This window comes from Streptomyces sp. NPDC038200 (genome assembly GCF_055600785.1).
On record NZ_JBVJYH010000003.1, the window covers coordinates 338,430 to 450,832 of the forward strand.

The 112,403-nt window shown below is 72.3% G+C and carries 102 protein-coding genes, 1 tRNA gene and 2 pseudogenes (2 of these 105 cut by a window edge); 49 read left to right on the top strand and 56 right to left on the bottom strand.

The features are described 5' to 3' along the window. The 6 genes from ACZ7KF_RS08895 to fusA form a co-directional block, all read right to left on the bottom strand. Window positions 1-439: the 5' portion of a carbohydrate ABC transporter permease gene (locus ACZ7KF_RS08895; protein WP_471070956.1), read on the bottom strand. The gene continues 401 nt to the left of window position 1, outside the view; the window shows 439 of its 840 coding nt (coding positions 1-439); it begins with the start codon at window positions 437-439; its stop codon lies off the left edge, out of view. 13 nt (window positions 440-452) lie between these two features. Next, window positions 453-1,439, bottom strand: a complete 987-nt coding sequence (locus ACZ7KF_RS08900) for a carbohydrate ABC transporter permease (RefSeq protein ID WP_471070509.1) — start codon at window positions 1,437-1,439, stop codon at window positions 453-455. Window positions 1,440-1,444: 5 nt separating this feature from the next. Beyond that, window positions 1,445-2,758 (bottom strand): ABC transporter substrate-binding protein, encoded by a 1,314-nt coding sequence (locus ACZ7KF_RS08905; RefSeq protein WP_471070511.1) that lies wholly within the window; start codon window positions 2,756-2,758, stop codon window positions 1,445-1,447. A 138-nt stretch (window positions 2,759-2,896) separates the two neighbouring features. Further along, window positions 2,897-4,111 carry an MFS transporter gene (locus ACZ7KF_RS08910; RefSeq protein ID WP_471070513.1) on the bottom strand — a complete coding sequence of 405 codons (1,215 nt, stop codon included), beginning with the start codon at window positions 4,109-4,111 and terminating at the stop codon, window positions 2,897-2,899. 228 nt (window positions 4,112-4,339) lie between these two features. After that, entirely contained in the window at window positions 4,340-4,936 is a 597-nt protein-coding gene (locus ACZ7KF_RS08915; protein ID WP_471070515.1) for a TetR/AcrR family transcriptional regulator, read from the bottom strand. A 226-nt stretch (window positions 4,937-5,162) separates the two neighbouring features. Next, window positions 5,163-7,208, bottom strand: coding sequence for an elongation factor G (gene fusA, locus ACZ7KF_RS08920; RefSeq protein WP_471070517.1), 2,046 nt, complete (start codon window positions 7,206-7,208; stop codon window positions 5,163-5,165). 828 nt (window positions 7,209-8,036) lie between these two features. Between fusA and ACZ7KF_RS08925 the strand changes: the two genes are divergently transcribed. From ACZ7KF_RS08925 to ACZ7KF_RS08965, 9 genes are all read left to right on the top strand, one after another. Further along, entirely contained in the window at window positions 8,037-8,246 is a 210-nt protein-coding gene (locus ACZ7KF_RS08925; protein ID WP_189418471.1) for a hypothetical protein, read from the top strand. Further along, window positions 8,230-8,742, top strand: coding sequence for a DUF6879 family protein (locus ACZ7KF_RS08930; protein ID WP_471070519.1), 513 nt, complete (start codon window positions 8,230-8,232; stop codon window positions 8,740-8,742). The genes ACZ7KF_RS08925 and ACZ7KF_RS08930 overlap by 17 nt, the downstream gene beginning before the upstream one ends. Next, window positions 8,739-9,572, top strand: coding sequence for a helix-turn-helix domain-containing protein (locus tag ACZ7KF_RS08935; protein ID WP_471070521.1), 834 nt, complete (start codon window positions 8,739-8,741; stop codon window positions 9,570-9,572). The genes ACZ7KF_RS08930 and ACZ7KF_RS08935 overlap by 4 nt, the downstream gene beginning before the upstream one ends. Window positions 9,573-9,829: 257 nt before the next feature. Then, window positions 9,830-9,967: a hypothetical protein gene (locus ACZ7KF_RS08940; RefSeq protein ID WP_471070522.1), complete on the top strand. Its 138-nt coding sequence runs from the start codon at window positions 9,830-9,832 to the stop codon at window positions 9,965-9,967. A gap of 14 nt (window positions 9,968-9,981) precedes the next feature. Beyond that, window positions 9,982-11,169, top strand: coding sequence for a cupin domain-containing protein (locus ACZ7KF_RS08945; RefSeq protein WP_471070524.1), 1,188 nt, complete (start codon window positions 9,982-9,984; stop codon window positions 11,167-11,169). After that, the gene (locus tag ACZ7KF_RS08950; protein ID WP_471070526.1) at window positions 11,166-12,071 is read left to right on the top strand and encodes an aldo/keto reductase; all 906 of its coding nucleotides are present in this window, start codon (window positions 11,166-11,168) and stop codon (window positions 12,069-12,071) included. Before ACZ7KF_RS08945 ends, ACZ7KF_RS08950 begins: the two co-directional genes overlap by 4 nt. Then, complete coding sequence (locus ACZ7KF_RS08955) at window positions 12,052-12,906, top strand: hypothetical protein (protein ID WP_471070528.1); 855 nt, start codon at window positions 12,052-12,054, stop codon at window positions 12,904-12,906. The genes ACZ7KF_RS08950 and ACZ7KF_RS08955 overlap by 20 nt, the downstream gene beginning before the upstream one ends. Before the next feature lie 149 nt (window positions 12,907-13,055). Beyond that, the gene (locus ACZ7KF_RS08960; protein ID WP_471070530.1) at window positions 13,056-13,223 is read left to right on the top strand and encodes a hypothetical protein; all 168 of its coding nucleotides are present in this window, start codon (window positions 13,056-13,058) and stop codon (window positions 13,221-13,223) included. After that, on the top strand, window positions 13,220-13,615 hold the full coding sequence (locus tag ACZ7KF_RS08965; protein WP_471070532.1) for a hypothetical protein: 396 nt from the start codon (window positions 13,220-13,222) through the stop codon (window positions 13,613-13,615). Before ACZ7KF_RS08960 ends, ACZ7KF_RS08965 begins: the two co-directional genes overlap by 4 nt. A gap of 82 nt (window positions 13,616-13,697) precedes the next feature. On the opposite strand, the gene ACZ7KF_RS08970 is transcribed toward ACZ7KF_RS08965, so the two are convergent. Together ACZ7KF_RS08970 and ACZ7KF_RS08975 are read right to left on the bottom strand one after the other, a co-directional pair. Then, a tRNA-Leu gene (locus tag ACZ7KF_RS08970) sits at window positions 13,698-13,785 on the bottom strand. 339 nt (window positions 13,786-14,124) lie between these two features. Then, complete coding sequence (locus tag ACZ7KF_RS08975) at window positions 14,125-15,072, bottom strand: beta-ketoacyl-ACP synthase III (RefSeq protein WP_471070959.1); 948 nt, start codon at window positions 15,070-15,072, stop codon at window positions 14,125-14,127. Between the two features lie 750 nt (window positions 15,073-15,822). Between ACZ7KF_RS08975 and ACZ7KF_RS08980 the strand changes: the two are divergent. Both ACZ7KF_RS08980 and fdhD read left to right on the top strand, forming a co-directional pair. Next, a pseudogene (locus ACZ7KF_RS08980) lies at window positions 15,823-15,942 on the top strand (2Fe-2S iron-sulfur cluster-binding protein); the annotation flags it as partial. Window positions 15,943-15,953: 11 nt separating this feature from the next. After that, a complete protein-coding gene (gene fdhD / locus ACZ7KF_RS08985; RefSeq protein ID WP_471070534.1) occupies window positions 15,954-16,802 on the top strand; it encodes a formate dehydrogenase accessory sulfurtransferase FdhD in 849 nt (282 codons plus the stop codon). Window positions 16,803-16,899: 97 nt separating this feature from the next. Here the strand turns inward: fdhD and ACZ7KF_RS08990 are convergent, their stop codons facing one another. Next, entirely contained in the window at window positions 16,900-17,427 is a 528-nt protein-coding gene (locus ACZ7KF_RS08990; protein WP_471070536.1) for an isochorismatase family protein, read from the bottom strand. A gap of 19 nt (window positions 17,428-17,446) precedes the next feature. Beyond that, the gene (locus ACZ7KF_RS08995; protein ID WP_471070538.1) at window positions 17,447-17,884 is read right to left on the bottom strand and encodes a MarR family winged helix-turn-helix transcriptional regulator; all 438 of its coding nucleotides are present in this window, start codon (window positions 17,882-17,884) and stop codon (window positions 17,447-17,449) included. Window positions 17,885-18,013: 129 nt separating this feature from the next. On the opposite strand from ACZ7KF_RS08995, the gene ACZ7KF_RS09000 reads away from it, so the two are divergent. Together ACZ7KF_RS09000 and ACZ7KF_RS09005 are read left to right on the top strand one after the other, a co-directional pair. Beyond that, window positions 18,014-18,931, top strand: coding sequence for a quinone oxidoreductase family protein (locus ACZ7KF_RS09000; RefSeq protein WP_471070540.1), 918 nt, complete (start codon window positions 18,014-18,016; stop codon window positions 18,929-18,931). A gap of 115 nt (window positions 18,932-19,046) precedes the next feature. Further along, complete coding sequence (locus ACZ7KF_RS09005; RefSeq protein ID WP_471070542.1) at window positions 19,047-20,924, top strand: exo-alpha-sialidase; 1,878 nt, start codon at window positions 19,047-19,049, stop codon at window positions 20,922-20,924. Here the strand turns inward: ACZ7KF_RS09005 and ACZ7KF_RS09010 are convergent. Next, window positions 20,874-21,911 (bottom strand): bile acid:sodium symporter family protein, encoded by a 1,038-nt coding sequence (locus ACZ7KF_RS09010; protein WP_471070544.1) that lies wholly within the window; start codon window positions 21,909-21,911, stop codon window positions 20,874-20,876. The genes ACZ7KF_RS09005 and ACZ7KF_RS09010 overlap by 51 nt on opposite strands. A gap of 170 nt (window positions 21,912-22,081) precedes the next feature. On the opposite strand from ACZ7KF_RS09010, the gene ACZ7KF_RS09015 reads away from it, so the two are divergent. Next, window positions 22,082-22,951, top strand: coding sequence for a LysR substrate-binding domain-containing protein (locus tag ACZ7KF_RS09015; RefSeq protein WP_471070546.1), 870 nt, complete (start codon window positions 22,082-22,084; stop codon window positions 22,949-22,951). Window positions 22,952-22,966: 15 nt separating this feature from the next. Here the strand turns inward: ACZ7KF_RS09015 and ACZ7KF_RS09020 are convergent, their stop codons facing one another. Further along, a complete protein-coding gene (locus ACZ7KF_RS09020) occupies window positions 22,967-23,944 on the bottom strand; it encodes an Lrp/AsnC family transcriptional regulator (protein WP_471070548.1) in 978 nt (325 codons plus the stop codon). A 112-nt stretch (window positions 23,945-24,056) separates the two neighbouring features. On the opposite strand from ACZ7KF_RS09020, the gene ACZ7KF_RS09025 reads away from it, so the two are divergent. The 3 genes from ACZ7KF_RS09025 to ACZ7KF_RS09035 all read left to right on the top strand — a co-directional run bounded on the left by ACZ7KF_RS09025 (window position 24,057) and on the right by ACZ7KF_RS09035 (window position 28,965). After that, on the top strand, window positions 24,057-25,544 hold the full coding sequence (locus tag ACZ7KF_RS09025; protein WP_471070550.1) for an MFS transporter: 1,488 nt from the start codon (window positions 24,057-24,059) through the stop codon (window positions 25,542-25,544). Window positions 25,545-25,852: 308 nt separating this feature from the next. Beyond that, the gene (locus tag ACZ7KF_RS09030; protein WP_471070552.1) at window positions 25,853-27,679 is read left to right on the top strand and encodes an AMP-dependent synthetase/ligase; all 1,827 of its coding nucleotides are present in this window, start codon (window positions 25,853-25,855) and stop codon (window positions 27,677-27,679) included. Window positions 27,680-28,128: 449 nt separating this feature from the next. Continuing rightward, the gene (locus ACZ7KF_RS09035; protein WP_471070554.1) at window positions 28,129-28,965 is read left to right on the top strand and encodes an aldo/keto reductase; all 837 of its coding nucleotides are present in this window, start codon (window positions 28,129-28,131) and stop codon (window positions 28,963-28,965) included. 95 nt (window positions 28,966-29,060) lie between these two features. Here ACZ7KF_RS09035 and ACZ7KF_RS09040 read toward each other — a convergent pair whose 3' ends face one another. Further along, window positions 29,061-29,672: a hypothetical protein gene (locus tag ACZ7KF_RS09040; protein WP_471070556.1), complete on the bottom strand. Its 612-nt coding sequence runs from the start codon at window positions 29,670-29,672 to the stop codon at window positions 29,061-29,063. 222 nt (window positions 29,673-29,894) lie between these two features. On the opposite strand from ACZ7KF_RS09040, the gene ACZ7KF_RS09045 reads away from it, so the two are divergent. Continuing rightward, on the top strand, window positions 29,895-30,587 hold the full coding sequence (locus ACZ7KF_RS09045; protein WP_471070558.1) for a glycoside hydrolase family 75 protein: 693 nt from the start codon (window positions 29,895-29,897) through the stop codon (window positions 30,585-30,587). A 13-nt stretch (window positions 30,588-30,600) separates the two neighbouring features. Here the strand turns inward: ACZ7KF_RS09045 and ACZ7KF_RS09050 are convergent, their stop codons facing one another. The 4 genes and pseudogenes from ACZ7KF_RS09050 to ACZ7KF_RS09065 form a co-directional block, all read right to left on the bottom strand. Then, window positions 30,601-31,302: an SDR family oxidoreductase gene (locus ACZ7KF_RS09050; RefSeq protein ID WP_471070560.1), complete on the bottom strand. Its 702-nt coding sequence runs from the start codon at window positions 31,300-31,302 to the stop codon at window positions 30,601-30,603. A 139-nt stretch (window positions 31,303-31,441) separates the two neighbouring features. Continuing rightward, window positions 31,442-31,948, bottom strand: a pseudogene (locus ACZ7KF_RS09055) (SAM-dependent methyltransferase); the annotation flags it as partial. A gap of 84 nt (window positions 31,949-32,032) precedes the next feature. Then, window positions 32,033-33,748, bottom strand: a complete 1,716-nt coding sequence (locus ACZ7KF_RS09060; RefSeq protein WP_471070562.1) for a glycoside hydrolase family 6 protein — start codon at window positions 33,746-33,748, stop codon at window positions 32,033-32,035. A gap of 57 nt (window positions 33,749-33,805) precedes the next feature. Beyond that, window positions 33,806-35,281 (bottom strand): cellulase family glycosylhydrolase, encoded by a 1,476-nt coding sequence (locus ACZ7KF_RS09065; RefSeq protein WP_471070564.1) that lies wholly within the window; start codon window positions 35,279-35,281, stop codon window positions 33,806-33,808. Window positions 35,282-35,543: 262 nt separating this feature from the next. Here ACZ7KF_RS09065 and ACZ7KF_RS09070 point away from each other — a divergent pair, with 262 nt between their 5' ends. The 3 genes from ACZ7KF_RS09070 (at window position 35,544) to ACZ7KF_RS09080 (ending at window position 42,154) form a co-directional block, all read left to right on the top strand. Beyond that, window positions 35,544-38,456 carry a glycoside hydrolase family 48 protein gene (locus tag ACZ7KF_RS09070; protein ID WP_471070565.1) on the top strand — a complete coding sequence of 971 codons (2,913 nt, stop codon included), beginning with the start codon at window positions 35,544-35,546 and terminating at the stop codon, window positions 38,454-38,456. 100 nt (window positions 38,457-38,556) lie between these two features. Continuing rightward, on the top strand, window positions 38,557-41,214 hold the full coding sequence (locus ACZ7KF_RS09075) for a cellulose binding domain-containing protein (RefSeq protein WP_471070566.1): 2,658 nt from the start codon (window positions 38,557-38,559) through the stop codon (window positions 41,212-41,214). 94 nt (window positions 41,215-41,308) lie between these two features. Next, window positions 41,309-42,154, top strand: coding sequence for a hypothetical protein (locus ACZ7KF_RS09080; protein WP_471070568.1), 846 nt, complete (start codon window positions 41,309-41,311; stop codon window positions 42,152-42,154). 3 nt (window positions 42,155-42,157) lie between these two features. Here the strand turns inward: ACZ7KF_RS09080 and ACZ7KF_RS09085 are convergent, their stop codons facing one another. From ACZ7KF_RS09085 to ACZ7KF_RS09095, 3 genes are read right to left on the bottom strand one after another with little or no spacing between them, the layout of a single operon-like run. Beyond that, on the bottom strand, window positions 42,158-44,089 hold the full coding sequence (locus tag ACZ7KF_RS09085) for a rhamnogalacturonan lyase (RefSeq protein WP_471070570.1): 1,932 nt from the start codon (window positions 44,087-44,089) through the stop codon (window positions 42,158-42,160). A gap of 37 nt (window positions 44,090-44,126) precedes the next feature. Beyond that, on the bottom strand, window positions 44,127-44,909 hold the full coding sequence (locus ACZ7KF_RS09090) for a class I SAM-dependent methyltransferase (RefSeq protein WP_471070572.1): 783 nt from the start codon (window positions 44,907-44,909) through the stop codon (window positions 44,127-44,129). 5 nt (window positions 44,910-44,914) lie between these two features. Then, window positions 44,915-45,220: a 4a-hydroxytetrahydrobiopterin dehydratase gene (locus ACZ7KF_RS09095; RefSeq protein WP_471070574.1), complete on the bottom strand. Its 306-nt coding sequence runs from the start codon at window positions 45,218-45,220 to the stop codon at window positions 44,915-44,917. A gap of 217 nt (window positions 45,221-45,437) precedes the next feature. Between ACZ7KF_RS09095 and ACZ7KF_RS09100 the strand changes: the two genes are divergently transcribed. From ACZ7KF_RS09100 to narJ, 3 genes are all read left to right on the top strand, one after another. Further along, on the top strand, window positions 45,438-46,265 hold the full coding sequence (locus tag ACZ7KF_RS09100; protein ID WP_471070575.1) for a helix-turn-helix domain-containing protein: 828 nt from the start codon (window positions 45,438-45,440) through the stop codon (window positions 46,263-46,265). A 96-nt stretch (window positions 46,266-46,361) separates the two neighbouring features. Next, window positions 46,362-47,225 carry a helix-turn-helix domain-containing protein gene (locus tag ACZ7KF_RS09105; RefSeq protein WP_471070577.1) on the top strand — a complete coding sequence of 288 codons (864 nt, stop codon included), beginning with the start codon at window positions 46,362-46,364 and terminating at the stop codon, window positions 47,223-47,225. Window positions 47,226-47,590: 365 nt separating this feature from the next. Continuing rightward, entirely contained in the window at window positions 47,591-48,085 is a 495-nt protein-coding gene (gene narJ, locus ACZ7KF_RS09110) for a nitrate reductase molybdenum cofactor assembly chaperone (RefSeq protein ID WP_471070579.1), read from the top strand. Window positions 48,086-48,332: 247 nt separating this feature from the next. On the opposite strand, the gene ACZ7KF_RS09115 is transcribed toward narJ, so the two are convergent. From ACZ7KF_RS09115 to ACZ7KF_RS09135, 5 genes are all read right to left on the bottom strand, one after another. Then, window positions 48,333-48,758, bottom strand: coding sequence for an OsmC family protein (locus ACZ7KF_RS09115; protein ID WP_471070580.1), 426 nt, complete (start codon window positions 48,756-48,758; stop codon window positions 48,333-48,335). Window positions 48,759-48,824: 66 nt separating this feature from the next. Next, the gene (locus ACZ7KF_RS09120) at window positions 48,825-50,558 is read right to left on the bottom strand and encodes a vWA domain-containing protein (protein ID WP_471070962.1); all 1,734 of its coding nucleotides are present in this window, start codon (window positions 50,556-50,558) and stop codon (window positions 48,825-48,827) included. 56 nt (window positions 50,559-50,614) lie between these two features. Then, window positions 50,615-51,676 carry an ATP-binding protein gene (locus ACZ7KF_RS09125; protein ID WP_471070582.1) on the bottom strand — a complete coding sequence of 354 codons (1,062 nt, stop codon included), beginning with the start codon at window positions 51,674-51,676 and terminating at the stop codon, window positions 50,615-50,617. 80 nt (window positions 51,677-51,756) lie between these two features. Then, window positions 51,757-53,997 carry a phage holin family protein gene (locus ACZ7KF_RS09130; protein WP_471070584.1) on the bottom strand — a complete coding sequence of 747 codons (2,241 nt, stop codon included), beginning with the start codon at window positions 53,995-53,997 and terminating at the stop codon, window positions 51,757-51,759. 142 nt (window positions 53,998-54,139) lie between these two features. Next, window positions 54,140-54,571: a hypothetical protein gene (locus ACZ7KF_RS09135; protein ID WP_471070586.1), complete on the bottom strand. Its 432-nt coding sequence runs from the start codon at window positions 54,569-54,571 to the stop codon at window positions 54,140-54,142. An 84-nt stretch (window positions 54,572-54,655) separates the two neighbouring features. Here ACZ7KF_RS09135 and ACZ7KF_RS09140 point away from each other — a divergent pair, with 84 nt between their 5' ends. Both ACZ7KF_RS09140 and ACZ7KF_RS09145 read left to right on the top strand, forming a co-directional pair. Then, on the top strand, window positions 54,656-55,429 hold the full coding sequence (locus ACZ7KF_RS09140; RefSeq protein WP_471070965.1) for an MBL fold metallo-hydrolase: 774 nt from the start codon (window positions 54,656-54,658) through the stop codon (window positions 55,427-55,429). Beyond that, window positions 55,426-56,046, top strand: a complete 621-nt coding sequence (locus ACZ7KF_RS09145) for a DedA family protein (protein WP_471070588.1) — start codon at window positions 55,426-55,428, stop codon at window positions 56,044-56,046. The genes ACZ7KF_RS09140 and ACZ7KF_RS09145 overlap by 4 nt, the downstream gene beginning before the upstream one ends. A 31-nt stretch (window positions 56,047-56,077) precedes the next feature. Here ACZ7KF_RS09145 and ACZ7KF_RS09150 read toward each other — a convergent pair whose 3' ends face one another. From ACZ7KF_RS09150 to ACZ7KF_RS09160, 3 genes are all read right to left on the bottom strand, one after another. Next, a complete protein-coding gene (locus tag ACZ7KF_RS09150) occupies window positions 56,078-57,136 on the bottom strand; it encodes an MBL fold metallo-hydrolase (protein ID WP_471070590.1) in 1,059 nt (352 codons plus the stop codon). Beyond that, window positions 57,133-58,392 (bottom strand): aminotransferase class I/II-fold pyridoxal phosphate-dependent enzyme, encoded by a 1,260-nt coding sequence (locus tag ACZ7KF_RS09155; protein ID WP_471070592.1) that lies wholly within the window; start codon window positions 58,390-58,392, stop codon window positions 57,133-57,135. The genes ACZ7KF_RS09150 and ACZ7KF_RS09155 overlap by 4 nt, the downstream gene beginning before the upstream one ends. A gap of 450 nt (window positions 58,393-58,842) precedes the next feature. Then, window positions 58,843-59,877 (bottom strand): hypothetical protein, encoded by a 1,035-nt coding sequence (locus tag ACZ7KF_RS09160; protein WP_471070593.1) that lies wholly within the window; start codon window positions 59,875-59,877, stop codon window positions 58,843-58,845. Between the two features lie 501 nt (window positions 59,878-60,378). Here ACZ7KF_RS09160 and ACZ7KF_RS09165 point away from each other — a divergent pair. The 4 genes from ACZ7KF_RS09165 to ACZ7KF_RS09180 all read left to right on the top strand — a co-directional run bounded on the left by ACZ7KF_RS09165 (window position 60,379) and on the right by ACZ7KF_RS09180 (window position 63,826). After that, on the top strand, window positions 60,379-62,175 hold the full coding sequence (locus tag ACZ7KF_RS09165; protein WP_471070595.1) for a thiamine pyrophosphate-requiring protein: 1,797 nt from the start codon (window positions 60,379-60,381) through the stop codon (window positions 62,173-62,175). A gap of 75 nt (window positions 62,176-62,250) precedes the next feature. Further along, window positions 62,251-62,628: a DUF2795 domain-containing protein gene (locus ACZ7KF_RS09170; RefSeq protein WP_471070597.1), complete on the top strand. Its 378-nt coding sequence runs from the start codon at window positions 62,251-62,253 to the stop codon at window positions 62,626-62,628. Beyond that, a complete protein-coding gene (locus tag ACZ7KF_RS09175) occupies window positions 62,625-63,278 on the top strand; it encodes a diguanylate cyclase (RefSeq protein WP_471070599.1) in 654 nt (217 codons plus the stop codon). Before ACZ7KF_RS09170 ends, ACZ7KF_RS09175 begins: the two co-directional genes overlap by 4 nt. 5 nt (window positions 63,279-63,283) lie before the next feature. Beyond that, entirely contained in the window at window positions 63,284-63,826 is a 543-nt protein-coding gene (locus tag ACZ7KF_RS09180; protein ID WP_471070601.1) for a type 1 glutamine amidotransferase domain-containing protein, read from the top strand. A gap of 120 nt (window positions 63,827-63,946) precedes the next feature. Here ACZ7KF_RS09180 and ACZ7KF_RS09185 read toward each other — a convergent pair whose 3' ends face one another. The 3 genes from ACZ7KF_RS09185 to ACZ7KF_RS09195 form a co-directional block, all read right to left on the bottom strand. Further along, on the bottom strand, window positions 63,947-64,234 hold the full coding sequence (locus ACZ7KF_RS09185) for a DUF6158 family protein (RefSeq protein ID WP_471070602.1): 288 nt from the start codon (window positions 64,232-64,234) through the stop codon (window positions 63,947-63,949). Window positions 64,235-64,506: 272 nt separating this feature from the next. After that, on the bottom strand, window positions 64,507-66,126 hold the full coding sequence (locus ACZ7KF_RS09190; RefSeq protein WP_471070604.1) for an ATP-binding cassette domain-containing protein: 1,620 nt from the start codon (window positions 66,124-66,126) through the stop codon (window positions 64,507-64,509). An 80-nt stretch (window positions 66,127-66,206) separates the two neighbouring features. Continuing rightward, window positions 66,207-66,863 carry a histidine phosphatase family protein gene (locus tag ACZ7KF_RS09195; RefSeq protein WP_471070606.1) on the bottom strand — a complete coding sequence of 219 codons (657 nt, stop codon included), beginning with the start codon at window positions 66,861-66,863 and terminating at the stop codon, window positions 66,207-66,209. Between the two features lie 80 nt (window positions 66,864-66,943). On the opposite strand from ACZ7KF_RS09195, the gene ACZ7KF_RS09200 reads away from it, so the two are divergent. Both ACZ7KF_RS09200 and ACZ7KF_RS09205 read left to right on the top strand, forming a co-directional pair. Beyond that, window positions 66,944-68,440 (top strand): phosphatase PAP2 family protein, encoded by a 1,497-nt coding sequence (locus tag ACZ7KF_RS09200; RefSeq protein ID WP_471070608.1) that lies wholly within the window; start codon window positions 66,944-66,946, stop codon window positions 68,438-68,440. Window positions 68,441-68,580: 140 nt separating this feature from the next. Beyond that, entirely contained in the window at window positions 68,581-69,402 is an 822-nt protein-coding gene (locus ACZ7KF_RS09205; RefSeq protein ID WP_471070610.1) for a class I SAM-dependent methyltransferase, read from the top strand. A 13-nt stretch (window positions 69,403-69,415) separates the two neighbouring features. Here the strand turns inward: ACZ7KF_RS09205 and ACZ7KF_RS09210 are convergent, their stop codons facing one another. The 13 genes from ACZ7KF_RS09210 to ACZ7KF_RS09270 form a co-directional block, all read right to left on the bottom strand. Beyond that, window positions 69,416-69,706, bottom strand: a complete 291-nt coding sequence (locus ACZ7KF_RS09210; RefSeq protein WP_471070612.1) for a gas vesicle protein K — start codon at window positions 69,704-69,706, stop codon at window positions 69,416-69,418. Beyond that, window positions 69,703-69,891 carry a gas vesicle protein gene (locus ACZ7KF_RS09215; protein WP_471070614.1) on the bottom strand — a complete coding sequence of 63 codons (189 nt, stop codon included), beginning with the start codon at window positions 69,889-69,891 and terminating at the stop codon, window positions 69,703-69,705. Before ACZ7KF_RS09215 ends, ACZ7KF_RS09210 begins: the two co-directional genes overlap by 4 nt. Further along, entirely contained in the window at window positions 69,888-70,676 is a 789-nt protein-coding gene (locus tag ACZ7KF_RS09220; protein WP_471070616.1) for a GvpL/GvpF family gas vesicle protein, read from the bottom strand. Before ACZ7KF_RS09220 ends, ACZ7KF_RS09215 begins: the two co-directional genes overlap by 4 nt. Beyond that, on the bottom strand, window positions 70,673-71,008 hold the full coding sequence (locus ACZ7KF_RS09225; RefSeq protein WP_471070617.1) for a gas vesicle protein: 336 nt from the start codon (window positions 71,006-71,008) through the stop codon (window positions 70,673-70,675). Before ACZ7KF_RS09225 ends, ACZ7KF_RS09220 begins: the two co-directional genes overlap by 4 nt. Continuing rightward, window positions 71,005-72,249, bottom strand: coding sequence for an SRPBCC family protein (locus ACZ7KF_RS09230; protein WP_471070619.1), 1,245 nt, complete (start codon window positions 72,247-72,249; stop codon window positions 71,005-71,007). Before ACZ7KF_RS09230 ends, ACZ7KF_RS09225 begins: the two co-directional genes overlap by 4 nt. After that, window positions 72,246-72,896, bottom strand: a complete 651-nt coding sequence (locus ACZ7KF_RS09235; RefSeq protein WP_471070621.1) for a DNA primase — start codon at window positions 72,894-72,896, stop codon at window positions 72,246-72,248. The genes ACZ7KF_RS09230 and ACZ7KF_RS09235 overlap by 4 nt, the downstream gene beginning before the upstream one ends. Continuing rightward, window positions 72,893-73,156 carry a gas vesicle protein GvpG gene (locus ACZ7KF_RS09240; protein ID WP_471070623.1) on the bottom strand — a complete coding sequence of 88 codons (264 nt, stop codon included), beginning with the start codon at window positions 73,154-73,156 and terminating at the stop codon, window positions 72,893-72,895. Before ACZ7KF_RS09240 ends, ACZ7KF_RS09235 begins: the two co-directional genes overlap by 4 nt. A gap of 30 nt (window positions 73,157-73,186) precedes the next feature. After that, window positions 73,187-73,957 (bottom strand): GvpL/GvpF family gas vesicle protein, encoded by a 771-nt coding sequence (locus ACZ7KF_RS09245; protein WP_471070625.1) that lies wholly within the window; start codon window positions 73,955-73,957, stop codon window positions 73,187-73,189. Then, a complete protein-coding gene (locus tag ACZ7KF_RS09250; RefSeq protein ID WP_471070627.1) occupies window positions 73,954-74,376 on the bottom strand; it encodes a gas vesicle structural protein GvpA in 423 nt (140 codons plus the stop codon). The genes ACZ7KF_RS09245 and ACZ7KF_RS09250 overlap by 4 nt, the downstream gene beginning before the upstream one ends. Before the next feature lie 107 nt (window positions 74,377-74,483). Further along, window positions 74,484-74,855 (bottom strand): gas vesicle protein GvpO, encoded by a 372-nt coding sequence (locus ACZ7KF_RS09255; RefSeq protein ID WP_471070629.1) that lies wholly within the window; start codon window positions 74,853-74,855, stop codon window positions 74,484-74,486. Between the two features lie 46 nt (window positions 74,856-74,901). Then, complete coding sequence (gene ligD / locus ACZ7KF_RS09260; RefSeq protein ID WP_471070631.1) at window positions 74,902-75,840, bottom strand: non-homologous end-joining DNA ligase; 939 nt, start codon at window positions 75,838-75,840, stop codon at window positions 74,902-74,904. Then, complete coding sequence (locus tag ACZ7KF_RS09265) at window positions 75,837-77,684, bottom strand: transketolase (protein ID WP_471070633.1); 1,848 nt, start codon at window positions 77,682-77,684, stop codon at window positions 75,837-75,839. The genes ligD and ACZ7KF_RS09265 overlap by 4 nt, the downstream gene beginning before the upstream one ends. Window positions 77,685-77,717: 33 nt before the next feature. Continuing rightward, complete coding sequence (locus ACZ7KF_RS09270; RefSeq protein ID WP_471070635.1) at window positions 77,718-79,148, bottom strand: NAD(P)/FAD-dependent oxidoreductase; 1,431 nt, start codon at window positions 79,146-79,148, stop codon at window positions 77,718-77,720. Between the two features lie 239 nt (window positions 79,149-79,387). Between ACZ7KF_RS09270 and ACZ7KF_RS09275 the strand changes: the two genes are divergently transcribed. Further along, on the top strand, window positions 79,388-80,344 hold the full coding sequence (locus ACZ7KF_RS09275; protein WP_471070637.1) for an LLM class F420-dependent oxidoreductase: 957 nt from the start codon (window positions 79,388-79,390) through the stop codon (window positions 80,342-80,344). Between the two features lie 163 nt (window positions 80,345-80,507). Here ACZ7KF_RS09275 and ACZ7KF_RS09280 read toward each other — a convergent pair whose 3' ends face one another. Beyond that, window positions 80,508-80,951 carry a phage holin family protein gene (locus ACZ7KF_RS09280; RefSeq protein WP_471070639.1) on the bottom strand — a complete coding sequence of 148 codons (444 nt, stop codon included), beginning with the start codon at window positions 80,949-80,951 and terminating at the stop codon, window positions 80,508-80,510. An 80-nt stretch (window positions 80,952-81,031) separates the two neighbouring features. On the opposite strand from ACZ7KF_RS09280, the gene ACZ7KF_RS09285 reads away from it, so the two are divergent. Continuing rightward, window positions 81,032-81,379, top strand: coding sequence for a VOC family protein (locus ACZ7KF_RS09285; RefSeq protein ID WP_471070640.1), 348 nt, complete (start codon window positions 81,032-81,034; stop codon window positions 81,377-81,379). A 4-nt stretch (window positions 81,380-81,383) separates the two neighbouring features. Here ACZ7KF_RS09285 and ACZ7KF_RS09290 read toward each other — a convergent pair whose 3' ends face one another. The 9 genes from ACZ7KF_RS09290 to ACZ7KF_RS09330 form a co-directional block, all read right to left on the bottom strand. Beyond that, a complete protein-coding gene (locus ACZ7KF_RS09290; RefSeq protein ID WP_471070642.1) occupies window positions 81,384-81,956 on the bottom strand; it encodes a GNAT family N-acetyltransferase in 573 nt (190 codons plus the stop codon). A 100-nt stretch (window positions 81,957-82,056) separates the two neighbouring features. Then, the gene (locus tag ACZ7KF_RS09295; RefSeq protein ID WP_471070644.1) at window positions 82,057-82,980 is read right to left on the bottom strand and encodes a S66 peptidase family protein; all 924 of its coding nucleotides are present in this window, start codon (window positions 82,978-82,980) and stop codon (window positions 82,057-82,059) included. Next, on the bottom strand, window positions 82,977-84,932 hold the full coding sequence (locus tag ACZ7KF_RS09300) for a S9 family peptidase (protein WP_471070646.1): 1,956 nt from the start codon (window positions 84,930-84,932) through the stop codon (window positions 82,977-82,979). The genes ACZ7KF_RS09295 and ACZ7KF_RS09300 overlap by 4 nt, the downstream gene beginning before the upstream one ends. Before the next feature lie 14 nt (window positions 84,933-84,946). Further along, window positions 84,947-86,251 carry a M20/M25/M40 family metallo-hydrolase gene (locus ACZ7KF_RS09305; RefSeq protein ID WP_471070648.1) on the bottom strand — a complete coding sequence of 435 codons (1,305 nt, stop codon included), beginning with the start codon at window positions 86,249-86,251 and terminating at the stop codon, window positions 84,947-84,949. Then, entirely contained in the window at window positions 86,244-87,077 is an 834-nt protein-coding gene (locus ACZ7KF_RS09310; RefSeq protein ID WP_471070649.1) for a M55 family metallopeptidase, read from the bottom strand. The genes ACZ7KF_RS09305 and ACZ7KF_RS09310 overlap by 8 nt, the downstream gene beginning before the upstream one ends. Window positions 87,078-87,177: 100 nt before the next feature. Then, entirely contained in the window at window positions 87,178-87,897 is a 720-nt protein-coding gene (locus tag ACZ7KF_RS09315; RefSeq protein WP_471070652.1) for a class I SAM-dependent methyltransferase, read from the bottom strand. Between the two features lie 77 nt (window positions 87,898-87,974). Beyond that, window positions 87,975-90,434 carry an ATP-binding SpoIIE family protein phosphatase gene (locus ACZ7KF_RS09320; protein WP_471070655.1) on the bottom strand — a complete coding sequence of 820 codons (2,460 nt, stop codon included), beginning with the start codon at window positions 90,432-90,434 and terminating at the stop codon, window positions 87,975-87,977. Window positions 90,435-90,588: 154 nt separating this feature from the next. Further along, the gene (locus ACZ7KF_RS09325; RefSeq protein WP_471070658.1) at window positions 90,589-93,024 is read right to left on the bottom strand and encodes an MFS transporter; all 2,436 of its coding nucleotides are present in this window, start codon (window positions 93,022-93,024) and stop codon (window positions 90,589-90,591) included. A 160-nt stretch (window positions 93,025-93,184) separates the two neighbouring features. Continuing rightward, window positions 93,185-93,628 carry an SRPBCC family protein gene (locus ACZ7KF_RS09330; RefSeq protein WP_030605886.1) on the bottom strand — a complete coding sequence of 148 codons (444 nt, stop codon included), beginning with the start codon at window positions 93,626-93,628 and terminating at the stop codon, window positions 93,185-93,187. Window positions 93,629-93,763: 135 nt separating this feature from the next. Between ACZ7KF_RS09330 and ACZ7KF_RS09335 the strand changes: the two genes are divergently transcribed. From ACZ7KF_RS09335 to ACZ7KF_RS09350, 4 genes are all read left to right on the top strand, one after another. Further along, on the top strand, window positions 93,764-94,828 hold the full coding sequence (locus ACZ7KF_RS09335) for an Rv2578c family radical SAM protein (protein WP_471070968.1): 1,065 nt from the start codon (window positions 93,764-93,766) through the stop codon (window positions 94,826-94,828). A 140-nt stretch (window positions 94,829-94,968) separates the two neighbouring features. Further along, window positions 94,969-96,522, top strand: a complete 1,554-nt coding sequence (locus ACZ7KF_RS09340; RefSeq protein ID WP_471070661.1) for an alpha/beta hydrolase — start codon at window positions 94,969-94,971, stop codon at window positions 96,520-96,522. A 69-nt stretch (window positions 96,523-96,591) separates the two neighbouring features. Then, on the top strand, window positions 96,592-97,011 hold the full coding sequence (locus tag ACZ7KF_RS09345; protein ID WP_471070664.1) for a RidA family protein: 420 nt from the start codon (window positions 96,592-96,594) through the stop codon (window positions 97,009-97,011). Continuing rightward, entirely contained in the window at window positions 97,008-97,526 is a 519-nt protein-coding gene (locus tag ACZ7KF_RS09350) for a GNAT family N-acetyltransferase (protein WP_471070667.1), read from the top strand. The genes ACZ7KF_RS09345 and ACZ7KF_RS09350 overlap by 4 nt, the downstream gene beginning before the upstream one ends. Before the next feature lie 97 nt (window positions 97,527-97,623). Here the strand turns inward: ACZ7KF_RS09350 and ACZ7KF_RS09355 are convergent, their stop codons facing one another. Further along, a complete protein-coding gene (locus ACZ7KF_RS09355; RefSeq protein WP_471070669.1) occupies window positions 97,624-98,205 on the bottom strand; it encodes an adenylosuccinate lyase in 582 nt (193 codons plus the stop codon). Window positions 98,206-98,621: 416 nt separating this feature from the next. Between ACZ7KF_RS09355 and ACZ7KF_RS09360 the strand changes: the two genes are divergently transcribed. The 9 genes from ACZ7KF_RS09360 (at window position 98,622) to pssA (ending at window position 109,635) form a co-directional block, all read left to right on the top strand. Further along, window positions 98,622-100,436 carry a 3-hydroxyacyl-CoA dehydrogenase family protein gene (locus ACZ7KF_RS09360; RefSeq protein WP_471070672.1) on the top strand — a complete coding sequence of 605 codons (1,815 nt, stop codon included), beginning with the start codon at window positions 98,622-98,624 and terminating at the stop codon, window positions 100,434-100,436. A 136-nt stretch (window positions 100,437-100,572) separates the two neighbouring features. Then, window positions 100,573-101,394: a TetR family transcriptional regulator gene (locus ACZ7KF_RS09365; RefSeq protein ID WP_471070675.1), complete on the top strand. Its 822-nt coding sequence runs from the start codon at window positions 100,573-100,575 to the stop codon at window positions 101,392-101,394. 449 nt (window positions 101,395-101,843) lie between these two features. Next, a complete protein-coding gene (gene ccrA, locus ACZ7KF_RS09370; protein ID WP_471070971.1) occupies window positions 101,844-103,181 on the top strand; it encodes a crotonyl-CoA carboxylase/reductase in 1,338 nt (445 codons plus the stop codon). Between the two features lie 17 nt (window positions 103,182-103,198). Next, window positions 103,199-105,226: a protein meaA gene (locus ACZ7KF_RS09375; protein WP_471070678.1), complete on the top strand. Its 2,028-nt coding sequence runs from the start codon at window positions 103,199-103,201 to the stop codon at window positions 105,224-105,226. Further along, window positions 105,223-106,239, top strand: a complete 1,017-nt coding sequence (locus ACZ7KF_RS09380) for an HpcH/HpaI aldolase/citrate lyase family protein (protein ID WP_471070681.1) — start codon at window positions 105,223-105,225, stop codon at window positions 106,237-106,239. The genes ACZ7KF_RS09375 and ACZ7KF_RS09380 overlap by 4 nt, the downstream gene beginning before the upstream one ends. A gap of 5 nt (window positions 106,240-106,244) precedes the next feature. Next, entirely contained in the window at window positions 106,245-106,757 is a 513-nt protein-coding gene (locus ACZ7KF_RS09385; RefSeq protein ID WP_019757884.1) for a MaoC family dehydratase, read from the top strand. Between the two features lie 3 nt (window positions 106,758-106,760). Then, window positions 106,761-107,966: an acyl-CoA dehydrogenase family protein gene (locus ACZ7KF_RS09390; protein ID WP_471070684.1), complete on the top strand. Its 1,206-nt coding sequence runs from the start codon at window positions 106,761-106,763 to the stop codon at window positions 107,964-107,966. A 171-nt stretch (window positions 107,967-108,137) separates the two neighbouring features. Further along, a complete protein-coding gene (locus ACZ7KF_RS09395) occupies window positions 108,138-108,794 on the top strand; it encodes a phosphatidylserine decarboxylase (RefSeq protein ID WP_471070685.1) in 657 nt (218 codons plus the stop codon). 22 nt (window positions 108,795-108,816) lie between these two features. Beyond that, window positions 108,817-109,635 (top strand): CDP-diacylglycerol--serine O-phosphatidyltransferase, encoded by an 819-nt coding sequence (pssA, locus tag ACZ7KF_RS09400; protein WP_471070973.1) that lies wholly within the window; start codon window positions 108,817-108,819, stop codon window positions 109,633-109,635. 213 nt (window positions 109,636-109,848) lie between these two features. On the opposite strand, the gene ACZ7KF_RS09405 is transcribed toward pssA, so the two are convergent. Beyond that, window positions 109,849-110,985 (bottom strand): glycerate kinase, encoded by a 1,137-nt coding sequence (locus ACZ7KF_RS09405; RefSeq protein WP_471070687.1) that lies wholly within the window; start codon window positions 110,983-110,985, stop codon window positions 109,849-109,851. A 165-nt stretch (window positions 110,986-111,150) separates the two neighbouring features. Here ACZ7KF_RS09405 and ACZ7KF_RS09410 point away from each other — a divergent pair, with 165 nt between their 5' ends. Beyond that, window positions 111,151-112,224 (top strand): ADP-ribosylglycohydrolase family protein, encoded by a 1,074-nt coding sequence (locus tag ACZ7KF_RS09410; RefSeq protein WP_471070689.1) that lies wholly within the window; start codon window positions 111,151-111,153, stop codon window positions 112,222-112,224. Between the two features lie 41 nt (window positions 112,225-112,265). Continuing rightward, window positions 112,266-112,403 carry the 5' end (the start) of an NUDIX domain-containing protein gene (locus ACZ7KF_RS09415; protein ID WP_471070691.1) on the top strand. Its footprint extends 357 nt past the window's final position, so only the first 138 of its 495 coding nucleotides appear in the window; its start codon is at window positions 112,266-112,268; its stop codon lies beyond the right edge, outside the window.

Sequence of the window (112,403 nt, forward strand, 5' to 3'; positions counted from 1 at the left end):
TCAGCCCCGCGCGGGAGCCGAACAGGGCGATGCCGGTGGCGTTGCCGATGTTGACGTAGATCAGGAAGAGCGGGAGGAGGAAGAGGATGCCCGGGAGCATCTGCGTCGACAGCACGGTGACCGTGAAGACCCGTTTGCCGCGGAACTCGTAGCGGCTGACGGCGTAGGCGGCGAACACCGCGATGACCACCGAGCAGACGGTCGCCGCGCCGGCCACGATCAGCGAGTTCACGAAGTACTTCGCGAGCGGCACGGTCGACCAGATGTCGATGTACGGGCGGAAGGTCAGCCCGCTCGGCAGCCAGCGGAACTTGCCGCTGACGTCGGCGAGGGGCTTCAGCGAGCTGGAGACCATCACGTACACCGGGATCAGCACGAAGCCGGCCAGCAGGGCGAGGAAGATCCGGCGGGACCACACGAACGAACGCGGCGGCGCCATCGGCGAGTTGACGCTAGACATCGGCGGCCCTCCGTCCGCGGGACGTGACCAGCAGGTATCCGCCCGTCACCACGAGCAGGAAGAGCAGCAGCAGGACGGACATGGCCGAGCCGGTGCCGAAGTTCCAGGTGACGAAGGAGGACTGGTAGATGTGCACCGAGATGAGGTCGGCGGCCTCGGGGGCGGACTTGCCGAACAGCACGTACGGCGTGTTGAAGTCGTTGAACGTCCACAGGAACAGCACCAGCACCAGCACCTGGTTGACCGGGCGCAGCGACGGCAGGGTGATGCGGCGGATCTGCTGCCACATCCCGGCGCCGTCCAGCGCGGCGGCCTCGTACAGCTCCCGGGGGATGTTCTGCAGCCCGGCCGTGACGATGAGGAACGCGAACGGCCAGCCCTTCCACACGGACACGGTCAGCAGGGCGTAGAAGCTGTTGTCCCCGATGAGCCAGAAGGACCGCTCGTCGGTGAGGTGCAGCTGGTCGTGCAGGACGTGGTTCACCAGGCCGTTGTCGTGCTGGAACATGAACACCCAGGTGATGACGGCCGCGTAGACGGGCAGCGCGTACGGCACCAGGAACAGTGCGCGCAGCAGGCCGCGCCCGCGGAAGGTGTCCTGCATGAAGACCGCGGCGGCGGTGCCGATGAGCCAGCACAGGCCGACCGACAGCAGGGTGAACCCGACGGTGACGCCGAACGAGTGCAGCAGCGCCTTGCCGACGGGGGCGTCGAAGTCCACCGACACCTTGTAGTTGTCGAGGCCGCTCCAGGGGGCGGTGCCCCAGTCGCGGATGTAGAACTGGGTGAGTTCCTTGAAGCTCATCACGATGCCGATCACCATCGGCACCAGGTGGACCAGGAGTTCGAGGAGCAGGGCGGGCAGGAGCAGCAGGTACGGCAGGGAGACGCGGCGGATCCACCCGGTGCGGCGGCGAGGTTCGCGCGCCGCACCGGGGGACGTGTCGCGCACCGGTTCCTTCAGTGCGGTGGTCGTCATTCCGTTCACGCCGCCGGCATCTGCTGCTGGGCCTTCTCCAGCTTCGCCTTGACCGAGTCGACGGTCACGGCGCGGCCGGCGGCGGCGTCCGCGAACAGCTCCTTGACGGCCGTGCCGACCGTCGTCTCGAACTGCGACTCGGACGGCACCTGCGGCAGTGCGGCGGCGCTGGTGGCGAGGGTGTTCTTCAGCACCGCGGTGGCGGGCGCGCCGAACGCCGGATCCTGCTGGGCGGTCCTGACCGGCGGGATGGAGCTGTACGCCGTGTTGAGGAGCTTCTGTTCGGCGTCGGACGTCATGAACTTCACGAACTTCGCGGCGCCGTCGAGATTGTGCGTGTTCTTGAAGACGGCGATGTTGATGCCGGCGACCATGGAGTTGGTCTGGGTGCCGGTGCCGGGGGTGCCGGACCTCACCGGCACCGGCGCGATGCCGTAGGCGTCCTCGCTCATGCCCTGGGACTTGAGGTTGGCGGCGGCGGACTGCCACAGCAGCATCGCCTGCTTGCCCTTGGCGAAGTCGCTGACGGACTGGTTCTGCGCGTACTCGGCGTCGCCGGTCGGGATGACCTTGTCCTTGGCCATCAGGTCGACGTACTGCTTGACGGCGTCGACCACCTTGGGGTTGGTGAAGTCGGGCTTGCCGTCGGCGGTGAAGAAGTCCGCGCCGTGCTGCCTGGCGAAGACGAAGACGTGGTGGACGTTCTCCGAGAGGTTCGAGCCCTCGGCGCCCAGCACGGACTTGCCCTTGGCCTTGATCTTCTTGCCGTCGGCGACCAGCTCGTCCCAGGTGGCCGGGGGCTTGCTGATCCCGGCGTCGGCGAAGATCTGCTTGTTGTAGTAGAGCGCGTACGCCATCGAGTACAGCGGCACCGCCGCCGGGTCCTTGTCCGGCACGCCGGTCGAGCCGAGCGCGGAGTCCACGAACCGGTCCTTGCCGCCTATCTTCGCGAAGTTCTTCTGGTCCCACGGGAGCAGCGCGCCGGTGGCCTGCAGGGAGGCGCTCCAGGTGTTGCCGATGTTCAGCACGTCCGGGCCCTGGCCCGAGGTGGTCGCGGTCAGGATCCGGTTGAGCAGATCGGACCAGGGCACGACCTCCAGCTTCACCTTGATGCCGGTCTGCTTCTCGAACTTGTCGAGTTCGGGCTGGAGGACCTTCTTGTCCACGGCGATGCTGGCGCCCTGGTTGGATGCCCAGTACGTCAGCGTCTTCGGGGAGTCGTTCGACCCGCCGCTGGCCGATCCGCCTCCGCAGGCCGTGGCCGCGAGGGCGAGTGACAAGGTGACGGCGCCTACGGCGGCGGCTCGGATGCTGCGCATGGCTCCCGGTGTCCCTTCGGGGGTTGCACTCATGACTTAATTTAGGACGTGAGTTAATCCGCACGAGGGCCGATCGTCAAGGGATTCGGCAGCACGATCCGGTCCGGTGGGCCGCGGACTCGTGTCAGCGGCGCCGGATCAGCTCTCGCGCGCGGATTCCCGCACCTCCGGCGCCGTACCGCCGCGCGCCACCGCGGTCCCCCGCCGCGCCGTCATCGCCCCTGCGCCGGGGCGCAGTTCGGGCAGGACGGTGAGCAGTCCGACGGCGGCCAGGGCGGCGCCGAGCCACAGCGGGGCGCGCAGGCTCCAGAGGTCCAGGGCGACGGCACCGAGGGACGAGCCGATGATGACGCCGAGCGTGATGAAGGAGGAGTGGACGGTGTTGACCAGCGCACCGGCGTTGCCCGCGCGTTGGACCCGGGTGACCATGGCCGGGTTCATCGTCACCCCGGCCAGGCCGATGCCCAGCATGCAGACCACCGCCGCGGCGGGTGCGCCGGCGAAGAGGGCGAAGCCGGTCAGGAAGAGCAGGTTGAGCAGCAGGCCGACGGCGAGCACGGGCAGGGTGTACCGGTCGGCGAGCCGGCCGACGACCGTGTTGCCGACGACGGTGGCGGCGCCGTACGCGATCAGCAGCAGCGGGACCGTCCCGGCGGAGAAGCCGGCGAGTCCGGTGAGGATGGGGTGGAAGTAGCTGAAGGCCGCGAAGGTGGCGCCGATGATCAGTGTGCTGGTGACCAGCGCCAGCCACAGCCGGGGCCGTGCGAAGACCCCGGCCTCGGCGCGCAGCCCGCCGCCCGGCTCGGAGGCGAGCCGCGGGACGCCGGCCGCGGTGGCCGCGGCGGCGACCAGGGCGAGCACCGAGACGGCCCAGAAGGCGGCCCGCCAGCCGAGCCGTTCGCCGACCAGGGTGGCCAGCGGCAGTCCGAGCAGGGTGCCCAGCATCAGGCCGTTCAGGGCGACGGCGACGGCCCGGCCCCGGACCTCGGGGCGGGTGAGCCGGGCGCACAGTGAGATGGCGACGCCGAAGAAGGCCTGGGAGGCGACGCCGGTGACGACACGGGCGACCAGCATGGCGGCGTAGCCGGTGGCGGTGGCGGCGAGCACGTTGCCGGCCAGGAACACGGCGAAGAGCACGAGCAGGGCGGTGCGCGGCGGGAGTTTCCTCACCGCCACGGTGAGGACCGGCCCGCCGAGGGCCATGGCGGCGGCGAACGCGGTGATGAGGTAGCCGATCCGCGGGACGGTGGCGTGCAGGCCGGCGGCCATCTGCGGCATCAGGCCGGCGACCGCGAACTCGCTGGTCACCATGGCGAAGATGCCGATCGACAGCACGTAGACGGCACGGGGCACGGCGGGTCTCCTTCGGGGCGGGCTCGCGCGCGGGGCACGGGCGTGACGGATCGATCGGTACGAAAGCGCCGGTCGATCGGCTCGCGGAGCCGCGGATCGATCGAACGGGAAGCGGGCATCGGTCGGCCGGGAGTCGCTGGACAGAGGTAGTTATGGATCGAGGAGTCCAAAATAAGGGCACCGGAAGAGCCGCGGACGACGGCTCCGCGCGGGGACTTCCGGGTGGGCTCAGGCGGTCAGGACGTCCAGGGCGATCGCCGCGATGGACTCCAGGGCGGCGCGATCGGCACCGCCCTGCGCGGAGACCCGCAGCCCCGCGACGGCGGCGTTGAGGAACCGGGCCAGGTCGCCGGCGTCCCGGGACGAGGTGATGCTGCCGTCGCGCCGACCGGCCTCGACGGCCGCGCGCAGCGAGGCCAGCCGGGCGGCCGTGTCGCGTTCCAGCATCCCGGCCGCGTCGGCGTCCCGGCCGGCCAGTTCGACCGTCGTGTTCACGGTGAGGCAGCCCAGGCTGCGGCCTGCCGGACGGTTGCGCGCGTCTCCGTCGAGCACCAGGGCGAACAGGGCGCGGACACGGTCGGCCCCCGTGCGCTCCGGGTCCTCCAGCGCGGCCAGCTGGGACGCGTTCATGGTGGTCATGTAGTGGTGGAGGGCGCGCTGGAACAGGTCGCGCTTGCTCTTGAAGGTGTTGTAGATGCTGCTGCGCCCCAGCCCGGTGGCGTCGCACAGGTCCTGGGTGGAGGTGGCCTCGTAGCCCTTCTCCCAGAACGTGCGCATCGCCGCGTCCAGGGCCCGCTCCTCGTCGAACATCCTCGGTCGCGCCATGATCGGAGCGTACTGGTTTTGGATCGGCCGTTGCAATATGACGGGGCGGACTCCGCTGACGGCCCGGACTCCGATGACCGCCCGGACTCCGGCGACGGCCGGGACGCCGGCAACGACCCGGACGCCGGCGACCGCCCGGACGCCGGCAACGACCCGGACGCCGGAGCCCCCGCCCCCACGAGCACCGTGGCTCATGGGGGCGGGCCGCGCCGTCAGTGGTCGCCTCTCACCGGGCCGGCGCCTGTGCGTAGCCGGCGGGCCGGCTGGTGAAAGTGCCGCGGCCCTGGGTGCGGCTGCGCAGCCGGGTCGCGTAGCCGAACAGCTCGGCCAGCGGCACGGTCGCGGTCAGTACGGCCGCGCCGCCCCGGTTCTCCGAGCCGCCGACCCGGCCGCGCCGGGCGGCCAGGTCGCCGAGGACCCCGCCGACCGCGTCCTCGGGCACGGTCACCGTGACCTCGGCGACCGGTTCGAGCAGCGCGACCGTACACGCCCGCAGGGCCTCGCGCAGACCCAGCCGGCCCGCCGTGCGGAAGGCCGTGTCGGAGGAGTCCTTCACATGGGTGGAGCCGTCGGTGAGCGTGACGCGCAGCCCGGTCACCGGGTGCCCGTCGAGAGGTCCCTCGGCGAGCGCGTCCCGGCACCCGGCCTCCACCGCGCGCACGTACTCCTGCGGCACCCGCCCGCCGACCACGGCGGACCGGAACGCGAAGCCGGTGACTCCCGGTTCCGGGCCGAGCGGCTCCACATCGAGGACGACATGCGCGAACTGCCCCGCCCCGCCGTCCTGCTTGACGTGCCGGAACACGAAGCCGCGCACACCGCCGACGACGGTCTCCCGGTAGGCGACGCGTGGCCGGCCCACGGTGACCTCCGGCCCGCCGTCACGGCGGATCTTCTCCACCGCGACCTCCAGATGGAGTTCGCCCATCCCGGAGAGCACGGTCTGACCGGTCTCGGCGTCGGTGCGCACCACCAGCGAGGGATCCTCCTCGGCGAGCCGGGCGAGCGCCGTGGCCAGCCGGCCGGTGTCCGTGCCGCGCCGGGCCTCGACCGCCACGGACACCACGGGCTCCGCGGCCACGGGCGGCTCCAGCAGCAGCGGGGCGCCGGGGTCGCAGAGCGTGGCGCCGGTGCGGGCCGACTTCAGGCCCGCGAGCGCGACGATGTCACCGGCGACCGCCCGGTCCAGCTGGACGTGCCGGTCCGCCATGACCCGCAGGATCCGCGCCACCCGCTCGGTGCGCCCGCTGCCCGGGTCCCACACCGTGTCCCCCTTCTCGACCGTGCCCGAGTAGACGCGCACGTAGGCCAGGCGCCCGGTGGCGGTCGCGTTCACCTTGAACACGAGGCCCGCGAAGGGCGCGCCGGGATCGGCGGCCCGCCGCTGTTCGGCGCCCCGGTGGACACCGCGTACGGCGGGCACGTCCAGCGGCGACGGGAGGTAGGCCACCACCGCGTCCAGCAGCGGTTCGATGCCGCGGTTGCGGTAGGCGGAGCCGCACAGCACGACCACGCCGTCGCCGCTGCGGGTGAGGTCGCGCAGGGCGGCGGTGAGGGTCGCGGCGGAGAGCATCTCCCGGTCGCAGAACTCCTCCAGGGCGGCGGGATGGCGTTCCGCCACGGCCTCCTCCAGCGCGCGCCGTCGTCGTACCGCCTCCTCGCGCAGTTCCTCGGGCACCGCCCCTGCCACGGCCGCGCTCTCCCCGTCGCGCCACACCAGGGACCGCATCCGCACCAGGTCCACGACTCCGGTGAAGCCGTCCTCGGCGCCGATCGGCAGCTGGACGACCAACGGGGTGGGATGCAGCCGGTCCCGGATGGAGGCGACGGCCCGGTCGAGGTCGGCGCCGGCGCGGTCCAGTTTGTTGACGAACGCGATTCTGGGGACGCCGTGCCGGTCGGCCTGCCGCCAGACGGACTCGCTCTGCGGTTCGACCCCGGCGACGGCGTCGAACACGGCGACGGCCCCGTCGAGGACGCGCAGCGACCGCTCGACCTCGTCGGCGAAGTCGATGTGACCGGGGGTGTCGATGAGGTTGATGCGACGGCCGTCCCAGGCGCAGCTCACCGCGGCGGCGAAGATGGTGATGCCGCGGTCGCGTTCCTGCGGGTCGAAGTCGGTGACGGTGGTGCCGTCGTGCACCTCGCCCCGCTTGTGGGTGGTGCCCGTCGCGTACAGGATCCGCTCGGTGACGGTGGTCTTGCCGGCGTCGACGTGGGCGAGGATGCCGAGGTTGCGGACGGCGGTGAGGGTGTCGAGGTGCGTGCGCACGGCCCGGTGCCTTTCGGGAAGTGGTGCTCGAGGAAGGGCAGCGCGATTCCCGTGTGCCGGACGGGGCCGACGGTTCGGCGGCGGCCGGGCGGGTGCCGGGCGGGCCGCCGGGGTCAGCGGGGCGTCACGGGCATCCGGTGCCGGCCGCGCAGCGGGCACCGGACGGACGAGGACACCAGGATCACCTCGGAGCGTGCGGGGGGAACGACGACGGCGGTACGGTCACGCACGGCCCGGCTCCCCTCGGTTCCCACGGCTGATGAAGCGCGCTACCGCGGTGTCGGTGCGGCGCGCGTGGCGAGTCTAGGAAAACGATCAGCGGACGGGTACCGGTTTTTCTCCGGCCCCGGAACGGCCCCGCTCCGCCGACGAAGAAACCCCTGGGCAACGAAGAAACCCCACGGCCGAAGCCATGGGGTTTCTTGTCTGTGTCCGAGGGGGGACTTGAACTCTCCACTCGGGCACCAGCTCCCAACCGCTCTGAACTGGGGAAACGCCCGTCGACAGGATTGATTTCGGCGGGCGTTTCTCCTGTTCTTTCCTGCTGTTTCAGGCCCTCTCGGGCCCCTGTTGGTCATGCGCTGGTCACGTGACCGACCCTCCTACGAGGAGTCCGTCCCCGGTCCGGCTTCCCGGACGGCGCCACGGGCTACGCCCAGTCCGCACGGGCACGTGCGCGACCGCGTACCGCGGGGGTGGGCCGGGGCGGTCGCCGCCCTGTTTATGCAAGGACACGCATAGTCGCGTTCACGCATAGACGCGTGACACCGCCCCCTCTAGTGTCGTTGGGCAGGCGGCCCAACGGGGCCGGAGCAAGGGGGGTTTGGCATGTCCGAACGTTCGGCACTCACCCGGCTCACGGGCAACGGCAACGGCGAGTGCGGAGAGAAGGACTGCCCGAACGTGTACCGCACGGCTACCGGATCGTTCGTGGTGCAGGGCGACGTGTCCGACGCCTTCACTCCGCCCTCCGGGGAAGGGCTCGTGGAAATCCCCGAGGCGGTTCTCAGGGAGGCATTCCGTGCACTTGGATGGTGACGCGTGGAATGACTGCTTCGATTCCATGGAGCGTGAGGCGTGGCGGCTGGAGACGCTGCCCGCCTACACCATGCCCCCGGAAGCGGAGAAGCTGAAGCGCTTCCTCGCCGGGGAGAAATCCCCCGACGATTACACGTCGGCATGGATGGACGAGGTTCGGCAATGGACCTCGGAAGGAAAGAGCGTCGGCAGGGTACACGTCGTGACCCGCCCACTCTCGGACTACCTCCGGTTCGAGTTCGAGTATTACTACCGGCACCACGTGAAGGTGGGCGAGGATATCCGCATCCTCGACCTCACCGACCGGGAGAACCCGGGACTTCCGGGCCAGGACTTCTGGATGTTCGATGAGTCCAAGGTGGTCCTGATGAACTACCGGGCGGACGGGACGCAGATAAACCGAGAGCTGCACGAGGGCGATCCCGAACCGTACCGGCAGTGGAAGCGAATTGCCGTTGCCGAGTCGGTTCCATTCCTGGAGTACGTGAGCGGGTGACGTTCGACCCTGAGCAGATGGGCCAGCCCAAACAGGAACTGGCGGCCCTTCTGAAAGAACTACGCAAGCGAGCCGGCCTCACTGGGGACCGGCTCGCTCGGCGTTGCAACATGTCCCAATCGAAGATCAGTCGGATCGAGAACGGGAAAGCTCAGCCGAGCCTGCTGGACCTGGAAAGAATCCTCCGGGCTGTTGTGGCTCCGCCCGAGGTCATCGAGGAGGTCATCGCCCTCGCGCGGCTGGCCAACACCGAATGGCAAGACCTGCGCTCGCTGCGCCGTAGGGGCCTTGAGAAGAAGCAGACCGAACTTGCAGCCTTCGAATCCTCGTCTACGGAATTCCGCTTCTTCCTGCTCTCGATGATTACGGGACTACTTTCCACGCCTGAGTACATCCGGGCCAGCCTTGCCCATTCTCCGGCCGATGTCACCAAGACGATCGCGAGGAAGCTGGAGCGGCAAGAGGTTCTTTACGATACGAAGAAGCGGTTTACCTTCATCCTGACCGAGCAGGCTGTGAGGTGGCCGCTCCTGCCCCCGGCCGCGATGGCCATGCAGATTGACCGGCTGGCCTCACTTACCCACCTTGCGAACGTGAAGCTCGGCGTTATCCCCATCGCGGGATACAAGCCCATGGCACCCATGGACACCTTCACCGTCTATGACAACACGCTGGCCACTGTGGAGAACACGACCGGGGTCGTGATCCTGAGAGATCCACGAGACATCGAAATGCATCTCGAACTGTTCTCCACGCTGGAGGGTTACGCGTTGTTCGGGGAGGAAGCGCGAGCCTTGTTGGCGGAGTGGTCTACCGCTTGCCGTTCATGATCTTTAGCCCATGACGGGAAAGAACTACACAGCCGCCGATTTCTGGGCCAATGATTTCCCCCATGGTGGCGACCGAGCGAGACGAAACGAGGAACCGCGACGGCGGACGCATGCCTCTGCGGGTGTCATACGACGGCGGCCGGACGTACGGCCCGGTTCGTGAGGTGGCTGTCCGGTAACCGCCGGGCTCGCCGTTGTCCCCCTTTGCTTCCCGCCTGATCCCGGGCGGGAGTCCCCGAGAAGAGAGAGGTAGTCCGATGGTGGAAGAGAACACCGGTTCGGTGGCCCCCGAGGGGCGTGGTCTGCTCGTCGCGAAGCGGAAGATCGTGGCCGCGCGCACTCGTGCCGAGCAGGAGTCGGACGTCAGCGGTGGCCGTTCCGACGGCAACGACTGACGGGAGCGCCCACGTTGCTTGATGCAGCCTCGTGGGCGGGGCGTCTGGGCGGGGACGAGTTCCTCGCCCAGACGTACCACCGCTCGTACGCACACATCCCCGGAGGCACCGACACGGCGGGCCTGTTCTCCTGGGACGACCTGAACCGAATCATCGCCACACAGCGGCTGGAGCCGCCCCGGCTGCGCCTCTCCGTCGACGGCGAGATGGTCCCGCTCCACCGCTACGCCATCCCCACCACGAACCGCCGAGCGGTCACCTGGTCCCGCATCCAACCGTCCGACTTCCACGCCCAGCTCAGGGACGGGGCGTCGCTGGTACTCGACGCGGTGGAGAAGATCCACCCCGCTGTGGGGGCGGCTGCGGAGGGGCTGGCTCGCTTCCTCGGGACTTCCGTGCAGGCCAACGTGTACGCCTCGTGGACCGAGCGGGAGGGCTTCGGCCGGCACTGGGACGACCACGACGTGGTGGTGGTCCAACTGCACGGCTCGAAGCGGTGGCGCCTGTGGGGGATGACCCGTGAGGCACCGACCTTCCGGGACGTGGAGTCACCGGAGGAGCCGGAAGGCGACCCCCTGGCGGACCTCGTTCTGTCCCCGGGTGACGTGCTCTACCTGCCGCGCGGCTGGTGGCACTCCGTCACCGCTGACCAGGGGACGGAATCCCTTCACCTCACCTTCGGCACGGTCACACACACGGGCGCTGACCTGATGGTCTGGGTCGTGGACCAGCTTCGGGCGTCCCTCGCGCTCCGCAGGGACATCCCGCGCTTCGGCTCGCTGACGGAACAGGCCGACTTCACCGACGCCCTGCGCCATGAGGTGGCCTACATGATGGCGGCCCCGCGCCTCGTGGAGCGGTGGGCGGAGTCGATCGACACGATCGACCTGGGCCACGCGATTCCGTCCCTGCCCTACGTGGACGGCCTCCCCGCACGGTCGGAGATCACGGTCAAGCTGACCGCTCCGCGAGGGCGCCTGACGGCGAACCCGGCAGAGGGCACGGTCACCTTCTCGGCGGCCGGTACCGCGTGGGACTTCGCCGAGTCCGCCGCTCCCGCACTGGGCACGCTGCTGACCAACCAACCGGCCACGTTGGGCGAGATGGCCGACTCCGCCGGACTGGAGGTCAAGGAGGTAGCCGAGCTGGTCTCCGTTCTCATCGAAGGCCACGCCGTCGCAGTCGTGGGGACGGCGCTGTGACCGCCGCGCTCTCTCTGGGGACATACCGCGTGCGTGATGTCAGTCAGGCGGCACGCACCGCCCTGGCCGCCGGTAGCCCCTGGGTGGACACGGCACCCAACTATGCCCACGGTCGGGCGCACGAGGAACTGCGCCCGCTTCTCAGGGAGTACCCGACCGTGCGGGTAGCCACGAAGGCAGGGTTCCTCACAGAGGAACAGAGCCGCGCCGCACTGGCTGACGGCGTGCTCACCCGGGAGGAGGCGGCCAGTAGGCACAGCCTTGAGCGGGGCTTTGTCCGCTGGCGGACGGAGCGCTCGCTGGCCACGCTCGGGCGCGTGGACCTGGTGTTCGTGCACAACCCGGAGCATGACGGCCAGGGCCTTGACCGTGCGGATCCGCATGGGCGTGTGCGGGAAGCCTTCACGGCGCTGGAGGAGTTCGCCCACGCGGGCAGGATCGGCGGGTACGGCGTCGCCACATGGTCGGGCCTGACCTCCGGAGCCTTCAGTGTTCCCGAGCTGCTCACGCTCGCCCGGCAGGCGGCGGGTTCAGCCGAGCACCACTTCACGGGCTTGCAGATGCCCATCAGCCTGATCATGGATGCCCCGATCACGCAGGCCCTGAACGGTGGCGGACCACTGGTGCAGGCGAAGGACGCGGGGCTGATCACGTTCGGCTCCGCGCCCCTGCACGGCGGCGCGCTCCTCGATGCCATGACACCTGAACTGGTGAACCTCATCCGCCCTGGCTCGTCGGCCGCAGCCGCTGCCCTGCTGGCCGCTGGCTCGTGCCCTGGCCTTGATGTCGTCCTGACTTCCGCGAGCACCCGTGAACACTGGGACGATGCGGCGAAGGCTCTGGCTGCGCCTCTGACGGCCCAGGAACTCAGGAGGGTGACGGATGAACTCGCCGGTGAATGAGGATGTGCAGGCCCTGATGGAGGCCGCCCACGACCGGGCGGCCAAGGTACTGGGTCTCACCTGTACGGGGTCGCTGGCGTGGGGCTTTCTCGGTGTCACCCTCGGACGCCGAGCGGGGGACCGGTGGCTGCGGGTGAGCCGGACGGCGAAGAGGAACGCGGGCAGGAAGCGGGGGGAGGGCATCGTCGGCGCCTCCGAGCTGGTGCCTGACGAGGTCCCTCGTCCCCGCCTGTACGAGGTGCACGACTGGACTGACGGCGAGTGGGCTTTCGAGGCGGAAGTCCTCGACTACGTGACGCAGCCGATCGTGTCCCCGAACCGAGCCGACATCGACCACGACCCGGGGTTGCCTGACGAGTGGTGGGCGGACCTTCGCCGAGCCCTTGCCCTGCTCGCTGAAGTGGAGGGTGTGAAGACGACCGTCGGAGACGGGTGGATCGAACGGGCCTTCCCCCAGTTCCTCGGCATCCCGGCCCCCGACACGGTGGAGCGGGTGACCGGTCACGGTGACCTGCACTGGGGCAACCTCACCGTTGCGCCCCTCTGCCTGCTGGACTGGGAGCGGTGGGGCTTGGTGCCCTTCGGCTATGACGCTGGGCTCCTTCACGCCAACAGCCTGCTCGTTCCCGACGTAGCCGCCCGCATCCGCGGGGAGTTCGCGCCGACCCTCGACACCCCGGTCGGCCGAATCGGGGAACTCGCGGCTCTGGCCGAGATGCTGCAAGCCGTAGCCCGTGGCTGGTATCCCGACCTTGCACCCCGGCTCGTTGCCCGAGCGGAGGCGCTCACCGGTGTTCGCCCACCCGTTCCGGTGCGCTCCGAGGTGAGCGCCTGACTGCGCCCCCGTGCGCCTGTCTCAGGCGCTCTCACCGATGTGCCGGTACAAAGCGAAAGATCCCCAGCGTCTTGGCGATGGCGGTGACGCTCTCTCCCTTACCCCCCGCTACTGGTTAGGCCGGGAGCACAAGAAGCCGCCGCAGCGAAGTGCTGGGGTGGAAGTGGTCGCTCATCCACTGGGATGAGTGCGCCATCGAACTGGCCTGGGTCGTGGTCGCGGAAGGCAACACCTACCGGCTGCGCAAGTTCACCAAGGACGGAGACGACAACGCGATCAGCTACGTAGACCAAGCCCTGATGAACGTCCTCAGATGAACGTCCTCAAGTGGCAGAAGGAACGCCAGGACGCGGAGCGGGAACGCCTCGGGGATCTCCGGGTGGACCATGACCTCGTGTTCGCCCGCGACGGCTTCAAGCTGTACCGGGGCGAGGCAGGCGGGCCGCAGGACCCGGAGAAGGTGTCGGCCCGCTGGCGGACGGCACGCAACCGCCTGCACCTGCCGGAGCACTTCCGGCTGCACGACTGGCGGGCATCGAAGATCACGAACGATCTCGACAACCACGAGAACCCGGTAGAGGTCTCGGCCAACGCCCGGCACCACTCGCCGGGCTCCACCATGGCGCGCTACGGCAGGCGTCGCGCCGAAGGGGCGAAGAAGCTGGCCGCTTCCAGCACTGCCCGAATCGGCCTGTCATCCCTGGTCTGACCAGAAGTTCGCTCGGCTGTTGGTGGTTGGTCACACCGCAGCCAGAGAAACAGAAAAACCCCAGGTCAACTGGGGTCTTTGCTGGTGTCCGAGGGGGGACTTGAACCCCCACGCCCGATAAAGGGCACTAGCACCTCAAGCTAGCGCGTCTGCCATTCCGCCACCCGGACTAGGTGTCTGCCGCCTTGCGGGGTGTGTTCCCCGCGGCGACATGGACAACAATACCAAGGTTTCGGAGTGCGTTTCACCTGCGTATCCGTCCGTGGGGCGGCGGCACGGGCGGTCCGGACCGCCGCATCGCGGACCGTATGCGGTCTGCGAGATGCCGCGTACGCGGCGTGAGGGATCACGGCATGAGCCGGCGTTCCGGGACGTTCCCGGGCCGCCGCTCCCCCGCCGCGGCTCCCCGCCTCCCGGCCCCCTTCACGGTCTGCTCCGCCGACCGCCCGGCGGGGTGCGGGCAAGCACGCACGGATCCGGCCGGGATCGCTCCCGAGCCCCTCGGGCTCTCACGGGCAGCGCACGACCTGCCCGGCGTACGACAGGTTCCCGCCGAACCCGAACAGCAGGACCCGGTCGCCGCTGCTGAGAGCGCCCCGTTCGACCAGCTTGGAGAAGGCGAGCGGAATGCTGGCGGCCGAGGTGTTGCCGGACTCGGTGACGTCGCGGGCGACCACCGCGTTGACGGCGCCCAGCTTCTCGGCCAGCGGCTCGATGATCCGCAGGTTGGCCTGGTGCAGGACGACCCCGGCGAGGTCCTCGGGCGCCACCCCGGCCTTCGCGCAGGCCTGCCGGGCGATGGCGGGCAGCCGGGTGGTGGCCCAGCGGTAGACGCTCTGTCCCTCCTGCGCGAACCGCGGCGGCGTGCCCTCGATGCGCACCGCGTGGCCCATCTCGGGCACCGATCCCCACAGCACCGGCCCGATCCCGGGCTGCCGGTCCGGCCCGCACGCCTCCACCACGGCCGCCCCGGCGCCGTCGCCGACCAGGACGCAGGTGGTGCGGTCGGTCCAGTCGGTGACGTCGGACATCTTGTCGGCGCCGATGACGAGCGCCCGGGTCGCGGCGCCCGCCCGGACCGTGTGGTCGGCGGTGGCGAGGGCGTGGGTGAAGCCGGCGCAGACGACGTTGACGTCCATCGCGGCCGGCTGGGGAATGCCGAGGCGGGCGGCCACCCGGGCGGCGGTGTTCGGGGAGCGGTCGATCGCGGTGGACGTCGCCACCAGCACGAGGTCGATGTCGTGCGGCGCGAGTCCGGCAGCGGCGAGGGCCTTGGCGGCGGCGTGCGCGGCCAGCTCGTCGACGGGCTCGTCGGGGCCGGCGAGGTGCCGGGTCCGGATGCCCACCCGGCTGCGGATCCACTCGTCGCTGGTGTCGACCATGTCCGCCAGGGCGTCGTTGGTGAGCACCCTGGCGGGCTGATAGTGACCGATGGCGGCGATGCGCGAGCCGTTCATGTCGGGGGTCCCCTCGTGCCGTGTGTTGCGGGATCCACCAGTCTGATCAGTGACTCGCGAGTACGGCGGCAGGTGATGCCACAGGAATCGGGCGCCCGGGTTGTCGGCTTCCCTGAGGCCCTCGGACGCCCGAACACTCAGCCCGTGAACAGCTGTGTCGCCTTCCGCGCCGGCTCGTACACGCCGTAGGCCAGGGGTTCCGCCACCCAGAGCCAGGACAGGGCGATCAGCCCCGCGGTGAGCAGCCGCCCGTGGACGGCGCCGACCTGGTAGGTGCCGAAGAGGTTCTTCAGACAGGACGCCGAGGGTCACGAAGGCAATGCCGGTGGTCATGCCCGGCCGGTCCGGGAACCACTTGATCAGAGGGGAGACGGGCGAGATGCAGCCGATGCCGAGGCCGATCCCGCCGACGAAGCCGTAGCCGAGGACGATCAGCCGGTACTGCCGCGTCTCGGCGCCGAGCGCGGAGACGCGGAAGCCGGAGGAGAAGCAGACGAGGGCCAGGGTCATCGCCCATCGCGGCCCGTTGCGCTCGACGAGCGTGCCGCCGAACGCGGCCGACAGCCCGAGCATCACGATCGCCGGCTGGAAGGGGAGCGCGCTCCGGGTGCCGTCGAGATCCAGCGCGTCCTGCGGGGCGGCACGCACGCTCACCCTCCGTGTGCAGGACGCGGGCACGCACGCTCACCCTCCGTGTGCAGGACGCGGGCACGCACGCTCACCCTCCGTGCACAGGACGCGGCACGCCCGCTCGCCCTCCATGTGCAGGACAATGAGAGCGTCGAGGTCACCTCGCCGCACGGCTGCCCGGTGACCCGCGGCAACCTCAGCATCAAGGGCCGTTTCGGCTGCCAGCACGTACAGAACCGGGGCATCAGAACATGGGACGAGTCACGGAACGACGCAAGGTCCTGCGTATCCGGGACGGGGCGGTCTCCACCCGGCCGGACACGCTCGTCGCCGAGGAACCCCTGGAGATACGCCTGAACGGCAAGCCGCTCGCCATCACCATGCGCACACCGGGCGACGACTTCGCGCTGGCGGCCGGCTTCCTGGTGAGCGAGGGCGTCCTGGCCACCGGGGCCGATCTGCAGAACATCGTCTACTGCGCGGGGGCGACGGCGGACGGCTCCAACACCTACAACGTGGTCGACGTGAAGACCGCGCCGGGCGTCGTCCTCCCGGACTTCGGCCTGGAGCGGAACGTCTACACGTCCTCCTCGTGCGGGCTGTGCGGCAAGGCCAGTCTGGACGCCGTGCGGACGACCACGCGCTGGCCGATCGCCGACACTCCCCGGCTGCGGGTCACCCCCGAGCTGCTGGCGGCCCTTCCCGACCGGCTGCGCGCGGCCCAGCGGGTGTTCGACCGGACCGGGGGCCTGCACGCGGCGGCCCTGTTCAGCGAGGACGGGGAGCTGCTGGACACCCGGGAGGACGTGGGCCGGCACAACGCGGTCGACAAGCTGGTCGGACGGGCGCTGCAGAGCGACGCGCTGCCGCTGTCCCGGACCATTCTCATGGTCTCCGGCCGGGCCTCCTTCGAGCTGGCGCAGAAGGCGGTCATGGCGGGCATCCCGGTGCTCGCGGCCGTGTCGGCGCCGTCGTCGCTGGCGGTGGACCTGGCCGCGGAGACCGGTCTGACCCTGGTGGGCTTCCTGCGGGGCAGCTCGATGAACGTGTACGCGGGCGAGGACCGGATCGCCCTGCGGGAGGCGGCCGCCCACGGCTGACCGGTTCCCCGCTGCTCGGCGGCGGGGAACCGGCCGCCGGGGAAGCACCCCCCCGGGGGGCGTCGTGGACCGGGAGGCGGGCCGCCGGTGCGGTCCGTCAGCCGAGGGCGGCGCGGATCCGGGAGGCGGTGGTGACGGTGCCCAGCCGGGGGAAGTCGAGCCGTACGGACGCCTCGTGCTCCGCGCCGGTGAGGGCGGCCATGGCGTCCTCGGCGAAGACGAGGTCGTAGCCGAGGTCGGCGGCCGCTCGGGCGGTGGACTCGACGCCGAGGTTGGTGGCGATGCCGCCGAACACCAGCGTGGTGACGCCGCGTTCGCGCAGCCGCTCGTCCAGTCCGGTGCCCTGGAAGGCGCCGACCGTCCGCTTGACCACCTCCAGGTCGCCCTCCCGGAGCAGGCCGGGCACGAGTCCGCTGCCGGGGGGCTGTTCGGCGACGGCGGGACGCTCGACCCGTACGAGCACGACGAGGGCGCCGGCGCGGCGGAAGGCGTTTGCCAGTTCCTCGGCCGTCGCGAGGACTTCGGCGCCTTTACGGGGTTCCAGGGGCAGCGCGACGACGCGTTCCATCAGGTCGACGAGGACAAGGGCGGCGCGCTGCGGATCGGGCACGAGGGCTGCGGTCATGACGGAACGTTAACCGCCGTCAGCCGTCCGTGCCGGAAATCCGGATCAACAGGCCCATGAACTGATCGCGTTCGGCGGCCGACAGCGGGGCGAGCAGTGCGTCGTTGGCCTCCTGGGCGGCCTTCTCGCAGCGCACGAGGAGCCGGGCGCCGTCGTCGGTGAGGGAGACGGCGTTCTTGCGCCGGTCGCGGGGGTCGGGGGCGCGGACGGCCAGACCGGCGGACTGGAGGTCGTTCAGGACGCCGACGAGGTCCTTGGGGTCGAGGCCCACGCTGCGGCCGAGGTCGGCCTGGGCGACCGGGGCGAGGTCGCGGAGGGCGGACAGGACGACGTGGTGCCAGAGTTTCAGCCCTTCGGCCGCGAGGGCGTCGGCCACCAGGGCGCGGCCTCGTGCGGCGGCCCGGCCGAGGAGCCAGCTGGGCAGCGAGCGGATCGCGGGCAGGGGTGCTTCGGCCATGGCGGCAGACTATCCGAAGAATCATTGGACTTCCCAACGAAGCCCCCTTACCGTGGGGACTCCCCATGAATTCGTGGGTATTCCCAACGATCGACCGCGCCGGGGCACGCCCGGCGTCCGGAGGTTCCGATGCGCCGAGTCCGCTACACGTCCGTGGGTGGCCCGCTGTTCCTGGAGGAGGCCCCCGTCCCGGAGCCGGGCCCCGGAGAGCTGCTGGTGCGCTGCGAGGCCGTGGGCATCACCCTGCCGATGGTCCGCAAGGTGACCGAGGCCGCGGAGCCGGTGACGCTGGGCGGTGAGGTCGCGGGCGAGGTGGTGGCCGCCGGCGAGGGCGTGACCCGCTTCCGCACCGGCGACCGGGTGACGGGACTCTGCTTCGGGCACGGCTACGCCGACTTCGCCCTGATCCACGAGGCCATGGCCTCGCCGGTACCACGGGACGCGGACGCGGTGACCGCGATCGCACTGGTGCGCAGCGGCCTGGTGGCGCTCGGCGTGCTGGAGGCGGCACGGCTCGCGCCGGGAGAGTCGGTCCTCGTCACGGCGGCGGCGAGCGGCGTCGGGCATCTCGCGGTGCAGCTGGCACGGACGCGGGGCGCTGGACGCGTACTGGGCGCCGTGTCGGGTGCGGACAAGGCGGACTTCGTCCGCTCGCTCGGCGCGGACGACTGCGTCCGGTACGACGACGACACCTGGGGGGAGCCCGTCGACTGCGTGCTGGACGCCGTCGGCGGCGAACTGCTCACCCCCGCCGTCGCCGCGCTCGCCCCGCACGGCCGGCTGGTCGCCTACAGCTCGGGCGGCGGCACCGTCCGGGCGTACGACCTGCTGGTGGGCGCCAAGTCGGTGATCGGCTTCCAGATGGCGCTGATCGCCCGCGGCCGGCCGGAGCTGTACGAGCAGTGGCGGCAGGAGCTGTGGCGGCTGTTCGCCGAGGGCGCCCTGAAGCCCGCCGTGCACGGGGAGTTCGCGCTGGAGGACGCGGCGGCGGCGCACGAGGCGGTCACCAGCCGGGCCAACCTCGGCAAGGTCGTCCTGCGACCGTAACCGCCTGCACGGTTCTTGTGACGTGCCGCACACCCAACTACCGTCGGTGGGACGCACGTTGGACATGGGATGTCCGGATGACCAGATGTCCGGCCGACGAAGGGCAGGTCGCACCGTGCCGTCATGTCTTCGCACCCGTCTCAGATCCGCGCTCGCCTCCGCCGCCGTGCTCCTGGCCGGCCTGCTCGTACCGCTCCTCCCCGCTCCCTCCGCTCATGCCCAACCGCTCTCGAAGGCAACGGAGTTCGACCAGCAGGTGCTGTTCAAGGCCGCTCAGGACCCCGGGTACGCGTGCTTCCGCATCCCGGCGGTGGTGCGCACGACCGACGGCACGCTGCTGGCGTTCGCCGAGGGCCGGGTCCTCAACTGCGGGGACGCCGCCGACATCGACATCGTGCTCAAGCGGTCCGCCGACGGCGGGCGCACCTGGGGCCCCTTGCAGGTGGTCACCGAGGGCGCCGGTGACACGCACGGCAACCCGGCGCCGATCGTGGACCGCGCCACCGGCCGCGTCTGGCTCGCCGCGACGTACAACACGGGCCGCGGCGACAGCGCCGGCTGCTCGGTCCCCTGCGACCGCACCCCGCACCTCCAGTACAGCGACGACGACGGCCGTAGCTGGTCGCGGCCGCGCGACCTGAGCCCCGAGATCCTGCCCGCCGACTGGAACTCCTGGTACGCCACCGGTCCCGTGCACGGCATCCAGCTCACCCACGGCCGGTACGCGGGGCGCCTGGTCTTCGGGGTCAACACCGAGACCTGGAACGGCAGCAGGGTCAGCGCCAACCACGCGGCCCTGATCGTCAGCGACGACCACGGCGGCCACTGGCGGATCGGCGCCCGTGACACCTGGCCGATCGCCGACGACGGAACCTTCCGGCAGAAGCCCTCCGAGCTGACCCTGGCCGAGCGCGGCGACGGATCGATCCTGGTGAGCGGCCGGGAGCAGGACGGCACCGACCTCGGCCACCGCACCCAGGCCGTCAGCCGGGACGGCGGCGGCAGCTTCACCGCGCCCTTCCGCGACCTGCCGGATCTGTACACCCCGCAGGTGCAGGGGGCGATGCTGCGCCTGGGCGACCGCATCCTGCTCGCCTGCCCCGGCGACCCCGACCGGCGCCGCACGATGATGATCCGCTCCTCCTACGACGGCGGCCGGACCTGGGAGAGCGTGGACCGCGGCACGGTCGTCACCACGGACTGGTCCGGCTACTCCGACATGGCGCGCCTCGGCTCCGGCACGGTCGGCCTGCTGTACGAGGGCGGTGCGGTCGACGCGCGCGACGAGATCCGCTTCGCCCGCTTCACCGAGGACTGGCTCGCGCCGCGCCGCGGTCCCGACCCGGTCACCTCCGACCGCGCGCCGCACGCCCGCCCGGCGGCGGTGCTCGGCGCCCCGGAGGAGACGGACGGGGTGTCCGGTGGCGCCCTGGAGTTCGACGGCACCGGCGACGCCGTCCGGCTGCCGTACCGCACCGCGCTCCCCCTGGGGACGCAGGACTTCACGGCCTCCCTCTGGTTCCGCTACTCGGCGACCACCGGGGAGCAGCCGCTGCTGTGGATGGGCGGGATCGGCACGAGCCAGCCGCAGGTGTGGCTGCGCGGGGAGCCCGCGAGCAACCGCGTGCAGGCCCTGATCACCGTGCGGAACGGCGCCGCCCCGCCGCAGACCGCGTTCGTGCGCACGGCCGCGGCGTACAACGACGGACAGTGGCACCACGCCGTGCTGCGCCGGGGCGCCGGCCGGCTGTCGCTGTCCGTCGACGGCGCGCAGTCCTCCGTCGCCGACGTCCCGGGCTCGGTCAGCCGCAACTCGCCCTTCGGCGTCCACGTCGGTCAGCGCATGGACGGGCGGGCCTTCCTCACCGGCGCGCTGGACGAGGTGCGGGTGTGGGACCGGGCGCTCACGGACGAGGAGCTGGCGGACCCGGACCTCCTGCGGTCAGCGCAGGACACGGTCCTGTGGCTGCCCCTGGACCGGGTGCGCGGCTGACCCCTCGGACGCGTCCGCGGTCTCCTCGGACGCGTCCGTCGTCACCTCCGGATCGTGGGCCCGGCGCTTGGCGATGACCGCGCACACCATCAGCTGCATCTGGTGGAACAGCATCAGTGGCAGGACGGCCAGCGAGGCGTGGCTGCCGAACAGGACACTGGCCATGGGCAGACCGGAGGCGAGCGACTTCTTCGACCCGGCGAACTGGATGGCGATCCGGTCCGCCCGGCCGAAGCCGAGCGCCTTGGCGCCGTACCAGGTCAGGATCAGCATCACGGCCAGCAGCACGGCCTCGACGCCGAGCAGTCCGGCCAGCCGCACGGCGCTGACCTGGTGCCAGATGCCCTGGGTCATGCCCTCGCTGAAGGCGGTGTAGACGACCAGCAGGATGGAGCCGCGGTCGACCAGGCCGAGGACCTTCTTGTGCCGGGTGACGAAGGGGCCGATCCAGCGCCGCAGCACCTGCCCGGCGAGGAACGGCACCAGCAGCTGGAGCACGATCTTCACCAGCGAGTCCGTGGAGAACCCGACCTCGTCGCCGCCGAGCAGTCCCGCCGCGAGCAGCGGGGTGAGGACGATCCCGGCGAGGGAGGAGAAGGACCCGGCGCAGATCGCGGCGGGCACGTTGCCGCGGGCGATCGAGGTGAACGCGATGGACGACTGGATCGTGGACGGCACCAGCGTCAGGAACAGCAGCCCCTGGTAGAGCGGCTGGGTCAGCAGGGCCGGCACCAGCCCGCGCGCGGCGAGCCCGAACACCGGGAAGACGACGAAGGTGCAGATCAGCACGGTGAGGTGGAGCCGCCAGTGCTTGAGCCCGTCCAGCGCCTCCCGGGTGGACAGCCGGGCGCCGTAGAGGAAGAAGAGGAAGGCGATCGCGGCCGTGGAGGCGCCGGAGGTCACGTCGGCGGCGGTGCCGCGGGCCGGGAGGAGCGCGGCGAGACCCACCGTGCCGAGCAGCAGCACGATGTACGGGTCGATCGGCATCCGACTCGGCCGGCGCAGGCGTTTCACAGTGCTCCGATCGCTGAGTGTGTCGGGCGGTCCGGGCCCGCAGGGCCTGTCCCCCATCGTCCTCTCCGGACCGCCGATCGGGAATCCCGTACACCACTCTGACTGTCATCATGTTCCGTGATGACCGCGCTAGGCTCGGGCGTGTGTACGAACCGACGCAGCTGCGCACCTTCCTGGCGGTCGCCCAGACGCTGAGTTTCACGCAGGCCGCCCGGCGGCTGGGGCTGCGCCAGTCGACGGTGAGCCAGCATGTGCGCCGGCTGGAGGACGCGGCCGGCCGGCAGCTGTTCTCCCGGGACACCCATTCGGTGGAGCTGACCGAGGACGGCGAGGCGATGCTGGGGTTCGCCCGCCGGCTCCTGGAGGTGCACGAGCAGGCGACGGCGTTCTTCGGCGGTACACGGGTGCGGGGCCGGCTGCGGTTCGGCGCCTCGGAGGACTTCGTCCTGACCCGGCTGCCGGAGATCCTGGAAGCCTTCCGCTACGACCATCCGGAGGTCGACCTGGAGCTGACGGTGGAGCTGTCCGGCACCCTGCACGAGCAGCTGGCGGCCGGGAAGCTCGACCTGGTGCTGGCCAAGCGGCGCCCGGAGGATCCCCGCGGTGAGCTGGTCTGGCGCGACGACCTGGTGTGGATCGGTGCCGAGCGGCTGCGGCTGGACCCGGACCGGCCGGTGCCGCTGATCGTGTACCCGCCGCCGGGCATCACCCGGGCCCGCGCGCTGGAGGCCCTGGAGGGACAGGGCCGCCCGTGGCGGATCGTGTGCACCAGCGGCAGCCTCAACGGGCTGATCGCCGCGGCCCGTGCCGGTCTGGGGGTGATGGCCCACTCCCGGCGGCTGATCCCGCCGGGCCTGTTCCGGCTGCCGGAGCGCGCGGGCCTGCCCGACCTCGGCAAGACCGACTTCGTCCTCGCCCACGGCCGGCGCCGGGGCCCGGCCGGGAGCGCCGCGGACGCGCTGGCGGCGGCGATCCTGGCGGGCGGCGAACGGCTGCGGCGCAGCGGCGGCTGACTCCCCGGCCGGCGCTCAGCGCACCGGGCGGTACGTCAGCTGCTTCACCCGGCGCAGGAACGGTGTCGCCTCCACGTGCTGGACTCCCTCCAGGCGCCCCAGGGGGCCGCTCAGATAGGCGTACAGCGCCGCGGTGTCGCGGACGACGGCGGTGACGACGATGTGGGAGGGGCCGGCGGTGGCGGACGCGAAGGCGATCTCGTCGTGGGTGGCGAGGGTCCGGCCGACGGAGTCGAGGGCGCCCGGGGCCGTGGTGATCCACAGGATGGCGGCCCTGGGGTAGCCGAGGATCTCGCAGTCGTACTCGATGTCGACGTAGACCGCGCCGGAGGCGATCAGGGCGGACAGGCGGCGTTTGACGGCGGACTCGGAGCGTCCGGTGGCGTGCTGGAGTTCGGGGTAGGTGGCGCGGCCGTCGCGTTCGAGGACCGCGAGGAGCGGGGCGTCCTCGGGCTCCAGGCGGGCCGGACCGGGCTCGGGGAGGTCGGGGCGCAGGGCGGCGATCTGCTCCTCGTCGAGCGCCCGGAACTTGGGCAGCCAGCCCACCGGGCCGCCGTAGAAGCGGTGCAGGAGTTGCAGGGCACGGATCTCGACGACGCTCGGGGTGCGCGGCAGCTTGCCCAGCAGGAGGTCGTCGTGGTCGCCGGGGCTGCGCGGCCGGGTGATGCAGGCGATCTCGGTGCCGCCGGAGGCCAGCCCTATCCAGTGGGTGTCGGGGCGCCTGGCGAGCGCGTCGGCGATGACGGCGGCGCCGTCGGGCGCGCAGCGCAGCCGCAGCATCCACTGGTCCTGGCCGAGGCGGACGGCGTCCCGCAGGACGACGACGCGGAGGCCGCCCTCGGCGCACAGGCGGCGGTAGCGGCGGGCGATCGTCCGGTCGGAGACGCCGAGGACGGCGGCGATCCGGCTGAAGGGCGCCCGGCCGTCGATCTCCAGGGCGGAGAGCAGCTGGAGGTCCAGCAGGTCGAAGGTGTCGGATTCCATCCGCAGCATCGGTTCCCCCGTCGGATTCCGTCGCTCCGGGCGTATCGGGGCGTCGGATCGGCCGTCGTCCGGTCATCGTACGCAGCGATACGCAGTCCGTTCGAACAGGGGAGTTGAGGACATGCGGAGCTGGGGGACGCTCACGGCCGTGTGCCTGGGCACGTTCATGCTGTTGCTGGACGTGACGATCGTGGTGGTGGCGCTGCCGGACATGGCGGGCTCGCTGCACGCGTCGCTGGGTGATCTGCAGTGGGTGGTCGACGGGTACGCGCTGGCGCTGGCGGCGCTGCTGCTCGGGGTGGGGGCCGCGGCCGACATCCTGGGGCGGCGCCGGGTGTACGTGGCGGGCGTGGTGCTGTTCGCGGCGGCCAGTCTGCTCTGCGGGCTGGCGTCCGGGCCGGGGATGCTGGTGGCGGCGCGGGGGCTGCAGGGCATCGGCGGGGCGGCGATGTTCGCGACGACGCTGCCGCTGCTGGGCTCCGTCTACCAGGGGCGGCAGCGGTCCGCCGCCCTCGGGGTGTGGGGTGCGGTCAGCGGCGGGGCCGCGGCGGTCGGGCCGGTGCTGGGCGGGCTGATCGCCGAGGGGCCGGGCTGGCGGTGGATCTTCTATGTGAACCTGCCGGTGAGCGTCGTGGCGGTGTGGCTGGCGCTGCGGGCCGTTCCGGAGTCGCGCGGGCCGCGCGGGATGAGCGTGGACTGGGCGGGTACGGCGGCGTTCGCGCTGTTCGCGGGCGGGGCGACGTACGGCGTCGTGCGCGCCGGTGAGGACGGCTGGACGGCGCCCGCCGCGCTGGCCGCGTTCGCGGCGGCGGCGCTGGCCCTGGTGGTGTTCGTGCTGGTGGAACGGCGGGTGGCGCATCCGCTGCTGGATCTGTCGCTGCTGCGGCGGCCCGCTTTCGTCGGGGCGATGCTGGGGTCGTTCGCCTTCAACGGGGTGGCGTTCGGCGGGATCGCCTATCTGTCGATCTGGATGCAGACGCTGCTCGGCATGTCGCCGGTGCGCGGCGGGCTGACGCTGCTGCCGATGACGGCGGTGTCCATGTTGGTCGCGGTGCTGGTGGGGCGGCTGCTGCACGGGGTGCCGGCCTGGCTGACGGTGGGCGGCGGGTTGCTGCTGGTCTCCTCGGGCGTCCTGTGCCAGGCGGTGCTGGACGCGGGGTCGGACTGGACGGCGCTGGTGCCCGGGTTCGTGCTGGTCGGCGTCGGCACCGGGTTCGTCGCGCCGACGGTGGCGGGGGCGGCGCTGGCGGCCGTCCCGGCGGAGCGGTCCGGGATGGCGGGCGGCGCGGTGAACACGGTCCGGCAGCTCGGGTACGCGCTCGCGGTGGCCGTCTTCGGCACCGTGCTCACCTCGCGGATGACGGGCCGGCTGCCGGGCGACGCGGCCCACGCGCTGGCGGGCGGCGGTGCCGGGGCGCTGCGCGGCGGCTTCTCCGAGCACACCCTGCGGGCCGCGTTCGCCTCGGGGCTGAACGGTGCGCTGGTCGTGGCCGGGCTGGCCGGGACGGTGGCGGGCGCCCTGGTGCTGGTGCTCGTACGGGCGGGCCGGCCGGCACCCGCGAAGACCGCCGGCGCGGTGCCGGAGGAGGCGGTGCCGGTCCGCGGCTGAGCGGCGGGGTCCGGCGGGCGGGGCGGTCACGGGGCGCGGGCTCCGGGGCCGCCTCGCGGGCGTGAGGTGCGGTAATCGGCGCGTACAGATTCGGTGGAGATTACGGCACCGAAACTTACTGACCCGTCAGTATCGTGTCCGGCCCTTCCCCATGTGCGGGCATTTCCCGGTCGGCGTCCGGGTAAAACGTGAGGTTTGCTCGGTTTCCGTACCCCTCCCGCACACCGATCAGGTGGGGTAGCTTTCACCGCGCCGAGCCGGGCGCGGACCGACGGACGCCGACGAGGCGCGAGACACGGGGAGCGAGGTTGCACGAGTTCACCAACCCTCCGCTGGCGTCGCCGCCGCCGGTGGGCGGTCTGGCAGACGTCGTCTTCGACCATGCCCAGACCGATCCGCTGCATGTCGCGCTCGGCCGCAAGGACGACACAGGGCAGTGGCGGGACGTCACCTCCGGCGAGTTCCGCGACGAGGTCCTCGCCCTCGCCAAGGGGCTCCTCGCCCGCGGCATCCGCTTCGGCGACCGGGTCGCGATCATGTCCCGCACCCGCTACGAGTGGACCCTGTTCGACTTCGCCCTGTGGACCATCGGCGCGCAGGTGGTGCCGGTCTATCCCACCTCCTCGGCGGAGCAGTGCTTCTGGATGCTCTACGACGCCGAGGTGGCCGCGGCGATCGTGGAGCACGAGGACCACGCGATGACCATCGCCACGGTCATCGACCGGCTGCCGCAACTGCGCCAGCTGTGGCAGCTGGACGCCGGCTGTGTGCAGGAGCTGTACGACGCCGGGGCGCACCTGGACGACGAGCTGGTGCACCGGCACCGGCAGGCGGTCACCCCGGACTCGGTCGCCACCGTCATCTACACCTCGGGCACCACCGGCCGCCCCAAGGGCTGTGTGATCTCCCACGGCAACTTCATGTTCGAGGCGGACACGGTGATCCAGCGGTGGGAGCCGGTGTTCCATTCGAAGAAGGGCGACGAGGCGTCCACGCTGCTGTTCCTGCCGCTGGCGCACGTCTTCGGGCGGATGGTGGAGGTCGCCGCGATCCGCGGCCGGGTCCGCTTCGGGCACCAGCCGCAGTTGCACGCCGCCGCCCTGCTGCCCGACCTGGCCGCGTTCCGGCCGACGTTCATCCTCGCGGTGCCCTACATCTTCGAGAAGGTGTTCAACGCGGCCCGCCGCAAGGCCGAGAAGGACGGCAAGGCCGGCCCGTTCGAGAAGGCCGTCGACATCGCCGTGAAGTACGCGGAGGCGGTCGAGGCGAAGGCGTGGGGCATCGGGCCCGGACCGTCGGCGGGGCTGCGGATGCAGCACCAGCTCTTCGACAAGCTGGTGTACGCGAAGGTCCGGGCCGCGATGGGCGGCCGTATCCGCAACGCGATGTCCGGCGGGTCGGGGATGGACCGCCGGCTGGGGCTGTTCTTCGCGGGCGCGGGCGTGCAGATCTACGAGGGGTACGGCCTGACGGAGTCGACGGCCGCGGCCACCGCCAACCCGCCCGAGCGCACCCGCTACGGCACGGTGGGCCAGGCGATCCCGGGCGTGACCGTGCACATCGCGGACGACGGGGAGATCTGGCTGCACGGCGGGAACGTCTTCCAGGGCTATCTCAACAACCAGAAGGCCACCGACGCGACCCTGCACGACGGCTGGCTCGCCACCGGCGACCTGGGGTCGCTGGACGAGGACGGCTATCTGACCATCACCGGCCGCAAGAAGGAGATCCTGGTGACCTCCGGCGGCAAGAGCGTCTCCCCGGGCGTGCTGGAGGAGCGGGTCCGGGAGCATCCGCTGGTCAACCAGTGCATCGTGGTCGGCAACGACCGCCCCTACATCGCCGCCCTGGTCACCCTGGACCAGGAGGCGGTCGAGCACTGGCTGCAGATGCGCGGGAAGCCGAGGATGACCCCGGCCTCGCTGGTCCGCGACGCGGACCTGGAGACAGAGGTGCGGCGGGCCGTGGTCGCCGCCAACACCCTGGTCTCCCAGGCCGAGTCGATCCGCACCTTCCGCATCCTGGCCCAGCCGTTCACCGAGGAACACGGCCTGCTGACACCCTCGTTGAAGCTGAAGCGCAAGGCGATCGAGAAGGCGTACGGCGACGAGGTCGAGGCGCTCTACCGCACCTGACACTCCGTCACCGCGCCCGCGTCGGCCGATCGTCACGCGGAAGCCCTGGCCGGGCCCTTCCGCCGCGCCCGTGGAAGACGGTCCGTGAGCGCCCACGCAGGTGTCGGCCAGGAGCCAGACGCTGTGGTCCAGGGCCGGCATGGCGAAGCCGGGGCGGCCGGCCCAACCCGTCACCCCCGCCCTTCCCGGCCCGTTCGGCTCGACCGTGCCGCGCCCGGCCTATGGTCGAGATCGACCGGACAGGTCCCGGCCGCAGCCGGCGCTCGGCGACCACGGCGGTCGGCGGCGGGGCGCCCGCGGTCGGCGGCGGGCCGCCCGCGGTCGGCGAGCGCGCAGGCGGTCGCGCGAGGCATTGGTCGCAGCGGATTCGCGGGTCAGGAATGCGGAGCGGCCCGTGATCGTTGACCATGGGAGTACCACCTGTCCACAACCGAAGGATCAAGAGGCTCGTGAGCAGCAAGGTCCCCCCGAAAATCCTCAACAACGGCGTCGAGATGCCCCAGCTGGGCTTCGGCGTCTGGCAGGTGCCGGACGACGAGGCCGAGCGGGCCGTCGCCACGGCGCTGGAGGCCGGATACCGCAGCATCGACACCGCTGCGATCTACGGCAACGAAGAGGGCACCGGCAAGGCCATCGCCACCTCCGGCCTGCCCCGCGAAGACATCTTCGTCACGACCAAGCTCTGGAACAGCGACCAGGGGTACGAGTCCACGCTGCGTGCCTTCGACACGTCGCTGGCGAAGCTGGGGCTCGACTACATCGATCTGTACCTGATCCACTGGCCGCTGCCGTCCCGGGGCAAGTTCGTCGACACCTACAAGGCGTTCGAGAAGCTGCACGCCGACGGCCGTGTCCGCGCCATCGGCGTCTCCAACTTCCTGCCCGAGCACCTGCAGCGGCTGATCGCGGAGACCTCGGTCATCCCCGCGGTCAACCAGATCGAGCTGCACCCGCACCTGCAGCAGCGCGAGGCACGGGAGCTGCACGCGGAGCAGGGCATCGCCACCGAGGCCTGGTCGCCGCTCGGCCAGGGCAAGGGCCTGCTGGAGGTGCCGGCGGTCGTCGCGATCGCGCAGAAGCACAACCGCACCCCGGCACAGGTCGTGCTGCGCTGGCACATCCAGCTGGGCAACGTGGTCATCCCGAAGTCCGTGACGCCGTCCCGGATCAAGGAGAACATCGAGGTGTTCGACTTCAGCCTGGACGACGAGGACCTCGCGGCGATCAGCGCGCTCAACGAGGACCGGCGGCTGGGCCCGGACCCCGCCACCTTCGACATGGGCTGACACCCGACACCCGGGCGAGACCGGCGCACGGCCGTGCACCCGCGCGACTGCGGGACGCACGGCCGTGTGCCGTTCCGGCCGCCCGCCCCGGTCGCTCAGTCGAAGCGCACGTCCGCGTACACCACCTCGAACTCCTCCAGTCCGACCACGTCCACGTGTGCCTTCGCCGACGCCTCGTGGCGCACGTGCGCCACGGCCGCGCGCGAGGCGGCCAGCGAGGCCCGGTCGACGAACAGGGCGTCGGCCACGCCGCGCCCCCGCTCACGGTCGATCAGCAGGGACGCCCTGGCCAGCCCCGCGAGCGACTCGGCCCGCGGCACCAGCACGGCCCGGAAGGTGTCGACGACCAGATCCGCGTCGCGCGGGTCGAACTCCATCCTGGTGGTGCGCAGTCCGCCGCCCTGCCGCGGAGCGGTGACCTGGTGGACGACCGCGGCCTCGTAGTTGGCGACCGACACCGTGCCCGCGAAGGGCTCCAGGAGTCCCCCGCGCCGCTCGCGCATCACCTCGTCGCTGTTGCGCCGCGCCTCCTCGGTCTCCCACCAGCTCACCGCGAGCAGTTTGCCGAGTTCCCGATCCTCGAACACGCCCGCGCCGCGATATCCGGGGCGTTCCTCCAGCAGATCCCGGCCGGCACTGTTCAGCGAGCGGAGGGCCGTGCCGAGCAGCGCCGGGTCACCGGTCGCGTACACCGCGCGTACGAACATGGGCCTCGCCTCCGGAGAACTGCGGCCAGCGACAACACCGGATACATTCGATATGCCTGATGTGTCCGGACACCCACCCGTTCAGTCTCTCCGACTGCCGGAATCACCGCAATCCGCATGCCTTTCCCTCGTTCGCACACCAGGGGTTGACGGGGGCATGCCGATGGGGTGACCGTGTACGTCACCCGGTAAGGAAACTTTCCTAACAGAAGGGTCCCCCACATGCGCCTCCGCTCCCTCAGCCTGGCCGCGGCCTCGGGCACCGCTCTGCTCGCCGCCGGGCTCATGCCCGCGCACGCCTCCGCCGCCGCCCCCAGGTCCGCGCAGGAAGGCACGGTCAGCGCGGCCGACCTGCTCGCCAAGGTGACGTCCTGTTCGCAGATCTCCAGCGGCAAGTACAAGACCGACGACGAGACCTCGGCCACGGTCCCCGTGTGCGGCAAGAACGGCGCGGTGTTCTGGAAGGCCGACATGGACGTCGACTGCGACGGCCAGCGCACCACCAACTGCAACGAGGACCGCGACCCCTGGTACCAGGACGACACCGCCTTCCACCAGTCCGACGGCAAGCCGCTGAAGGCGGAGACGCTCCCCTACGTGGTGGTGCCCAGCTCCAGCAGCATCTGGAACTACTCCAGCGCCGGCATCAAGGGCGGCGGTGTCGTCGCCGTCGTCTACAACAACAAGGTGGAGTACGCCGTCGTCGGCGACACCGGCCCCACGAAGATCATCGGCGAGGCGTCGTACGCCACCGCCAAGGCACTCGGCATCGACCCGGACCCGGAGACCGGTGGCACCGACTCGGGCGTGACCTACATCCTGTTCAAGAACTCCACGGTCTCCCCCATAGAGAGCCACAGTGCCGCGGTCTCCCTCGGGGACCAGCTGGCCAAGCAGTTCATCGCCGCCAACTGAGAGGAGCCGTCCGTCAGACGGGCTGGCCCAGTGGACGGATGACGACCGTGTTGACATCGACCCCGGCCGGCTGCCGGATCGCCCAGACGACCGAGTCGGCGATCTGCCCGGCGGTGAGGAGATGCCCCGGGGGCAGGCTGCCGTTGCCGTCCCAGAAGGGCGTCTCCACCCGGCCGGGGGCGACCAGCGTGACCCCGATGCCGAACTCCGTCACCTGCCGCCGGGTGTTCTCGGCGAGACCGGTCACCGCCCACTTGGTGGCCCCGTAGATGTTGCCCGGACCGTGCACGAACCCGGCGACGCTGCCGACGAGGACGATCCGGCCACGGGTCTCCTTCAGCGCGTCCACGGAGGCGCGGATGAGCAGTGCGGGCCCGAGGACGTTGGTGAGGACCATCTCGGTCCAGCCGGACGGGTCGCCGTCCGCCACGGTGTCATGGGTGGCGAAGCCCGCGTTGGCGACGACGGTGTCCAGGCGGCCGTACGCCGTGAGCGTGAGGTCGACCGCGTGCTGGACGTCGTCGTACGCCGCCGCGTCGCCGGGGACCGTCAGCAGCCCGTCGGGATTGCCCAGGCTGTCGGCGAAGTCCCGCAGCCGCTGCTCCCCGCGCCCGGTGACGGTGACGCGGTGTCCGGCACCGAGCAGCTGCCTCGTCACCGCGGCGCCGATCCCGCTGCCGCCGCCGGTGACGAGTGCGACCGGAGAGTCGTTCATGGATACCCCCTGTGTGTCCGGTGATCGGCCGGCAGTTCATCACTTCGAGAGGGCTCGAAGTCAACTGCCGTCGTCCGGGGGGCGATTCGGCAGGGAGCGGAGGCGGCGGGGAGAAGACCGGCGCGGGGCCGGCGCCGGGCTAGGCGGGCCGGACCGCCGTGTGCACGGTGTGGGCGCCGAGCAGGAAGACGTCCGGCCGTACGTGGACGCTCGCCGGGTCGGACGGGTCGAGCAGACGGTCGAGGGTGGCGCGGTCGTCGGCGTCCAGCGCGTCGCCCACGCCCTCGCGGACGCGGGACAGGTGGGCGGCCACGTAGGCGCGGGCCCGGTCACCGGCCGGCGCGGGCAGGTCGAGCAGGAAGGTGCGGGTGCGGGTGTGCTTGAGGCCGGCGGCGGTCAGCAGCGCGGGCCAGTCCTCGGTCTCGGCGACGGAGCCCGGCAGCTCGGCGCGCATCCGGGTGAACCACTCCTTCTCCAGCGCGTCCAGCCGCGTCTGAAGCCCGGGGCGGCCGATGCCGATGTCCCGGGGCAGGAAACGGGAGGGCAGACCGCCTTCGAGGAGAGCCAGGGTGCCCCCGACGGCGAGCCGGTCGCCGAACGCGGCGAGCGCGGCCCGCTGGTCGCCCCGGTGGTGCAGGCTGCGGCCGGTTGCCGGTACGGCAACACGGGATGCCGTTCCGTCCGCCGGGGCCCGGGGCGGTGCTCCCCGGACCCCGGCGGGGTCAGCGCGTCAGGACAGCGGCGGGTAGGCGTTCTGCATCAGCTGCTGGAACTGGGCGGAGAACCAGTGCCCGGCCAGCGGCGAGTTCGGCAGCGCGCCCGTGGGGTTGTTGCCGTTGCGGGCGTTGCCGCCGTAGGTGGGGTCGCACATCCGGTCGAAGCCCTTGCCCTCGTCGTTGTCGATGGCGGAGCTTGCTCCGTCCGACTCCCCCGGGGGCTTGGCCCACACGTAGGCGTCGATGCCGGCCGCGGGGGCCGCGGTCGGCCGTTCACCGATTCCGGCACCGCTCTGGTTGCACCAGTTGCCGACGTGGATGCGCCGGTCGACACGGCTGCCGTTGACGTAGTCGTCGACGGATGTCAGCGGGCCGGACTTGGTGGGCCGGGCGGAACCGCCCCAGCCGTTGCGGGAGGTGTCGATCAGCATGCCGAGGGAGGAGTTGAAGCCGGCCGCGACGAGCTTGTCCCGCAGCGCCTGGGCGAAGGACTGCTCGTCCGCGTACTGGTTCCAGTCCACCCACTTCGACTGGCGGACGGTCTGCCCGTTCACGCTGTCGGTGACCTTGAAGTAGGGCTCCTTGGTGGGGCTGTAGTTGGCGGTGTTGACGATGAAGCCGGTCACGTCGTTCACACTGGCGCCGTTGCTCGTGGCGACCTTGTAGAACTCCTGTACCGACGGGCCGAGGTTGGAGTCCCAGCCGAGCCAGCCGTGATGACCGGCGTCGATGTAGTTGTAGACGTTCGGGACGGCGCCCAGCTTGTCGAGGGCGTAGCCGACACCCTTCTCGTAGTTGCCGTTGGACTTCATGGTCACGCAGGCGTCGGTGGTGGTGTTGGTGCCGCCGGCGTTGGTGACCAGGTTGGGCAGGGAGTCGGGCTCGATGAGGGTGGCGATGCGCAGGCCCGCGTACTTGGCGTCGGACAGGATCGCCGCGATCGCGTCGATGTACCGCGTCTTGTACGCGTCGATGTCCGTGGGACCGAGTTCGCCGTTGGAGGCGAGGGCGGCACAGTCGCGTCCGGGCAGGTCGTAGATGACCAGCTGGACGACCAGTTCGCCGGAGCCCTTCTGCTTGAGGGCCTCGTCCAGGTGGGCGCGCAGTCCCTTGCCGCCGTTGACGCCGTTGATGGCGGCGATGCGGTCCAGCCACACGAAGGTGGGCTGGTCGGCGATGCGGCTGCCGCCCGGTTCGGCGGCGGCCAGCGCCGACCACTCCGGGTTCACGTAGACCTTGGCACCGGAGTAGGGGTTGTCGACGCGGCCGGAGCTGCCGCCGCCGTTGTCGCCGCCGCCACCGTCGCCGCCGCTGTCGACGTTGCAGGTGACGCCGTCGAGGGTGAACGTCGCGGGCACCGCGTTGGTGCCGCTGAAGGTGCCCTGGAATCCGAAGCTGACCGAACCGCCGGTCGCCAGGGTGCCGTTGTAGCCCTCGTTGGCGGCGGTGACCGCGGTGCCGCTCTGGCTGATCTTCGCGTTCCAGCCGCTGGTGACCTTCTGGTTCCCGGCGTAGGACCACTTCACCGACCAGCTCGACCTGGCGGCCGCGTTGTTGGTGACGGTGACGGCGGCGGTGAAGCCGGTGTCCCACTGGTTCTGCACCTTGTAGTCGACGGTGCAGGGTACGGCGGTCGCCGACGCGGAGGCCGGCTGGACGGTGAGCGCCGTCCCCGAGGCCCCGGCGAGCAGTGCCAGGGCGGCGAGCAGTGATGTTCTGGTACGACTCATGAGTGCGGGTTCCTTCGTTGTTCCGTCGGGTCTTCGGTGGGAGCTACGGCGGACGGTCTACGGGGCGAGGGCGCGCAGGTGGTCGCGCAGCCCCGCGCCGTATGCGGTGGGTGTGCCGTCGTAGGCGGAGATGAGGGACGGCCCGGAGGAGCAGTCCCAGGTGTTCCAGGTCCAGCCCAGGTAGGACAGGCCGTGGTCGTCGAACCACTTCATGACCTGGTCGACGAACCCGTGCGAGCAGGTGTTCTCGCCGATCTCCCCGGCGACCAGGGGTACCTGGGCGGCGACCGGGGCGAGGGTGGAGTTCCAGCAGCTCTCGGTCGAGCAGGTGTTGAAGTTGTAGACGTGGTAGGCGGCGGCGAGATTGCCGGCCGGGTCGGTGGGCTTGTGGGCCAGCCACTGGCTCAGGTCGTTCGCGTACGCGAGCCCGCCGGCCATGATCACGTTCTCGGCGCCGGTGCCGCGGACGGCGTCGACGAGGTCCTGCATGCCGGCGACCTCGTAGGAGATGCCGGGGCAGGTGCCGCCGTCGCGCCAGCACTTCCAGGCGTCCGTGGCACTGGAGGTCGCCCGGTCCGGGTAGGGCTCGTTGAACAGGTCGAACACGGCCGCCCGGTCGTCCTTGAAGGTGCTCGCCACCGACGCCCAGAACGAGGGGCTGTACTGCATGTCGGGCATCGGCTTCTGGCAGGTGGCGTGCACGTCGGAGCAGCCGGCCGAGTTCCCGGTGTACTGGCCGTGGTTCCAGTGGAGTTCGATGATCGGGGTCATGCCGTGCGCCTCGACCCGGGCCACCAGGTCCTTGACGGCGGCGATGTAGTGGGCGCCGCCGTACTCGGGCTTGATGTGGGACAGGCCCAGCCAGCACTCCTCGTTGAGCGGGATCCGGACGGCGTTGGCCTTCCAGTCGGCGATCGCCTTGACGGCGGCGTCGTCCACCGGGCCGTCCCAGATGCCGTAGCCCTGGACGCACATGAACTCGCCGCCGGAGCGGTTGACGCCGAGCAGACGGCGGGTGTTGCCGCCCGCGTCCACGAGCTGGTCGCCGGAGACGTGCAGGGCGGGCGCGGTGCCGTCGGACGGGGGTGGTGTCGTCGGCGGCGGGGTGGTCGGTTCGGAGTCGACGTTGCAGGTGGTGCCGTTGAGCTTGAACACGGCGGGCGCGGTGTTGCCGCCCGACCAGGACGCGAGGAATCCGGCGCCGAGGCTCGCACCGGAGCCGAGCGTGCCGTTCCAGGTCTCGTTGGCCGCGGTCACGGTGGTGCCGGACTGGGACCACTTGGCGTTCCAGCCCTGGGAGACCCGCTGCCCGCCGGCGAAGTCGAAGGTCAGCTTCCAACTACTCAGCGCGGCTTGATTGTTGGTCACTTTCACGGAGCCCTGGAAGCCGCCGTCCCACTGGCTGGTGACGGCGTACTCCACCGTGCACGCGGGCGTGGCTCCCTGGGCCGAGACCACCGGGACGACCACGCTCGACACGAGCGCGGCCGCACCGGCTGCGGCTAAAAGTACTGAACGCGGGGGGTGTCGCATGAGCGAGTCCTTACAGCTTGCGCGCCGTGACGGACGCGTCGACTGAACGGAATCGCTCCCACTGGTGCGAAGGAAGTTAGCGCCAAGTGGCCGTTCTGCCCAGGGGAGTCGCCCGACTTTTCCGCAACTCGATCCGTCGAATCATTTCGACTCTTCAAGCACCTTGACCGCCCCGGGCCCCGTCCTCACTATGGGAGCGCTCCCACTGGTTCAAACCTTGACCTCTTCCCGAGCCGCAAGCCCGCAAGGAGGAACCAGCATCATGGATCCCGGACGCAAGAGCAGAGCCGTGCGGCGGTTGTGGACCGCGGTGGCCGCCGCGTTCGCCCTGCCCCTGTCGCTGCTCGCCACCGGCACTCCCGCCGCGCACGCGGCGTCCGTGCAGTGCAGCGTCGACTACAAGACCAACGACTGGGGTTCCGGCTTCACCGCCGACCTCACGATCACCAACCGCGGCACGGACGCGATCGACGGCTGGACGCTGACGTACGCCTACACCGGCAGCCAGAAGCTGACCAACGGCTGGAACGGCACCTGGTCCCAGTCCGGCCAGACGGTCACCGTGAAGAACGCCGCGCACAACGGCACGATCGGCGCCGGCGCCGCCGTCTCCACCGGTGCCCAGTTCACCTACAGCGGCACCAACACCGCCCCCGCCTCCTTCGCCGTCAACGGCACCACCTGCGCCGGCGCCCACCAGCCGCCGGTGACCGTGCTGACCAGCCCGAGCGCGGGCGCGGTCTACACGCAAGGGGAGGCGGTCCCGCTCGCGGCGACCGCGGCGGCGGCCGACAACGCGACGATCGGCAAGGTGGAGTTCTACGACGACACCACACTGCTGGGCACGGACACGAGCGCGCCGTACACGCTCTCCGCCACTGATTTGACCGTGGGCAGTCATTCCCTGGTGGCGAAGGCGTACGACAGCCTGGGCGCGTCCGCCGCGTCCACCCCGGTCGGCATCACCGTCGCCTCCGGTCCCGCCCTGGTCGCCTCACCGGCCCAGCTGGGCGTCCAGCAGGGCAGGACGGGCACGTTCTCGGTGAAGCTGTCGACCCAGCCGAGCGCGAACGTCACGGTGAGCGTGGCCCGGACGGCCGGCAACACGGGCCTGTCGGTCACCGGCGGCTCCTCGCTGACCTTCACCCCGTCGAACTGGAACACCGCGCAGACCGTGACCGTCACGGCCGACTCCGCCGGCACCGGCAGCGCGACCTTCACCGCGTCGGCCACCGGCCACACCAAGGCGACGGTCACGGTCACCGAGCTGCCCGCGGCGAAGGCGTACGACGCGCGCTTCCTGGACCTCTACGGAAAGATCACCAACCCGGCGAACGGCTACTTCTCCCCCGAGGGCATCCCGTACCACTCGGTGGAGACGCTGATCGTCGAGGCCCCGGACCAGGGGCACGAGACCACGTCCGAGGCGTACAGCTACCTCCTCTGGCTCCAGGCGACGTACGGCAAGGTCACCGGCGACTGGTCGAAGTTCAACGGCGCGTGGGACCTCATGGAGAAGTACATGATCCCCACGCACGCCGACCAGCCGACGAACTCCTTCTACAACGCCTCCAAGCCGGCGACGTACGCGCCCGAGCTGGACACCCCGAACGAGTACCCGGCGAAGCTGGACACCTCGGTGTCGGTGGGCCCGGACCCGATCGCCGGTGAGCTGAAGTCGGCCTACGGCACGGACGACGTCTACGGCATGCACTGGATCCAGGACGTGGACAACGTCTACGGCTACGGCAACGAGCCCGGCAAGTGCGAGGCCGGCCCGACGGCCACCGGACCGTCGTACATCAACACCTTCCAGCGCGGCGCGCAGGAGTCCGTGTGGGAGACGGTGCCGCAGCCGACCTGTGACGCCTTCAAGTACGGCGGCAAGAACGGCTACCTGGACCTGTTCACCGGCGACTCCTCCTACGCCAAGCAGTGGAAGTACACGGACGCCCCGGACGCGGACGCGCGCGCGGTGCAGGCCGCGTACTGGGCCGATGTCTGGGCGAAGGCGCAGGGCAAGGGCGCCGACGTGTCCGGCACGGTCGCCAAGGCCGCGAAGATGGGCGACTACCTGCGGTACGCGATGTACGACAAGTACTTCAAGAAGATCGGCAACTGCACGAGCCCGTCCTGCCCGGCCGGCACCGGCAAGGACGCCTCGCACTACCTGCTGTCCTGGTACTACGCCTGGGGCGGTGCCACCGACACCAGCGCCGGCTGGGCCTGGCGGATCGGCTCCAGCCATGTCCACGGCGGCTATCAGAACCCTCTCGCCGCCTACGCGCTCAGCTCCTACGCCGACCTGAAGCCCAAGTCGGCCACCGGCGCGTCCGACTGGTCCACGTCGCTCAAGCGCCAGCTGGAGTTCTACCAGTGGCTCCAGTCGTCCGAGGGCGCGATCGCGGGCGGCGCGACCAACAGCTGGCAGGGCCGGTACGCCACCCCGCCGGCCGGCACCTCCACCTTCTACGGCATGTCCTACGACTCGCAGCCCGTCTACCACGACCCGCCCTCCAACCAGTGGTTCGGGTTCCAGGCCTGGTCGATGGAGCGGGTCGCCGAGTACTACCAGCAGACGGGGAACGCCACGGCGAAGGCCATCCTCGACAAGTGGGTGAAGTGGGCGCTGTCCAAGACCACCGTCAACCCGGACGGCACCTACCGGATCCCCTCCACCCTCCAGTGGTCGGGCCGGCCCGACACCTGGAACGCGTCGAGTCCCGGCTCCAACAGCGCCCTGCACGTCACGGTCGCCGACTACACCGACGACGTCGGCGTGGCCGCCGCGTACGCCAAGACCCTGACGTACTACGCCGCCAAGTCCGGTGACGCCAACGCCAAGTCCACGGCCAAGGCGCTGCTGGACGGCATGTGGGACCACTACCAGGACGGCCTCGGCATCGCCGTCCCCGAGACCCGTGCCGACTACAGCCGGTTCGGGGACGGCGTCTACGTCCCGAGCGGCTGGACCGGCACCATGCCGAACGGCGACGCGATCAACTCCTCGTCCACCTTCTCCTCGCTCCGGTCCTTCTACAAGAGCGACCCGAACTGGTCGAAGGTCGAGGCCTACCTCAAGGGCGGCGCCGCGCCCGTCTTCACCTACCACCGCTTCTGGGCCCAGGCGGACATCGCCATGGCCATGGGCTCGTACGCGGAGCTGCTCGAATGACCAGTCCCCGCTGAGGCTCCGTGTACCGCGACGGGCGGTCCCCGCACCCACCGGGGACCGCTCCGTCGTCGCGCGTCCCCCTGGAGGAAGGACCCCCACCGTGCGAAGAACCCGCATCCTCACCGCCGTGCTGGCCCTGGCCGCCGGACTGCTCGCCGGCACCCCGCCCGCACACGCCACGTCCGCGCCCCGCACCCCCCTGGCCGCGGACACGTACACCTGGAAGAACGCCCGGATCGACGGCGGCGGCTTCGTCCCCGGCATCGTCTTCAACCGTTCCGAGAGGAATCTGGTCTACGCCCGCACCGACATCGGCGGCGCCTACCGCTGGCAGGAGTCGACGAAGTCCTGGACCCCGCTGCTGGACTCGGTGGGCTGGAACGACTGGGGGCACACGGGTGTCGTCAGCCTGGCCTCCGACTCCGTCGACCCGGACAAGGTGTACGCGGCCGTCGGCACGTACACCAACAGCTGGGACCCGACGAACGGCGCCGTGCTGCGCTCCGCGGACCGGGGCACCAGCTGGCGGAAGACCGACCTGCCGTTCAAGCTGGGCGGCAACATGCCCGGCCGGGGCATGGGCGAGCGGCTGGCCGTCGACCCGAACAAGGACAGCGTGCTGTACCTGGGCGCGCCCAGCGGCAAGGGGCTGTGGCGGTCGACGGACTCCGGGGCGACCTGGTCGCAGGTGACGAGCTTCCCGAACCCCGGCGACTACCAGCAGGATCCGAGCGATGCCACCGGGTACGCGAGCGACAACCAGGGCATCGTCTGGGTCACCTTCGACGAGTCGACGGGCACGTCCGGGAACGCGACGAGGACGCTCTACGTCGGAGTCGCCGACAAGGACAACGCGGTCTACCGCTCGACGGACGCGGGGGTCACCTGGACCCGGCTGGCGGGCCAGCCCACGGGATACCTCGCGCACAAGGGGGTGCTGGACGCCGAGAACGGCTTCCTGTACCTCGCGTACAGCGACAAGGGCGGCCCGTACGACGGCGGCAAGGGCCGGCTGTGGCGGTACGCCACGGCGACCGGCACCTGGACGGACATCAGTCCCGTCGCGGAGGCCGACACCTCCTACGGCTTCTCCGGACTGACCGTCGACCGCCGGCACCCGGGCACGGTGATGGCGACGGCGTCCAGCTCCTGGTGGCCGGACACCCAGCTCTTCCGCTCCACCGACAGCGGCGCCACCTGGACCAGGGCCTGGGACTACACGTCGTACCCGAACCGCTCGAACCGGTACACGATCGACGTGTCCTCCACACCCTGGCTGACCTTCGGCGCGAACCCGTCCCCGCCCGAACAGACCCCGAAACTGGGCTGGATGACGGAGGCCCTGGAGATCGACCCCTTCGACTCGGCCCGGATGATGTACGGGACGGGAGCCACGCTGTACGGCACCGAGAACCTCACCGACTGGGACGACGGCGGCCGGATCACCGTCAAGCCGATGGTGCGGGGCCTGGAGGAGACGGCGGTGAACGACCTCGCGGCACCCCCCTCCGGCGGTGCCCGGCTGTTCAGCGCGCTGGGGGACATCGGCGGCTTCCGCCACACGGACCTGACCGAGGTGCCGTCGATGATGTACACGTCCCCCACCTTCACCACGACGACCGGTCTGGACTTCGCCGAGAGCGATCCGGGCACGGTCGTCCGCGTCGGCGACCTGGACTCCGGCCCGCACATCGCCTTCTCGACGGACAACGGCGCCGACTGGTTCGCGGGCACGGATCCTCCGGGGGTCTCGGGCGGCGGCACGGTGGCCGCGGCCTCGGACGGCAGCCGGTTCGTGTGGAGCCCGGCGGGCACGGGCGTGCGGTACACCACGGGCTTCGGCTCGTCCTGGTCGGCGTCGAGCGGCATCCCGGCCGGGGCGCTCGTCGAGTCGGACCGGGTCGACCCGAAGACCTTCTACGGCTTCAAGTCCGGGACGTTCTACGTCAGTACGGACGGCGGGGCGACCTTCACCGCCTCCCCGGCCGCGGGGCTGCCGAGCGGGGACAGCGTGCGCTTCAAGGCGCTGCCCGGCGTCCGGGGCGACGTGTGGCTGGCGGGCGGGGCGGCGGACGGCCCGTACGGCCTGTGGCACTCCACCGACGGCGGCGCGAGCTTCACCAGGCTGGCGAACGTGGAGCAGGCCGACACGGTCGGCTTCGGCAAGGCCGCGGCGGGCGCCTCGTACCAGACGCTCTTCGTCAGCGCGAAGATCGGCGGCGTCCGCGGCATCTTCCGCTCCACGGACCAGGGCGCCGGCTGGACCCGCGTCAACGACGACGCCCACCAGTGGGGCTGGACCGGGGCCGCGATCACCGGCGACCCCCGGGTGTACGGCCGCGTGTACGTCGCGACCAACGGCCGGGGCGTCGTCTACGGCGACACCGCCGACGCCGGGGGCGGGGACGGCGGTACGGACCCGGCGCCGGCCCCGTCCGGCGCCTGCACGGTGACGTACCGGATCACCCACCAGTGGCAGGGCGGCTTCCAGGCGGACGTCCGGCTGACCAACACCGGCTCGGCGCCCTGGGACGGCTGGACCCTGCGCTGGAACTTCCCGGACGGCCAGCAGGTCACCCAGCTGTGGAACGCCGACCACACCCAGTCGGGGCCGGCGGTGACCGCGCGGAACCTGACCTGGAACGGCACGGTGGCGGGGGGCTCGTCGGTGGCGTTCGGCCTCACCGGGAGCTGGTCGGGCACGAACACGAGACCGTCCGCGTTCCGGCTGGGCGACCGGGCCTGCGCGGTCGCCTGACCCGCCGCGCGGGGGCGCCCCCCGGCCGCCTCCGCCCGGTCCGCCCTGTCACGGCTCCGCGGCAGGGTCCGTGCCCCTTTCGTAGGATCGCGGCGTGACAGAGATCGACTACGGACGCTTCGGTGAACGGCTGGAACACGCGCGCGCGGAGGGCACCGCCGCCCGCTGGGAGCTGCTGCGCGCGTTCCAGGAGGAGTGGGGGTACGAGCCCTCCCGGGCCGAGGGCATCACCCTGGACGACCCCGGGGAGGACGCGAGCGAGAGCGTCGACCCGTCGCTGCCGGTGCCGGCCGCGCTGCGCGAGTGGTGGGAACTGCCCTTCAACTCCTTCGCCGACAAGCCCCGGTTGTACTGGACTAACCCCGAGTGGCCGCCCACGGTCCGCCCCGACCCTTCCGGCTACGGCACCTCCGGCGGCCTGCCGGCGGACAACCCTTTCGTCGGCCCCGACGAGGACCTGCGGGTCTGTGTGTTCATGGCCGAGTACGAGTACTGCAACGAGTGGGGCTACGCAGCGGCCCGCGCGGCCCTGGCCGATCCGCCGGTGCTGGTGTCCGCCGCGGACGACGACGGCAAGGAGGTCTGGCTGCCGCAGAGCCACTCCGTCTCGGAGTACTTCCTCCAGCTGGCCGTCACCCGGCTGCCCGCCCACTACGGCTTCAGCGCCTGCGAGGGCGTGGCCGGGCCGGACCTGGTGGCACGGCTGCGGGCCGCACTGCGCCCGCTGGGTCTGCTGCCCTGGCGGGAACTCGGTTCGCGCGCCGAGTACTTCGGCGGGCCGGACGTCGTCGTGCAGTACGACCCCTGCGGCCAGGACTTCGAGTTCGCCGCGTACGGCCGTACGGAGGAGGCGCTGCGACGGCTGGCCGGCACGCTCGCCCTGGACTGGTCGTCGGAGGACATCCACGAGCCGGACAGCCGCCGGCAGGACGGCGATTAGCGATCAGGGGGTGTACACCGGCGGCCGGGGCGCCGTGGCCATCCCGTCGCCCAGGAAGAAGCTCGGGTGGGGCGGCTGGTTGTAGGCCGTGTTCTGCCAGGCCAGGGCCGTGCGGTACTGGGTGTCGTGCAGCAGGGTCGTGACGCGGCTGCCGGTGTCGTAGGGGGTCGAGTAGATCCGCAGGGCCTTGTTGTCCGTCGTCGGCCAGACGACCTCCTCCCGCCAGTCGCCGAGGAGGTCGCCGGACAGCGCCGGGGTGGCCTTGGTGCCGTTGCCGGAGTGCACCCCCGAACCGGTCAGCAGGCGGGTGTCGGACGTGGTGCCGTACTTGTCGATGTGGGTGCCGTCGAGGAGTTCACGAACCGGGTCGCCGTCCCACCAGGCGAGGAAGTTGGTGGCGGCCGGTTTGCGCGCGGCGACGACCGTGCCCTTCGGGCCGCGGACGCCGCTCTCCGCCGACGACCAGGACTCCGCGCCGGCGCTGCCCGCCCAGATGTCCCCGGCGACGCCCCGGCCGTTGTCGCCGTCGGGCGCGGTGGACCAGATGATCCGGCCGGTCCGCGCGTCCGCCAGCCAGGACGAGGGCTTCGAGGAGTCCTCGTCCACCTTGAACTCCTCCAGGCCCGGCCGGGACGGGTCCAGGTCACCCACGTGCATCGCGTCGCCGTGGCCGTTCTTCGTCGTCCACAGGGCGCTGCCGTCGTCGTCCACGGCCATCGAGCCGTACACGATCTCGTCCTTGCCGTCCCCGTCGACGTCGGCGACGGACAGCTGGTGGTTGCCCTGACCGTCGTACCCCTTGCCGCTGTTGGTGGAGGAGTCGGTGTCGAAGGTCCAGCGGCGGGTGAGGGCGCCGCCGCGCCAGTCCCAGGCCGTGATCACGGTGCGGGTGTAGTAGCCGCGGGCCTCGATCAGGGAGGGGCGGGAGCCGTCGAGGTAGGCGGTGCCGGCGAGGAAGCGGTCGACGCGGTTGCCGTAGGAGTCGCCCCAGGAGGAGACCGTGCCGCGGGCCGGGACGTAGTCGACGGTCCGCATCGCCGCGCCCGTCCGCCCGTCGAACATGGTCAGGTACTCGGGCCCGGACAGGACGTAGCCGCTGGGGTTGCGGTGGTCGGCGCTCGCGCCGCCGGTCACCGCGCCCGTCCCGTCCACCGTGCCGTCGGCCGTCTTCGCGGCGACCTCGGCCCGGCCGTCGCCGTCGTAGTCGTACACCTGGAACTGGGTGTAGTGCGCGCCGGAACGGATGTTGCGCCCCAGGTCGACACGCCACAGCCGGGTGCCGTCCAGCTTGACGCCGTCCAGGTACGTGTCGCCCGTGTAGCCGGACTGGGAGTTGTCCTTGGCGTTGGTGGGCTGCCACTTGAGGACGAAGTCCAGTTGCCCGTCACCGTCCAGGTCGCCGACGGAGGCGTCGTTCGCCTCGTAGGTGTACGACACCCCGTCCGGGGTGGTGCCGCCGGGGGGCGGGGTGAGGGGGACGTCCTTGTAGCCGGTGCGGAACTGGATCGCGTGCTCGGAGTCGGCTTGTTCCACGCCGTTCACGATCGCGCGGACCGTGTAGTCGGCCTGGGCCGGGGCGCCGGTGTGGAAGTAGGTGGTGGAGGCCGTGACCGGGGCGGAGTTGACCTTCGTACCGGCACGGTAGACGTTGAAGGCGACGCTGTCGGGGTCGGTGCCCAGCCAGCGCCAGCTGACCAGGTTGCCGCTGTCGGTGTGGACGCTGACCAGGCCGCGGTCGAGTCTCTCGGCCTGCCGGGCGGTGGCCGCCCGGGCGGGGCCCGCCGACAGGCCGGTCAGGCCGGCGGCGCCCGGCGTGACCGTCGCGAGCGCGGCGGCCAGGACGACGGCGGTGCGGCGTCGCCGGTGCGCACGGGGGTACGGGGGCCGGTCGGCCGGGGCGGCCGAGCGGTGGGCGTGCGGGTGCGGGTGCGTCATCTGACGTTCCTCCGGGGGAGGTCGGACGTGTCGTCCGTCAGTCGCCGCTGTCCGTCGCCGGGTTGCCGGGTTCTTCGCGGGCCGCCGGTTTCCGGAAGGCCCGTATCCCGAAGCGCGGATCGTCACGTGGGCGGTCCTGGTCGGGGAGCGCGGCCAGTCGTGCGGCGAACTCCTCGGTACGCGGCTCGCCGGGCGGCAGCAGGGTGAACCAGCCGCGGCGCAGGTCGGCGATGGTGCCACGGGGGCTGCGGCCCTGTCCGGTGCCGAGGAAGGCACCGTGGCCGGCGGGCCGGAGGCCGTGCCGGACGGCGTGGCCGGTGACGAGGTCGGCGGCGTCGGCCGGGGGGCGGCGCGGGCGGGTGGCGAGGACGGTGTCGATGTCACTGCCGACGTCGTGCGCGGCGGCCTTGTCGACGGTGGTGACGTACACCCCGCCGGGGCGCAGCACGCGGGCGCACTCGGCGACGACCGCGCGTACGTCGGCGGGGTCCAGCAGGTGCAGCAGCCAGACACTGGTGACCGCGTCGAAGGTGCCGGCGGGGAAGGGCAGTCGGCGGCTGTCGGCCCGTACGACCGCCCCGGGCAGCCGGCCCGCCGCCCTGTGCACCATGGCGGGGGCGAGGTCGGCGCCGGTCACCCGCAGCCCGGGGCGCTCGGCGGCGAACCGCCGGGTGACGAGCCCGGTGCCGCAGGCGACGTCGAGGAGACGGCCCGGCCCTCGGGGGATCAGACCGAGGACGGCCCGGGCGGCGGTGGCGGCGCGGGCCTCGCCGCCGCGCGAGACGTCGTAGCCGTCGGCTTCCCTGTCGTAGTCCAGCACACCGCTCAGTGTGCCCCGTGGCCCGGGGCGACGTCCTCCACCCTGCGGGCGAGGGCGAAGTCCTGCTCGGTGACGACGCCGCCCGCGCTGTGGGTGTTCACGCTGAGCGAGACGGTGTTGTAGCCGAGGGTGAGGTCGGAGTGGTGGTCCAGCTCGTCCTGGATGCCGGCGATGTGCACGACGAGCGCCGCCGCCGCGAAGTGCGAGCCGAGCCGGTAGGAGCGGGTGAGGCGGTCGTCGTCGACCGCCCAGCCGGGCAGTTCGGCCAGTCGGTCCTCGATCTCCTTCTGCGACAGCGGTTCGACGGCCATGGCCGGGGCTCCCTTCGGTGCGTGTCCCCCGTGCGGGGAAGGTTTCGGCGCGCGTCCCCCCGTGCGGGGAGAGCTGCGGTGTGTCTCCCCGTGCGGGGAGAGGCGGGTACGGGTTCAGCCTGCCACGTCGGCGGTGCGGGCGGTGCGCCGACGCGTCCCCGGCCGTCACCGGGCACGGGCTCGTTCCCGCCCCGTGTGCTCGACTAGGGTCGGCGGTATGACGATTGCCGCGCCCGGTCCCGCCGTCTCCGCCGCCGCCACCGGCAAGGGCGTCGGCCCGCTGCTGCGCGCCTGGCGGGAGCGGCGCCGGATCTCCCAGCTGGAACTGGCGCTGCGCGCCGACTCCTCCGCGCGGCACATCAGCTTCGTCGAGACCGGCAGGTCCCGGCCCAGCGAGGAGATGGTGCTGCGGCTCGCCGAGCGGCTCGACGTGCCGGTGCGGGAGCGCAACGCCCTGCTGCTGGCCGCCGGTTACGCCCCCCGCTTTCCGGAGACGCCCCTGGACGATCCGGCGCTGGACGCGCTGCGCGAGGGCCTGGAGCGGCTCATCCGGGGCTATGAGCCCTATCCCGCGCTGGTGGTCGACGCCGGGTACACGGTCGTCGCGGCGAACCGGGGCATCGCCATGCTGCTGGAGGGCGTGCCGGAGCGGCTGCTGACCCCGGCGCCGAACGCGATGCGGCTGACGCTGCACCCGGAGGGGCTGGCGCCGCGCATCCGGAATCTGCGGGAGTGGCGCGGGCATCTGCTGGCGCAGATGGAGCGGGAGATCGCCCTGCACCGCTCGGACCGGCTGCGCGCGCTGTACGAGGAGGTGACGGCCTACCCGGTGCCCGAGGAGCCGCCCGGTGCCGAACCGGCCGAGCCCGTGCCGTACTTCGCGCTGCCGCTGATCATCGAGCAGGCCGGCCGGACGCTGTCGTTCGTGTCCTCGATCTCCACGTTCAACACGCCGATGGACGTCACGGTCGCGGAGCTGGCCATCGAGACGTTCCTGCCGGCGGACCCGGCGACCGCCAAGTACCTGCACACCCTGGCCGGCTGAACCGGTCCGACCGGTTCGCTGCCTCGGGCACGTGTGCGAGACGGCGACACATGACAGACTGCTCCCCGCGGATCGGCGCGTAGGGGAGGGCGTGGCGTGAGTGAGCGGCGGGCTGCGCCCACCGTGGGCCAGGTGGTGCTCGGCAAACGGTTGCAGGAGCTGCGGGAGGCGGCGGGCCTGAGCCGGGACGAGGCCGCCCGGGTGCTCAGGGTGGCGTCGGCGACCGTACGGCGGATGGAGATGGCCGAGGTCGCGCTGAAGATCCCCTACGTGCAGGTGCTGCTGACCACCTACGGGGTGGCCGAGGAGGAGGCCGAGGCGTTCGTCCGGCTGGCCGAGGAGGCGAATCAGCCGGGCTGGTGGCAGCGCTTCCACGACGTGCTCCCGGACTGGTTCAGTCTGTACGTCAGCCTGGAGGGCGCCGCCCGGATCATCCGCTCCTACGAGCCGCACTTCGTGCCCGGTCTGCTGCAGACGGAGGCGTACGCGCGGGCCGTGATGGAGGCGGGCACGATCGGGCAGAGTTCGCCGGAGACGGTCGAGCGGCATGTGTCGCTGCGCATGGAGCGGCAACGGCTGCTGGAGCGGGCGGATCCGCCCCACCTGTGGGTGATCATGGACGAGACGGTGCTCAGGCGCCCGGTGAGCATACGGCCCGAGGTGCTGCGGGACCAGCTGGACCGGCTGCTGGAGTACGCCGGACGGGACCGGGTGACGCTGCAGATCGCCGAGTTCGCCGCGGGCCCGCATCCGGGGACGTACGCGCCGTTCACGCTGTTCCGGTTCGCCGAGCCGGAACTGCCGGACATGGTGTTCACCGAGTACCTGACCGGCGCCCTCTACCTGGACTCGCGCCGGGAGGTGGCCGCGCACCTGGAGGTGCTGGACCACATGACGGCCCGCGCCGCGTCCGCCCAGCGCACGCTGAGGCTGCTGCGGGAGTACCGCGAGAACCTCTGACCCGGGCCCCGGGCCCCGGGCCCCGGATCCCGCCCCTCTGCCCCTGTCACTGCCCCTGTTCCCGCCCCTGTTCCTGTCGCTGGTCCTGTCGCTGGTCCAGGGTGACCCGTACGGGTCTGCGGACGGGTGCGTTCACCGGGCCGCCCCTAGGTTCTGAGTACGGGGTGAACCGAGGGAGCGCACGTGACCGACACGCGGATACCGCCCAGCGCCGGCGCGGCCCCGGTCCGCCGGGCGGCCCGGGGCAGGGGCGGCGACGGCCCGTGCGGCCAGCGCTCCGGCCGCAGGAACCAGCCTCTGATGTCCGTGGAGAACTTCCGTCTGCCGCGCGGACGGCGGACGTCCGACGACGCGAAGGAGGCACGATGCCCTCGGACGCGGTGCTCTACCAGGCTGCGGCCCTCTGCCTGACCTATCCGGACGAGGATGTCATCGCCCGGCTGCCGCTGCTGCGCCAGGCCGCCCCGCAGCTGCGCGTGTTCACCGACCACGCGGCCGTCACCCCGCCGGGGGAACTGGCCGCCCACTACGTGCGGGTCTTCGACTTCGAGAACCGGCACAGCCTGTACCTGAGCCGGTGGCACGACGGCGACACCCGGCGGCGCGGGATGACCCGGGTCCGCTTCACGGAGGTCTACCGCCGACACGGACTGGAGTTCAGCGGCGAGGAGCTGCCGGACTTCCTGCCGGCGGTCCTGGAGTTCACCGCCCGGACCGGCGACACCAGCCTGCTGACCGAGTACCGCGACGCCCTGGAGCAGCTGCGCGTGCGGCTGACCGACTACGGGACCCCGTACGCGGGCGTCCTGGACGCCGTCTGCGCCACCCTGCCGGCCGCACACACCGGAGGGCGCCCATGACCGTCGTCCTCCGGGGGTGCCGTCGCAGGGGGGCGAGTCCCGGCTGCTGAACATCGCCTCGCCGCTCTTCCCCTACGGCCCTGTTCGTACCGGCCGGGCACCTGATCGGCCTGTTCGGGCCGGAGTCCTGGACGGACGCGGTGGGGGGTGGGGGGGGTGGACGCGCACACGCACCACCTGTTCTCGCTGTACGGCGGGACGGGGTGCCGCGTCCTTGGAGGGGACGCGGCACCGGCACGCCGGAGCGTCAGACCAGCTCGGCCGTCAGGGTGATCGTCGTACCGGTCAGGGCCTGGCTGACCGGGCAGTTCTTCTTGGCGTCCTCGGCGGCCGAGGCAAAGCCCTCCGCGTCCAGGCCGGGCACCTCGCCGCGCACGGTGAGGTGGATGCCGGTGATGCCCTCGCCGGGCTGGAACGTGACGTCGGCCTTGGTCTCCAGCCGGGTGGGCGGGGTGCCGGCGCCGGTCAGGCCGTGCGAGAGCGCCATGGAGAAGCAGCTGGAGTGCGCGGCGGCGATCAGCTCCTCGGGGCTGGTCTTGCCGTTCGGCTGCTCGGCGCGCGACGGCCACGACACCGGCTGCGAGCCGATGCCGGAGGAGTCGAAGGCGACGGTGCCGCTGCCGTTGAGCAGTTCGCCTTCCCAGACGGTGTGCGCGGTGCGCGTGGTGGCCACGATGCTTCCTTTCGCGAGTGTCGCGGTTCCGGGGTTCCCGGATCTCCTATCCGATCACATCCGGGCTCATCGCACTCTGAAGACCGGCCCACGCGGCGTGAACGGCAGCTGACTTCCCTGCGGGATCAGATAGGCGTGCTCCCTGCGCACCCGCAGCACGTCGCACCAGCCGTCGGTGATGACCAGCACCGGCGCGGTGGGCGGGAAGTCCTCCGCCCGGTGCAGCAGGTCGATGCCGGGCTGAAGGACCGTACCGCCGCGCCCGTGCACCCGTACCCGGCTCGCGATCTCGGTGACCGGCAGATAGCCGGCGTCGTGCGGGGCCGCGTCGCAGAACACCACGCGGGCGGCCGGGACGTCGCGGGCCTCGGCGTAGGAGGCGATGGCGCCGAGTGCCTTGCCGAGCAGCCGGTGTCCCATGGAGCCGGAGGTGTCGAGGACCACCCCGAAGGTGCAGCGCGCGACCTCCTCGGGCGGGAAGTACCGGCCCGCGCGCGGGATGTCCGGGGTGGACGCCTGGCGGCGGCCGGGCCGGGCGTAGGACCGCACGGGCTCCGGGCGGGGGACGAACTCGTCGAACCAGCGGGCCAGTCGCGCGTCCCAGGGCAGCGGAGGGTGGCTGAGGGCGCGGATCTCCTCGACCAGGCCGCCGGGCAGGAAGCCGCGTTCCTGGGTCTGGTGCAGGTCCAGGCCGCGGCTGAGGCCGCGGCGGTAGAACTCGTCCAGGTCGACGTAGTCGCCGGCCGGCCGCAGCGGGCCGCCGAGGACGTCACCGGTGCCCTTGCCGCGCAGGGTCGCGAGGCGGCGCGACCGGCGCAGGTCGCCGGCGATGCGGTCGTAGACCTCCTCGGCGGACAGGCCGGCCAGCCGCGGGTCGTGCAGCAGCCCCTCGGGCATGGCGCCGACCCGCATCTCCACCAGCCAGCCGTTGACGACGTAGTCGCAGGCGACGTTGAACAGGTAGGGGTCGCGGGTGCCGCAGCGGTCGCCGTGGCGCAGGGCGGCGTGCAGCATCTCGTGGGCGAGGACGAACCGCCACTCCTCGTCCTCGAAACGGCGCAACGGGTTGACGTAGATCTCGCCGGCCCCGGGGTTCACGGCGGCGATCTGGATGCCGTGCGCGCGGGCGAGTTCGGCGTCGGCGACCAGGGTGATGCCGGCCGCGATGCCGCCGAGCAGCGGGTAGGAGGAGACGAACCAGCCGAGGGCCCGCTCCCAGGGGCGCGCTGCCGGCTGCTCGCCGTCCAGGGAGTCCCGGCGTCCGGCGGCCATGTCCATGGCGGCGGACACGGTGCGGGTCAGGGCGGTGGCGAAGGCCAGCTGGCGGTCCGGGATCGGGCCCCGCCAGGGCAGCCACTCGACGAGCGTCTGGTCGGGTTCCGCGCCCGCGGTGCCGCAGTGCTCGTAGGCGGGCGGCAGGCCGTGGGTCCGCCAGCGGGCGGCGAGCCGCTCCTCGTCCCCGTCGGGGTAGCTCGCGGGCAGTTCCTCGGGGGCGGTGCCCACGGGGAAGCCGAGCAGGAAGCGGTTGACGACGACGCAGCGGGCGGCCAGGTCGTACCGGTCGGGCTGCGCGCGCGGGCCCTTGGCGGCCGGGACGTGTCCGAAGCCGACGTGCAGGGCGGCGTGCGCGAGGGCCCACGCCCAGGCGCCGGGCTCGGCGAGCCGGTCGGGGTGGACGTGCACGGTGGCGTCGGAGTCGACGACGCACAGGCCGTCGCGCGGGGCGAGGGCGCAGTTCTCGCTGCGGCAGGTGTCGAAGTCGACGGCGGCGAGCGCGGGGTTGGCGCGCAGCAGCCGCATCCCCTCGGCGAACGCCTCCCCGGCGAGGTCCCGCTTCTTCTTCGGCCGGGTGCCGCTCACCGCCGCGCCTCCACCAGGCGGGGCATGTCGCGGGCCGCCTCGACGAGGAACCACGACGGCAGGAGCGGGTTGCCGTCGGCGTCGGAGGCGATGACGGTCTGGGCCACCTCGACGGAGATCTCGGCGAGCTGCACCAGCAGCGCCTTGGCGCGGTAGGCGATCTGCCGGCCGTTCGCCGACATGTGCTCCTTGCTGACGGGCAGTTCCTTCACCAGCCGGCCGCGGAAGGACTCGGCGAGGTAGTACAGCAGGTCGCGGTCCTGGAGGCGGTGGGGCCAGCGCGCGTCGCCCTTGAGGATCGCCTCGATCCCGAACCGGCTGCGGACGACCTTGACGTATCCGCAGAAGGCGGTGGCGTGCGCGGGGGTGAGCGTGCCGTGCGCGAGGACGGTCAGGGTGGGTTCGTCCAGGCCCGGCCCGAAGGAGTGCAGGGCGTCGGAGAGCATGTGCCAGGAGCGGGGCGTGGAGAACGGCTCCTCGGTCTTGGGGGGCTTGGACCACAGGTGGTCCGGCCGGTCGGTGAGGTGGTCCACGATCCACGGGTGGATGCCGTTGTCCGCGGCCCAGGCCAGCCAGTCCGTGGCGGACACCTCCAGGTGGACATGGGCGAGCCGGTTCACCAGGGCGGAGGCGAGCGGCCGGGCGAGGGCGTTGTCGGTGGCACGGTTCCCCGCGCCGATCACGATCGACCCCTGCGGCAGCTCGTAGGAGCCGATACGACGGTCCAGGATCAAGGAGTAGAACGCCTTCTGCACGTCCGGGGTGGCCGCGTTCAGCTCGTCGAGGAACAGGCAGTACGGCTCGTCGCGCGCGATCGTCTCCGGCGGGCAGAACACCGACCGCCCGTCGCGGATCTGCGGCACTCCGATGAGGTCCTCGGGCGCGAGCTGGGTACCGAGCAGGCTCACGCACTCCAGCCCCAGCGATTCGGCGAACTCCCGCACCAGGGAGGACTTCCCGATACCGGGCGCGCCCCAGAGAAAGACCGGCCGGACGGTGGCGAGACCGAGAAGAAGCTCGGGAACACGGGCGGGGGTGACGGTGACGGCAGCCTGCAACGCGGGGATTCCTCGGGGTGTTCGAGACGTGTACGACGCGAACAGTGTGAGCACGGGAAGGGTCCGGGCGCAGCCGAATTTCAGGCGGCCCGCTCCTCCTCCGTGTCCGCGTCCGCGTCCGCGCCGGTGTCCGTGTCCGCGCCGGTGTCCGTGTCCGTGGTGAGCGGTACCTGGGGGCCGTTCAGTTCGCCCAGCCAGCGGCGCAGGACTCGGTGGATGTGTTCGGCGCCGTTCAGGGACTCCCCGGCCGCGGCCGGAGCGGAGAGGTCGTGCGGGGAGAGCAGGAAGGGGTGGGACTGGGCGCCGCCGAGTCCGCCGTGGGAGCCGATCTGTTCCTCGAAGGCGAGGACCTCGCCGTCGGCGGGGTCGTGGGCGGAGTTCACCATGATGTCCGCGGTGTGCGGGAAGGTGTGGGTGCGGCGGACGGCGTCGGCGGCGCCGGGTCCGAAGCAGGCCAGTGGGCCGGGCTCGTCGTCGAGCGCGGCCAGTGGTATCTCGGCGCCGTACGCCCCCAGCACCACACCGTCGTGCTCCTCGCTGCGCACCAGGAGGAAGCCGACGCCGGGGTGGTTGGCGAGGGTGCTCAGCAAGGCCGGGTGACGGGCGTCTATCTCCTCCTTGGTCATGCGGTGCGGCACGTCCGGGAAGGAGACCAGGCCCAGGTTGCCGGATGCCAGCACGATCGGCTCCGGGCCTCGGGAAGCGGTCCCGTGCGCGGCGTTCTCCTCCACGGGCCGGCGCAGGGCGGCGCGGACGGCGGCGCGAGCCTCGGCGCCGCTGCGGGTGCGTTCGGCGCGGCGGGGCACGTGCAGTCCGCAGCCGGCCCGGACCAGGTCGCCGAGGGTGAGGCCGTAGCGGGCGCGGAACGTTTCGCCGGGGCTCTGGCCGTGGTCGGAGAGGACGACGATCCGATAGGGGCGCGGGGCGTGTTCGGCGACGCGTTCGAGGAGGGCGAGGGAGCGGTCGAGGCGCCGCAGGACCTTCTCGGCGTCGCGGCTGCGCGGGCCGGAGTGGTGGGCGACCTCGTCGTAGGCGACGAGGTCGGCGTAGACGGCGGTGCGGCCGGCGAGCATGTCGCCCATGACCGCCGCGACCACGACGTCCCGTTCGACGACGGTGGCGAAGGCCCGGACGAAGGGGTAGAGGCCGCCCCGGCCGACACGCGGGCGCTGCCCCCGCAGGCGGGCCCGGGTGGACTCGCCTGTCTCACGGGCCACCTCGGCGACGAAGGACAGCGCGGTGCGGACGGCGTTGGCGGGATCGGAGAAGTAGGCGAAGTAGCCGGCGCGGGAACGGTTCGCCCGGCCGCGGCGACGGGTCGCGATCGACAGCACGAGGGCCTGTTCGCCCGCGCCGCCGCTGAAGAGGTTGCCGCGGCTGGCGCCGTCGACGGCGAGCAGTCCGCCGTCGCCGGTGTGCCGCACGGCACGGCGCTGCAGTTCGACGGCGCTCGTCGGCCGGTTGCAGACCATCACCTCCCCCCGGTCCTTCTCGTACCAGCGGAAGGCCGGCACGTCGAAGGTGCTGCCGTGCAGGATGCCGAGCTGACTGGCGCCGGTCTGGCTGGACCAGTCGGTGCGCCAGGGGGTGAGGCGGTGGCTCGGCGCGGCGGGCCGGACCCGGCCGGCCGCCGGAGGTCTGCCGTCGGCCGTCGGGCGTCCGCCACCGGCCGCCGGAGCGGTTCCGTCGGTCGTCGGAGGAGTGCCGTCGGTCGCCGGAGGTGTGCCGTCGGCGGGGGACAGCCAGCGGGCCACCGTCGGCATCAGGCCCTTGCGGACCGCGTCCGTGAGCACGTCGTGCCCCACGCCGTCGAGCTGGACGCAGACCAGTCCCGGGGCGGTGGGGCAGGGCGGATGGGCCCGGCGGCTGCGGGTGGCGAGGCGGTGCAGGCGGCGCCGGTACGCCTCGTCGTCGCGCACGGCGAGGGCCGCGCCCGTGGCCGAGGCGACCGCGGACATCACGGCGGCCACGATGACGGCGGTCTCGGGGGCGGCCTCGCCGCGGCCGGAGGGATTGATGCGCAGGGCGAGCAGCAACAGGGAGCCGTTGAGGAAGAAGACCAGCAGACCCAGGACGAGGGCGGGGACGAGCAGCAGCAGCCGCACCAGGAGCGGCCAGACCACGGCCGAGAGGATGCCGAACGCACCGGCCCCGCAGGCGGCGGCGACGGCGATCCGGGTGGCGCTGTCACCGTCGGCGGACTGGAGCTGGAAGTCGGGCAGGAGCGCGGCCAGGGCCAGCATGGTGACCGTGGAGACCGCCCACACGGCGACGCTCCGCCCGATCTGACTGGCGATCCGCCGCCACCGCACGCCTCGCACGCCCCGTACACCTCACGTCCCGGCCCTCCCCCGCGCTGCGGGCCGGGAGGGCCCCTTTCCGCTTCCCGGGGCCGATCGAACCCCGGTCCACCTTGTCACACGGGGCGCGGCCGACGGGGCGGGCCGTCGGGAGCAGGCCGGGTCACCGTCCGTCGTAGCCGGCCGTCGGCATCGACAGCCGCCGGTGCACCCGTGCTTTCATCTGCGCGTCGTACGACGGCTCGGCCCGCCCCACCGTCTCCACCCGTACGCCCCGGCGCGCGCATTCGGCGGTGAACTCCTCCACCGACGACAGGGCCCGGCGCAGCACCCGCAGGCTGGGCGCGACGAACACGTCCACCCCGGGCCGCACCCCGTCCCAGAGCGCGCCATGGTCGAAACGCAGTCCGCCGACGAGAAGTTCCCGGGCGACGACGTACCCGCGCTCGGCGGCCCAGTGAGCGCACATGGCGTGCTGGCTGCGCGAGTCCACCAGGAAGGGGTCGGCCTCCAGCTCCTCCAGGGGTGTAAGGCTGGCGATGGCGGTGACCCGCACCTGCATGAGCGCGCCGGAGGCACCCCGCACCTGTCCCATGGCGTCCCCCTCACCTCCGGGTTTCGCCGCCGACCCTACTCCTGCCCGTAGGCTTCGGGGAGTCGCGTGAAGGAGGCGAAGAAGGTGCCGGTGGAGATCACCTGGTGGGGTCACGCAACCTGCACGGTGGAGGATGCGAACGTCCGGGTGCTCACCGATCCCCTGTTCGCCCGCCGGCTGGCGCATCTGCGCCGCCGCCGGGGCGCGGTGCCGCCCGCCGAGGCCCGGTACGCGGACGTGGCGCTCGTCTCCCATCTGCACGCCGACCACCTGCATCTGCCGTCGCTGGCCTGCCTCGCCCCGGGCACGCGCCTGCTCGTGCCCCGGGGCGCACGACGGGCGGTGCCCGGACTGCGCCGGTTGCGGCGGCTGCGTGTCACGGAGGTGGCACCCGGGGACGAGGTGCGGATCGGGGAAGTGCGGATCCGGGTGGTGCCGGCGCTGCACGACGGCCGGCGGCTGCCGGTCGGCCCGCAGCGCTCGCCCGCGCTGGGGTACGTGGTGGAGGGCGAGGCGCGCACCTACTTCGCCGGAGACACCGGGCTGTTCGACGCGATGGCCGAGCAGGTCGGGCCGGTGGACGTGGCGCTGCTGCCGGTGGGCGGCTGGGGGCCGTACCTCGGGGAGGGGCATCTGGACGCGGGGCGGGCGGCGCGGGCGCTGGCCCGGCTGGCGCCGCGGGCCGCGGTCCCGGTGCACTACGGCACGTACTGGCCGATCGGGATGGACGCGGTGCGCCCGCACGAGTTCCATGCGCCGGGCGACGAGTTCGTGCGGCTGGCCGCGGTGGCCGCGCCGCGGGTGACGGTGCACAAGCTGGGGCACGGCGAGAGCGTGCGGCTGGAGGTCGTACGGTGACGTGGCTCGCCGACGCGGCGAGAACCGTGACGACCGGGTCCGCGCAGCAGGCGGCCGGATACCCGTCGTTGTTCCTGCTGGTGCTGATCGGGGCGCTGGTCCCGGTGGTGCCGACGGGTGCGCTGGTGAGTACGGCGGCGGTGGTGGCGTTCCATCGCACGGCGCCGCTGTCCTTGGCGTTCGTGTTCGCGACGGCGTCCTCGGCGGCGTTCTGCGGGGACATCGCCTTGTACTGGCTGGGCCGGCGCGGCCTGCGGTCGAAGAACGGGTCCCGGTGGCTGGAGGCGATCCGGGCGCGGGCGCCGGAGGAACGGCTGACGCAGGCGCGGGGGAAGCTCGCCGAGCACGGCGTCGCGGTGCTGGTGCTCTCGCGGCTGGTGCCGGCCGGGCGCATACCGGTGATGCTGGCCTGTCTGCTGGCGGAGTGGCCGCTGCGCAGGTTCGCGCGGGGGAACCTGCCCGCGTGCCTTGCCTGGGCCGCCACTTATCAGGTGATCGGCATCCTGGGGGGTTCGCTGTTCCGGGAGCCGTGGGAGGGAGTCGTGGTGGCGATCGCGCTGACCGTGGTCGTCAGCGTGGCGCCCGGAGTGTGGAGGCGGGTCCGGGCCGCCGGGTGAGGACGCGTCAAGTCCGGGACCGGGGAGCGTCTCAGTCCAGGACTCTTGACCCGCCCACCGGCAGATCCCACAGGTCCTCGCGCTTCGAGCCCGCCTTCTCCCAGGCCGCCCGCACCCGTCCGAGCGGTTCGAGGACCGGCTCCGCCGAAAGGATGAACGTGCCCCAGTGCATGGGGGCCATGCGGCGAGCGCCCAGGTCGAGGGTGGCCCGCACCGCTTCCTCCGGGTCGCAGTGGACGTCGCTGAGCCACCAGCGGGGGTCGTAGGCGCCGATGGGCATCAGGGCGAGGTCGATGCCGGGGTAGCGGCGGCCGATGCGGGAGAACCAGTGACCGTAGCCGGTGTCACCGGCGAAGTAGAGGCGCTGTCCGTCGGGCGCGGTGAGGACCCAGCCGCCCCACAGGCTGTGGCAGGTGTCGGTGAGGGTGCGCTTGGACCAGTGGTGGGCGGGCACGAAGTCGAAGCGACAGCCGCCCAGTTCCGCCCCCTCCCACCAGTCCAGCTCGGTGACGACGGTGAACCGGCGCCGCCGGAACCAGCGGCCGAGGCCCGCGGGCACGAACACGGGGGTGTCGCGCGGGAGCCGGTGCAGGGTGGGGGCGTCCAGGTGGTCGTAGTGGTTGTGGCTGATGACGACGGCGTCGACGCGGGGCAGCGCCTCCCAGGGCACGCCCACGGGCGTGATCCGGGCCGGGGTGCCGAGGATGCGGCGCGACCAGACCGGGTCGGTGAGAACGGTGAGCCCGCCGATCCGGACGATCCAGCTGGCGTGCCCCGCCCAGGTGACGGCGAGCGTGCGGGTGCCGACGCGGGGCAGCGGGGCCGGCGCGTACGGCACGCGGGCGACGTCGGCGAGAGCTTCGGGGCGGGGACGTACGGCGCCTTCGCGGGCGAACCGGGCGAGGGCCTTGAGGCCGGGCAGGGGCGCGGTGAGCCGGTCGTGGAAGGTGCGGGGCCACACCCGGTGTTCGCCGAGCGGGCGGGGCTCGGCCAGCGGCGGGAAAGGGGGCGCGAGGGGGGCCGGCCTGCCGGGTTGGCCGGCTGCCGTGGTCGTCGGGACCGGACCGGGCTCATGCGTCTGCTGCGTCATCGAGGAGGCTCCCATCGCTGAGCGTCGTCGCGGAGATCGTCCAGGGCCGACCTCAAGGAGATCAACGCGCGCTGCACGTGCGGCAGTTCCAACGGTTCGGGTGACGTGAGGCATTCCGTGCGTTCCTCGTCCGTGCCGCCCAGCAGGGGTCCGGTGGCGAGCCGTACGCGCAGCGCCCCGAGGTCGTCGCCGAAGCGGTGGCCGCCGGGCGCGGGCATGCCGAGCCGGGCGGTGAGGAGGTCCTCCAGTTCCTGTGCGTCGCCGACTCCTTGGGCGGCGAGCGGTTCGCGCAGCGGCCCGAGGTCGGCGTACAGATGCCGGCCCGCCTGCGGCGGGCGGGCGAGCGCGCCCGCGGCGAGCACCGCGGCGTGCGCGGCGGCGGCCACGCGCGCGTGCAGCCGTACGGTGGCCTCGCGGCGTTCGACGACGGGTGCGGGTTCGTCGAGGGCGTAGCCGGCGGCTGCGGCGACCGGGGTGGCGATCCGGGCGCCGAGGGCGGTGAGGATGTCGAGCACGCGCGCGTGGAGATGCCGTCCGCCGTCGGTGGCCGGGAAGCGGGCGACGGCGGCGGGCCAGCCGGGGGGCAGCAGGGCGCCGGCCAGGTCGGTGACCACGGTGACCTGGCCGGGCCACATCTCGGCGGGACTGAGCAGGACGGTCTCGTGCGGGGCGTGCAGGGTGTCGCGCCAGGTCTCGTCGCTGACCAGGTGCAGTCCCTCCGCGGTGGCGGCCTCGACGGTCTCGTGCAGCAGTTCGGGCGCGGTGACGGTGGCGGTGGGGTCGTCGGCGACGGACAGCACCAGCAGCCGTGGATCGCCGCCCTCGGCGCGGACCCGGCGGACGGTCTCCAGCAGCGCGTACGGGTCGGGGACGCCGCCGCTCTCGGCGGGGGTCGGCACGTGGTAGGCGGGCCGGCCGAGCAGGCGGGCGTAGGGCGCCCACCAGGCGGCGCAGGGGCGGGGCACGAGGACGTCGGCGCCGTCGCCGGCGAGCGCGGCGGTCAGGGCGAGGAGCAGGGCGGGGGCGCCGGGGCCGGCGGCGATCTGGTCGGGGACGCAGGGCAGTCCGCGGCGGGTCCAGTAGCCGCAGGCCGCCTCCAGCAGGGCGGGGGCGCCGCCGACGGGCTGGACGTCGGCACGGCCCGCCGCGGCGGCGACCACGGCGGAGAGTTCGGGGAGCACCGGCAGGCCGTCGCCGGGCAGGGGCGGGCCGTAGCGGACCGGGCCGTGGCCCTCCCCGGGGTCTGTCCGTCGCATGTCCGCCTCCGCACAGTCCGTGGTGCCGTCGTGCCGCCCTGTCCGGGCCGTACCGTCCTCGTGGGCCGCGGGACCGCCTCGCGGGCCGGGCCGCGCCCTGACCCGAGCGGCGTTCCGTCCGGGGTCGTCCCGTCGCCGTGCGTCCTCCGCGCCGATCCGTCGGCCGGGTGCCTGCCGGCCCGTGCGGACCGTGGCGTCGGGCCGGTGCCGACTGGTCTGTCCGTACCGGGGCGTCGGGCCGGTACCTGCCGGCCTGTCCGTCATGTGTCGTCGGGCCGCTGTTCTTCGGTCTGTCCGTACCGCGCTGTCCGGCCGGTGGTCTTCGGTGTCGGTGGTGGCGGGTGTCTCGTGTGGGACGGGCGGTGTCGGTGGGGCCCCTCGGGCGGGACCCCTGAAGGGGTGTGTACCCGCCGGGCGGCTCGCCATGGGCGGTGCCCCGAGTTGTCCGGATCACATCCCGGCCGACCGGCTTTCCAGCGACCGCCAGCGGCCGTACAGCCGGTAGCCGGCGCCCGCGCAGGCGGCGGCGATGAGGGCGGCCCCGGCGGCGAGTGCGGGGACGGAGTCGTTGAAGGTTCCTCCCTGTCCCGCGTCCACTCCGTGGTCGACGCCGGACGCCTGGCAGCCGGGGGCGTCGTGGGAGTCGCGGCAGGCGTGCTCGTCCGGGCAGGACGCGCCGCGGGACTCACCGCACCGGTGGCCGTCCTGTCCCGCGTCGTCACGCCCGGAACCGACCTGCCCTCCGGTGTCCCGCCCACCGCCTTCCTGACCGCCGCCGTCCCGCCCGGCATCAACCCGCCCCCCACCGACCTGCCCGCCCCCGTCCTGCCCGGCGGCATCCCGCCCGCCACCGACCTGCCCGCCCCCGTCCTGCCCGGCGGCATCCCGCCCGCCACCGACCTGCCCGCCCCCGTCCTGCCCCGCACCGGCGCCGTCGAGTCCCGTGCCGCTCTGGCCGCTCTCCCCGCAGGGCTCCCCCTCCGGGCACTGGCCGCCGCTCCCGCCGCACGGTTTGCCGTCCGCGCAGGCCGCCGTCGGTGCCGCGCCGGTGTCGCCGCACTGCCCCGGGTCGGCGCACGAAGCGCCGTCGCCGCTCCGGGTGACGGTGCCGGTGCCCGTCCGGGCCGTGCCCGGTGCCGCGGAGGCGGCCGGGCAGGCGTCGGCGGCCTTCCGGGCGGCACCGGCGCCGCCGCCCACGGACGCGCCGCCGGTGGCGCTACGGGGGGTGCCCCGGTGGGCGGGCCCCGCTCCGCCGGAGGGGTCGCCGGTGGCCCCGCTCGGACGTGCGGTTCCGTCCGTGGAGGCAGGTGAGGTGGCGCCGAGCGTCTTCGGCACCGGTCCGGCGAGGGGATCGCAGGACTCGGAGACGGCGAGGGTGCCGCCGGACGGGACGGTGCCGGGGCCGGCGGAGGCGGCGGGGCCGGTGAGGGCGAGCACGGCACCGGCGGCGAAGGCGAGGGACAGGGCGCGGGCGGTGCGGCGCATGGGAGAGGCTCCTCGGCGGACTGCGGCGGACCGCGGCGGGCGGTCAGGACGGCCGTACGCCGGGACACCGACGGGAGGACGACGCCCTTCGGCGGCCGGGTACGGGGGCACGGGCCGTGCCCTCGCTGTCATGACAGCCCGCGCGCCGCCGTACCGCGCGCGGCCGAAGCCCATTCGCGGGACACACGGGGCCAGGCGGGTGACAGCGCGCGACGGCACGGAGACGACACGGCCGAAGGCACGGGGGACGACACAGCCGAAGGCACGGGGATACCACGGCCGAAGGCACAGGGACGACACGCCGGACGTCAGGCATCGTCCTGCGCAGCGGGCCCGGCGAGGCGTACGCGTCCGGGGGGCGGCTGGGGGCGCGGCTGGGGGGATCGGCTGGGGTTCGGCTGAGGGTCGGCGCCGCCACGGAGGTTTTCCGTCCCCCTCGCAGGTGACTCGGTATCCGCTGACCGGATCGTCCGCTTCGCACTGCACCGGGGAGGTCTCTCCATGAGCATCAAGGTCTCGGACCACATCCTCGAGCGCCTGCGCGCTTGGGGCGTGGAACAGGTTTTCGGCTATCCGGGCGACGGCATCAACGGTCTGCTCGCCGCCTGGGGCCGCGCCGAGGACCAGCCACGGTTCATCCAGTCCCGGCACGAGGAGATGTCCGCGTTCGAGGCCGTCGGGTACGCGAAGTTCAGCGGTCGTATCGGGGTGTGCGCGGCGACATCGGGACCGGGCGCCATCCACCTGCTCAACGGCCTGTACGACGCCAAGCTGGACCACGTGCCGGTGCTGGCGATCGTCGGCCAGACCAACCGGTCCGCGATGGGCGGCTCCTACCAGCAGGAGGTCGACCTGCACACGCTGTACAAGGACGTCGCCTCGGAGTTCGTGGAGACGGTGACGGTGCCCGAGCAGCTGCCGAACGTGCTGGACCGGGCGATCCGCACCGCCTACGCCCGTCGCTGCCCGACCGCGCTGATCATCCCGGGTGACGTGCAGGAGCTGGAGTACTCCCCGCCGACGCACGAGTTCAAGATGGTGCCGTCCAGTCTGGGGATGAGCGACTACACGGCGACCCCGACGGACGACGCGCTGCGCCGGGCGGCGGATGTGCTGAACGCGGGCGACAAGGTGGCCGTCCTGGTCGGGCAGGGTGCCGCGGGCGCGGTCGCGGAGGTGCGGGAGATCGCCGAGCTGCTCGGCGCCGGCGTCGCGAAGGCACTGCTCGGCAAGGACGTGCTGAGCGACGAGCTGCCGTACGTGACGGGGCCGATCGGGCTGCTCGGCAGCCGGCCCTCGTACGAGCTGATGCGGGACTGCGACACGCTGCTGACGATCGGTTCGTCGTTCCCGTACACGCAGTTCATGCCCGAGTTCGGCAAGGCGCGCGGGGTGCAGATCGACATCGACCCGCACATGATCGGGATGCGCTATCCGTACGAGGTGAACCTGGTCGGGGACGCGCAGGCCACGCTGCGGCGGCTGATTCCCCTGCTGAAGGCGGAGGGACGCGGCCGCGAGTGGTACGACACGGTGTGCGCGAACGTGCGGCGCTGGCACGAGACGATGGAGCGGCGGGCCGGGCTGTCGGCCGACCCGATCAACCCCGAGCAGGTGGCGCGGGCGCTGGACCCGCTGCTGCCGGACAACGCGATCCTCACCTCGGACTCCGGTTCGGTCGCCAACTGGTACGCGCGGCACATCACCATGCGGCCGGGCATGCGCGGCTCGCTGTCGGGGACGCTGGCGACGATGGGCCCCGGTGTGCCGTACGCGATCGGCGCGAAGTTCGCCCATCCGGACCGGCCGGTGTTCGCGCTGGTCGGGGACGGGGCGATGCAGATGAACGGCCTGATGGAGATGATCACGGCCGCGAAGTACCGGGACCGCTGGTCGGATCCGCGGCTGGTGGTGGCCGTCTGGAACAACCAGGACCTGAACCAGGTGACGTGGGAGATGCGGGCCATGGAGGGCGCGCCGTCGTTCCTGCCGTCGCAGTCGATCCCGGACGTGCAGTACGCCGAGTTCGCCCGCTCGCTCGGGCTGACCGGCATCCGGGTGGAGAAACCGGAGGACGTGGAGGCGGGCTGGCGGGCCGCGCTGGAGGCGGACGGTCCGGTGGTGATCGAGTTCCTCACCGATCCCGCCGTACCGCCGATCCCGCCGCACGCCACCTGGGAGCAGATGGAGGCGACGGCCACGTCGATCCTGAAGGGCGACACCGACCGGCGTTCCATGATCAAGCAGGGGCTGAAGGCGAAGGTCCAGGAGTTCCTGCCGAGCCGGGGGAAGCAGTAGCCGTCCGGCACGGATCCGTGTCGGACCGGCGGCACCGGGTACGCGGTGCGGACCTTCGACCCTCTGGAGGGAGATATGCAGCGAGGCAGTGACCGGTTGAGCTTCCACCACGACGACGAGATGAAGCACGAACTGCAGGGGCTGTTGCGCTCCGGGCATCCGACGCGTGTCGAGGAGTGGCACGATCCGGAACCGGCCGCGGACGACGACCCCGAGGTGTTCAGCGGGCCGGTGGGCGGTCTGGGAGCCCCGGCGTCGCTGGAACGGACCAGGCTGGAGCTGGCCCGGCACCTGACCCGGAACGCCTTCCCGGCCAAGCCCGGCGAAGTGGCCCGGGCGCTGCGCCGCTCCAACGCGCCGGGCGGACTGATCGACGCGGTCGCCGGTCTGCCGCACGGGGACCGGTACGACAACCTGCAGCACCTGGCCGAGGCGCTGGTGGGCGGCGCATGAGGCAGGACCGGGCGGCCGAGATCGCGCAGGGCACGACGGTGGACGTGGGCGAAGCCACCACGCGGTTCCTGCTGTACGGGCTGCTGCCCGGCTGGTTTCTGCCCGGGGTCGCCGACTGGGTGATGCACCGGCGGACCGGGATCGAGAACACGGCGGGGACGAAGGAATCCCTGATCCATTCCCTGATGATGGCCGAGGTGGGCCTCCCCATCGCGCTCACCCTGCGCTACGAGGTCAACCCGCTCCTGCTGTCCGTGCAGCTGGGCGCGGCGGCGGTGCACGAGGCGACGGCGCTGTGGGACGTGCGCACGGCGGTCGACAGCGACCGCGAGGTCAAGCCGGTCGAGCAGCACATCCACAGTTTTCTGGAGTCGCTGCCGTTCGGCGGGCTGGCCTCGCTGATGTGCCTGCACGCCGACCAGGTGCGGTCGCTGCTCCGCGGCGGGCGCGGGGATCCGGACGCCTGGCGTCTGGTACCGCGCCGCCGCCCGCTGTCACCCGGCTATCTGGCGGGCATCGGTCTGGCGATCGGCGCGTGCGTGCTGCTGCCGTACGGCGAGGAGCTGGTGCGCTGTCGGCGGGCGGAGCGGGCGAGGAAGCGGCGCGCCCGGGCCCACAGGGCGACGCTGCGGAAAGTGAAAGGAAGCTGAGGATCATGCGTATAGCGTTTCTGGTGGCACCCGAGGGCGTCGAGCAGGTCGAGCTGACCGAGCCGTGGAAGGCGGCTTCGGACGCCGGGCACGAGCCGGTGCTGGTGTCGACCGAGTCCGGCAAGATCCAGGCGTTCAACCACCTGGACAAGGCGGACACCTTCCCCGTGGACGAGGTGGTGGGTGACGCGTCGGCCGGGTCGTTCGGTGGTCTGGTGCTGCCGGGCGGGGTCGCCAACCCGGACTTCCTGCGGATGGACGAGAAGGCCGTCGCGTTCGTGAAGGACTTCTTCGAGCGGGGCCGCCCGGTCGCCGCGATCTGCCATGCGCCGTGGACGCTGGTGGAGGCGGACGTCGTGCGGGGCCGGGTGCTCACCTCCTGGCCGAGCCTGCGCACGGACATCCGCAACGCCGGCGGCACCTGGGTGGACGAGCAGGTGAAGATCTGCGACCACGGTTCCAACCAGTTGGTGACCAGCCGCAAGCCGGACGACCTGAAGGCGTTCTGCGACGCGTTCCTGCACGTGTTCGCGGGGGAAGCCGGCTGACCGGACGCCGCACCGACCGTCCGGACGCCGCTGCGGACGCCGGATCGCGTCGACCGTCCGGACGCCGGATGCCCGAAGGGGCCGGCCCGTGAGGGCCGGCCCTCTCGTGTGCGGTGCCGGTCAGGTGGCGGGCGTGTGCGGAGTCGCCGACTCGCCGGAGGCGCGCTCGCGGGCACCCTCGCGGGTGCGGCCCGCGCTCACCAGGCGGCGCGGGTTGCGACGCAGGTACTCGCCCTCCAGCTGGGCCATGCGCTCGTTGTGCGCCCGCAGTGCGTCGTTCGAGCCGTACAGGAGCGTGTCGTGGCGCGTGCGATGGATCGTCTCCAGCTCCTTCATGAGCTGCTGGTCGTCCAGCCGGCTGGGGTCGACTCCGGTCATGGTGGTGCCCCGCTCGTCGTGTTCGTTCATGGGCTACGGGTACCCGCCCGGCATGCACTGCTCCCGAGCGGTTTCCGGGAGGGACCCATGGCGCTCGCCTTCCTGAATCCACTGTACGAACATCCGGGGTCCCGGGCCTCCGCATACGTCGGCCTCCCCCGGCACGACGAGGACACCGGCGGCGTCTGACGGCGGCGGTGTCCCTTCGGCTGCGGGAGCGCGGCGCCGGCGAGGCCGCCCGCGCGTGCCCCGGGGCGCAAGCCACCGCGGGGTGACGGCCGCGGTGGGACGGGCGGGCCCTGCTAACGGGCCCGCTCGACCCGTCGTTCGTCCCAGACCGGCTCCGGGGTCTCGCGGACCCGGCCGTCGCTGCCGAAGACCAGGAAGCGGTCGAAGGAGCGGGCGAACCAGCGGTCGTGGGTGACCGCGAGCACCGTGCCCTCGAAGGCCTCCAGCCCCTCCTGGAGGGCCTCGGCGGACTCCAGGTCGAGGTTGTCGGTGGGCTCGTCCAGCAGCAGCGCGGTGGCACCGGCCAGTTCCAGCAGCAGGATCTGGAAGCGGGCCTGCTGCCCGCCGGACAGCCGGTCGAAGGTCTGCTCGGCCTGCTGGGTGAGTTCGTAGCGGCGCAGCCGGGACATGGCCGCGCCCCGGTCCTGGGCGTGTTCCTTCCACAGGATGTCGAGCAGAGTGCGGTCCCGCAGCTCCGGGTGGGCATGGGTCTGCGCGAAATGGCCGGGCACGACCCGGGCGCCCAGCTTCCACTCCCCCGTGTGCGCGACGTCCTCGCCGGCGAGCAGCCGCAGGAAGTGCGACTTGCCGGAGCCGTTGGAGCCGAGGACGGCGACCCGTTCGCCGTAGAAGACCTCCAGGTCGAACGGCTGCATCAGGCCCGTCAGTTCGAGGCCCTTGCAGGTGACGGCCCGCACGCCGGTGCGGCCGCCCTTCAGCCGCATGGTGATGTCCTGCTCGCGGGGCGGCTCCGGCGGCGGGCCGGCCTCCTCGAACTTGCGCAGCCGGGTCTGGGCGGCGTGGTACCGGGAGGCCATCTCGTGGCTGACGGCCGCGGCCTGGCGGAGGTTCAGGACCAGCTTCTTCAGCTGGGCGTGCTTCTCGTCCCAGCGGCGGCGCAGCTCCTCGAAGCGGGCGAAGCGTTCGCGACGGGCCTCGTGGTAGGTGGCGAAGCCGCCGCCGTGCACCCAGGCGTCGGCACCGGCCGGGCCCGGTTCGACGGAGACGATCTTCTCGGCGGCGCGGGCGAGGAGTTCGCGGTCGTGGGAGACGAACAGGACCGTCTTCCGGGTCTCCTTCAGCTGCTCCTCCAGCCACCGCTTGCCGGGCACGTCGAGGTAGTTGTCCGGCTCGTCCAGCAGCAGCACCTCGTCGGTGCCGCGCAGCAGCGCCTCCAGTACGAGCCGCTTCTGCTCGCCGCCGGAGAGGGTGCGCACCTGGCGCCACTGGGCGCGCTCGTAGGGGACGCCGAGTGCGGCGGTGGTGCACATGTCCCACAGGGTCTCGGCCTCGTAGCCGCGTACCTCGGCCCAGTCGGCGAGGGCCTGCGCGTACCGCAGCTGGGCCGCCTCGTCGTCGACGGTCATGAGGGCGTGCTCCGCCTCGTCGACCGCCTGCGCCGCCTGGCGGATCCGGGGCGGCGCGACGGAGACCAGCAGGTCCCGTACGGTCGACTCGTCCCGGACGGAGCCGACGAACTGGCGCATCACGCCGAGGCCGCCACCGACGGTGACGGTACCGCCGTGCGGTTTCAGCTCGCCCGAGATCAGCCGCAGCAAGGTGGTCTTGCCGGCGCCGTTCGGGCCGACCAGGGCGACGGCGGCGCCTTCGCCGACCCGGAAGGACACGTCGCCGAGCAGCGCCCTCCCGTCGGGGAGGCTGTACTCGAGGTGCGCGGCTTCCAGATGTCCCATGAGCGGGCATTCTCCGGGTCGCCCGGGAGAAGAGGCAAACCCATATCCCGGCACCCGTGCGCAGCCGGCCGCCCCCTGCGCTACCCCGCCGCCCCCAGCGCCTCCCCCGCCGGGCCGCCCTCGCCCGCGGGTTCCACCATGGCGCCCTCCCAGGACAGGGCCTTCCAGCCGTCGGACGGGGAGCCCTCCAGGATCACCACGCCGGTGTTCTCCAGCGGGCGGGCCGCGGCGAAGGCGACGTCGACGTTGTCGGCGCGGGCGGCGGTCCACACGCGGATCGCGGCGCCGTGGCTGATCATGACGACGGTCCGGGCACCGCCGGCGGCGGCCTCGGCGACCACGGCGTCGTACCGGGCGAGGGCCTCCTCACCGTTCTCCCCGCCGGGCATGCGCAGCCGGGTGTCCCCGGCCGCCCACGCGAACACCGTGCGCAGGTACCGCTCGCCCTCCGGGGTGTGTCCGGGCAGCATCTCCAGGTCGCCCGCGGCCAGCTCGCGGATGCCGTCGCGGACGATCACGTCCAGGCCGCGGGCGGCGGCCAGCGGGGCGGCCGTCAGCCGGGTGCGGAGCAGCGTGGAGGCGTAGAGGGCCTCGATGTCCTCGCCGGCGAGCGCCGCGGGCAGCGCGGCGGCCTGGGCCTCGCCGAGCGGGGTCAGTCCCGCGCCGGGCACCGCGGTGTCCAGCAGACGGTCCACGTTGGACGGGGTCTGGCCGTGGCGGACGAGGAGCAGGCGCATCCGGGGGATCTCCTCTCGCGCCGGGGGGCGGCCGACGCACGGGGACACAAGAAACGGGCACTTCAGGGTAACCGCACCCCATGAGCCCAGACCTAGACCTGACTGCCCCCGTGACCGCCGCCCGCAGCCCGCTGCGCAGGGCGCTCGCTCTCGACGGCCGGCTGTTCGAGACCGCCGCCGCCTGGCGCTGGCCCGGCGCCGAGCGGATCCTGCCCCGCCTGAGCCGCAGCGCGAACCACGGGGTGCTGTGGTTCGCGACGGCCGCCGCGGTGGCCGCGAGCCGCACGCCCCGGGCCCGCCGGGCGGCGGTCCGGGGCGTGGCCTCGCTCGGCCTGGCCTCGCTGACGATCAACACGCTCGGCAAGCGCTCGGTGCGCCGGGCACGGCCGGTGCTGGATCCGGTGCCGCTGGTGCGGCAGCTGAAGCGGCAGCCGATCACCACGTCCTTCCCGTCCGGGCACGCCGCGTCGGCCGCGGCCTTCGCGACCGGGGTCGCCCTGGAGTCGCCGGCGTGGGGTGCGGCGGTGGCGCCGGTGGCGTTCTCGGTGGCGATGTCCCGGGTGTACACGGGGGTGCACTTCCCGAGCGACGTGCTGGCGGGGGCGGCGCTCGGAGCGGGCGCCGCGTTCCTGGTACGGCGTCTGGTGCCGACCCGCGCCCAGCTCCGGGGGGCCGCCCGGCCGCGGGCCGCGGCCCCCGCGCTGCCCGACGGGGACGGCTTGGTGGTGGTCGCCAACCGGGCCTCGGGCACGGCGGACCGGGTGCGGGCGCTGCAGGACGCGCTGCCGCGGGCGGAGATCGTGGAGTGCGCGCCGGAGGAGATCGGGGACGAGCTGGAGAAGGCCGTGGCGCGGGCCCGGGTGCTCGGGGTGTGCGGCGGCGACGGCACGGTGAACGCGGCGGCCCGGGCCGCCCTGCGGCACGATCTGCCGCTCGCCGTGCTGCCGGGCGGCACCCTCAACCACTTCGCCTACGACCTGGGCGTGGAGGACGAGCGCCAGCTGGCCCGGGCGGTCCGGGGCGGCGAGGCGGTCCGGGTGGACGCGGGCCGGTTCGTCACCGGGGGTACGACGGGTCTGTTCCTCAACACGCTGAGCCTGGGCGTGTACCCGGAGCTGGTGCGCGCCCGCGACGGCTGGTCCCACCGGATCGGCGGCTGGCCGGCCGGGGTGCTCGGCGCGCTGCGCGTGCTGCGGGCCGGCCGGCATCCGCTGGAGGTGGAGGTGGGCGGTGAACGGCGCCCGCTGTGGCTGCTGTTCGTCGGCAACGGCATCTACCACCGCATGGGTCTCACGCCGGGCCGCCGCACCGATCTGGCGGACGGCCTGCTGGACGTGCGGGTGGTGCACGGCAGTCGCCGGCCCGCGTTGCGGCTGCTCGCGGCGGCGCTCGCGGGCCCGCTGACCCGGTCGCCCGCGCACGCGGCGGTCCAGGTGAACCGGCTGCGGCTGACCGGTCTCGCCCCGGGCACCCCGCTGGCGTACGACGGCGAGGTCACGGCGGTGTCGGGCGAGGTGACGCTGGAGAAGCTGCCGGAGGCCCTGACGGTCTACCGCCCGCTGGACACTCCTGCCTGATGCGCGATCAGCGATGACCGACGCACCGTCAGTCCATATATTGAAACCATAGTCTCATCATTCGGCATGCGCGCGTACGGTGGGCCGTGCCGGCGGACAGGTCCGGCCGGCCCGCCTCCGAGGGGTGAAGGGGTACCACCATGCCGAAAGCACAGGAGACCGCCGTCTACACGCACGGGCACCACGAGTCGGTGCTGCGTTCGCACACCTGGCGGACCGCCGCCAACTCCGCGGCCTATCTGCTCGGCGCGCTCAAGCCCCACATGAGGATCCTGGACATCGGCTGCGGACCGGGGACCATCACCGCCGACCTGGCGGAACTGGTCCCCGACGGCCATGTCACCGGCGTCGACCGGGCCCCGGGCGTGCTGGAGCAGGCCCGGGCCACCGCGGCCGGCCGCGGCCTGGCCAACGTCGACTTCGCGGTGGCCGACGTCCACGCCCTGGACTATCCGGACGACACGTTCTGCGTGGTCCACGCCCACCAGGTGCTCCAGCACGTGGGCGACCCCGTGGGGGCCCTGCGCGAGATGCACCGGGTGACGAAGCCGGGCGGTTTCATCGCCGTACGGGACGCGGACTACGCCGCGATGACCTGGTATCCGGCGGTGCCCGGCCTGGACGACTGGCTGGACCTGTACGAGCGGGTGGCCCGCGCCAACGGCGGCGAGCCCGACGCCGGGCGCCGGCTCACGGCGTGGGCGCGGGCCGCCGGCATCGGGGACGTCACGGCCGGCTCCAGCACCTGGACGTTCGCCACGCCCGAGGAGCGGGCCTGGTGGAGCGGCCTGTGGGCCGACCGCACCGTCGCCTCCGAGTACGCCGACCGGGCCGTGCGGGGCGGGCACGCGACGCCGGAGCGGCTGCGGGCGGCGTCGGATGCCTGGCGGGCGTGGGGCCGTGCGGAGGACGGCTGGTTCGCGGTCCTGCACGGCGAGATCCTGTGCCGGAAGGCAGTCTGACCCGCGCCCGGGATCACTCGCGGGGAAGCAGCGGTCCGAGCGGCCCGAGGTCCAGGTTGAGGTCCTCGGGCCGCAGGCCGTACCGGTCGCGCAGCTCGGCCATCCGGTCCTCCAGCAGCATCAGAGTGAGCCCGATCCGCTCCTCCTGCTCCTCGGTCAGCTCCCCGGTGTCGAAGCGGCGCACGGCCTGCCGTTCCATGAGCTGGCGCAGCAACTCGACCACGGTGAGTACGAGCTTCACCAGGTCGCGTTCGACGGTGTCGGGTTCCAGGTCGAGCCGGTCACGGTGGGCGCGCGCGGTCATGCCGACTCCTCGAAGGGCGACGGTACCTGCTGGTTCACCGAGCTGATCAGCGCGTTCAGGTCGATCCGGACGAGGTCGACGTCCGCGATGCGCAGCGTGATGTCGCCGGTCAGGACGACTCCACCGGCCAGCAGCCGGTCCAGCAGGTCGACCAGCGCGACCTCACGGCGTTCTACTACGGTCACCGCCCCTCCCCCACGTTCTCCTCCGCGCCCTCGCCGGAGAACGAGTAGGCGGCCCACGGGCCGGTGAGTTCCACCCGTATCCCGGCTTCCTCGTCCTTGGTACGGTCCACCAGTTCCACGAATTCCTCGGAGTGCGCCCTGGACACCAGATAGGCCGCGTTGAGCACATTGCGTCCCGGCGCCCCGGAGAGCTGGGAGTTCTGCGGGTGGTGCCACCGGAATTCCTCGGCATGCGCGGCGAGGCGCTGGTGCAGGGAGCGGGCGAACCGCTCGGCCCGCTGCCACCTGTCCTCCTGGGCCCGGCCGCTCTCCCGCCGGCGGCGCAGGTAGTCCCGACCGCTCAGGGGCTTCGCCGCCGGGGCGGGCGCGGACTCGGCGGGCTCCGGTTCCGGCTCCAGATACACCTTCACGCCCCACTCCACCCGGTCGTGCAGCCGGTCGAGCAGGCCCCGGAAGTGGCCCTCCCGGGCCTCGATCATCGCGCGTACGGCGCTGTCGTCACGGAACACGGTCGCGAGCCGCAACGGCAGCGGAGTGGTCACCGTGGTGAGGGCGTCGACCACACCCTGATGGGCGCGGGCGGTCGCGGCCAGCCAGTCCAGGTCCTCCAGGTGGGCCTTCAGCGCCTCCTCGGAGAAGTCGGCCGCCGGCACCGTGCTGACCACCGCCACCAGCCCATGGTGGTGGAGCAGCGCCGGCGGGGCGCCCCCGATGCCCGTCAGCTGGACCTGCAGGGGCGTGCCGAAAGGGCGGCAGACGGCGTACACGTACCGCAGTCCTGTCATGACGCCTCCCTTGGGGCGCGTCCCGGCTCCAGTTCCTCCAGCCGGGCGAGTCGTTCTCTCAGCTCGGCGTTCTCCCGGGTCAGCTCGTCCCGGCGGGCCCGGGACGAGAGCGCCGGATCGCTCTCCCACCAGTCGATGCCCATCTCCTTGGCCTTGTCGACCGAGGCGACGATGAGGCGCAGTTTGACCGTGAGCAGTTCGATGTCGAGCAGGTTGATCCTGATGTCACCCGCGATGACGACACCCTTGTCGAGCACGCGTTCGAGGATGTCGGCGAGGTTCGCTCCCGAGCCCTGGCCATAGGGCTCGGGAAAGCGGCTGGGCGTCGTCATCGACGGCCCCTGCTCTCGGCGTACTCGGGCTCTTCCTCAGGCTCTTCCTCGGGCTCTTCCTCGTCGGGCTGCTCTTCCTCGCCCTCCTCGTACTCGTCCTCGTACTCGCCGCCCTCCGCGGGCTCCTCGCCCTCCGCGGGCTCCTCGCCCTCCGCGGGCTCCTCGTCCTCCGCGGGCTCCTCGTCCTCCTCGGCCTCGTCCTCGTAAGGGCCCTCCTCCTCGTCCTCGTAGGGCTCCTCCTCGGCTTCGCCTTCCTCCTCGGACTCCTCGCCCTCCTCGGCCTGCTCAGGCTCCTCGCCCTCCTCGGGCTCCTCGCCTTCCTCGGCCTCTTCGGGCTCCTCGGACTCCGCGGACTCCTCCTGCTCCCGCTCCTCCTCGGCCACGGCGTCCTCGTGGCTGCGGACCACCTCGCCGTCGCGGATCTCACCGCGCCAGCTGTCCTCCGCCTCTCCCTTCAGGGTGATGAACCGGGCGAAGTTCTTCAGGTCAAGCCTGGCCCGGCGGCCCTGTGCGCGCCAGATGTTGCCGGTCTTCTCGAAGAGGCCGGTCGGGTAGTACTCGATGACCAGCAGGACCCTGGTGAGATTCTCCTCCAGCCGGTGGAAGGAGACCACGCCCTTGGTGGTGCCCTTGGCGCCCTCCGACGTCCACTGGATGCGGTAGTCGGGTATCTGCTCGGTCGTCTGCGCCTTCCAGCTGCGGCTGGACCAGAAGATCTTCGCCTGCCAGTCGGAGTGGGTGTCGTCGGAGCGGCTGGCGCTCTTGACGCCCTTGGCGAAGCTGCTGAAGCTCTGGTACTGGGTCCACTGGTCGTAGGCGGTGCGCTGCGGCACGCCGACATCGATGGACTCCATGATCACGGTGGGCTTCTTGCCCGCGCCGCCCTTCTTGCCCTTGCCGCCCCCCAGTCCTCTGACCGCGTTCATCACATTCTCCTTGGCGCGGGAGGCGCCCAGTTCCAGCGCGGAGCGCAGCGGACCTTTGCCCTCGGCGAGCTTGCGTCCACCGTCGAGTGCGAGCTTGGCGAAGCCGGGGCTGTTGCCCTCGGCTATGTCGTTGAGCTTGTTGGTCGTCTGGCCGAGCTTGCGGCCGAGGCCGGAAAGCATCTTCGTGGCCTGCGCCGCCAGGTACTCCTGAGCCTCCGCCTTCAGGCGGTCCGCGGCCTCGCTGTGGGCCAGATCGCTCAGCGGGCTGCTCGTGGCCTTGGCCGCCGAGGTGGCCGATCCGGAAGTGTCGGTCATCGGTCATCGCCGCCCTTCGAACGGTCGCCGGTGGCACGCCGGGCGGCGCCGCCGGCCGCGGCCGTCTTCTTCGCGGCCGTCTTGTGGGCCGCGGTCGTCTTCTTGGCCGCCGCCTTCTTCGCGGGAGCCGTCTTCTTGGCCGCGGCCTTCTTCGCGGGGTGCGCCTTCGCCGGCGTCTTCCCCTCCCGGCCCCGGTCGCCGCCCTCGCGGGTGCCACGGCCCTCGTCCTGACGGGTCTCGCGGTCGTCGCCGCGGTCCTCGTCCTCCCGGTTCGCGGCTTCCTCGCCGGCTTCCTCCTCGCCCGGCTCCTCGTCGGATTCACCCGGGACCACGCCGGACAGCTGGTCGTGCACCTGCGCGGTGCGGCCGTGCAGCCGGTCGGCGAGCGTGCTCATCTGCCGCTCGACCATCGCCCCCGTGGCGGCCTTGCCGACGCCGCGCAGGTCCTGCCGCAGCTGATCCCCGATCTCCTTGAACTGGGGATTGTTCTTGAGCTGCTGGTTCACCACGTCCGCGAGCATCTTCGGACTGAGGTTGAGCTTCTTGCCGGCCACCAGGGAGCCGACCGCGAGCGCCATCTTCAGCTTCTTGGTGCGCCCGAGCAGATATCCGGCCCCTACGGCGAGGCCCATTGCCGTTCGGTTCATCGTCCCGTCCCGTTGCCTGTGGTGTCGCCGGAGCGCAGGGCGATCTCCAGCCGGTCGAGCAGCTCGTCCTCGCTCCGGTCGAACTCCTCCTCGGTGATCTCGCCCGCCTCCAGCCGTTCCTCGAGGCGGGCCAGTTCGGCCCGTACGGTGGCGGGGTCGTAGTAGATCCGTTCCGCCTCGCGGACCACCTGACGGATGGCCCAGGCACTGCCGCGCACGGGTGCGAACGGCAGCATCAGCACCTCGCCGATCAGTCCCACGGTGGTCTCCTTCCGTTCGGGCCGGGAGCGCTACTGCGCGCCGGCGTCCGCGTCGACCGCCCGGCCCGCGGGTTGCCCCGGTCCGGGCTCGACGAAGCTGTACGGCGGTAGCGGGCCGTTGATCCGCAGATCGAGATGGGGGCGGTCCTTCCGCGCCTGCTCGACGGCGGCCAGGAAGCGTTCGGCCGAGTCCCGTGGGATCAGGAACGACACGTTGAGCAACCAGCCGGTGGACTCGGGGCCCACGCTGACCGCCGCGGCGCCCGGCGTGAGCAGGCGCTCCACCTCGCCGGCGTCCTCGGCTTCCTTGGCCTTCACGGCTGCGGCCACCAGCTCGCCGAGACGGATCTTGTCGTCGTAACTTCCGCCGCCCGTCTGCCGGTTGGCCTCGGCGAGGCCACGCACGTCCGCGTTCTCGGCCATCACCAGGTGCAGGACGGCCTCTTCGACGTGCGTGGCCTTGACGTTGTACTCGACCTTGCCGTCCAGCTCCCGCAGCCGCTCCGCGTAGTGTTCCGCCCGCTGGGTGAGCGCCTGGAGGACGGCGTCGTCGTCGTCGGCGATGCTGCCGAAGCGCATGGGCAGCACACAGCCGGCGGCGCCGACCTCGGCGAGCACGTTCTGGTGGGCGAGCAGGTCCCTGCGCTTGGGGCGCAGATCCTCCGGGGCGTCACTGACCACGGCGGCCAGGTCACCGGCCGTGAGGACGCGCACCACACGGGCCGGCTCGCCCACTCCGGCCATGCCCTCGGGCAGCGCGGGGTGCGTCCGGGCGGTGATCCCGTAGACGTAGGTGCTCACTCCTGCTCCTCCTTCCGGCGCGCCGGAGCCTTACGGGCGCGCGGCCGGGATTCCGGCTCCCCTTCCTGACGGGCCTGGTTGAAGGCGTCGGATATCGTCTGCGCGGCGCCGGACAGCGCGCCCTTGGACTTGCCGCGGGCACCGGACTCGGTGACCTCGCCGACGATCTCGGGCAGCCCCGGGCTCTTGTTCGGCCCGGACTCCAGGTCCAGACGGTTGCAGGCCTCGGCGAAGCGCAGATACGTGTCCACGCTGGCCACGACGACCCGGACGTCGATCTTCAGAATTTCGATGCCGACCAGAGAGACCCGTACGAACGCGTCGATGACGAGCCCTCGGTCGAGAACCAGCTCCAGGACGTCGTAGAGGCCGCTGCTGCCGCCTCCGCCTCCGGACTGCTGTGCCGGGACAACGGTCATGCCGGCTGTTCCTCCTCGTGCATAGTCGGTGCCACGCCAGGGGCGCGGACCACGGATGGGGGATGTCCCCGCCCGATCGGGGTCGGGAGCGGGGGAAGGCGGGCGGTTCAGCGGCCGCCGGACCGGCGTGCGTCGGCACGCCCGCGTTCATAGCGGCGGAGCCGCCGGTAGCCGGTCACCTGGCCCTCGGGGTCCAGGTCGACCTGGTAGCCGGCCATCAGGCTCATCGTGTCCGGCACGCGTTCGAGTTCCGTGACCTCGACCTCCAGGGACCAGCCGTCCTCGGTCTGCTCCAGGGAGGTCACCGTCTCGGGAACGAGTCCGGTGAGTTCGGCGAGCTGGCTGCGAGCCTGGCGCAGCACCTCCATGGGGGTCGGCCGCCGCGCGTCCGCCTTGCTGTCCGAGCTGTTCTGTGTCTCGTGTGACTTTTGGGGCTTCTGTGAACCCTGTGATTGGGATGTGCTGTTTGTGTTCGACATGGCCACCTCTTCCCTGCGGGTGGCCGCTCATGCCGTGGCCAAACCTTCAGGAGCGGATGTCCGCGAGACGGCGCCGAGCCGGGCCCAGACCGTGTCCGCGGGCCGGCAGTCCGGCCCACGGGTCGGTGCGGGCCTGCTCGACGGCGTCTTCGACGGTCCACCGGCGGGCGTCGAGCCCTGGTTCGTCCAGCTGCTTCCAGGCTACGGGCACGGCCACCGGGGCGCCCGGGAGAGCGCGGACGGTGAAGGGGGTGACGGCGGTCTGGGCGTACGCGTTGCGCTGCACGTCGAGGTAGAGACGGTCCCCGCGGTCCTGTTTGCGGGCGGCGGTGGTGAGCCGGTCCGGGTGCCGTGTCACGGCGGACTCGGCCACGTCCCGGGCGAACGCGCGGACGTCGTCGAAGTCGTGGCGGCCGTCGAGCGGGACGACGAGGTGCAGTCCGCGCGAACCCGTGGTCATCGGGGCCGCGGGCAGCCCGAGTTCGTCGAGCAGCTCGCGCAGCCAGGCGGCTGCCTGCCGGACGGCCGCGAAGTCGTCCGGCACCGGCGGCGGATCGAGGTCGAAGACCAGCCGGTCCGGGTGGTCGAGGCCGTGGGCCCGGTCGGTGCGGGACAGCCAGCGGTGCAGGGTGAGGCAGGCCTGGTCGGCGAGGAAGAGCAGGGTGGCGGTGTCGCCGCAGACGACGTGCGTGACCGTGCCACCCTCCTTGGCCACCTCGACCCGGGTGATCCACTCCGGATAGTGGTCCGGGGTGTTCTTCTGCATGAACCGCTGGCCGTCCAGGCCGTCCGGATACCGTTCCAGCATCAGCGGACGGCCCCGCAGATGCGGCAGCAGGTACGGCGCGACGGACCGGTAGTAGTCGGCGAGATCGCTCTTGGTGTACTCCTTCGCGCCCCCGCCGCCGGGGAAGAGCACCTTCCCCGGCCGCTGTATCTCCACCGTGCGGCGGCCCGCCCGGACGGCCCGCGCGCCGCCGCTCATCGCACGACCGCCTCCTCGATCAGCAGCCGGGCCGCCGCCGTGATACCGGTGGCGTCGATGCCGGCCGCGTGCAGCTGCTCGTCGGGCGCGGCCGAGCCCGGCATGGTGCGCACCCCGAGCCGGACCAGGCGCGGCACCGGCCGCCCGTCGCCGAAGGCCTCCGCGACGGCGTCCCCGAGGCCGCCCTCGGGGTGGTGGTCCTCCACGGTGAGCAGACAGCCGGTCTCCTCGGCCGCGCGGCGCAGGGTCTCGGCGTCGACGGGCTTGACCGAGTACAGGTCGATCACCCGCACCCGGATGCCGTCCTCGGCGAGCCGGTCGGCGGCGGCCAGCGCCTCGGGCACGGTCACCCCGGCCGCGACCACCGTCAGCCGGTCCTCCTCGCTGGAGCGCAGCGTCTTGCTGCCACCGACGGGGAACTCCTCGTCGGGGCCGTAGACCACCGGGGTCTTGCCGCGGGAGGTGCGCAGATAGCGGATGCCGTCCAGGCCGGCCATGGCCGCGACCAGCCGTGCGGTCTGGTTGGCGTCGCACGGGTACAGCACCGTCGAGCCGTACACGGCCCGGAACATCGCCAGGTCCTCCAGGCCCATCTGCGAGGGGCCGTCCTGCCCGATCGCGACACCGGCGTGCGAGCCGACCACGTTGATCCCGGAGCCGCTGATGGACGCCATGCGCACGAAATCGTAGGCGCGGGTGAGGAACGCGGCGAACGTGGAGGCGTACGGCGTCCAGCCGCGCGCGGCCATGCCGACGGCCGCGGCGACCAGCTGCTGCTCGGCGATGTAGCACTCGAAGAACCGGTCGGGGTGGGCCTTGGCGAACTCCTCGGTCCGGGTGGAGTCGCCGACCTCGCCGTCCAGGGCGACGACATCGCCGCGGGCGGTGCCGAGCGCGGCGAGGGCCTTGCCGAAGGCGTCCCGCGTCGCGACCTCCTCGCCCTGGTCGTAGCGCGGCAGCTGGACGGCCTCGGTGGTGAGCGAGCGCAACGCGGCGGCGGCCTGCGGCTCGGCGACCCGGACGTGCAGATCACGCTGCCCGCCCAGCTCGGCGATGGCCTCCTCGGCCTCGGGCAGCGGCTTGCCGTGCAGGCCCTCGCGGTCCTCGACGGAGGCCACGCCCTTGCCCTTGAGGGTGCGGGCGAGGATCACGGTGGGCTGCCCGATGGTGGACAGCGCCTCGCCGTAGGCGCGGTCGATCTTGTCGACGTCGTGTCCGTCGATCTCGACGGTGTGCCAGCCGAAGGCCTGGAAGCGGCGGGCGTAGGCGTCCAGGTCGTGGCCGTGCCGGGTGGGGCCGCGCTGGCCGAGCCGGTTGACGTCCACGATGGCGATCAGGTTGTCCAGGTTCTCGTGGCCGGCGTGTTCGGCGGCCTCCCACACCGAGCCCTCCGCCAGCTCGCTGTCGCCGCACAGGACCCACACCCGGTAGCCGGTGCGGTCCAGCCGCTTCCCGGCGAGAGCGATGCCCACACCGACCGGCAGGCCCTGGCCGAGCGAGCCGGTGGCCGTCTCCACCCAGGGCAGCCGGCGGGGCGTCGGATGGCCCTCCAGCCGGCTGCCGAGCTTGCGGAAGGTGACCAGCTCGCCGTCCTCGATCGCGCCGGCCGCCTTGTACGCGGCGTACAGCAGCGGGGAGGCGTGTCCCTTGGACAGCACGAAGCGGTCGTTCGCGGGGTGTTCGGGGCGCTCGAAGTCGTACCTCAGATGGTTCGCCAGCAGCACCGCCAGCAGATCGGCGGCGGACATCGAGGACGTGGGGTGCCCGGATCCGGCGGCGGCGGACGCCCGCACGCTGTCCACGCGCAGCTGCTGGCCCAGTTCGGCGAGTTCGTCGGTGTTCATGAGTCTCCTCGGTCTCCTTGCGCTCGGTCGCGCTCAGTCGGCTGCGTTCGGACGGTCCGCGGGCCCGGCGGGGTCGGTGCGCCGGACCGGGCCCGGGGCCGGGTGGTCGGGCCCCCGCTCGCCGGGCTCGCCGCCCGGCCGCCGTACCGCGGGATCCCCACCCGGTACCCGCACCTGTTCCGGTGACGCCGTGTCCAGGGGCACCGACCAGGCCCGTACGAGACCCAACTGGACGCCCTGGCGCGGCAGTACGGCGTCCAGCAGCCAGTCCGCGGCGACCCGGATGCGGTTGCCGGGCAGCGCGGCCAGGTGGTATCCGCGGGTGACCACGCCCGCCGCCGGACCGGACAGCGGAATGCCCAGCGGGTTGGCGGCGGCCCGGGCCCCGCCCAGGTCGACGGCGAAACCCAGGTCGCGATGGCGGTACGGGCGCCGGCGCCGGCCGAGGCCGAGCGAGCCGGCCACGTTCTCCCCGGCCACCCGCCCCTGCCGCCAGGCGTGCTGGGCCGTCATGGCGGTGAACCCGCCCGGATGTTCCAGATCGGGCACGGCGGCGGCGTCCCCGCAGGCGAACACGTCGGGCCGGCCCGGCAGTTGCAGATAGGGGTCGACGATCAGGCGTCCCCGCTCCAGGGGCTGCCCCACGGCCTCCACCAGCGGATCGGGGCGCACGCCCACGCACCACACCAGGGTCCGGGACGCGACGAACTCCCCGTCGGAGAGGAGCACCCCGTCCCGGGTGGCCTCCTTCACGGACGTGCCCGTCCGCACCTCGACGCCGCGCCCCCGCAGCACCCGGTCGGCCGTGCGGGACATCCGTTCGTCCATCTCCGGCAGTACGCGCGGGGCCACGTCCAGCAGGATCCAGCGGGGGCGCAGGCCCGCGGGCAGCGGGTGCCGGCGGGCCAGCCCGTCCGTGAGCATCTGCAGCTGGGCGGCCACCTCGGTGCCCGTGTACCCGGCGCCGACCACCACGAAGGTGCACCGGGCGGCGCAGCCGGCGGGGTCGGGGTCGGCGGCGGCGAGTTCCATCTGCCGGGTCACGTGATCGCGCAGGTAGAGCGCCTCGGGCAGTCCGCGGAAGCCGTGCGCGTGCTCGGCGACGCCGGGGACGGGCAGCAGCTTGTTGACGCTGCCGACGGCCAGCACCAGGCGCTCGTAACCCAGGCTGCCGGTGCCGCCCTCGGGGTCGGTGTAGTGGACGACGCACCGGTCCAGGTCGACGCCGTCCGCCTCGCCGAGCACCATGCGCACCCCGCGCAGCGTGCCGGGCAGGGAGACGGTGACCCGGCGGGCCTCCAGGACGCCGGCGGCGACCTGGGGCAGCAGCGGGAGGTACAGGAAGTAGTCGGTCGGATTCAGCAGGGTGATGTCGGCACGGTTCCGGGTCAGCCGGGCCAGTGTGCGGGCAGCCCGGTACCCGGCGAAACCGGCGCCGACGATCAGGACGCGAGGTCGGCTCACGGTGCGCCTCCGGCGGTCGGGCTCGTCCGAGGTCTTCCGCGTAACCGGGGCCGGGGCACCCAAACGCCGGACGGGTCACCCGTACGGCCGCCGGGCCCCGGAATACCGCCCTCCACACGACGCGGACGGCGTTTCGCCCCATCGGCCCCGGTTACCCGGGCCGGGACCGAACCCCACCCCAGCCCAACCCACCCCAGCCAGCCGCGCCACGACCGGCTTCGCCCTCGCGGAGGTTTCCCATGCCCGAGTACGGCTATTTCCTGGCGAGCGAGGAACACGACCCCGCAGCCCTCGTCGAGCAGGCCCGGATGGCCGAACAGGCCGGCTTCCAGGCGCTGTGGATCTCCGACCACTATCACCCCTGGAACGACGCGCAGGGCCAGAGCCCGTTCGTCTGGTCGGTGATCGGCGCGCTCTCGGAGGCGGTGTCCCTGCCCATCGAGACCGCGGTGACCTGCCCGACCGTGCGGATGCATCCGGCGGTGGTGGCGCAGGCCGCGGCGACGAGCGCCGTGCTGACCGGGGGCCGTTTCCGGCTGGGAGTCGGTACCGGCGAGGCGTTGAACGAGCACATCCTCGGCGACGCCTGGCCCCCGCTGCACGTACGCCTGGAGATGCTGGAGGAGGCGATCCAGGTGATGCGCCGGCTGTTCACCGGCGAGGAGGTCAGCCACCGCGGCACGCACTACACCGTGGAGAACGCCCGTCTCTACACCGTCCCCGACGAGCCCGTCCCGATCGACATCTCCGGCTTCGGGCCGAAGGCGACCTCCCTGGCCGCCCGCGTGGGCGACGGTTACATCACGATGACGCCGCAGGAGGAGATGGTCACGCAGTTCCGCAAGGGCGGCGGCGGGGCCAAGCCGGTCAGCGGGGGGACGAAGGTCTGTTACGGCACCGACGAGGACGCGTGCGTCCGCACGGTGCACAAGCTCTGGTACAACGAGCTGCTGCCCGGCGAGATGGGCCAGGTGCTCCCCTCGCCCCGGCACTTCGAGCAGCTGCACGAGCTGGTCACCGAGGACATGGTGCGGGACGAGGTCGTGTGCGGGGACGACGCGGACCGGCATGTCGCCGCGTTGCGGGAGTTCGCCGACGCCGGCTTCGACCGGGTGTACGTGAACCAGATCGGGCCGGATCAGCAGGGGTTCTTCGACTTCTACCGTACGAAGGTGCTGCCGCGGCTCGGCGAGTGACCGGGAGTGCCCCGGAGCGCGCCTCGGGCTCGGCCGGCCCGGAACCGAAAGCGGCGACCGGATCGGCCGGGCCCGCCGTCGGAGGCGGGCCCGGCCGATCCGGTGCCGTCAGGACGCTGTCAGGGCGCTTTGCGCAAACCCTGTGGCGTCGGACCCTGCGGTGTCAGGCCCTGTGGTGCGGGGCGTCGGGGTCGGTCGGGGGATACGGGGGCATCGGCGGGTAGGGCATGCCCAGGCCGCCGGGCGGCGCGGCCGGCGGGGTACCGCCCACCACGCGGTGCGGCGCATGAGGGTCGTGCGGCACAGGGTGCCCGTGTCCGGAGTGGGCGGCGCCGCGGAGCAGGTAGGCCACCACGCCCAGGAGCGCCGCGGTGATCAGGGCCGCGGCCCAGCCGGGCAGGCCGATGGCCAGGGCCAGGCCCACGGCGAGGGCCACCGCGCCGCCCGCGTAGAGGGCGACGGTTCCCGAGGCGGCATAGAGCATGGCGGTGCGGCGCTGCTTGCGGGTCTGCTCGCGCAGTTCCTCGCGTACCGTCTCGCGTGCCACCTGAGCCAGTTCTTCGACGAGGTGCTTGTCCAGATGTTCCAGGTGATCCAAACGGTCCATACCCTGCGGGTACCCGCCGGACACGGCGGGTAACGCGGGGACCCTGCGCACCGCGGCCGACTCCAACTAGGCTCGGGCGCATGGAGATTCTGGGCGCCTCGCTGCGCATCTGCGTCGACGACCTCGAAGCCGCGATCCCCTTCTACGAGCGTCTGGCGGGCGGCCGGGCGCTGCGCTTCGGGCGCGGCGACGTCGAGGTCGCCGCGATCGGCTCGTTCCTGCTGATGAGCGGTCCGGAGGCGGAGCTGGAGATCCTGCGCAAGGTGACGGCGACGATCGCCGTCGAGGACGTGGAGGAGGCCCACCGGCTGCTGACCGAGCTGGGCGCCGACGTCGTCGCGGGGCCGGTGCCGACTCCGGCGGGCCGCAATCTGCTCGCGGTCCATCCGGACGGGTCGGTCTTCGAGTACGTGGACCAGCGCGGCTGAGCCGTCAGACCCGCATCTCCGCGGTGAGGGCCCAGCGCTCGTGGTCGCGCCAGGCTCCGTCGATGTAGATCATGTTCGGCGAGAAGCCTTCCAGGCGGAAGCCGGCGCCCCGGGCGAGGGCGATGGAGGCGACGTTGCCGGGCTGTGCGTTGATCTCCAGCCGGTGCAGGCCCAGCGGCCCGAACGCGTACCCGATCACCAGGTCCAGGCCCTCGCGCATCAGGCCCCGCCCGGCCGCGTGCGCGAAGGCGCCGTAGCCGAGGGCACCGCACTGGAAACCGCCCCGCACGATGTTGTTGATGTTGATGAACCCGGCGATGCCGCCGTCGGCACCGTCGGCCCCGCCCTCCCCGTCGCCCTTCTCGCACACCAGGAAGCCGGCCCGGGCCGGGTCCTCGATCAGCCGGCCGGCGTAGTCGGCGTACGCTTCCTCGCTGTCCGGCGGGAACAGCCAGGGCCGGTGCAGATCCTTGCTCTCCCGGGCCCGCGCGGTGAACTCGGGGCCGTCTTCGAGGGTGAAGGGGCGGATGGCGACGCGGGGGCCGGTGGCGAGACGCCGGGACGGAGGGTGCGGCATCCGGCCAGCCTACGACGTCACCGTCCCCGGCGCCCCCGGGATACGCCCGCCCGGCAGACGCCCGCGCCCGCCCGACGCCGGGCGCAGCGCCCGCCCGTCGTCAGCGCAGCGCCGGCTCGTCCAGCGTCAACGTGCCCGTGTCGGCGTCGAGTTCGGCGGCCACCCCGAACGGGATGGTCAACGCCCCCGCGCAGTGCCCGAAGCCGACGTTCTCCGCGACCGGCACCCCCAGCCCGCCCAGCCGGTCGGCCAGCAGGGGCCGCAGCTCGGCGTAGTCGGAACACTCCTCCCAGGAGCCCAGCAGCACCCCGCGCACCCCGTCGAGCCAGCCGGAGCGCCGGAGTTGGGTGAGGTAACGGTCCAGCCGGTACGTCTCCTCGCCGACGTCCTCCAGGCAGAGCAGTCCGCCGCGCGCCGAGGGCCGGGCGTGTGCGGTGCCGCGTTCCGCCGCGAGCAGGCACAGACAGCCGCCGAGGGTCACGCCGCGGGCCCGGCCGGGCACCAGGGCCGTACCGCCGGAGGTGATGGTGCGGACCGTCTCGGGCGCGAAGAGCGTGGCCCGCAGGTGCTCCTGGGCCCGGGCGTTCTTGATGAAGTCGACACCGGCCGCCATCGGCCCGTACAGCGTGGCGAGTCCCAGGCGGCCGGCGATGGCCTCGTGCAGGACGGTGATGTCGCTGAACCCGACGAAGAGCTTGGGGCCGGCCGCCCGCAGCGCGTCCCAGTCGAGCAGGTCGATCATGCGCTGCACACCGTACCCGCCGCGGGCGCAGAGCACCGCGTCCACGTCGGGGTCGCACCAGGCCCGCTGGAAGTCTGCGGCGCGGTCGGCGTCGCTGCCGGCCAGGTAGCCGAACTCGGCGTGCCGGTCCAGGACATGGGCCCCGGCCACGGGATCGAGGTCCCAGCCGCGCAGCACGTCGAGGCCCGCCTGGAGCCGCTCCTCGGGTACCGGCCCGCTGGTGGCGACGACGGCCACTCTGGCGCCCGGGGCCAGCCGGTGCGGTCGTACGAGTTCTCTCACGGGGTCAGGTCCACTTTCGGGGTCGGCGGTGTCGGCTCCAGCCCGAACACCTGCGCGTACAGGGACAGTTCGGCCTCGGCGGCCCGCACCATCGTCTCGGCCCGCCGGAACCCGTGCCCCTCGCCCTCGAAGGTGAGGTAGGCGTGCGGTACGCCCCGGCCGGCGATCCGGGCCAGGAAGCGTTCGCACTGGGCGGGCGGACAGATCACGTCGTCCAGGCCCTGGAGCAGCAGGAAGGGCACGGTGAGCCGGTCGGCCCGGGCGGTCGGGGAGCGTTCGGCGTACCGGGCCGGCACCTCGGCGAGCGGGCCGATCAGCGACTCCAGGTAGCGGGACTCGAAGTCGTGGGTCTCGCCCGGTCCCCAGGTGGCGAGGTCGAGCACCGGGTAGACGATGGTGCCGCAGGCGTAGACGTCGGTCGTGGTCAGGGAGGCGGCGGTGGTCCAGCCGCCCGCGCTGCCGCCCCGGATCGCCAGCCGGGCGGGGTCGGCGGTGCCCTCGTCGGCGAGGGCACGGGCGACGGCCGCGCAGTCCTCCACGTCGACCACGCCCCACTGCTCGCGCAGCCGCTCCCGGTAGGCCCGGCCGTATCCGGTGGAGCCGCCGTAGTCGACCTCGGCGACCCCGATGCCCCGCGAGGTGAAGTAGGCGATCGCCAGGTTGAGCACGAGCGGCACCCGGCTGGTCGGCCCGCCGTGCGCCCAGATGACGTACGGCGGCAGCTCGCCGTCGGGCGCGGCGCGTCCGGGGTGGTGCGGCGGATAGACGTGGGCGTGCACCTCGCGGCCGTCCGGGCCGCAGAAGGTGCGGATCTGCGGCTCGGGGTAGTAGGCCGGGTCGACGGGGTCGCGGTGCCGGGCGCCGATGACCCGGGCCCGGCCGGTGGCGGTGTCCAGCTCGACCACCTCGTAGGCGGTGCGCGGGCTGGCGCCGACCGTGACGACGCGCTGGCCGTGCGTGGCGAGGGTGGCCGTGCATTCCGTCCAGGGCCCGGCCGCGTCGACGAGTTCACCGGACTCCGGGTCCAGTATCCCGAGCGCGGTGGAGCCGCGGCCGTGCACGACCGCCAGCAGGCCGCTGTCGAGCGGCGCGAACCAGCGCAGCCCCAGTTGCCACAGAGGCCCGCCGAACTCCTCCTCGCGCGGGCACAGCGGGGTGCCGTCGCGGTAGATGTTCCACCAGCCGCTGCGGTCGCTGGTGTACAGCAGCCTGCCGTCCGCCGACCACTCGACCTGGGCGACGGCCTCGTCCGGTCCGCCGGCGGCGGTCCGCGCGCCGGTCAGCCGGCCGTCGTCCGTCACGTCGGCGACCAGCAGCTCCGTCCCGTCCCAGGGCATCCGGGGATGGTCCCAGGCCAGCCAGGCGGCGCGCCGGCCGTCGGGCGAGAGCCGGGGGCCGGTGACGAACCGGTGCCGGGCCTCGGTGAGTTCCCGGACGGCTTCGCGGTCGTCGGCGGCCGAGCCGTCCAGCGGTACGGCGGCCGCCACCCTGCGTATGTCGTCCGGGCCGTCCCCGGTGAACTCCTCCAGCACGCACCACACCTCGCCGCGGGCGAGGTCCACCCGGGGCTCCGCCCAGCGCAGGCCGCCGCCCACCGGGGACACGGGGGTGAGCGGGGAGGGCTCGCCGCCGAGCTCGTAGCGGTACAGCCGCTGGTCGGCGAAGTGCACGAAGACGATCAGCGGCCGGCCGTCCCGGCTCACCCCGGTCCAGGGCGTGCCGCCGTACTCGATGACCCGGCTGCGCACGTTCCAGGGCGCGGGCAGCACCGACTCCTCGCCGCCGTCGCTCCGCCGGCGCACCAGGGTGCGCCGGCCGCCCTCGGCCGGGCGGGGCTCGGTCCACCAGATCTCGTCCCCGACGAAACCCACCCAGTCCGGCCGCCCGTCGTGCGCGGCGGCGAGCGCCGCGTCGATGGGCGACGGCCACGATCCGTACGGTGATCTCAGCACTTCGTCCCCCCTCTCTAGGCCGTGCGCAGGAAGCGGTCCAGGACGCGCACCCCGAAGTGCAGCGCGTCCACGGGCACACGCTCGTCCACGCCGTGGAACAGCGCGTGGTAGTCGAAACCCGCGGGCAGCTTCAGCGGGGAGAAACCGTAGCCGGTGATGCCGAGCCGGGAGAACTGCTTGGCGTCCGTGCCGCCCGGCATGCAGTACGGCACCACGTGGGCGCCCGGCGCGAACTCCTCGACGGCGGCCCGCATCCGCGCGAACACCGGCGCGTCCACCGGTGCCTCCAGGGCCGCTTCCCGGTGCGCGAACTCCCACCGCACGTCCGGCCCGGTCAGCTCGTCCAGTGTGGCGGCGAATTCCGCCTCGGTGCCCGGGAGAAAGCGTCCGTCCACCTGCGCGAACGCCTCGCCCGGGATGACGTTGACCTTGTAACCGGCGTTCAGCATGGTCGGGTTGGCGCTGTTGCGGACGGTCGCCTCCACCAGCCGGGCGGCCGGGCCGAGCTTCTCCAGCAGCGTGTCCACGTCGGTGGCGCCGGCTTCGATGCCGTGGAGCATGGCGAGTTCGTCGAGGGCGGCCCGCACGGTCGGGGTGATCCGCAGCGGCCACCGGTACTCGCCGATACGGGTGACGGCGGCGGCGAGCCGGGTCACCGCGTTCTCCGCGTTCACCCGGGAGCCGTGCCCGGCCCGGCCGCGCGCGGTGAGCCTCAGCCAGCCGGTGCCCCGCTCCCCCGCGGCGATCGGGTAGATCTCGCGGCCCGAGCCGTCGTGGAAGGTGAAGGCACCCGACTCGCTGATGCCCTCCGTGCAGCCCTCGAAGAGTTCGGGGTGCCGGTCGGCGAGGAATCCGGAGCCGTCCTCGGCGCTGGCCTCCTCGTCCGCGGTGAACGCGATGACGAGGTCCCGGCGGGGCCGTACGCCCTGCCGGGCCCAGGACCGGACCACCGCGAGGATCATCGCGTCCATGTTCTTCATGTCGACGGCGCCCCGCCCCCACACCACCCCGTCCCGGACCTCGCCGGAGAAGGGGTGGACGCTCCAGTCGGCGGCCTCGGCGGGCACGACGTCGAGATGCCCGTGGACCAGCAGCGCGTCGGCGGACGGGTCGGTGCCCGCGATGCGGGCCACCACGTTGGTCCGGCCCGGGGTGCGCTCCAGCAGCAGGGGCTCCAGGCCCGCCCCGGCCAGCTGTCCGGCCGCGTACTCGGCGGCGGGCCGCTCCCGGCAGTCACCGCCGCCCCGGTTGGTGGTGTCGATGCGGATCAGGCCGGAGGTGAACTCCACCACCTCGTCCAGGGCCAGCTGGTCAGCCATACTGCTCCTCCACGGCAGCGGAGACGATCGTCGTGACCGCCTTGAACGTCCTGATCCCCTCGTACATGGTGGCGCTGGTGTACGCCACTTTCCGCTCGCCGATCCGCGCCACGCCGGGGACGACGGTGGCGGACAGCGCCAGATGTTCGGCGTCGAACTCGACGGCTACCGTGAACGGTCCGCCCTGCGCGGGTTCGTGACGGACCGCCAGCCGGGCGGCCTCCTTGGCCGCCGCCCGGATGTCGGCCGCCGTCCGGGCCGGGGTCCGGCACACGGCCGCGTACCGCGACACATGGTCCTTGACCGCGACCTTCAGTGCCTCGGGTGCGTAGCCGAGGGCGTCCTCGCAGGCCACGTCGTCGCCGGTGACGAGGACGACGGGGACGCCGTACTCGGCGACGACGTGCGCGTTGAGCAGACCCTCGCTGGCGCGGACGTCGTTCAGCCACACCCCGGTGATCTGGTTGGCGAGGTAGGTGTGGGCGAGGACGCCCTCCATGCCGGCGCCGGCGTGGTAGCCGACGAACGCGATGCCGTCGACGTCACCGTGCTGGACGCCCTCCACCATGGAGAGCGACTTGTGCCGGCCGGTGAGCATCTCCACCCGCTCGTCGAGCCGCTCCAGGAGCAGGTTGCGCATGGACCAGTGGGCCTCGTTGACCAGTACCTGCTCCGCCCCGCCGTCGAAGAAGCCCTCCGCGGCCGCGTTCACGTCCGAGGTGAACATCGCCCGGCACCGCTCCCACTGCGGGGTCCCCGGCAGCACGTCACCGGGCCAGGTGACACCGGTGGCACCCTCCATGTCGGCACTGATGAGGATCTTCATGGTCCGTCACGTTACGCGCCGAGCGGCGGACAGGCTACGACCCCGGCTCGGCGGTCCGTCCGGTCGGCGGCCCGTCCCGTCGGCGGGCCGCCGGGCCCGGTCAGGCCGGCGCCAGGACGAACCAGTGGGCGGGCAGCTCGATGCGGGTGCCGTCCGCGAGGTACTCGGTCTGCGGCAGGACCGTTTCGCCCTCGGCCAGGACGGTGAGGCCGACCTCGGCGAGCAGCCGCGGTATCTCGTCGTCGGCGGCGTCGGCGGGCTTGAGCCCGTGGTGGAAGACCCGCTGGAGCTTGGGTCCCGGGCCGCCCGGCTCGGACGCGGCCCGCCCCAGGACCTCCCGGGAGCCCGAGGTCAGCTCCACCACGAAGGCGCGGCCCGCGGCGCCGATCAGCTCGGCGACGGCGGCGGCCACCTTGGGGCGTGCGGCCGGTTCGCTCTGGTGGATGACGGCCCGCATGTAGACGTGGGCGTCGCCGAGCCGCTCGTGCAGGGCGCGTACGGCGTCGGTGTCGGTGAGGTCGAGCTGCTGGAACTCGACGGGATCGCCGTCCGCGGCGCGGCGCGCGTGCTCGACGGCCGCGTGCGAGAGGTCGACGCCGACGGCGCGGGCGAACCGGGTGGCCAGGTAGCGGGTCTGGGTGCCGTTGCCGCAGCCGAGGTCGATGATCGTGCGGTCCGGGTCGGCGTGCGGCAGGAGCAGTTCACTGTGCGGTGCGGCGCTCAGGGAGGGATCGGCGTCCCAGATCGCCTCGCCCCGGCCGTCGGCCGTCTCCTTCCAGTAACTTTCCCAGTTGTCACGGTAGTTGTCCGAGACGTTCATGCGATCTCCCCACGGTTCGGTTCCGTGATCGGGATATCGCGGCGGCCGGGAGCCCGGCAAGGGTCAGGAGGGCACCTTCACGGAATGTGAAGGCCCTGTTCGAACCAGACGGTCTTGCGGTGGCCGCTGGCGCTGGCGCCCCACTCCCGGGCCAGCCGGCTGACGACACGCAGGCCGCGGCCCGACTCGTCGGAGGGGCCGGCACTGCGCATGGCGGGCAGGGCGGGTTCGTCGTCGGTGACCTCGAACAGCAGGGCGTCGGTGCGGACCACCCGCAGTCCGATCCGGTCGCTCCCGCCATGGCGGACGGCGTTGGTGACGACCTCGCTGACCAGCAGTTCGGCCGTCTCCACGGCCTGCGGCAGGCCCCAGTCGAGAAGTTGACCGCGGACCTGACGGCGAGCCCGGGCGACCTCGCGGGGGTCGGCGTCGAGCCGCCACTCGGCGACGTGGTCACCGGGGATGCCGTTGAGGCGGGCCATGAGCAGGGCGACGTCGTCCTTGCGTCCGCCGCGGGTGTTCAGCGCGCGGATGATGGTGTCGCAGGCGTCGTCCATCGAGGCCGCGGGGTGTGCGGCGGACTCGCAGAGCGCGGCCAGGCCCTCACCGATGTCGGAGCCGCGCACCTCCACCAGTCCGTCGGTGCACAGCACCAGCCGGTCACCCGGCGCGACCCCGACCCGCTTCGCCTCGAAGGGGACGCCGCCGACCCCGATCGGGGCTCCGGTGGGCAGGTCGAGGAGTTCGCTGCTGCCGTCCTCGGCGCGGACCAGCACGGGCGGGATGTGTCCGGCGTTGGCGAGGGTCAGCTCGCCGCGGATCGGGTCGTAGACCGCGTACAGGCAGGTGGCGAGGTAGTTGTCGCCGAGCCTGCGGGCCAGGTCGTCCAGGTTGCGCAGGAGCTGGGCCGGCGGGGTCTCCATGGCGGCCATGGTCTGCACGGCGGTGCGCAACTGACCCATCATCGCGGCCGAGTTGAGGCCGTGGCCCATGACGTCGCCGACCACGAGGGCGGTGCGGGAGCCGGGCAGCTTGATGCTGTCGAACCAGTCGCCGCCGATCCGGCCGAGCCGGGTGCCGGGCAGGTAGCGGGTGGCGATGTCGCAGCCGGCCATCCGCGGGGCGACCTGCGGCAGCATGCTGTCCTGGAGGGTGTCGGCGACGTTCTCCTGGTAGGTGTACATGCGGGCGTTGTCGAGCACGAGGCCCGCGCGGGCGGCGAGTTCGGCGCCGGTGGTGCGGTCCATGTCGTCGAACCGCGCCCGGTCGGGGCGGCGCATCAGCACCATGAAGCCGAGGACGACGTTGCGCGCCTTGAGCGGGACGATCAGCAGGGACCGGCCGCCGATGAGCGGCCGGAGGTCGCGCTTCTCGAACTCGCCGGAGATGCGCTCGCTCAGCTCCTCGGTGACCTGCGGGATGAGGACCGGCTCACCGGTGACCATGCACTGGTAGAACGGGGTGTGCTCGGGGAAGGCGAAGGACTCGCCGACCGGCACGGTGTCGTCCCAGCGGCCGGGTTCGTCGTTGTGCTCGACCCACACGCGGAACATCACGGTGTGGGCGTCCGGCGGACCGTCCGGGAAGCCCTCGCCCGCCAGCACCGCGGCCCGCAGATGGGTACCGGCGAAGTCGGCGAAGCGGGGTACGGCGGCCCTGGTGACCTCGCGGATGGTCTCGCCGAGGTCCAGGGAGGAACCGATGCCGGAGCTGACCTCGTTGAGGAACTCCAGCCGCTCGCGGACCGCGGCGTACTCCAGGTCCTGCTCGGCGCCGGCCGGGACCGGCGCCGAGGTGGCCCGCTGCTCCGGTACGACGACTTCGGCGCGGACGCGGCCGGGGCGGCGGGGCACGCCCCAGTACGGGGTCACGGGCACCCGGTCGAACTGGCTGAACTCCAGGACGGGATAGCCGAGTTCGAGGACCTGCGAGACGATGCGGGCGCTGAGTCCCGGGCCCATGTTGGGCAGGATGTCGGGCAGGCGCCGTTCGAGTTCCGCGGAGGCGGGCAGTTCGGTGTGGCGGGCGAAGCCGGGCGAGATGTGCTCGGCGGTCTCGTCGTCGTAGCCGCGTTCGTCCCGCAGCCGGGTGGCGTCGGCGGCGAGCACGAGCAGCCGGGAGGGGCCGGGGCCGACCAGCGGATAGGCCCACCACAGGACGTCGAGCCGCTCACCGCCGGGCGTCTGCCGGGGTGGGCAGAGGCGGGCGCGGCCGGCCGTGGCGTAGCCGGTGTGCCCGCCGAGCGAGACCTCCAGGTCGGGGCCGAGCCCGTCAGGGGCCACGGGGGCGTCCGGCGCGGGGCCGCCTCGTGGGTCGTGCAGGTCCTCGGGCAGGGCGCCGGAGACCGGCAGCAGGTCCGCCGCGGGCTGCCCGACGGCGTCGTCCCTGCTCACGCCGAAGAGGCGGCGCGCGCCGCTGCTCCAGTGGGACACCAGGCCGGCACGGTCGACGACGACCACGGCCAGCGGAATCCGGCCCGCCGCGGTGTCGCCGACGCCGCGCCCGGGAGCTGTGTCCCGCTCGCTGCCACGGTCCATGGCCCAGGCCCTCTCTCCCCACGGCTGTCCGCAAACGATCTGTGCCGCCCGCCACTACGGTACGGCGGCGTCCGGTCGCGATGTGTGGCAATTCTGGAATTCGTCTCACCGGTGAGGACCGGCGCGCGGCCCGGAGTGCGGTGTGCGCCCCCGGTCAGTCCTCGTGCCCCAGCTGGAGATCGCGCTCGGTGCGGCCACCGCCCGCGACCTGCAGCACCGTGGCGACCGGCGGGTAACCCGCGGCGATGACGGTGTACTCGCCGGAGGAGAGGTCCACGAACCGGAACGTTCCGTCGGCTCCGGTGGTGAGGGTGTCGACGACGTTGCCCGCGGCGTCGAGCAGGGTGACGCGGGCGTCCTCCACGGCGCGTCCGCCGCTCGCCCGGACGGTGCCCTTGAGCACGGCGCCGCCCGCGAGTTCGATGTCCTGCCGGGTCTCGCGGGAGGCCTGCACGGTGACCGGGAGCGCGGCGGGCCGGAACGCGGGGGCGCTGGCGGCGAGGGTGTACTCGCCGGCCACCAGCTCGGTGATCACGTAGCCGCCCTCGCGGCCGCTGCGGGTGGTGGCGACGACCTCGCCGTGCACGTTGGTGAGGGTGACGGTGGCCTCCCGGACGGGGCTGCCGTCGGCGGTGAGCACGCTGCCGGCGAGGCGGCCGGCGCCGCCGAGGACGACGTCGAGTTCCACGGGGCGTTCGCCGACGGTGACGGAGACGGCCTGCGGCTGGTGTCCGCCGGCGGCGGCGATCAGCACGTACGACCCGGAGCCGGGGGTGCTGAGCGCGTACCGTCCGTCGTCGCCGCTGGCGCCCCGGCCGATCTGCTGACCGGCGACGTCGATGAGGGTGAGCGCCGCGCGGGGCACCACGGTGCCGTCGGGGTGCTGCACGGTGCCGCAGACGGGGATTCCGGCGGTGTAGGGCGAGCGCGGCGCGGCGGGGGCGGTCGGGGGCTGGGGGCGGGCCTGCGGGATCTGGACGTTCACCGCGGTCTCCTGGTCGGTGGCGGGGACGTTGTGGGACACCAGTGGTTTCTCCTTGAGGAAGAAGGCGATGAGCAGGCCGAGGACGAGCACCGGGACCAGGTACAGGAAGATCCGGGGCATGGCGTCGGCGTAGGCGCGGATGTAGGCGTCGCGCAGGGCCGGGGGCAGCGCGTGGACGAGCTGCGGGGTGATCGAGTCGGGGTCGGGCAGCCCGGCGGCCGCGCGCGGGGGCAGTTCCCGGCGCAGGGCGTCGCCGAGCCGGTCGGCGAAGAGGGTGCCGAAGACGGCGGCGCCGACGCTGCCGCCGATCTGCCGGAAGTAGTTGTTGGCGCTGGTGGCGCTGCCGAGGTCGGCCGGGCGCACGGAGTTCTGCACGGCGAGCACGAGGACGGGCATCACCAGGCCGATCCCGGCGCCGAGGACGGCCATCCAGATGCTGTAGTGCAGCCGGGGTGTGTCGGTCTCCAGCCGGGACAGCAGCCACATGCCGAGCACGGAGACGGCACCGCCGAGCACGGGGAAGATCTTGTAGCGGCCGGTGCGGCTGATGAGCTGTCCGCCGATGATCGAGGCGCCGACGATCCCGGCCATCATGGGCAGCATCAGCAGCCCGGACTCGGTGGCGCTGGCCCCGTCGACCATCTGCAGGAAGGTGGGCAGATAGCTGGCGGCGCCGAACAGGGCGACACCGACGACCAGGCCGACCAGGCCGCTGATGTTGAAGACGGAGTCGCGGAACAGCCGCAGCGGCATGAGGGGTTCGGCGGCGAAGCGCTCGGCGACGAGGAAGAGCACGGTGGCGGCGAGGGCGCCGACGCCGAGGCCGAGGATCTGCCGGGAGCCCCAGGCGTACTCGGTGCCGCCCCAGCTGGTGAGCAGGACCAGGCAGGTGGAGGCGGCGGCGAGCAGCAGTGCGCCGAGGACGTCGAGCCGGGCGCGCACCCGCGGCTTGGGGAGCTTCAGGACGACGGTGACGACGGCCAGGGTGGCCAGGCCGAAGGGGACGTTGACGTAGAAGCACCAGCGCCAGGAGAGGTGGTCGGTGAAGTAGCCGCCGAGCAGGGGTCCGGCGACGGAGGCGAGGCCGAAGGCGGCGCCGATCAGGCCCATGTACCGGCCGCGCTCGCGGGGCGGCACGATGTCGGCGATGATCGCCTGCACGCCGATCATCAGGCCGCCCGCGCCGACGCCCTGGACCGCGCGGAAGGCGATCAGCTGGTCCATGCTCCCGGCCCGGCCGGCCAGCGCGGAGCCGAGGACGAAGACGGCGATGGCGAACTGGAAGACGCCCTTGCGGCCGACGAGGTCGCCGAGTTTGCCGTACAGGGGCAGGCCGATGGTGGAGGTCAGCAGGTAGGCGGTGATCGCCCAGGACATCTTGTCCAGGCCGTGCAGTTCGCCCACGATCTTCGGCAGGGCGGTGGCGACGATCATCTGGTCCAGGGCGGCCAGCAGCAGCGCCAGCATCAGCCCGAAGAACACCAACCGGACCCGGCGGGCCCCGAGTTCGGCGGCCGGCCCGGGCGGCGGCGGTGCGGCGGCCGTCTCCTCGTCCGCTGCCGGTGCCACGACCGGATCGTGCTGCACCAGAGTCGTCCCGCCCACGGACCGCTCCCCTCGTCACATCTGTCACATTTACCGCGCGAGGCGACAACTGTGAACAACTGCGGCGAGTTACGGTCCCACCCGGTACGGAGTGGAGATGCACTCGAACCGGTGAAGGGGTCAACCGGAGGTCAACACCCCTTCACCGGCGGGCTCTTGGCTACTTCTCGACCTCGGCGGCGAGGTTGGCGAGCAGCGCGTCGTAGATCCGGCCGAGGCCCTTGGGCGCGAAGGTCCTCTCGAAGAAGCCGCCGATGCCGCCGGCACCCTGCCAGGTGGTGGTGACGACCACACGGGACCGCCCCTCGCCGGCGGGGGTGACGCGCCAGGTGGTGACCATGGAGGAGTTGCGGTCCTTCTCGACCAGCTCGCCGTCGGTGGGCTCGGCGACCTCCAGCAGGCAGTCGCGCACCCGCTTGCTGGTGGCCTGGAGCTTCCAGTGGACGAGGGTGCCCTCGCCGTCGCCGCCCTCGCGCACCTCGTACTCGCTGAAGTGCTCGGGCAGCAGCTTCTGCCGCGTGCCGCGGTAGTCGGCGAGGGCGTCGAACACCTTCTCCGCGTCCGCCGCGACGACCCGCTCCGTAGTGGCCTCGACCTGCGCCATTGCGTTCCTCCAGGACCTGGTTGCTCGGGGTTGGGGCAAGCCAACCACCCCGGCGCCCGGCCGCCCAAATCGGGGTTCGCACGATCATGGGAACACATGTTCTATTCTGTGGCGGAGCGCTACCGAGGAGGCGTCATGCGCTGGGAGAACCTCACCGTGGAGCCCACGAGGCCCGGGGAGCCCGCCGAGCACGGCCGGGCCGCCGATGCCGCACTGTTCGGCGCGGACGCCGTGACCACCCGCACGTTCGACACACCGGAATTCCGCGGGATCACCTTCCACGAGGTGCGGGCGCGCTCGGTGCTGAACCGGGTGCCGGGCGCCTCGCGCATGCCCTTCGAGTGGACGGTGAATCCCTACCGGGGTTGCTCGCACGCGTGTGTGTACTGTTTCGCCAGGAAGACGCACAGCTATCTGGACCTGGACACGGGCATCGGCTTCGACACCCAGATCGTGGTCAAGGTGAACGCCCCCGAGGTGCTGCGCCGCCAGCTGGCCTCCCGGCGCTGGCACGGCGACCACGTGGCGATGGGCACGAACGTCGACTGCTACCAGCGGGCCGAGGGCCGCTACCGGCTGATGCCGGGCATCATCTCCGCGCTCACCGACCACGCGAACCCGTTCTCGATCCTCACCAAGGGCACCCTGATCCTGCGCGACCTGGAGCTGCTGGTCCGGGCGGCCGAGGTGACGGACGTGGGCATCTCGGTCTCCGTCGGTTTCCTGGACACGGAGCTGTGGCGCACGGTGGAGCCGGGGACGCCCGCGCCCGAGCGGCGGCTGGACGTCGTACGGACCCTCGGCGAGCACGGGATCGGCTGCGGGGTGCTGATGGCACCGGTGATCCCGTTCCTGAGCGACCACCCGGCCCAGCTGAGGGCCACGGTGCGGGCCGTCGCGGCGGCCGGGGCCACCTCCGTCACCCCCTTGACGCTGCACCTGCGCCCGGGGGCCCGGGAGTGGTTCATGGCCTGGCTCGGGCAGCATCATCCGCACCTGGTGCGCCGGTACGAGCGGTTGTACGCGGAGGGTGCCTACGCGCCCAAGTGGTACCAGCGGCGGATCACCCGTCAGGTGCACGAGCTGGCCCAGGAGTACGGCATCGGGCCCACGCGCGCGGGCTCGGCCCGCCGGATCCGCCCGGCCGGCCCGGCGCAGGCCGCGGCCGGACCGGAACCGGTCCAGCTCAGCCTCATGTGACGGAGCGTTAGGGGGATCCCGCCGCCCATCCGGGTCAACTATCGCCGCATCGTGTTCTTCAGGGGCCCGATACCGGGACGATCCGGCGAGAACCGTGAGCCTCGCGGTTCGCCGAGACCCCCGGTCCCGGGAGGACCCGAATGAGAACACGCGCAGCCGTGCTGTGCACGGCCGCCGCCGTGCTGGCGGGCTCGCTCACCGCCGTTCCCGCGCAGGCCGCGCACGTGGCGCACCTGAGCTGGAAGAAGTGCGGCACCAGCGACTACCCCCGGCTCCAGTGCACGTCCGTGCAGGTGCCGCTGGACCACGCCCACCCGTCGGGCCGGCAGATCACGCTCGCCCTGTCCCGCGTCCCGCACACCGCGGCCGTCTCCCAGGGTCCGCTGCTGGTCAACCCCGGCGGTCCCGGTGGCAGCGGCCTGGCCCTCGCCGGTTTCGTCGCCTCGGCACTGCCGAAGAGCGTCGCGGGCCGGTACGACGTCATCGGCTTCGACCCCCGCGGGGTGGGGCGCAGCAGGCCCGCGCTGAACTGCGCGCCCGGTCACTTCGAGCCGGAGCGCCCCGACTCCGTGCCGGCCACGGCGGCGCTGGAGCGGGCGAACATCGACCGCGCGAAGGCGTTCGCCGCGGCCTGCGGCCGCAGGCACGCCGACCTCCTGCCGTATCTCGACACCGTCAGCGCGGCCCGGGACCTCGACGTCGTCCGCCGGGCCCTGGGCGCGCCGAAGATCAGCTACTTCGGCTACTCCTACGGCACCTACCTGGGCGCGGTCTACGCGAAGCTGTACCCCACGCACGTCCACCGCCTGGTGCTGGACTCGATCGTCGATCCGACGGGTGTCTGGTACGCGGACAACCTCGGCCAGGAGTACGCCTTCGACGACCGGCACCGCGCGCTGATGGCCTGGATCGCCCGGCACGACGACGCCTACCGGCTCGGCAGGGACCCCGGGAGGATCGCGGCCCGCTGGTACGCGATGCGGGCGGCCCTGGCGAAGAAGCCGGCCGGGGGCCGGGTCGGCGCCGCCGAGCTGGAGGACACCTTCGTGGCCGGCGGCTACTACAACGGCTACTGGCCCTACCTCGCCGAGGCGTTCGCGGCCTACGTGCACCTCAAGGCCACCGGGCCGCTGCTGGAGGCGTACGAGAACTTCGGCGCCGTGGACTCCTCGGGCGACAACGGATACAGCGTCTACACGGCGGTGCAGTGCCGGGACGCCTCCTGGCCCCGGGAGTGGAAGCGGTGGCGCGCGGACGCCTGGCAGGTGCACGCGAAGGCCCCCCTGATGGCCTGGAACAACACCTGGTACAACGCACCCTGTGCGTTCTGGCCGACGGCCCCGCTGAGAAGTGCGGACATCGCCAACAGCCAGCTGCCGTCGGCACTGCTGTTCCAGGCGACCGACGACGCGGCCACCCCCTACGCCGGCGGCGTCCGGGTCCACGGGCTCTTGACCCGCTCCCGCCTGGTGGTCGAGAAGGGCGGCGGCAACCACGGCATCACGCTGAGCGACAACAAGTGTCTGGACGGGTATCTGGCCGCGTATCTGACGGACGGCAGGATGCCGCACGGCAACGGGCCGCAGGACGCGGTCTGCGCGAAGACACCCGACCCGAAGCCGCTGAAGGCGAAGTCGGGGCCGCCCGCGTCCCGTGGCCCGGTCCTGCACGAACTGCTGGGCTTCCGCCGCTGAGCGCGTCCGGCCGCCTCATCGGGGCGGCCCCGCGGGGGTGTTGTCGGTGGCATGGTCCACCATGGGGCCATGCCTGAACCGACCAGCGCCCCGAGCGGGCCGATTCGCCTCCCCGCCCCCGACGGGGTCGCCCCCGCCGCCCAGTACACCCATGTGGTGACCGCGACCGGCCGGCTCGTCGCGGTCTCCGGACAGCTCGCGCTGGACGCGGACGGCCGGCTCGTCGGGGCGGGCGACCCGGGAGCCCAGGCCCGGCAGGTGTTCGAGAACCTGCGGCGCTGTCTGGCCGCCGCGGGGGCCGGTTTCGAGGACGTGGTGAAGCTGACGTACTTCGTCACGGACATGGCCCACATGCCGGCGATCCGGACGGCCCGCGCCGCCCACATACCCGACGACCGGCTCCCCGCGGCCTCCGCGGTCCAGGTGGCCGCTCTGGTGGCGCCGGAGTTCCTGCTGGAGGTCGAGGCGCTCGCGGTGGTGGCCGGGTGAGCCCCCTGACGGTCCGGGAGATGTCGGCCGCCGACTGCGACCGCGTCTCCGAGATCCGCGTCCGCGGCTGGCAGCACGCCTACCGCGGGCTCGTGCCGCAGTCGTACCTCGACGGGCTCAGCGTCGCGGCGGACGCCGAGCGGCGGCGGGCCCGGTTCGGGCAGGGCGGCGGCACGGTGGGGAACCTGGTGGCCGAGCGGGGCGGCCGGGTTCTCGGCTGGGCGGCGTACGGGCCGTACCGGGACGGCGAGACGCACACCGGCGACGCCGAGCTGTACGCGATCTACGTCGACCCGGCGCACGTCGGCGGCGGAATCGGGCAGGCCCTGCTGGCCGCGTCCGTCGAGCGGTGCTCGGCGCGTCCGCGCATGCTGCTGTGGGTCCTCAAGGACAACGCCCCCGCCCGCCGCTTCTACGAACGCGCGGGGTTCCGGGCCGACGGGGCCGAGGAACCCTTCGAGGCGGACGGGGTGGCCGTGCCCGAGGTGCGGTACGCCAGGAGCCTGCGCGGCTGACCGGCGTCGCTTCCGCCGGTGCCCGGCGGATCCGACCTCGGCCCGGCTGCCGCACGGCGGCCCTTCGACGGCTCGGCCGTCGCACGGCCGACGGCCGTCAGCTCGGCTGCTGCTGCGGGAGCCGCGCCAGCGCGTGCACCGCCGCCTCCGCGAGCGCGGGGTGCGCCAGGGCCTCGTTCAGCACCCGCCGGGCGCGGGCGTCGCCGAGCACGCCCAGCCCCTCCACACAGGCGAGGGCGACCCGCCGGTAGGGGTCGTGCGGGCGCAGCCGCCGCTCCAGGGTGGTGATCAGCGCGGGTACGGCCTCCGGGGCGCGCAGGGCGACCAGCAGCCGTACCGGGTGCAGGGCGTAGGCGACGCGGAGTTCGTTGGTGGCGAGGGCGGCGGCGGCCCGGGCCGTGCGCGGGTCGCCGAGGCGGGCGAGGGCGTGCGCGGCGGAGGCGCAGCGCGGCGGGTCGCGGTGGTTGAGCAGCAGTACCAGGGCCTCGAAGGCGCGCCGGTCGCCCGCGCGGCCGAGGCGGAACGCCGCCAGCTCCCTGGCCCACAGCGGCTGGCCGGGGGCGGTGAGCACCTCCGCCAGTTCCCCGTGGTCGGCGGTGGCCAGCAGGCGGTCGAACGCCGCCGAGCCGCCCGACTCCTGCCGTAAGCGTTCCGTGAGCGATCGCAACTCTTCGTCCACGCGGTCCAGCGTAGGCGGGTCGCGGCGGCCGAGGGAGGTACATCACAAAGTCGGTCCTCTCCGGGGACTGGCGCGCTCGTTACCCGCCGGTTAAGCTCATACGAGCGAGTAACCCTCTCGCATCTCCACCGGCGACGGTTTGGTGACGCAGCCGCCGTCGGGGGTATCTCCCGGTCCTTGATCTCTCCGGGAGAGCAGGTCGGTTCGGTACGCCGTGTGTACCGCAGTACGACCCGGCTTCGGGACAGAGCCGGTCGGAATTCCGCCGCTCCCGGGCGTGTGCACGCCCGTGGCACCGGCAGCACCGGGCGTGTGCGCTCGCAGCCCGGCAACACCCGCACTCCTTCGCACCGTGGTGCGCCCTCCGGCGCACCCGGCGCACTCCTCGTCGTCACCCTCATTCCTGGAGTCCCGCGATGGCCACTCCCCTGTCCGACACCGCCCTGTCCCCGCTGTCCCCGCTCAAGACGATCGCCGTCGTCGGCCTCGGCACCATGGGCACCGGCATCACCGAGGTCCTCGCGAAGGCCGGCCGCGAGGTGATCGGCATCGACGTCAGCGAGGCCCAGGCCGCCCATGCGGTCGCCACCCTGGAGGCCGCCACCGCCCGTGCCGTGGCACGCGGCCGGCTCACCGAGGACGAGCGCGCCGGGGTGCTGGCCCGGGTCCGCACCACCACCGACCTCACCGCGGCGGCCGACGCCGACCTCGTCATCGAGGTGGCCCCGGAGTCGTACGAGGTCAAGCAGCAGATCTTCCGGGAGCTGGACGGCATCGTCCGCCCGGAGACCATCCTCGCGACGGGCACCAACGCGCTGTCCGTGACCCGGCTGGCCGCCGACTCGGCCCACCCCGAGCGCGTGCTCGGCCTGCACTTCTTCAACCCCGCGCCGGCGATGCGCCTGGTGGAGGTCGTCTCCTCGGTGCTGACCTCGCCGCACGCGGTCGCCGCCGTGACCGACCTGGCGATCGAGCTGGGCAAGGAGCCGGTCGCGGTCGGCGACCGTCCCGGCTTCGTCGCGGACGGGCTGCTCTTCGGCTACCTGAACCAGGCCGCCGCGATGTACGAGGCCAAGTACGCCTCCCGCGAGGACATCGACGCCGCCATGCGGCTCGGCTGCGGCCTGCCCATGGGCCCGCTCGCCCTGCTGGACCTGATCGGCGTGGACACCGCGCGCACGGTCCTGGAGGCCATGTACGCCGAGTCCCGGGACCGGCTGCACGCCCCCGCCCCGATCCTCAAGCAGCTCAGCGAGGCGGGCCTGACCGGCCGCAAGGCCGGGCGCGGCTTCTACACCTACGAGGCGCCGGGCAGCGGCACGGTGGTGCCGGACACCCTGACCCCGGCGGCGGGCGGGTCCTCCGCCGCGGGCCGGGAGGTCCGCTCGGTGGGTGTCGCGGGCTCGGGCACCATGGCCTCCGGCATCGCCGAGGTCTTCGCCAAGGCCGGCTACCACGTGGTCCTGGCCGCCCGCAGCGAGGAGAAGGCCCAGGCGGCCAGGGCCCGGATCGGCAAGTCCCTCGCCCGGTCCGTCGACAAGGGCCGGCTGACCGCCGAGGCCGCCGCCGAGACCCTGGAGCGGATCGTCCCGGCGGGCACCTACGACGCCTTCGCCGACGTGGACCTCGCCGTGGAGGCGGTCGCGGAGGACCTGGAGGTCAAGCGGCAGCTGTTCGCCACGCTGGACAAGGTGTGCAAGCCGGGCGCGGTCCTGGCCACCACCACCTCGTCCCTGCCCGTCGTCGCCTGCGCCCGCGCCACCTCGCGCCCGCAGGACGTGATCGGCATGCACTTCTTCAACCCGGCTCCGGCGATGAAGCTGGTCGAGGTGGTCCGCACGGTCCTGACGGCCGACGACGTCCACGCGACCGTCCGCGAGGTCTGCGGAAAGATCAGGAAGCACGCGGTGGACTGCGGCGACCGCGCCGGATTCATCGTCAACGCCCTGCTGTTCCCGTACCTCAACAACGCGATCAAGATGGTGCAGGAGCACTACGCGTCGCTCGACGACATCGACGCGGCGATGAAGCTCGGCGGCGGCTACCCGATGGGCCCGTTCGAACTGCTGGACGTGGTCGGCCTGGACGTCTCGCTCGCCATCGAGCAGGTGCTGCACCGCGAGTTCCGCGACCCGGGTCTCGCCCCGGCGCCGCTGCTGGAGCACCTGGTGGCCGCGGGCTGCCTCGGCCGCAAGACCGGCCGCGGCTTCCGCGAGTATGCCCGCCGCTGACGGCGTCGGCGACTGGTTCCGGACGGAGACGGACTGGGGCGGGCTGCTCGACCCCGCCGGCGCTCCCCCGCCCCCCACGGGCGGGGGACACCCCGGACCTGCGCATCAACCCGCGCGCATGCAGTACGTTCGGGTCATGTCCCAGCCCGCCAAGTCCTCACGTACACCAGCTACGCCCGACGCGCCGGAAAGTGCCGCAGGCAGTCGCGCCGCCGCCCAGCGGCTCAAAATGCGCCGAGAACTGGCGGCTGCAGCCATGGAGCTGTTCGCGACCAAGGGGTACGAGGCCACCACCGTCGACGAGATCGCCGCCGCCGCCGGCGTCGCCCGGCGCACCTTCTTCCGCCACTTCCGCTCCAAGGAAGAGGCGATCTTCCCGGACCACGACGACACACTGATCCGCGCCGAGGCGGTCCTCAACGCCGCGCCCGCGCACGAGCATCCGCTCGACACCGTGTGCCGTGGCATCAAGGAGGTCATGAAGATGTACGCGGCGCGGCCGGAGATCTCGGTCGCCCGCTACAAGCTGACGCGTGAGGTGCCCACCCTGCGCGAGGCCGAGATCGCCTCCGTGGCCCGCTACGAGCGCTTGTTCACCCGCTATCTGCTCGGCCACTTCGACGAGCACGCGCACGCCGACGACGCCAACGACGACCCGCTGCTGGCCGAGGTCGCCGCCTCCGCCGTGGTCACCGCCCACAACCACGTCCTGCGGCGCTGGCTGCGGGCCGGCGGTCAGGGGGACGTGGAGTCCCAGCTGGACCACGCCTTCGCGATCGTGCGCAAGACCTTCGGCAGCGGCATCGGGGCCGGCCGCGGTCCGGCCGCCAAGCCGGCCGCCTCCACCGCCCCGGCGACGGTCTCCGCGCAGGGCGAGGTGCTCGTGACGGTCGCCCGTACCGACGCCCCGCTGGACGAGGTCATGCGGACCATCGAGGAGGCGCTGAAGGAGCGCTGAGCCGCTCCTTCCCGCCCAGCCGGCAGCTTCCCGCTGTGACGACGGCCACCCGCCCGGGTGGCCGTTTTGGCATGTCAGGGACCGTTTTCGAGGAGCTTTCGGGGCCCGTTCGATCGATCATCGCTCATTTGTTACGTAAAGATTTCATCTGAGAGCAAGTTCTGGCACTCAGTGCCTTGTCACCTGACACGCGGTGTCATACGTTGAAGGTGTCCGGGCGGCCGGCGAGCAGAGACCATTCGCTCGCCGGCTGTCCCCGCAAGCTCATGGCCTGCGCGCCCGGACGCCTGCGTCACAGGCAACCTCCCGCGCCACAAAGCGCTGCCGAAGCACCACCGAGCCGAACCGACGGCACACCCTCAAAACCCTCAGCAGCACTCATCGCAGCACCGACGATCCCCCAGCGCCCCTCCCTCAGGGCGCTCACCGCCGGAGGCAACACCGTGACCGTGAAGGACATCCTGGACGCGATCCAGTCGAAGGACGCCACGTCCGCCGACTTCGCCGCCCTGCCGCTCCCCGACTCGTACCGCGCGATCACCGTGCACAAGGACGAGACGGAGATGTTCGCGGGCCTGCAGACCCGCGACAAGGACCCGCGCAAGTCGATCCACCTGGACGAGGTCCCCGTGCCGGAGCTCGGCCCGGGCGAGGCCCTGGTGGCCGTCATGGCCTCCTCGGTCAACTACAACTCGGTGTGGACCTCGATCTTCGAGCCGCTGTCCACGTTCGGGTTCCTGGAGCGCTACGGCCGCACCAACGAGCTGGCCAAGCGCCACGACCTGCCGTACCACATCATCGGCTCCGACCTCGCGGGCGTCGTCCTGCGCACCGGCCCCGGCGTCAACGCCTGGAAGCCCGGTGACGAGGTCGTCGCGCACTGCCTCTCCGTCGAGCTGGAGTCCTCCGACGGCCACAACGACACCATGCTCGACCCCGAGCAGCGGATCTGGGGCTTCGAGACCAACTTCGGCGGCCTGGCCGAGATCGCGCTCGTCAAGTCCAACCAGCTGATGCCGAAGCCGGACCACCTCAGCTGGGAGGAGGCCGCCGCCCCGGGCCTGGTCAACTCCACCGCGTACCGGCAGCTGGTGTCCCGCAACGGCGCCGGCATGAAGCAGGGCGACAACGTCCTGATCTGGGGCGCGAGCGGCGGACTCGGCTCGTACGCGACGCAGTTCGCGCTGGCCGGCGGCGCCAACCCGATCTGTGTCGTCTCCAGCGACCAGAAGGCGGACATCTGCCGGTCCATGGGCGCCGAGGCGATCATCGACCGCAACGCCGAGGGCTACAAGTTCTGGAAGGACGAGAACACCCAGGACCCGAAGGAGTGGAAGCGCTTCGGCAAGCGCATCCGCGAGCTCACCGGCGGCGAGGACATCGACATCGTCTTCGAGCACCCCGGTCGCGAGACCTTCGGCGCGAGCGTCTTCGTCACCCGCAAGGGCGGCACCATCACCACCTGCGCCTCGACCTCGGGCTACATGCACGAGTACGACAACCGGTACCTGTGGATGTCGCTGAAGCGGATCATCGGCTCCCACTTCGCCAACTACCGCGAGGCCTGGGAGGCCAACCGCCTCATCGCCAAGGGCAAGATCCACCCGACCCTGTCGAAGACCTACTCCCTCGAGGACACCGGTCAGGCCGCCTACGACGTGCACCGCAACCTCCACCAGGGCAAGGTCGGCGTGCTGTGCCTCGCCCCCGAGGAGGGCCTGGGTGTGCGCGACGAGGAGATGCGCGCCCGGCACATCGACGCCATCAACCGCTTCCGGAACATCTGAGGCCCGGAGAGTCATAGATGACAGAGCGTCAGAAGGACCGTCCGTGGCTCATGCGGACGTACGCCGGTCACTCCACGGCCGAGGCGTCCAACGAGCTGTACCGGCGCAATCTCGCCAAGGGCCAGACCGGCCTGTCGGTGGCGTTCGACCTGCCGACCCAGACCGGTTACGACTCCGACCACATCCTCGCGCGCGGCGAGGTCGGCCGGGTGGGCGTGCCCGTCGCACACCTCGGTGACATGCGCCGGCTGTTCCAGGACATCCCCCTGGAGCAGATGAACACCTCGATGACGATCAATGCCACCGCCATGTGGCTGCTGGCGCTCTACCAGGTCGTCGCCGAGGAGCAGGGCGCGGACATCACCAAGCTCCAGGGCACGACCCAGAACGACATCGTCAAGGAGTACCTGTCCCGCGGGACGCACGTCTTCCCGCCGGGACCCTCGCTCCGCCTGACGACGGACATGATCGCGTACACGGTCTCCCACATCCCGAAGTGGAACCCGATCAACATCTGCAGCTACCACCTGCAGGAGGCCGGGGCCACGCCGGTGCAGGAGATCGCGTACGCGATGTCCACCGCGATCGCCGTCCTCGACGCCGTCCGCGACTCCGGCCAGGTGCCGCAGGAGCGCATGGGTGACGTCGTCGCCCGTATCTCCTTCTTCGTGAACGCGGGCGTCCGCTTCGTCGAGGAGATGTGCAAGATGCGGGCGTTCGGCCGGATCTGGGACAAGATCACCCGCGACCGGTACGGCATCGAGAACGCCAAGCAGCGCCGCTTCCGCTACGGCGTCCAGGTCAACTCCCTCGGCCTGACCGAGGCGCAGCCGGAGAACAACGTCCAGCGGATCGTGCTGGAGATGCTCGCGGTGACCCTGTCGAAGGACGCCCGCGCGCGTGCCGTGCAGCTGCCCGCCTGGAACGAGGCCCTGGGCCTGCCCCGGCCCTGGGACCAGCAGTGGTCGCTGCGCATCCAGCAGGTGCTCGCCTACGAGAGCGACCTGCTGGAGTACGAGGACATCTTCGAGGGCTCGAAGGTGATCGAGGCGAAGGTGGACCAGCTGGTCGGGGACGTCCTCGCGGAGATCGACCGCATCCAGGAGATGGGCGGCGCGATGGCCGCCGTGGAGTCCGGCTATCTGAAGTCGCAGCTGGTCTCCTCGCACGCCGAGCGCCGGGCCCGGATCGAGTCCGGCGAGGAGAAGATCATCGGTGTCAACATCTTCGAGGGCACCGAGCCGAACCCGCTGACGGCCGACCTGGACACCGCGATCCAGACGGTGGACCCGGCGGTCGAGAACCGGGTGATCGAGTCGCTGCGGCACTGGCGGGACACCCGCTACCAGCCGCCCTTCAACCACCCGCGTCCCTGCAAGGCGCTGGAGCGGCTGAAGGAGGCCGCCAAGGGCACCGACAACCTGATGGAGGCCACGCTGGAGTGCGCCCGCGCCGGGGTCACGACCGGCGAGTGGGCCGGGGCCCTGCGCGAGGTGTTCGGCGAGTACCGGGCGCCCACCGGGGTCTCCTCCGCACCGGTGGCCGTCCCCGCCGAGGCCGGCTCGGCGCTCGCCGAGGTCCGCGCCAAGGTGGACGGCACCGCCCGCGACCTGGGCGTCGGCAAGCTGCGCTTCCTGGTCGGCAAGCCGGGCCTGGACGGGCACTCCAACGGCGCCGAGCAGATCGCGGTCCGCGCCCGGGACGCCGGCTTCGAGGTGGTCTACCAGGGGATCCGGCTGACGCCCGAGCAGATCGTGGACGCGGCCCTGGCCGAGGACGTCCACGCCGTGGGCCTGTCGATCCTGTCGGGCTCGCACGCGCAGCTGGTCCCGGACGTACTCCAGCGGCTGCGTGTGGCAGGTGCCACAGATATACCGGTGATCGCTGGTGGCATCATCCCCAACGGGGACGCGGAGCAGCTCAGGGCCGCCGGAGTGGCTGCCGTCTTCACCCCGAAGGACTTCGACATCACCGGAATCATCGGCCGCATCGTCGACGAGATCCGGAAAGCGAACAAGCTCGACCCCCTGGAGGTCCCCGCATGACGACCGCCCACCCGTCTCCCGCCACCGCCCCTTCCACGAGCGGCTCCGCCGCGCACCCCTTCAACCGCCTTCGCCCGCGGCGCTCCTGCCTGGCCGTACCGGGCAGCAACCCGCGCTTCCTGGAGAAGGCGCAGGGGCTCCCCGCGGACCAGGTCTTCCTCGACCTGGAGGACGCCTGCGCGCCGCTCGCCAAGCCCGGGGCGCGGCACACCATCGTGAAGTTCCTGAACGAGGGCGACTGGACGGGCAAGACACGGGTCGTGCGCGTCAACGACTGGACGACCGAGTGGACGTACCGGGACGTCGTCACGGTCGTCGAGGGCGCCGGCCAGAACCTCGACTGCATCATGCTGCCGAAGGTGCAGAACGCGGAGCAGGTCGTCGCGCTGGACCTGCTGCTGACGCAGATCGAGAAGACCATGGGCTTCGAGGTCGGCAAGATCGGCATCGAGGCGCAGATCGAGAACGCCCAGGGCCTCAACAACGTCAACGCGATCGCGCAGGCCTCCCCGCGGGTCGAGACCATCATCTTCGGCCCGGCCGACTTCATGGCCTCCATCAACATGAAGTCGCTCGTCGTGGGCGAGCAGCCGCCCGGCTACCCGGCGGACGCCTACCACTACATCCTGATGAAGATCCTGATGGCCGCCCGCGCCAACAACCTCCAGGCGATCGACGGCCCCTACCTCCAGATCCGCAACGTCGACGGCTACCGCGAGGTCGCCCGGCGCGCCGCCGCGCTCGGCTTCGACGGCAAGTGGGTGCTGCACCCGGGCCAGGTCGAGGCGTCCAACGAGATCTTCTCGCCCTCCCAGGAGGACTACGACCACGCCGAGCTGATCCTGGACGCGTACGACTACTACACGTCCGAGGCGGGCGGCAAGAAGGGCTCCGCGATGCTCGGCGACGAGATGATCGACGAGGCCAGCCGCAAGATGGCCCTGGTCATCTCCGGCAAGGGCCGCGCCGCCGGCATGCAGCGCACCAGCAAGTTCGAGATCCCGGAGGCCTGAGCGCGATGCAGTTCGGACGCACCTACGAGGAGTTCGAGGTCGGGGCGACGTACAAGCACTGGCCGGGCAAGACGGTCACGGAGTACGACGACCACCTGTTCTGTCTCCTCACCATGAACCACCACCCGCTCCACATGGACACGAACTATGCGGAGAAGACGACGGACTTCGGCAAGAACGTCGTCGTGGGCAACTACATCTACTCCCTCCTGCTCGGCATGTCCGTCCCGGACATCTCCGGCAAGGCGATCGCCAACCTGGAGATCGAGTCGCTCAAGCACGTGGCGCCGACCTTCCACGGCGACACGATCTACGGCGAGACGACCGTGCTGGACAAGTGGCCGTCGAAGTCGAAGAACGACCGCGGCATCGTCTACGTCGAGACCAAGGGCTACAAGCAGGACGGCACCCTGGTGTGCGTCTTCCGCCGCAAGGTCATGGTGCCCACCGAGACGTACATCAAGGAGCGCGGCGGCGAGCAGCCCGGTCGCCCGGAACTCAAGCAGCAGGAGAAGTAGGCCATGGCCCGTCTCGCCCAGACCGCCGGTCTGACCGACGTCCAGCAGGAGATCCTCTCCACCGTCCGGGACTTCGTCGACAAGGAGATCATTCCTGTCGCGACGGAGCTGGAGCACCGCGACGAGTACCCGCAGCAGATCGTCGACGGGCTCAAGGAGCTCGGCCTGTTCGGTCTGATGATCCCGGAGGAGTACGGGGGCCTGGGCGAGTCGCTCCTCACCTACGCGCTGTGCGTGGAGGAGATCGCCCGCGGCTGGATGTCGGTCTCCGGCATCATCAACACGCACTTCATCGTCGCGTACATGCTCAAGCAGCACGGCACGCAGGAGCAGAAGGACCACTTCCTGCCGAGGATGGCGGCCGGCGACATCCGGGGCGCGTTCTCGATGTCGGAGCCGGGCCTGGGCTCCGATGTGTCGGCCATCACGTCGAAGGCGGTCAAGGACGGCGACGAGTACGTCCTGAACGGCCAGAAGATGTGGCTCACGAACGGCGGCACGTCGTCGCTCGTGGCCGTTCTGGTCCGAAGTGACGAAGGACACCCCGAGGGCACGGCGCCCCACAAGTCGATGACGACCTTCCTGGTCGAGAAGGAGCCGGGCTTCGGCGAGGTCCGTCCCGGCCTGACCATCCCGGGCAAGATCGACAAGATGGGCTACAAGGGCGTCGACACCACCGAGCTGATCATGGACGGCCTGCGGATCCCCGCCGACCGGGTGCTCGGCGGGGTGACCGGCCGAGGTTTTTACCAAATGATGGACGGAGTCGAGGTCGGCCGGGTCAACGTGGCGGCGCGCGGCTGCGGTGTCGCCCAGCGCGCCTTCGAGCTGGGTGTCCGGTACGCCCAGCAGCGGCACACGTTCGGCAAGCCGATCGCCCAGCACCAGGCCATCCAGTTCAAGCTCGCCGAAATGGCCACCAAGGTCGAGGCGGCGCATGCAATGATGGTCAACGCGGCACGCAAAAAGGACTCCGGGGAACGAAACGACCTTGAAGCAGGGATGGCGAAGTACCTCGCCTCCGAGTACTGCAAGGAGGTCGTGGAGGATGCCTTCCGGATCCACGGCGGCTACGGCTTCTCCAAGGAGTACGAGATCGAGCGCCTCTACCGGGAGGCCCCGATGCTGCTGATCGGTGAAGGTACCGCCGAGATCCAGAAAATGATCATCGGGCGCAGACTGCTCGAAGAGTATCGATTCCAGAGCTGATTGTCCGGGTACGGGGTGTTTTCTTCGAGAAGAAGATCACACCCCGTAGACGGTCTTCAGCCGCCGACTCGGCTTCCTGGCTTGCCCAGTTGTAGCCCACGACCGGTACGATCCCCGGAAAGCCGCCGTCCCCCGATCAGAGCGCGGCATCATCCGCTACGAAGGTCATCCATGCCCCACAGCCAAACCTCTGCACACCGCGACAGCCTGGTAGGCGCACGCCTCGCGCGCGGAGCATCGCCGTGGCTTCTCCCGACCGTCGCCACCGCAGCCCTCAGCCTGGCCCGCGCCCGCCGCTCCGGCGTGGCCAAGGCCGTCGCCGTGCCCGCCACCGCGCTCGCGGCGGGCATGCTGTGGTTCTTCCGCGACCCCGAGCGTGAGATCGCCCCGGGCCGGGTCATCTCGCCGGCCGACGGTGTGGTGCAGAGCATCATGCCGTGGAAGGACGGGCGTACCCGCGTCGCGATCTTCATGAGCCCGCTCAACGTCCACGTCAACCGGGCGCCCCTGTCGGGCACGGTGACGTCGGTCGAGCACATCCCCGGCGGCTTTGTTCCGGCTTTCAACAAGGAGAGCGAGAACAACGAGCGCGTAGTCTGGCACTTCGACACCGAACTCGGCGACATCGAGATGATCCAGATCGCCGGCGCGGTGGCCCGCCGCATCGTGCCCTACATCCCGGAGGGGACGAAGGTCGAGCAGGGCGACCGCATCGGTCTGATCCGCTTCGGCTCGCGTGTCGACCTCTACCTGCCCGAAGGCGTGGAGGTCGCGGTCGAGGTCGGTCAGAAGACCGTGGCTGGGGTGACTCGCATTGACCGTGATTGATCCGGAGACCCAGGCCGGCTGGGTGCCCGAGGCCGACGATGTGGACGAAGAGGAGGAGATGCCCCTCTCTCTCCGCCTGTCGATAGCGGACACCCTCACCCTGGGCAACGCCACGTGCGGCTTCATGGCGGTGTACTTCACCACCACCGGCATCCTGATCCCGCACCTCACCGGCAGCCAGGAGTCCGGCATGGCCCGCCACAGCGCGGCCACGGCGGTCATCCTGATGCTCTGCGCGGCCGTGTTCGACCTGTTCGACGGACTGGTGGCGAGGAAGCTGCGCTCCTCCCCCATGGGCGCCGAGCTGGACAACCTGTCCGACCTGATCAGCTTCGGCCTGGCGCCCGCGTACTTCGTCCTCGTCTACGGCATGGTCGCGGACGACGCGCACCAGCGGGTGGCGGCGGTGGGAGCCATCGTGGTGCTGCTGGCGGTGGTGCTGAGACTGGCCCGCTTCTCCTGCGTGACGATGAAGGACGGCATGTTCCAGGGCATGCCCTCGCCGTTCGGCGCGCTGACGGTCGTCTCGATCGTGCTGCTGGAGCTGCCGTTCGTGGCGACGCTGCTGGCGATCCTGGGGACGGCCTGGCTGATGGTGAGCCGGGTCGAGTACCCGAAGCCGCGGGGCCGCCTCGCCGGCGCGATGCTCACCTGGATCGTGCTGTCGATGGGCCTCCTGGCCGCCTGGGCCTTCGAAGCCCCGAGCGGTCAGCTGCTGCTCCAGACGGGGTGCGCGCTGCAGCTGGTGATGGGCGCGGTGATTCCGCTGTTCGCCACGGCCCGGCGCGTGAACAACTTCCGTGACAACCGCCGTGAGGCGCGGGCGGCGCAGCTGCCGTAGCACGGCGCGGAGGCGTACGACGAGGGCCCCGGACCCGGGATGGGTTCGGGGCCCTTCTCCATGCCCGCCCCCTGGTCTCGGCGGGCCGAAACACTCGGTGGGCCGAGGGGCCGGTGATGCGGGGGCGGTGCGCCGGGGCACCGCGCTCTCGGCCGACCGAGTCCGGTGGCGGGTGGGCGGGGCTGGGGGCCGGGGGCGGAGCCCCCGGGGACCTCAGCCCAGGTGGTCCTCGGCGATACGGGCGGCGACACGCTCCAGGATCGGTCCGGCGTCCGCGATGCACTTGGCCACGTCGGGCTCGATCGCGGTCAGCGGGTACGCCTCGGAGATCCCGGCCCGGACGAGCGCCTCCGTCGGCAGGGCGAGCCGTCCGCACACGGCGACGACCTCCTTGCCGGCGCTCCGGGCCGCGGCGGCGACCCCCGCCGGCGCCTTGCCGTGCAGCGTCTGCTCGTCCAGGGACCCCTCGCCGGTGACGACCAGGGAGGCCCGCTCCAGGGCGGGCGCGAAGCCCAGCACGTCCAGCATGACCTCGATGCCGGGACGGAAGCGTGCGCCCAGGAGGAGGGCGCCGTAACCGATACCGCCGGCGGCACCCGCGCCCGGCGAGGCCGCGTACGCGGCGGCCCGCGGGCCGGCCTCCGCCTCCAGCACCTTCGCGAAGTGGGCCAGCGCCGCGTCCAGGGTCTCCACGTCGTCCGGCGAGGCCCCCTTCTGGGGTCCGTAGACGGCGGGAGCGCCCTTCGGGCCGGTCAGCGGGTTGTCGACGTCGCTGGCCAGCACCAGCTCGACCGAGGACAGCCGGGGGTCCAGGCCGGAGAGGTCCGCGCGGGCCAGCTCGGCCAGTCCGCCGCCGCCCGGTGCCACCGGCTCGCCCTCCTCCGTCAGGAACCGGGCGCCCAGCGCGGACAGCATGCCCGCGCCGCCGTCGGTCGTGGCGCTGCCGCCGACACCGAACACGATCGTCCGCGCGCCCGCGTCCAGCGCGGCCCGCAGCAGCTCGCCGGAGCCGTACGTCGAGGCGGTGAGCGGGGCGAAGACCCCCGCCGGCAGCCGCTGCAGGCCGCTCGCCTCGGCCATCTCCACGACCGCGGTGCCGTCGCGCAGCGCGAACGCGGCCGTCACCTCCTGGCCGAGCGGCCCGGCGACCCGGATCTCGCGCCGCTCGAAGCCGGCCGCGACCGCCGCGTCCACGGTCCCGTCGCCGCCGTCGGCCACGGGCAGCGCCTCGACCTGAAGATCCGGCACGACCCGGCGCAGCCCGGCCGTCACCCGCTCGGCGACCTGCACGGCCGTCAGCGAGCCCTTGAACTTGTCCGCGGCGATGAGCACCCGACGGGTCTCGTTCACTGCAGCGTCCGCCACCTTGTCTTCCCCTTGCTCTCCGGGCCCCGCGCACGTCGGGGCCAGTCGCGCCGCTGTGACCATAACCGCAGGACACCCCCGCCGTCATGCCCCGCCCGAACCCTGGGAAGCCGTTGAGAGCCGGCCGGGCAAAGTGGGTACACCCCTGCCATGAGCACCCAGCGCACCGAGCCCGGCCTCGCCGACCGCGTCCACGGCGGCTGGCTCGGCCGGATCGCGGGCAACATGCTCGGCAAGCCGGTCGAACAGGGCGAGGTGTGGACCCGCGACCGCATCGACCGCTATCTGCGCCGGGCCGCGGCCCTGCCGCTGACCGACTACCTCCCCGAGCCGGCCGACGCGGACGAGGCCGCCGTACTGCGTCCGGAGTGGCGCCAGTGCGTGCGCGGCCGGATCCACGGCAGCTGCCGGGACGACGACGTCGACTACGCGATCCTCGGCCTGCATCTGCTGGAGACCCACGGCTTCGGGTTCAGCACCGAGCAGGTCGGCGACCTGTGGCTGCTCAGACTGCCGTACCTGCAGACGTTCACGGCGGAACGGGCGGCGTACCGGAACCTCGCGAACGGGATGAAACCCCCGCTGACGGCGACGTACGACAATCCGTACCAGGAGTGGATCGGTGCGCTGATCCGGGCCGACGTCTACGGCTGGACCTGCCCCGGCGATCCGGTCCGGGCCGCGGGTCTGGCGCGCAGGGACGCGGTGCTCTCGCACACCGGCAACGGCGTCTACGGCGCGATGTGGGCCGCCGCGCTGATCTCGGCGGCCTTCACCGCCCCGAGCGTCCGAGCGGCCGTGGACACCGCGCTGACGGTGGTCCCGGCGAGCAGCCGCCTGGCCCGTACGGTACGGCGGGTCACGAGCCTGCACGAGACCCGGCTGCCCTGGGAGGAGACCCTGGCCACGGTGTCCGCGGAGACCGCCGGGCTCGGCTGGATCCACACCGTCCCGAACGCGGCCGTCCTCACCGCCGGACTGCTCTACGGCGACGGCGACTTCACCCGGACCATCGCCCTGACCGTGCGCGGCGGGCTGGACACCGACTCCAACGGGGCGACGGCCGGTTCGGTGGCCGGGGTCCTCACCGGGGCGGAGTCCATCCCGGCCCGGTGGCGGGACCCGCTCCAGGACACCGTCCGCAGCGCGGTGTTCGGGTTCGACGGCGTACGGATCAGTGCGCTGGCCGAACGCACCCTGCGCCTGGCGACGAGCGGCACGTAACGGTGGGGTGGCTGGTCGCCCCGGCTGGTTACCCTTCCCCCATGACCACCACTGACGACTTCGCCGCGTACATCGCGAGTCTGCCCCGGGTCCTCGCCGGTGCCGCCGTGCTCTTCCGGGACGCCGAGGGCCGGGTGCTGCTCGTCGAGCCCAACTACCGCGAGGGCTGGGCGCTGCCG

Bases quoted from the DNA above. Each gene is read 5' to 3' on its own strand.
- ACZ7KF_RS09120 (WP_471070962.1), bottom strand. From the start codon at position 50,558: ATGCGGCTGCTGCGCGCCAACCCCGCGCTCGCCGCCGTCGACTTCGAC.
- ACZ7KF_RS09335 (WP_471070968.1), top strand. From the start codon at position 93,764: ATGCGCTGGGAGAACCTCACCGTGGAGCCCACGAGGCCCGGGGAGCCC.
- ACZ7KF_RS09290 (WP_471070642.1), bottom strand. From the start codon at position 81,956: ATGCCGCACCCTCCGTCCCGGCGTCTCGCCACCGGCCCCCGCGTCGCC.
- ACZ7KF_RS09190 (WP_471070604.1), bottom strand. From the start codon at position 66,126: ATGGGACATCTGGAAGCCGCGCACCTCGAGTACAGCCTCCCCGACGGG.
- ACZ7KF_RS09025 (WP_471070550.1), top strand. From the start codon at position 24,057: ATGCGGAGCTGGGGGACGCTCACGGCCGTGTGCCTGGGCACGTTCATG.
- ACZ7KF_RS09225 (WP_471070617.1), bottom strand. From the start codon at position 71,008: ATGACGACGCCCAGCCGCTTTCCCGAGCCCTATGGCCAGGGCTCGGGA.
- ACZ7KF_RS09385 (WP_019757884.1), top strand. From the start codon at position 106,245: ATGCAGTTCGGACGCACCTACGAGGAGTTCGAGGTCGGGGCGACGTAC.
- ACZ7KF_RS08940 (WP_471070522.1), top strand. From the start codon at position 9,830: ATGGTGGAAGAGAACACCGGTTCGGTGGCCCCCGAGGGGCGTGGTCTG.
- ACZ7KF_RS09340 (WP_471070661.1), top strand. From the start codon at position 94,969: ATGAGAACACGCGCAGCCGTGCTGTGCACGGCCGCCGCCGTGCTGGCG.
- ACZ7KF_RS09010 (WP_471070544.1), bottom strand. From the start codon at position 21,911: ATGCCGATCGACCCGTACATCGTGCTGCTGCTCGGCACGGTGGGTCTC.
- ACZ7KF_RS09150 (WP_471070590.1), bottom strand. From the start codon at position 57,136: ATGACGCAGCAGACGCATGAGCCCGGTCCGGTCCCGACGACCACGGCA.
- ACZ7KF_RS09360 (WP_471070672.1), top strand. From the start codon at position 98,622: ATGGCCACTCCCCTGTCCGACACCGCCCTGTCCCCGCTGTCCCCGCTC.
- ACZ7KF_RS09395 (WP_471070685.1), top strand. From the start codon at position 108,138: ATGCCCCACAGCCAAACCTCTGCACACCGCGACAGCCTGGTAGGCGCA.
- ACZ7KF_RS08995 (WP_471070538.1), bottom strand. From the start codon at position 17,884: ATGGCCGAAGCACCCCTGCCCGCGATCCGCTCGCTGCCCAGCTGGCTC.
- narJ (WP_471070579.1), top strand. From the start codon at position 47,591: ATGCCCTCGGACGCGGTGCTCTACCAGGCTGCGGCCCTCTGCCTGACC.
- ACZ7KF_RS09320 (WP_471070655.1), bottom strand. From the start codon at position 90,434: ATGGACCGTGGCAGCGAGCGGGACACAGCTCCCGGGCGCGGCGTCGGC.
- ACZ7KF_RS08955 (WP_471070528.1), top strand. From the start codon at position 12,052: ATGAACTCGCCGGTGAATGAGGATGTGCAGGCCCTGATGGAGGCCGCC.
- ACZ7KF_RS09230 (WP_471070619.1), bottom strand. From the start codon at position 72,249: ATGACCGACACTTCCGGATCGGCCACCTCGGCGGCCAAGGCCACGAGC.
- ACZ7KF_RS09135 (WP_471070586.1), bottom strand. From the start codon at position 54,571: ATGGGACAGGTGCGGGGTGCCTCCGGCGCGCTCATGCAGGTGCGGGTC.
- ACZ7KF_RS08915 (WP_471070515.1), bottom strand. From the start codon at position 4,936: ATGGCGCGACCGAGGATGTTCGACGAGGAGCGGGCCCTGGACGCGGCG.
- ACZ7KF_RS09060 (WP_471070562.1), bottom strand. From the start codon at position 33,748: ATGAGTCGTACCAGAACATCACTGCTCGCCGCCCTGGCACTGCTCGCC.
- ACZ7KF_RS09235 (WP_471070621.1), bottom strand. From the start codon at position 72,896: ATGAACCGAACGGCAATGGGCCTCGCCGTAGGGGCCGGATATCTGCTC.
- ACZ7KF_RS08900 (WP_471070509.1), bottom strand. From the start codon at position 1,439: ATGACGACCACCGCACTGAAGGAACCGGTGCGCGACACGTCCCCCGGT.
- ACZ7KF_RS09185 (WP_471070602.1), bottom strand. From the start codon at position 64,234: ATGAACGAACACGACGAGCGGGGCACCACCATGACCGGAGTCGACCCC.
- ligD (WP_471070631.1), bottom strand. From the start codon at position 75,840: ATGAGCGGCGGCGCGCGGGCCGTCCGGGCGGGCCGCCGCACGGTGGAG.
- ACZ7KF_RS09265 (WP_471070633.1), bottom strand. From the start codon at position 77,684: ATGAACACCGACGAACTCGCCGAACTGGGCCAGCAGCTGCGCGTGGAC.
- ACZ7KF_RS09280 (WP_471070639.1), bottom strand. From the start codon at position 80,951: ATGGACCGTTTGGATCACCTGGAACATCTGGACAAGCACCTCGTCGAA.
- ACZ7KF_RS09410 (WP_471070689.1), top strand. From the start codon at position 111,151: ATGAGCACCCAGCGCACCGAGCCCGGCCTCGCCGACCGCGTCCACGGC.
- ACZ7KF_RS09100 (WP_471070575.1), top strand. From the start codon at position 45,438: ATGACGATTGCCGCGCCCGGTCCCGCCGTCTCCGCCGCCGCCACCGGC.
- ACZ7KF_RS09070 (WP_471070565.1), top strand. From the start codon at position 35,544: ATGGATCCCGGACGCAAGAGCAGAGCCGTGCGGCGGTTGTGGACCGCG.
- ACZ7KF_RS09045 (WP_471070558.1), top strand. From the start codon at position 29,895: ATGCGCCTCCGCTCCCTCAGCCTGGCCGCGGCCTCGGGCACCGCTCTG.
- ACZ7KF_RS09040 (WP_471070556.1), bottom strand. From the start codon at position 29,672: ATGTTCGTACGCGCGGTGTACGCGACCGGTGACCCGGCGCTGCTCGGC.
- ACZ7KF_RS09020 (WP_471070548.1), bottom strand. From the start codon at position 23,944: ATGCTGCGGATGGAATCCGACACCTTCGACCTGCTGGACCTCCAGCTG.
- ACZ7KF_RS09170 (WP_471070597.1), top strand. From the start codon at position 62,251: ATGCAGCGAGGCAGTGACCGGTTGAGCTTCCACCACGACGACGAGATG.
- ACZ7KF_RS09050 (WP_471070560.1), bottom strand. From the start codon at position 31,302: ATGAACGACTCTCCGGTCGCACTCGTCACCGGCGGCGGCAGCGGGATC.
- ACZ7KF_RS09285 (WP_471070640.1), top strand. From the start codon at position 81,032: ATGGAGATTCTGGGCGCCTCGCTGCGCATCTGCGTCGACGACCTCGAA.
- ACZ7KF_RS09305 (WP_471070648.1), bottom strand. From the start codon at position 86,251: ATGGCTGACCAGCTGGCCCTGGACGAGGTGGTGGAGTTCACCTCCGGC.
- ACZ7KF_RS09345 (WP_471070664.1), top strand. From the start codon at position 96,592: ATGCCTGAACCGACCAGCGCCCCGAGCGGGCCGATTCGCCTCCCCGCC.
- ACZ7KF_RS09175 (WP_471070599.1), top strand. From the start codon at position 62,625: ATGAGGCAGGACCGGGCGGCCGAGATCGCGCAGGGCACGACGGTGGAC.
- ACZ7KF_RS09275 (WP_471070637.1), top strand. From the start codon at position 79,388: ATGCCCGAGTACGGCTATTTCCTGGCGAGCGAGGAACACGACCCCGCA.
- ACZ7KF_RS08965 (WP_471070532.1), top strand. From the start codon at position 13,220: ATGAACGTCCTCAAGTGGCAGAAGGAACGCCAGGACGCGGAGCGGGAA.
- ACZ7KF_RS09200 (WP_471070608.1), top strand. From the start codon at position 66,944: ATGAGCCCAGACCTAGACCTGACTGCCCCCGTGACCGCCGCCCGCAGC.
- fdhD (WP_471070534.1), top strand. From the start codon at position 15,954: ATGGGACGAGTCACGGAACGACGCAAGGTCCTGCGTATCCGGGACGGG.
- ACZ7KF_RS09330 (WP_030605886.1), bottom strand. From the start codon at position 93,628: ATGGCGCAGGTCGAGGCCACTACGGAGCGGGTCGTCGCGGCGGACGCG.
- ACZ7KF_RS09085 (WP_471070570.1), bottom strand. From the start codon at position 44,089: ATGACGCACCCGCACCCGCACGCCCACCGCTCGGCCGCCCCGGCCGAC.
- ACZ7KF_RS09375 (WP_471070678.1), top strand. From the start codon at position 103,199: ATGACAGAGCGTCAGAAGGACCGTCCGTGGCTCATGCGGACGTACGCC.
- ACZ7KF_RS09380 (WP_471070681.1), top strand. From the start codon at position 105,223: ATGACGACCGCCCACCCGTCTCCCGCCACCGCCCCTTCCACGAGCGGC.
- ACZ7KF_RS09000 (WP_471070540.1), top strand. From the start codon at position 18,014: ATGCGCCGAGTCCGCTACACGTCCGTGGGTGGCCCGCTGTTCCTGGAG.
- ACZ7KF_RS09165 (WP_471070595.1), top strand. From the start codon at position 60,379: ATGAGCATCAAGGTCTCGGACCACATCCTCGAGCGCCTGCGCGCTTGG.
- ACZ7KF_RS09315 (WP_471070652.1), bottom strand. From the start codon at position 87,897: ATGAACGTCTCGGACAACTACCGTGACAACTGGGAAAGTTACTGGAAG.
- ACZ7KF_RS08905 (WP_471070511.1), bottom strand. From the start codon at position 2,758: ATGCGCAGCATCCGAGCCGCCGCCGTAGGCGCCGTCACCTTGTCACTC.
- ACZ7KF_RS09155 (WP_471070592.1), bottom strand. From the start codon at position 58,392: ATGCGACGGACAGACCCCGGGGAGGGCCACGGCCCGGTCCGCTACGGC.
- ACZ7KF_RS09390 (WP_471070684.1), top strand. From the start codon at position 106,761: ATGGCCCGTCTCGCCCAGACCGCCGGTCTGACCGACGTCCAGCAGGAG.
- ACZ7KF_RS09065 (WP_471070564.1), bottom strand. From the start codon at position 35,281: ATGCGACACCCCCCGCGTTCAGTACTTTTAGCCGCAGCCGGTGCGGCC.
- ACZ7KF_RS09205 (WP_471070610.1), top strand. From the start codon at position 68,581: ATGCCGAAAGCACAGGAGACCGCCGTCTACACGCACGGGCACCACGAG.
- ACZ7KF_RS09250 (WP_471070627.1), bottom strand. From the start codon at position 74,376: ATGACCGTTGTCCCGGCACAGCAGTCCGGAGGCGGAGGCGGCAGCAGC.
- ACZ7KF_RS09210 (WP_471070612.1), bottom strand. From the start codon at position 69,706: ATGACCGCGCGCGCCCACCGTGACCGGCTCGACCTGGAACCCGACACC.
- ACZ7KF_RS08925 (WP_189418471.1), top strand. From the start codon at position 8,037: ATGTCCGAACGTTCGGCACTCACCCGGCTCACGGGCAACGGCAACGGC.
- ACZ7KF_RS09195 (WP_471070606.1), bottom strand. From the start codon at position 66,863: ATGCGCCTGCTCCTCGTCCGCCACGGCCAGACCCCGTCCAACGTGGAC.
- ACZ7KF_RS09365 (WP_471070675.1), top strand. From the start codon at position 100,573: ATGTCCCAGCCCGCCAAGTCCTCACGTACACCAGCTACGCCCGACGCG.
- ACZ7KF_RS09180 (WP_471070601.1), top strand. From the start codon at position 63,284: ATGCGTATAGCGTTTCTGGTGGCACCCGAGGGCGTCGAGCAGGTCGAG.
- ACZ7KF_RS09220 (WP_471070616.1), bottom strand. From the start codon at position 70,676: ATGACAGGACTGCGGTACGTGTACGCCGTCTGCCGCCCTTTCGGCACG.
- ACZ7KF_RS08990 (WP_471070536.1), bottom strand. From the start codon at position 17,427: ATGACCGCAGCCCTCGTGCCCGATCCGCAGCGCGCCGCCCTTGTCCTC.
- ACZ7KF_RS09095 (WP_471070574.1), bottom strand. From the start codon at position 45,220: ATGGCCGTCGAACCGCTGTCGCAGAAGGAGATCGAGGACCGACTGGCC.
- ACZ7KF_RS09255 (WP_471070629.1), bottom strand. From the start codon at position 74,855: ATGTCGAACACAAACAGCACATCCCAATCACAGGGTTCACAGAAGCCC.
- ACZ7KF_RS08975 (WP_471070959.1), bottom strand. From the start codon at position 15,072: ATGAACGGCTCGCGCATCGCCGCCATCGGTCACTATCAGCCCGCCAGG.
- ACZ7KF_RS09310 (WP_471070649.1), bottom strand. From the start codon at position 87,077: ATGAAGATCCTCATCAGTGCCGACATGGAGGGTGCCACCGGTGTCACC.
- ACZ7KF_RS09160 (WP_471070593.1), bottom strand. From the start codon at position 59,877: ATGCGCCGCACCGCCCGCGCCCTGTCCCTCGCCTTCGCCGCCGGTGCC.